This window comes from Microbacterium xanthum, assembly GCF_034531355.1.
GTDB classification, from domain to species: domain Bacteria; phylum Actinomycetota; class Actinomycetes; order Actinomycetales; family Microbacteriaceae; genus Microbacterium; species Microbacterium xanthum.
The window spans coordinates 1,074,576-1,189,650 of the sequence record NZ_JAWHUE010000001.1; the positions used below are offsets into that span (position 1 = coordinate 1,074,576).

Below are 115,075 nucleotides of genomic sequence, written 5' to 3' on the forward strand. Positions count from 1 at the left end.
TCGGTCCGGCAGGAGGCACAGGCCCGCCGCGGTGCCCACTTCGAGGAGCGCGATCGGCCCTTCGATCCGAGACAGAACCGGGAGCAGGGTCGCGCACCGGCCCACCTCGTTCGTCTGGGTGGCCCGCGCCGCCGCGACCGTGACGACCGCATCCCATCTCCCGGTGAGCCATTCCCGCCACCGCGGGTACGGCACCTCCGGTGCTCCTGCCCACCGGGCGGCAGCGAACAGGAGGTTGGCCTGGTGCAGGCGCGGCGGGAGCATCCGGACCCGCTCGAGCATCTCGGGATCGGCCGCGATGCCGGCGGCCCAGTCCTCGTAGAGCGGCGACGTGCCGTGCGCCCACCGCGCGGCGAAGTCGGCGTAGTACGCCGCAAGCCGGTCGGCGTCGTCGGGCATCGGTCGATGGGGGGCCATGGCGGCACCCTACGCCCGGGGCGAACCGCGGTGCACGAACTCAGGCTGCGTGCGGCCGTGGGCCGCGCATCCGGTCCGTGCGGGCCTCCCAGCCTGAGTTGGTGCACGTCGGCGGGCTAGCCTTGCGGAGTGACAGAGCCGAGGGACGACGTCGGGACCGCGCACGCCGCCGAAGATCAGGTGCCCCACGGCGTCGGACCGTGGCCGGGCGGCCCGGACGCCGCCGAAGATCAGGTGCCCCACGGCGTCGGACCGTGGCCGGGCGGCCCGGACGCATGGCCGGACGACCCCCGTTACGACCGTGACCTCCTCGCGGAGGGCGATCGCCGGAACGTCGTCGACGCCTACCGCTACTGGACCATGGCGGCGATCGTCGCCGACCTCGACGTGCGTCGCCACACCTTCCACGTCGCCATCGAGAACTGGCAGCACGACTTCAACATCGGATCGATCGTGCGAACCGCCAACGCGTTCCTCGCCGCCGAGGTGCACATCATCGGGCGCCGCCGATGGAACCGTCGCGGCGCCATGGTCACCGACCGCTACCAGCACGTGCGCCACCACGACGACATCGCCGCCTTCGCCGCGTGGGCCGCCGACGCCGGTCTGCCGATCATCGCCGTCGACAACGTGGACGGGTCGCTGCCGGTGGACCGTGCCGATCTCCCCCGCGAATGCGTTCTGCTGTTCGGGCAGGAGGGCCCCGGACTGTCACCGGAGGCGCTCGCCGCCGCATCCGGAGCCGTCGAGATCACCCAGTACGGTTCGACCCGTTCGATGAACGCCGGCGCTGCCGCCGCGGTGGTCATGTACGAATGGTGTCGCCGCTACGCCACCGCCTGACCGCGAGGGGGGTCAGGCGCCGGTGGTCATCCAGTCGTGACCGCGTACGCGCCAGCCGAGGGTCGCCAGACGCGCAAGCATGAACACGCCGAAGAACGCCACCGCCAGCCACGCGAGCCCCGCGGTGCCGCCGAGGGGAAGGATGCTCAGCACGATGAGCACCGGCAGGTACGGGACGAGGGTGAGACCCCCGGCGATCGCGAGGTAGCGGGCGTCGCCCGCGCCCATGAGCACTCCGTCGAGCACGAACACGGCCCCCGCGACCGGCTGCGCGACGGCGAGGACGATGAGGGCCGGCTGGATGAGCGCGGCAAGCGCCGGGTCGCCGGTGAAGACGAGGCCGATCACGCCGGACAGGCCCCCGATCACGAGGCCCACCAGCACGCCGAATGCCACACCCCAGGCGAGGGTCCGTTGCAGGACGCGACGCACGGTGTGCTCGTCGCCGGCTCCGAGACCCTTGCCGATGAGGGCTTGGGCGGCGATGGCGAGAGCATCCAGGGCGAAGGCGGCCGTGGAGAAGATCGTGAAGGCGACCTGCCATCCGGCCAGTTCGTCGGTGCCGAGCGTCGTGGCCACCGCGACGGTGGCCAGCAGCGCCGCGCGGAGGGCGACCGTGCGCAGGAACAGCCAGCCGCCCGATCGGGCGCTCCCGGTCACGCCGTCCCGCTGCGGGCGCAGCGCCGCACCGTGCCGGCGGGCATGGCGGCCGATGACGACGACGTACGCGGCGACCATCGCCCACTGCGCCAGCACCGTCCCCACCGCCGAGCCGGCGATGCCCCAACCGAGGCCGTAGATGAAGAACGCGTTCAGCAGCGCGTTGCCGCCGAACCCGAGGCCGGCGATCCACAGGGGCGTCACCGTGTCCTGAAGGCCGCGCAGCAGACCCGTCGCGGCGAACACGATGAGCATCGCGGGAAGACCCCACATCGAGATTCCGAGATAGGTCTCGGCCTCCGACGCCACCGCATCGGTCGCCCCGAACAGCCCCACCATGAACGGTGTCGTCAGGTATCCGGCCAACGCGAGGAGGGCACCGAGTCCGAGGGCCAGCCACATGCCGTCGATCCCGGCCGACACGGCGCGGGACGAGTCCCCGGCGCCGAATCGTCGCGCCACGGCGGGCGTCGTCGAGTAGGCGAGGAACACCATCAGGCCGACGATCGTCTGCAGAACGGCGGCCGCGATCCCGAGCCCCGCGAGGGGGACGGTGCCCAGATGACCCACCAGGGCCGAGTCGACGATGAGGAACAGCGGCTCGGCGACGAGCGCTCCGAGCGCCGGCACGGCCAGGCGCAGGATGTCCCGGTTCAGGGTGTCTCGCGCGCTCGCCACCCTCCGAGCCTAGAGTCGCCTGCGGACAAGCGTCGGCTCTGGCCACGGACACAGACTCGGTGCTTATCCTGTACGCATGACCGACGCCCCCGCATCCGGTCTCGCGCTCGACGAGCTCAGCGACGAGATCCGCCCGCAGGACGATCTGTTCCGCCACGTCAACGGCTCGTGGATGGATCGCACCGAGATCCCCGACGACAAGGCCCGGTGGGGCGCGTTCCACCTCATCGCCGAGCAGGCCGAGAAGGACGTCCGCGCGATCATCGAGGAGTCGCAGCAGGCCGAGCCCGGCACCGAGGCGCGCAAGATCGGCGACATGTACTCCAGTTTCATGGACGTCGACCGCGTCAACCAGCTCGGTGTCAGCCCGCTCGGCGCGCAGCTGGCGATGGCCGACGCGATCGCATCCGTTCCCGATTTCCTCCGCACGGTCGGAGTGCTCGAGCGAGACGGCGTCGGCGGCATCATCGACCTCTACGTCGAGCCCGACCCGGGCAATCCGCAGCGCTACGTGCCGTTCTTCCTGCAGGGCGGACTGTCGATGCCCGACGAGAGCTACTACCGACTCGAGAACTTCGCCGACACCCGGGCGGCGTTCCGGGGTCACATCGAGCGGATCCTCGACCTCGCCGGCGTCGCCGGCGCCGCGGATGCCGCCGAGCGCGTCTTCGCCCTCGAGACCGAGATCGCCTCGCACCACTGGGACAACGTCCGCAGCCGCGACGCCGTCGCCACCTACAACCTGCGCACGTGGGACGAGACGGTCGGGCTCGCCGGGGTCGATCTGCTGCCGTGGCGCGAGGGCATCGCCCCGAACCATCCCGACGCGTTCGCCGAGATCGTCGTGTCGCAGCCCAGCTTCCTCGAGGGGCTCGCCGGACTGCTGACCGAAGAACGGCTCGAGGACTGGAAGGCCTGGCTGCGGTTCAAGATCGTGCACGCCGGAGCGGCGTTCCTCACCGACGAGTTCGTCGCCGAGAACTTCTCGTTCTACGGCACCCAGCTCACCGGGGTGCCGGTGAACCGCGAGCGCTGGAAGCGCGGGGTGAGTCTCACCGAGGCGGCCCTGGGGGAGGCGATCGGCAAGGTGTACGTCGACCGGCACTTCCCGCCGCGGGCCAAGGCCGAGATGGACGACCTGGTCGCCAACCTCGTCGAGGCCTACCGCGAGAGCATCTCGTCGCTGGAGTGGATGACGCCGGAGACCCGCGAGCGCGCGCTCGCCAAGCTCGCGGCCTTCACCCCGAAGATCGGGTACCCCGAGACCTGGAAGGACTACGCGTCGCTCGAGATCGACGCCGCCGACCTCGTCGGAAACGTCCGCCGGGCGCACGTCTGGGAGCACGACCGCCAGCTGTCCAAGGTCGGCCAGCCCATCGACCGCGATGAGTGGTACATGACCCCGCAGACGGTCAACGCCTACTACAACCCGCTGATGAACGAGATCGTCTTCCCGGCGGCCATCCTGCAGTATCCGTTCTTCGACGCCGATCGGGACGCCGCCGCCAACTACGGCGGGATCGGTGCCGTCATCGGCCACGAGATCGGCCACGGCTTCGACGACCAGGGCAGCCGGTTCGACGGTGACGGCTCGCTCCGCGACTGGTGGACCGACGCCGACCGGGAGGCGTTCGAGGAGCGCACCGCCGCCCTCATCGACCAGTACAACCACCTCGTGCCCAAGGGGCTGTCCGACGAGCACACCGTCAACGGCGCGCTGACCATCGGGGAGAACATCGGCGACCTGGGTGGTCTGGGCATCGCGATCAAGGCGTACGCGCTGTCGATCGCGAGCGACGACGCCGGGCCGGAGATCGCGGACGCCGCCCCCGTCATCGACGGCTACACCGGCATCCAACGCCTGCTGCTGAGCTGGGCGCAGGTCTGGCAGCAGAAGGGCCGTGACGCCGAAACCATCCGCCTGCTCACGATCGACCCGCACTCGCCCAACGAGTTCCGGTGCAACCAGATCGTGCGCAACATCGACGCGTTCTACGATGCGTTCGAGGTGACCGAGTCGGACGAGCTGTGGCTCGCCCCCGACCAGCGCGTCACCATCTGGTGATCACGAGGACACGAGGAGAGGACACCGTCCGTGGGCACGCCCCCTGAGCCCAGACGCGGAACCGAGGAGCCCCTTCGGAGTTCGCGGCGGATCAGACCCCACGACAGGCGACTGCCCCGCCGGGCCGCCGCCGGCCGGCGATCGTTCGCATCCACTCTCGCGGCCCTGGACGAGCTCGCGGGGTCGGGCGCGAAGGTCGCGGTGCGGGTCACCGACCTCGATCGCGGCGACACCGTGCTCGCCGGCGACGACTTCATCACCCTGCCGATCGGCGGCCTGGGGATCGTGCCGTTGCTGGTCGAGGTCGCGGCGGCGTTCGAGGACGGCCGTCTCGATGCAGCCGAGGTGGTCGATCGTGCGACGGTCGCCGACGTCGCGGTGTCGGGGGTCTGGCAGCACCTGAGTTCCCCCGGCTTCAGCCTCGGCGATCTGGCGGTTCTGGCTGCGGCCACCGGCGACGCGCTCGCCGCCAATGTGCTTCTCGAGCGTGTCGGGCTGGAAGCGGTGCGGACCCGACTCGGGCAGCTGGGGATGCCCCGCACCGCTCTCCTCGACGGGTTCCGTGACACACGTGGACCCGACGACGCCCCCCACGTCGCGCTCGGCACGGCCGCAGAGCTGTCGGAGCTGTTCGCCGCGCTGGTGAATTCGTCCGCGGTCAACGCCTCGGTGAGCGCGCACGTCGCGGAGTGGCTGAGTCTCAATCACGACCTGTCCCTCGTCGCCTCGGCGACCGGTCTGGACCCGTTCTCGCACGAGAACGACGAGCACGGACTCCTCTTCATCAACAAGACCGGCCGCGGTGCCGGCATCCGGTCGGAGGCGGGTGTCCTCGCCGGGCCTCGCGCCGGGGTCTCCTATGCCCTCATCGTGTGCTTCGACGACCTGTCGATCATGCACCGCATGCGTGCGCACTCCGCCTTCCGCGTGCTCGGCACCGACCTCATGGAGTACGTCTACTGACGTCTCGGCTGACCGGGCCGGGCCCGGTCAGAAGACGATGGTGTGGTTGCCGTGACGGATCACCCGGTCCTGCGCGTGCCACAGCACGGCGCGGGAGAGGACTTGCCGTTCGACGTCGGCCCCACGGCGCGCGAGTTCGAGTGAGGAGTCGGCGTGGGTCACGCGCACCGTGTCCTGCTCGATGATGGGGCCCTCGTCGAGGTCGCTCGTGACGTAGTGCGAGGTCGCGCCGATCAGCTTGACGCCTCGCTCCTTGGCCTTCTTGTATGGCTCCGCGCCGATGAAGGCGGGGAGGAAAGAGTGGTGGATGTTGATCACCGGCACTCCGAGCTTCTCCAGGAAGTCGGCCGAGAGGATCTGCATGTACCGGGCGAGGACGACGAAATCGACGTTTCCGACGAGCAGCTCGAGGATCTTCTCCTCCGACTCGGTCTTGTCGGGACCGGGGACGGACGGCACGTGGAAGAACGGCACCCCGAAGGTGCGCACATCCTCCGCGGCGGTGGTGTGGTTGGACACCACCATCGGGATGGTCACGGGCAGTTCACCGCGGCGGTGCCGCCACAGCAGGTCGAGGAGGCAGTGGTCTTGCTTCGAGGCGAGGATCGCCATGCGCTTCGGGGTCGACTGGTCGGTGAGGGACCACTGCAGATCGAATCCGCCGCCGAGGGTTCGGGCGAGGTCCTCCTCGAGGGCCGGGAGTGCCGCGGCCAGGTCGGGGCGGTGGAACACGACCCGCTGGAAGTAATCGCCCCCGGTCGGGTCGTCGGAGTACTGGTCGAACGCGACGATGTTGCCCTCGTGGCGCGTGATCAGCGCGGAGACCGCGGCGACGATGCCGGGGCGATCGGTGCCGTGGACGATGAGACACGCGTGGTCGGGGAGCAAGTGGGGGCTGGGAGCGGCCATACCTCGATTCTGCCGTGTCCGAGGCGCTCACGCGTGCGGGCGGCCACGCTAGCACAGCGGATCGCGGTGCGGCGAGGGCGATGCCGCCGTCACCCGGAGTGCGTATCGTCTGGGTCCGCCCCGCGGGTGACGGACCACGCGAAGGGGCCCGTCCTGCCCTGAAGGAGGTTCCCCATGTCCGACCCCTGGCCGCTGTGGCCGAGCATCCTCGCCCTCGTGGCCGCCGTCCTCGTCGTGATCTTCGCGGGCTCCCGGCTGGCCAAGGCCGCGGACGAGCTCGCCGACCGCACGGGTCTCGGAGAGGCCATCGCCGGCGCGGTGTTCCTCGGGGCGGTGACCTCGCTGCCCGGCATCGTCACCACCGCCACCGGTGCCCTCCAGGGTGACGCCGCCTTCGCCCTCGCCAATCCCGTCGGCGGGATCGCCCTGCAGACGGTGTGGCTGGCCATCGCCGATCTGCTCTACCGGCGCGCCAACCTCGAACACGCCGCCGCATCCCTCGAGAACCTCTTCCAAGCGGTGGTCCTGATCGCGCTGCTGAGCCTGCCGGTGATCGCCTTCGCGACACCGCAGCTCACCATCGGCTGGATCCACCCCGTCACCGTGCTCATCCCGGTCTTCTACTTCTACGGTCTCCATCTGCAGCGGCGCATGCACCACGCGCCGATGTGGAAGCCGATCCGCACCGGAGAGACCCGGGACGACGCCGAAGAGGCGGAGTACAGCGGTCCGCTCTCGCGGGTGTGGCTCACATTCGCCGCGCTCGGCCTCGTGGTGGGTGTGACCGGGTGGGTGATCGGACAGGCGGGTCTCGGCGTGATCGCGGCGACGGGTTGGCCGAGCGGTGTGACGGGGTTCACCCTGACGACAGCGGTCACCTCGCTCCCCGAGCTCATCGTGTTGATCTCTGCGATCCGCATCGGGGCGCTGACCTTGGGTGTGGCCAACATCATCGGCGGCAACGTCTTCGATGTGCTGACCTTGTCGGTGGCCGACGTGTTCTTCCTGGACGGCACGATCTATGCCGCTGCCGGGGCCGAGAGCCTGGTGCTGCTGGGTGGCACGCTCCTGATCACCGCGATCCTCGCGGCCGGGCTCCTTGTGCGGGATCGACGCGGCATCGGGTTCGAGGGCATCGGGATTCCTGCCATCTACGCCGCCACGATCGGTCTCGCACTGGTGGCGATCTGACCCTTCCGGTGCTGTGTCAGCCGTGCTCGCGGCCGTCGAGGTCGCCGACGACGGCGTCCGCGAAGAGATCCGTCGAGGCGTCGCCGCCGAGGTCGCCGGTGAGGATGCCCCGTGCCATCGTCCGCACCATCGCGTCGTAGAGCGCGGCGGCCGGTCGATCGAGTCCGAGGTGGCTGAGCATCATGCTCGCCGACCAGATCTGGGCGACAGGGTTGGCGATTCCGCGTCCGGCGATGTCGGGTGCGGATCCGTGCACGGGCTCGAACAGCGACGGGTGGGCCCGCTCGGGGTTCAGGCTGGCGCTGGGTGCGACGCCGATCGATCCGGCCAGCGCGGCGGCGAGATCGGAGAGGATGTCGCCGAACAGATTCGAGGCGACGATGACGTCGCTGGCGTGGGGATGCAGCACCAGTTCCGCGGCGAGGGCGTCGATGAGCACACTGCGAAGCGCCACCTTCGGTGCCGTCTCGGCGACGGTCTGCGCGACGACCTCGTCCCAGAACGGCATGGTGTGGATGATGCCGTTGGACTTCGTCGCCGACACCAGCGTGCCCCGGCGAGAGGCGGCCAGCTGCGCCGCGTATCGCGCGACGCGTGCGGTGCCGCTGCGGGAGAAGAGCGATTCCTGTACCGCGACGGTGTCGCCGCCGGCGCGGTCGAATCGACCACCCACAGAGGAGTACTCACCCTCGACGTTCTCCCGGACGATCACCAGATCCAGCTCGTCGATCCCGCGGAGAGGACTGGTGGTGCCCGGCAACAGCCGTACCGGGCGCAGGTTGACGTATTGGTCGAAGGTGCGGCGGATCGGGATGAGCAGCCCCCACAGGGTCACATCGTCGGGGATGCCTGGCTCGCCGACGGCGCCGAGCATGATCGCATCCGCAGACGCCATCGTCTCGAGGGCGTCCACGGGCATCATCCGTCCGGTGCGGCGGTAGTGATCCGAACCCCAGTCCCGCTCCCGCCACGTGAGGGTGACCCCTGCGGCGGCGACGGCGGCATCCACGCAGCGGCGCGCGGCGGGCACGACCTCCTGCCCGATGCCGTCGCCGGCGATGACGTCGATCGTGAAACGGGGCTCGGGCATGTCGCTCCTCCTCGGCAGGCGGGACCGACCTTAGCGAAGCGCGCACGCGGCGTGTGTCTCTGCTGATTCTGAGAGACAGCCCTGCTGTGTCTCTGTCTCCCGCCCTGTAACACGGGGTGGGTTCGGGTCGTAAAAGGCGTGTAAAACCCCGTGATTTCGCGGCAATCCGCTTTGTCGGGGGTGGGGGCGGCGACGTAGCTTCGGGAACACCCGAGACACAGACGCCCCGCAGCGTCACCTGAGGAGAAGCATGACCGTCAACCCCGAAGAGCCACCGATCATCTCGTTTCGAGATGTCGGGATGTCGTTCGGTGCGAGCCCGGTGTTCGACGGGCTCGACCTCGACATCCGCCGGGGGGAGTTCGTGTCGATCATCGGCCCGTCCGGTTGCGGCAAGTCCACGGTGCTGCGTCTGGGGTCGGGGCTGACGGAACCCTCGTCGGGATCGATCGATCGGTCGACCGACAACGTCGGGTACGTCTTCCAAGACGCCACGCTGATGCCGTGGCGGACGGTGCGCAAGAACGTCGAGTTGCTCGGCAAGCTCGACAGGATGCCGGACGCCGAGCTGGCACGACGCGTCGACGCGGCGTTGGAGACCGTCGGGCTCGCCGAATACGCGAACCTCCTGCCGCGTCAGCTCTCCGGCGGGATGCGGATGCGTGCCTCGCTGGCGAGGGCCCTCGTGGTCGAGCCCGATCTGTTCTTCTTCGACGAACCGTTCGGCGCGCTCGACGAGATCACCCGGGTCCGTCTCAATCAGGAGCTGATGAGTCTGTTCGCGGAGCGCCGCTTCGCGGGGCTGTTCATCACCCACTCGGTGGACGAATCGATCTTCCTGTCCACGAAAGTCCTCGTGATGGCGGCGCGTCCCGGACGCGTCGTCGCGTCGTTCGATGTGCCGTTCCCCTTCCCTCGCCCGGTCGACCTGAAATTCACCGCGGAGTTCGCCCACTTGGAGCAGGACGTCGCCACCGCGTTGGGGGAGGTCTCCTGATGGCCACGCAGTTCACCGTCTCGACAGGATCGGGTCAGGGTGCGCGGTGGAAGCGCATCGTTCCGCCCCTGGCGTTCTTCGCCCTCATCATCGCGCTGTGGTACGTCATCTCGTACCTGGTCCTCGAGCCGGGCAAGCAATTCCTCCTGCCTCCGCCGCACGAGGTGATCATCGACGGATTCTTCGTGCCCGAGACGCGGGAGGACATCCTCTCCGCGGCGTGGGAGTCGTTCAAGGTCGCGACGGTCGGGCTGGCGATCGCCTTCGTCCTGGGTGTCGGGCAGGCGATCTTGATGAGCCAGGCCACCTGGATCGAGAACATGCTCTACCCGTACGCGGTGTTCCTGCAGACGATCCCGACGCTGGCGATCATCCCGGTGATCGGGTTCTGGTTCGGCTTCGACTTCGGCGCCCGCGTGGTCGTGTGCGTCATCATCGCCCTGTTCCCCCTCATCATCAATCCGCTGAAAGGTCTGCTCGGCGCCGATCCGGGGCTGCACGACCTGTTCACCCTGCGGCGCGCGGGGCGGATGACCCGGCTGGTGCGGCTGCAGCTGCCCGCCGCGCTGCCCGACATCTTCACCGGACTGCAGACGGCCGCGGGCCTGGCGGTGGTCGGCGCGGTGGTCGGCGACTACTTCTTCGGTCGCGGAGCGATCGGGCTCGGTCTGCTGATCGCCCGATACAGCTCGCGCCTGGAAGCGGCCGAGATGCTCGCCACCGTGCTGGCGGCGTGCGGTCTCGGTGTCCTCATGTTCTGGTTCTTCGGCATGCTCGGTCGCCGAATCGTCGGACGCTGGTCGGAGGCGTGGTCGCGATGACCCCTTCGTCGGCGCCGGCGGACGCCCCACCCCCCACCCGAGCACCTACCCGGCACCACCTCTGCACGGCTGCTTCGGCGCCGTTCGATCGAAAGGACCACACCCCATGAAGAAGGCACAGCACACAGGCCTGCGCACCTTCGCGGCCATCGCCGCGGTGGGCGGCGTCGCGCTCACCGCGGGCTGCTCGAGCTCCTCCGACCCGGAACCGACCGAAGCGGCCGCATCCGGAGTCCTCACCGACGTCTGCCCCGAGACGATCGTCATCCAGGCCGACTGGGAGCCGGAGTCCGAGCACGGCGGCATCTACGAGCTCGTCGGTGACGACTACACGATCGACACGGACAACAAGTCGGTGACCGGCACCCTGATGGACGGCGACGAGTCCGCCGGCGTCAACGTGGAGATCCGAATCGGCGGGTCGTCGGTCGGCTACCAGCCGGTGCAGTCGCTGCTGTACCAGGACGACGACATCTTCATGGGCTACGGACGCGTCACGGAGACGATCCCCGCCGTGGAGTCGAACCCGGTGGTCGGCGTCATGTCCACCCTCGAGGTCAGCCCCTACTCGATCTACTGGGACCCCGAGACCTATCCCGAGGTGGAGAGCATCGCCGATCTGAAGGATGAGGACGTCACGATCCTCATGGGCTCGGATCAGACCGTGTGGCAGGACTACCTGCTCGGCACGGGCGTCATCACCGAGAGCCAGGTCGACCAGTCCGATGCGCCGAAGCCCGCCAGCTTCATCGCCGCCGGCGGTTCGGTCGCCGAGGTCGGCTTCGCGTCGGCCGAGCCGTACATGTACGAGGTCGAGGCTGCGGAGGAGTGGGGCAAGCCGGTCGAGATCGGTCTGATCCACGATCTGGGCTTCGCCGAGTACTTCCAGTCGATGGTCGTGCGCCAGGCGGACGTGACCGAGCAGGCGGACTGCCTGAGCGAGCTGATCCCGATCATGCAGCGCGCCGAGGTGGCCTACATCGAAGACCCGACGGAGACCAACGCCTTCATCGTCGAACTGGTCGACGAGTACGACACCGGCTGGATCTACACCGAGGACCTCGCGGAGTGGTCGATCGAGAAGCAGAAGGAACTCGGCCTGGTCGGCAACGGCTCGGACGGAGCCCTCGGCAGCTACGACACCGCGCGTGTGCAGGAGCTCATCGACCTCGTCGGCGAGTACACCGAGTACGACGTGACGGAGATCACCCCGGACACGCTGGTGACCAACGAGTTCATCGACCCCAGCATCGGTCTGCAGGGCTGACGGCCCACAACGAAGGCCCCGCCTCAGGGCGGGGCCTTCGCCGTGCCTCCGGTGGCGGGTGGGTCCGCGGGGGGCCGGACCGGCGGAGGCGGCTCAGAGCGACGCGGCGTCGGCGAGCAGGCTCCGCAGCCGCTCTCCGAACGCCGCGCCGTCACCGGCGACGGCGACGCGGGCGTTCACGCCCTTGTCGAGATGACCGCGCCAGTCGGCGACGGTCTCGCCATCGGTCATCACCCCACCGACCTGCACGTCGACGACGGTCGCCCGCGTGTGGATGAGGGACGGGTCCAGGGCGGCGCCGACCACGAACGGGTCGTGGATGTGCGCCCCGTAGAAGCCGTCGGCGATCTCGTGGAACTCGAAATAGAAGCGCAGACTGTCACGCACGAGGTCGAGCAGCGGGTCCCCGAACGCGGTCGACATGATCGCGACGTCGTCGTCGGCGGCCACCGGAAGGCCGCAGGCCCGAGCGACGTCGGCGAGACCGGATGCATCGATCCGCGAGGTCTCGGTCACGTCCAGGCCCATCACCGTCAGCGGTGCCGCGCCGTCTTCGGCGCACACGCTCCACCGGTGGAAGACGATCTTGGCCGCCTCCGGATCGACGTGGATGTTCCACTCCACGCGCGGGGCGGCGTTGCCGGCCTCGAAGAACGTCCCGCCCATGATGAACACGTCGCGCAGCAACAGCGGCAGGCGGGGCTCGGCGAGCACCGCGGCCGCCAGATTCGTGAGCGGACCCAGCGTCACCAGGGTGATCTCGCCGGGCCGACGCCGCGCGGTCTCGACGATGAGGTCCACCGCGTGCCGGTCGGAGGCGGCGGTGCTCGGCGACACCTGCGCATAACCGATGCCATGGGGGCCGTGGGTCTCCGGCGTGGTCTCGAGAGGCCGGGCGACCGGTCCCGTTGCGCCTGCGGCCACCTCCACGTCGGCGCGCCCGGCGATCTCGAGCACGCCGAGCGTGTTGTGCACGACATCGTCGAGGGGCACGTTCCCGGCCACGCACGTCACGCCGGCCAGCTCGATGTCGGGGTGGGCCGCGGCGTAGATCAACGCGAGGGTGTCGTCGATGCCGGTGTCGACGTCGAGGATCATCGGCAGACGCTCGCCGGTGCGGTCGTAGGGAATGTCACGGACGTCGCGGAGAAGGCGCATGGAGACTCTCAGTAGGCGGTGGTCTTTGTCAGGTGATGCGGCCGGATGCGGTCGTGGAACGCCGACCACAGCCGGAAGTCGATCTGGGGGACGATCAGCGGCGTGTCCGGACGTCGGGCGTTCAGGGCGTCGGTCAACAGGCCGCAGGCGTAGACGGTCTGCACGCGGATCTCGTTCTCCCACGCCGACCCGGCCGGCAGCAACGTGCCCTCGTCGACGGCTTCCGCCAAGGGCGGGGAGTAACGCAGCACGCCCATCGCGCGCAGCGCCGCAGGAACGATGTAGTCGGCGAACGCGGAGAGGGCGTCGATGTCGTCGAAGCGGACCAGTCCGCGATGGTGCAGCATCCAGGCCGCCAGCTGCGCGAGCTTGTCGATCCGTACCGTGCGCCCATGCAGCACAGAGGCGTCGTCGTAGGCGGAGAACTCGCGCGTCAGGCGCTCGAGCATCCCGGCGCCATCGGCGTACAGGCGCGGCGGGCAGTCGTCGACGAACGCGTGGAAACGACCGGAGTAGTGATCGACCAGCACGCGGCCGACCGCCCGCAGCACGGCCGCACGTTCGGCGAGCATCGGGATCGGGCGGGGACCGTGGAGGATCTCGCCGAGGGTCGCCGGCGTGACCTCGGCCAGCCAGGCCCCCTCGAGGGCCGGGATCCCCGCGGCGATCGCCTGCTCGAACCGGACGAACATCGCGTCGGCGTCGATGAGCTCTCGCCCGGCGACCTCGATCGACCACGGCACCCGGGTGTCGAAGTCGGTGTAGGCGAAATTGATCGCACCGGTGACGAGGGTGAAGTCGATCTGCGCCTCGCGCGTCGGCCCGCTGTCGCCGGGGGCCGGCGGGTCGGGCTCGACCGCGGGGAATGTCTCGAACTGCATCCAGTCGGCGACCTGTGCGAGTCGGTCCAGGTCGAGGGTGACGTCGCGGCACGTCGCGTGCGCGGCGCGGGCGTCGGCGAGGACCGGGTACGACCATGCGGCGCTGCGACCGGAATCGATCGGAAGGAGGACGGACACGGGTCATTCCTCCGACCGTCGGTAGGGGACCCCGACGGCGGCGGGAGGCCGCAGGGTGTGGTGCGCGGCCATGAGCACGACCAGCGTGACCAGGTACGGGGCGATGCTCACCAGTTCGCTGGGGACGCCGTCGCCGAACAGATACCACAGCAGCACCGGCAGGCCGAACGCTCCGTACCAGAGCGATTCCTTGCGGCGGCCCGCGGCCACGAGCCATACGCACCGGGCGAGGAGGATCGCCGCGCCCAGCAGCAGCAGGGCGTTCACCGATGCTTCCTGCCGGGTGCGGAGGGCGTCGGTGAAGCCGAACAGGAGGCTTCCGGTGAGGACGCCTCCGGGGTGCCAGTTCCCGAAGATCACGGTGGCCAGGCCGATGAATCCGCGGCCGGCGATCTGACCTTCCCGGTAGAGGGAGCTGGCGACGACCACCATGTACGCGCCGCCCAGGCCCGCCAGCGCGCCCGAGATGCCCTGGGTGAGGTAATGGATGCGGTACGGCGAGACGCCGAGCGAGTCCGCGGCGGCCGGGTTCTCACCCGTCGCGCGCACCCTCAGTCCGAAGCGGGTCTTGGCCAGCACCCACCACGTGATCGGCACGAGCGAGAAGGCCAGCAGCGTGCCGACCGACACGTCGGTGACCAGTCCGAGCGTGATCGCGGCGGCGTCGGAGAGGAACAGGATGCCGTGGCCGGCGAGCGGGCCCAGCAGGAGCTCCGCCCCCGGAAGGCTCACCAGTGGCAGCTGCTCCAGCGTCGGCGACTGGGTGATGCTGCCCCCGGGCTCTTCGGCGAAGGTGACCGACGACAGGAAGCGCACCAGACCGATCGCCATCATGTTGACCACGATTCCCGAGATCGCCTGGTCCACGCCGAGGTTCTGGGTCAGCAGCGCCTGGAACACCCCCGCGAACGCGCCCCCGACGACGCCTCCGAGGAGGGCGGCCCACGGCCCGTACGACAGCGCGACCCAGGCTCCGGTCCACGATCCGATGATCATCATGCCGTCGAGGCCGATGTTGAGGGTGCCGCCGCGTTCGGCCCAGAGCCCGCCGAGGCCGGCCAGGAGGATGGGAACGGTGAAGCGCAGCGTGGCCCCGGTGAGGCCCTCGGAGGTGAGGTCGGGTGTCTCGGCCAGGACGGCGACGAGCGGCACCGACATGGCGATCAGCACCACCCATACCCACCGCGGCACGCGGCGCGTGCGGGTGGCGGGTGTCAGGTCGTGGCGGGGGGATGTGACGGTCATGCCGGAACCTCCTCTCGGGCGGCGAAGCGTGCGGCCCGTCGGCGCTCGCGTGATGCGGAGTAGCGGTGCACCAGCTCGTAGGAGGTGACGACGGCGAGCACCACGATGGCCTGCACCACCTGCACCACCTCCTTGGGGATGCCGATGAGGTCCAGCGGAACCGAGCACCGTTCGAGGAACGCCCAGAGCAGAGCCGCAAGGGCGACGCCGAGTGGATGGTTCCGCCCGACGATGGCGATGGACAGCCCGGCCCAGGCCAGTCCGGCGGGGAAGCTGATGCCGTAGCGGTGCGTCGAACCGAGCAGTTCGGGCATGCCGCACAGCCCGGCGATCACGCCGGAGACGACCATGGTGAGCAGGATCATGCGCTTGGGGTCGATGCCGGCCAGCAGCGAGGCGCGCGGAGCGGCGCCGACGGCCGTCAACTGGAAACCGAACCGCGTGCGTGTCGTGACGTACCAGTAGGCGACCCCGATGAGCACGGCGATGGCGGCGAAGCCGTAGACCTCCCCGGCGCCGGGGATGGTGATCGCCGGGAGCCACCCGCTCTCGGGGATGAGGGCGGTCTGGATGTTGTTGCTGCCCTCCTCCTGCACGCCGAGCTGGTCGGGGGAGATGAGATAGGCGATGACCCCGGTGGCGATCGCGTTGAGCATGATCGTGCTGATCACCTCGGAGACCCCGCGACGGGCCTTGAGATAGCCGGCGATCGCGGCGTAGGCGCCGGCGACCGCGGCGGCGACGGCGACCATGATCGGGATGTGCAGGAACCAGGGGAGGGAGAGCCATCCGCCCACGACGGCGGCGAAGAACACGCCGAGTCGGTACTGGCCGTCGATGCCGATGTTGAACAGATACATGCGGAATCCGATCGCCGCAGCGAGGCCGGCGATGTAGTAGGTCGTGCCCTTGTTCACGATCGCGACCCAGCCCTCGGGGGTCATCGCATACTGACCGACGACGGACACGACGGCGGTGGGGCTGGTGCCGTACAGCGCGAGCACGACACCCAGGAGCAGCATCGCGAACACCAGGGAAAGCGCCACCGCGACGATCTGCAGTGAGGTCGTCGCCAGACGCGGACCGTTGACGGCGCGGTGCAGCAGGTCGCGCAGGGATCGCAGGCGACCGGATGCGGCACTCATGCCGCGCCCGCCGTCATGGAGCGGCCGATGGCGGCGCGCGAGGCGGTCTCCGCGTCGAACTCGGCGGTGATGCGTCCGCGGGAGATGACGGCGATACGGTCGGAGAGCGTCGTCAGCTCTTCCATGTCGGTGCTGATCAGCAGGATCGCCATCCCCTCGTTCGCGGCCGCGATCAGACGCGACCAGATCTGTCTCTGCGCTCCGATGTCGACCCCGCGCGTGGGCTGGGCCGCGATGAGGAGCGTCGGTCTCGCGTCGAGCTCGCGTCCGACGATGAATTTCTGTTGGTTTCCGCCCGAGAGGGCCGAGGCGAGCACGTCGATGCCGGGGGTGCGCACGTCGGAGGTCTGCACGACGTGCTGCGCCGCGGCGCGGACACGTCCGACCCGCACATGGCCGCGGCGGGCCAGATGGCGGTCGTGGGTGTGGCCGAGAAGGCGCGACATCCACAGCGGCTGGTCGACCAGCAGGCCCTCCCGCTGTCGATCCTGCGGGATGCAGCCGATGCCCTCGGCGCGACGGCGGACGGTGGCGACGCCGGCGAGGTCGCGTCCGTCGAGGACGACCGATCCGCTGCTGAGGGGGAGGACGCCGAGCACCGCCTCGATCAGCTCGTCCTGACCGTTGCCTTCCACCCCGGCCACCCCGACGATCTCGCCGCGGCGGACGACAAGGTCGATGCCGTTCAGTCGCGCACCGGTCTCACTGGTACCCGCCACATCGCGCAGTTCGAGCGCATCCGAGCGGCCGTCCCGGCGCGGTCGGCGGGGCAGTTCGAGCGGGGCGGTGCCGACCATGAGGACGGCGAGGTCGGCGGCGGCGAGGTCGCCCGGGGCGACGTCGGCGACGACGCGGCCCGCCCGCATGACGGTGATGTGGTCGCTGGCGGCAAGCACTTCGTCGAGGTGGTGGGAGATGAAGATGACGGTCAGCCCGGTCTGGCACATCTCACGCAACCGCTGCAGGAGGTCTTCCGCTTCCTGCACGGTCAGCAGCGCGGTGGGTTCGTCGAGGATGAGGATCTTCGCGCCGCGGTAGAGCACTTTGATGAGTTCGATGCGTTGCCGGACTCCGACACCGAGGTCGCGGACCATCGCGTCGGGGTCGACCTGGAGACCGTAACGCTCAGAGATCTCCAGGATCCGCCGGCGGGCGCCGGCGCGGTCGACTACGCCCCGCCGCAGGGGCTCCGCGCCGAGGATGACGTTGTCGAGCACGCTGAGGTTGTCGGCGAGTTTGAAGTGCTGGAAGACCATTCCGATACCGGCGTCGATGGCGTCGGCGGGTGAGCCGAACGAGGTCGGCTCACCCGCCACGCGCATCGAGCCGCTGTCGGGGCGGGTGGCCCCGTAGAGCACCTTCATCAGGGTCGACTTGCCCGCGCCGTTCTCTCCGACGATCGCGTGCACGGTCTGCGCCGCGACCGAGATGCTGACATCGGCGTTGGCGATGACTCCCGGGTAGGTCTTCGTGATCCCGGTGAGTTCGACGGCGGGTCGATCCATGATGGCGGTGCTCCCGGTGGCTCAGTCGAGGGTGGCCGGTACGACGATCTCGCCCGAGGTGATCTGCGCGGCGAACTCGTCGATGGCCTCGATCGTCTCCGGCGACAGGAACTCACCCGAGGTGGCGTAGCCGACACCCCCCGAGGAGAGGTCGTACACGGTCGTGCCGGCGGTCACGGTGCCGTCGAGCACGCTGTCGATGAAGGAGGAGACACCGACATCGACGCGCTTGAGCATCGACGTGAGGATGACCTCGTTGAGCGGCTCGTCCGTGGTGGTGTACTGGTCGCTGTCGACGCCGATCGCCCAGGTCCCGGCGGCGTCGGCGGATTCGAAGACCCCCAGGCCCGAACCGCCGGCGGCGGCGAAGATCACATCGACCCCCGAGTCGTACATGCCGTTGGCCGCCTCGGCTCCCCGCTGCGGGTCGTTGAAGCCGTTGAAGTCCGGGGGCTCGGTGAGGTAGCCGGCCGACAGCTCGATGTCGGGGTCGGCCGCGAGCGCGCCGGCGTCGAATCCGGCCTGGAATTCGTTGATCAGCGGGATGTTCACGCCGCCGATGAAACCGACCTTGCCCGTGGTGGACTCCAGCGCCGCGGCGACGCCGGCCAGGAACGAGCCCTCGTTGGCGGCGAACATCAGCGAGGTGACGTTGGGCTGGTCGACCGTGTCGTCATCGACGATCGCGAACGACGTCTCGGGATACTTCTGCGCCACCTCGGTCAGTGCCGTGGCGTAGAGGTAGCCGACGGCGATGATCGGGTCGGCGCCGCCCTGGGCCATGAGATCGAGGCGCGCGACGCGGTCTGCGTCGGTGTCCTCCGCGCGTGCCGTCGACTCGATCACCTCGCCGCCGGCGGCCTCGGCGGCCTCGGTGGCGCCGTCCCAGGCCAGGTCGTTGAACCCGCCGTCCCCGCGTCCGCCGAGGTCGTAGGCGACGCCGACGGTGAATTCCGGCTCCGCGCCGGCGTCGTCGGTGGTCTCGGTGCTCTCCCCCGCGCACGCGGTGAGGACGAGTGCGGCGGCGGCGGCGAGGCCGAGTGCCGCGGTCAGAGTGCGTCTTCTCATGGTTGCCCTTTCATCGATGCGGCGTCGTGCCCGGGTGGTCCTCGGGTGCTGCGGGGCAGACGATCCGGCGGTGTGTATCCCTGAGAGTGGCACCGTGAACCCGCCCGCACCGCCGCGACGGGGGAGGCTTTTACCGCCTGTTTACGAAGGCCCCGAATCCGTGCGAGTCCCTGTTACCGGGCGGGTGACACAGACACAGATCGGCGATCGGGACGGCCGCGATCGCCCCGACTGTCTCCCTGTCTCCCTCTCTGTAACGGCGATTGGTCGCGGCGGGTGCACCTGTAACCACCCTGTAAAAAGAGCGTTCCAGCCTGCTTCCCGAGCCGTTCGTGCGCCGACCCGCGGGCTAGCGTTTCGGGTGCCGGGTACAGGAGACAGTGACGCACGGGTACAGCCCGGCGCGAGAGGAGCCGACCGTGACGGACACCGCCGACAGCTATACGCTCGCCGTCGCACAGCCGCGGGTGCGCACCGAGCCGGACCACTCGGCAAACGTCGCCCACGCCGTGGACCTGGTCGCCGAGGCCGCGGCGCGGGGAAGCGACCTCGTGCTCTTCCCGGAGCACAGCCCCGGACCGTTCCGCGAGGGGCAGGACTACGACGCCGCCGGTCCGCTGGCCGCCGCCGCCCGCGAGGCGGCCATCAACGTCGTGTGGAGCCGCATGGAGGCGTGCGAGGACGGACTATGGCGCCTGGTGGTCTACGTCGTCGACCGTGCCGGGCGGACGGTCCTGCGCTACGAGCGCACCCACCCGGCGACCGTCCCCAGCGCCGACACCGGCGGGTTCGTCGCACCGGGTCGGGAGCTCGGGTCCTTCGAACTCGACGGGATCCCGATGGGTATCGCCGTGTGCTCGGAACTGTGGATCCCGGAGACCACGCGTGTCCTGGCTCTGCGCGGGGCGGAGATCATCCTCTCGCCGGCGGGTGGGCACTTCACCGCACTCACGAAGAACTGGCAGGTCATCGCCCGCGCCCGCGCGATCGAGAACCTCTGCCACCTCGCGCTGACGAACAACCTGTACGGCGACGAGCAGGGAGCGGCGCTGGTCGCGGGACCGGAACATGTGCTCGTCGAGGCCGGACGCGCAGAACTCGCCGTCGCACGCCTCGACCTCGCCCGCGCACGGTGGCTGCGGGACACCGACGACTCGCTCGCCGAACCCAAACCCTTCGACTCGATCCCGGGATTGCTCCGCGCCCGACGCCCCGACCTCTACGCCGGACTCACCCGCGTCCGCGGCGACGAATTCGACTACGAGGGGAACCGATGAGTTCCTTCCTCGTCCGCGGCGCATACGTGCTCACCGCCTCGGCGTCCGACGAGACGCCCGCGGTGATCCGTCACGGCGCCGTGCACATCGTCGAGGGACGCATCGCGGCCGTCGACACGTACGCCGCGCTGCGGACCGCCCACCCCGACATCCCCGTGCACGGAGGGGCGCGCGACATCGTCACGCCCGGGTTCGTCAACACCCACGGACACTTCTCGGAGGGCTTGATCACCGGCATCGCTTCGCAGTTCACGCTGTGGGAGTGGATCCATGCGCTCATCCGTCCCGTCTCGCCCTTCCTCGACCGGGAGAAGGCGTACGTCGGCACGCTTCTGGCGGGGGCGCAGATGCTGATGAGCGGGATCACGACCGCGAACGACATGTTCGTCGCCGATCCGCGGCCCGCCGCCCCCGTCACACCGGGTGTCGTGGCTGCGCTGGACGACCTGAACCTGCGCGGCGTGGTGTCCTTCGGGGCCGGCGATGTCGGATCGACGCTGGGCGTGCAGGCCGAGTTCGACGAGCACGAGGCCCTTCTCGAGGCGGCTCGGTCCAGCCGGCTGTCCACCTTCCGGGTCGGTATCGGTGCCGTCGGTGGACAGAGCGAGGCGATGTTCGCGCGATCGGTCGACTTCGCCACCGGCGGGGGCCACGGCGTCCACATCCACCTGCAGGAGGTTCGCGAGGAGGTCACCGCGACCGTGCAGCGCACCGGCGTGACCGCCGTGGCGCACTGCGAACGCGAGGGACTCTTCCGCGCCCCCACTCTCGCGGCGCACTGCGTGTGGCTCGACCCGCACGACCGCGACATCCTCGCCCGCAACCGGGTGGGTGTCGCGCACAACCCGGTGTCGAACATGATCCTCGCGTCGGGCGTCGCCCCCGCGGCCGAGCTGCGGCGCATGGGCATCGACGTGGGAATCGGCGTCGACGGTCCCGCCTCGAACGACAGCCAGGACATGATGCAGGCGATCAAATCGACCGCCCTCCTGGCACGCGTCCACCACCAGCAGGCGACCGCGCTGAGCGCCGTCGACGCGTTCGAGATGGCGACGATCGGCGGGGCGCGCGCCCTGCGGATGGATCGGACGATCGGTTCGCTCGAACCGGGCAAAGCGGCCGACCTCGTGCAGTTCGACGGTGATTCGCTCGCGCTGGCGAACATCCACGACCCCTATCAGGCGGTGGTGTTCGCCGCCGGTGCCCGCGACATCTCATCGGTCTGGGTCGACGGCGAGTGCAGTGTCCGCGGCGGCGTGGTCACCCGTGTGGACGCCGCCGAGGTCGTCGCCCGCTCGCGTCCACTGGCGGCGCAGCTGGTGACCGCCGCGGGTCTGCCCCACCTGTCCGATCTGGCCGACACGGCCGAAGGAGCACGTCCATGACCGCAGACACATCCACGCTCTCGCGTGCCGCCCGATTCCCCTCGTCGCAGCGCAAGATCCGGGCGCCGTTCGTGCTCGATCCCTCGCTGTGCCTGTACTCCCCGCAGGAGAACGTCGACGCGCTGTCGCACCCGCTCATCGCGGAGTGGATCACCTTCATCTCCGAACGCTGGGAACCGGCGTCCGACGGGCGGCCGCGTGTGGCCCTGCTCGTGCCGTGCTGCAAGTACAAGCCCTACCCGGTCAGTCGCGAGCATCGAGCCATCAATGCTGCGCTCCTGGCCGCGGGGTGGCGACCGACCGGAGGCGTCGAGACCCCGAGCGAGCTGCTCGCGCTGCTCGACGAGGGCGAAGACCCTTCCGTGCTGGATGTCTCCGCGTGGGAGAGGGACGGGATCGTCCTGGACCGGTTCGTCATCTCCGAACCCCTCGGCGTCGTGCCCTACCCGCTGGTGTACCGGTGGGACGGGCGACAGAGCCCCGCCACCTCGTATGACGACCCCGGCCTGTTCGAGGCGCGCGGCACATCGGTCTCGCCGGAGCACCCCGCCTTCACCGCGACACCCGCCGCGAGCGGCGGGTGGAAGTGGGGGCCCGGCGAGCGAGAGGCGTACGTCGTCATGCACAACAGGATGGCCGAGGTCATCGCGCAGACCTTCCGGCGGGTGGGCGGCGCCTACGCCGGGATCGGTGCGTGGCTCTCCCCCGGCCTGACGCACCGCAGCTTCCTCGCCGGAAGCGCACAGCGCGACCTCGACGGGATCGCGAAGTCCCGTCGAGGACACGACGACCGGGAACTCCCCCTCATCGGCGTGGGCGACCTCGACGCCCCCGACATCGCGATCATGCCCACCCAGGATGACCTGGACCGTGCCCGCACAGAGCTTGCGGATCGCCTGACGCGCGAAGGTCGCGGCGGCTCTCCCGGCGCGGTGCGCGCGGTCTACGCCCGCGGAGACGGCAACGACACCCCGCTGGGGCTCCCCGAAGCGCTGCGCGCCCTCGCCCGCTGGCTGGATGAGGCCGCGTTACGGGCCGGTTCTTCCTCGGCGGAGGTGCCGGCATGAGCGGGCAGCTGATCCGCGGGGTCGCCGACGGCGAGCTGCTCGGCGAGGTGGAGACCATCGCCGTGTCCGAGGTCCCGGCCGTCGTCGCGCGTGCCCGAGGGGCCTTGGCGGGGTGGCGACGTCGTGCACCGCACGAACGCGCCGATCCGCTTCGTCGCGCGTGCGAGCTCATGCTAGCCGACGCCGAGTCGATCGCGCGGCTGCACGCGCGCGAGTCCGGCAAGGTCATCGCGCAGGCCCGCTTCGAGGTGCGGGGTGCCGTGCGTCTCATGGAGGCCAATGCCGAGCTCGGCCGCATGCGCGCCGGTGACATCGCCCCCACCGGTGCGCTCCCCGGTGGAGAGCGCGACCTGACCATCGTGGAACGGGTGCCGCTGGGCGTGGTGGTCACCGTCATCCCGTTCAACTTCCCCATCGAGCTGATGGTCGAGAAGGCCGCCGCGGCCCTCGCCGTCGGGAACGTCGTCATCGTCAAGGCGCCGCCGCAGAACCCGCTCGCCGCCGGGCGGGTGGTCGCCCTCATGCATGAGGCCGGGATCCCCGAGGACGTGCTGCAGATCGTCTCGGCCGACACCCCCGCCTCGGCGGCGCTGTGCGCGGCGGACGGCGTCGATGCGGTGTCGCTGACCGGCTCGGTCGGCGCGGGCGTCGGCGTGGCGACCGCGACGGCGGCCCAGTTGCGCCCCCTGCACCTGGAACTCGGCGGCAACGGTGCGGCGATCGTCCTGCCCGACGCCGATCTGGACTTCGTGGTGTCGGAGTCGCTGCGCGGCCGACTGCTGATGAACGGTCAGGCTTGCGCCGCCACCAAGCGCCTCGTCGTCCACCGCGACGTGGCCGACGAGGTCACCGCCCGGCTCGACGCGGCACTTGCCCCTCTCGCGCCCACCGACCCGCTCGACGAGTCCGCGCGACTGGGGCCGCTCATCGACGAGCGATCGGCCGCGCGGGTCAGTGGCCAGGTGGATCGGGCGGTCGCCTCCGGCGCCCGCCGTGTGCGCGGTACCGCCAACGACGGAGCGTGGTTCGCCCCCACCCTGCTGGCCGACGTGCCCACCTCCGCGGCGGTGGCCGTGGACGACGAGATCTTCGGCCCGGTGTTCACCGTCGTGCCGGTCTCGTCGGCCGACGAGGCGCTCGCCGTCGCCAATGCGTCGTCGTTGCGCCTGACAGCCGCGGTCTTCTCCGCCGACATCCCCCGCGCCATGTCCCTGGCGGCGGAGCTGGACTTCGGCGGGGTCGTGGTCAACGGCACCAACAACTACCGACCCCCCGTGGTCCCCTTCGGCGGTGTCTCACTCGCCGGCGCGGGCCGCGAGGGCATCGGCTACACGATCGACGAACTGACCCGCTCCCGCTTCATCGCGGTGCGCAATCTGCGTCCCACGTGGGACGCGCAGGCGGAGGACTGAGGAAGACCATGGGCGAGACGACCCCCCTCGACGCAGCGAGCATCGACTCCTACCGCGACCGGTTCGCGCGGCATCTGTCGCAGACCGTCCCCGGACGCAAGGAGTTCGTCGTCGCGCGCGCGCACGGCTGCACCCTCACCGCCGCGGACGGGCGCGACTACCTCGACATGACGTCCGGCATCGCCGTGGCGAACGTCGGACACACCCACCCCGACGTGGTGGCCGCCATCACCGATCAGGCCGCGCGGTACGCGCACGTGAACGTGTACGGGCGCTTCGTCATCCCGGAGCAGGTTGAGTTGGTCGAGCGCATCACCTCCGTGACCGCCCCGGGGCTGGATGTCGCGTACCTCACCTCCAGCGGTGCCGAGTCGACCGAGGGTGCGCTGAAGCTCGCCCGGAAGTACACCGGGCGCCCGAAGTTCGTCGCCTTCGAGCGTTCCTACCACGGGCGCACGCTCGGCGCGCTGTCGGTGAGCTGGCGCGAGGAGTGGCGACGACCGTTCGAACCGCTCCTGCCGGAGGTCGAGTTCGTACCGTTCGGCGACCTCGACGCCGCCGCGGCGGCCATCGACGAGCGCACCGCCGCGGTCATCGTCGAACCCATCCAGGGCGAAGGCGGGATCCGCGTCCCCGACGATGACTTCCTTCCGGGCCTCCGGGCACTGGCCGATCGTTCCGGGGCCCTCCTCATCGTCGACGAGGTGCAGGGCGGCATGGGACGTTCGGGCATGTGGTTCTCCCACCAGCACTGGGATGTCGTGCCCGACATCATCACGATGGCCAAGGCCGTCGGCGGCGGGCTCCCGCTGGGCGCGATCGTATCGACGGAAGAGATCTTCGCCACCTTCGTCGATCCGCCGCTGTCGCACCTGACGACGATGGGCGGGAATCCGGTGTCGTGCGCCGCCGGCATCGCGGCGTTCGACGTCATGGTGCGCGACGGTCTCGTCGAGGCATCCGCGCGACGCGGGGAACACCTGCGAGCGCGCTTGCGCGAGGTGCAGGCGGAATATCCCGACCGCGTCGTCGACGTGCGGGGGCGCGGGCTGTGGTGCGCGTTCGAGGTCGCCGGTGACGGCAACGCGGTCGCCAGGGCCCTGCAGGAGCGCGGCGTGCTGGTCGGATCGGTGCTGAACTCCGCCGGAACGGTGCGTGTGACCCCGCCGCTGGTGGTGTCGGAGGCCGAGATCGATCTGTTCGCCGCCACGTTGCGAGACGTCGTCGCCGCCGGAATCGGCATCAGCGCGGGAGGGGCGGCGCGATGATCCCGCCCAAACGCGACGACGTCGTCATCCGGGCCGCGTGGGTGCTGACCGCGGCGGCGTCGGGTGCGGTGCGGGACGGCGCGGTGCGCATCCGCGAGGGCGCCGTCGTCGATGTGGGGCCGGCGGCCGAGGTCCTTGCCCGCGCACCCGAAGCGCCGGTCGTGGGCGACGGCACCGGGATCGTGGCCCCCGGCTGGGTCAACACCCACACCCACCTCTCGGAGGCCCTCGCCACCGGCATGGGGTCAGAACTGACGCTGTTCGAGTGGGGTCAGCACATCGTCGGCCCGGTCGGTGATGTGATCACCGCCGAGGACGCTGCGGAGGGCACCGCGTTGCGGGCGGTGGAGCTTCTGCTGAGCGGGGTCACGTGCGTCAACGACATGTTCGTCCACGCCAACCGCGGGTCATTCGCCAGCCTCGGCGTGGTCGAGGGGCTCGAGCGGGCAGGACTGCGCGGCGTGGTCTCCTTCGGCGCGGAGGACCTCGCCGACCCCGACGCCGGCCCGTGGGGTGGCGTCGAGGAGATCCTCGACGAGCACCACGCGCTGCACGCGGCGGCTGCGGCCACCGAACTGGTGACCTTCCGGTACGGCATCGGCACGCTGCTCGGACAGAGCGATGCCCTCCTCGCCGCCGGGGTCGACGCGTGCGAACGTGCCGGATGGTCGATCCACACCCACCTGGCCGAGACCCGCGAGGAGCTGGTCACCGCTGCGGGACGATGGGGACGCCGGACGATCCCGCACGCCGAGCACCTCGGGGTGCTCGGACGGCCGGTCATCGCCGGACACGCCGTGTGGGTCACCGCCCACGATGTCGACCTCCTGGCCCGACGGGAGGTGGCCGTCGCGCACAACCCGGTCGCCAACATGATCCTCGGATCCGGCGTGTGCCCCGTCTCGGCGCTGCGTCGCGAGGGCATCGCGGTCGGCATCGGCACCGACGGTGCCGCCTCCAACGATTCCCAGGACATGCTTCAGGCGGTCAAGTCGGCCGCGCTGCTGCAGAAGGTGCACGCCCTGGACCCGAGCGTCATCGACGCGCGGACCGTGTTCGAGATGGGCACCATCGACGGCGCCCGGGCACTCGGTCTGTCGCACCTGGTCGGCAGTATCGAGCCGGGCAAGCGGGCCGACGTGGTCCTCTATCAGGACACCGTCGACGTGTCCGTGCTGCACGACCCCTACGGTCAGCTCGTCTACGGGGCATCGCCCCGGTCGGTGGCCGCGGTGTGGGTCGACGGGCGGCGTGTCGTCGACGACCATCGCTGCGTGAGCGTCGACGAGGTCGCGCAGATCGCACGCAGCCGGCCGTTGGCGCGCCACATCGCGCGTGACAGTCGCCTCGCCCGCGAGGGGAGATCGGTGCTGTGAGCGGATCGTCGGATGTCACTCGCGTCGCCGTCGTCGGCGGCGGGCACAACGGCCTGGTCGCCGCGGTGCTGCTCGCCCGCGCCGGCTGCGACGTCACCGTCCTCGAACAGGCCGCGGAGGTCGGCGGATGCCTGTGGACGCAGCGCACGACCTCGGGTGTCGTGATCGAACGCGGCGCCATCGACCACGGCGGGATGCGGGCGATAGCGGGCGAGCTCGGCCTGGAGCGGTTCGGTCTGACGTGGCGGGAGCGCGAGCTGCTCTCGGCGTTCCGCGTCGACGGCGAGGACCGCCTGTTCACCGCTGACGCCGCGCAGACGGCCGACGGACTCGGCGCCGACCGTGACCGGTACCTCGCCCTCGTCTCACGGGCCCGCATGCTCTTCGACGCCGTCGACATGTTCGCGCAGCCACCGACACCGACGAGCCTGGCGACCATGCTGTCGTCGCTGCGCGGTGGCGACGACCTGTTCCGCACCGTCCTGATGTCGGCCGAACGCGTCATCGCGGACGGCCTCGCCGATCCGCGCACCCGCGCGGCGCTCGGACTGTACGCCGCCCACAGCCAGCTGCCGCCGTGGGCCCCCGGCAGCGGCGCGATGGGGCTCCTCCTGCCTGCCGGGCACGGTGAGCCGGGCGTCCGCCCGGTCGGCGGATCCCGAGCGCTCGCCGACGCTCTGCGCGCCGCGCTGGAGGCGGCCGGGGGCCGGGTGCGTGTCGGTGCGCCCGTGACCGCCGTGACGCAGAGCCGGGACGGTGTGCGGGTGGACACCTCCGACGGCGAGGGCGTCGTCGTCGACCGCGTCGTGTCCTCCCTCGACCTCGTGCGCACCGCCGCCCTGCTCGATCGCGTCCCCGACGCGATGGCGGCCTCCGCGCGCACGCTGGTGTCCGGCTCGTTCAACGTCGCCGAGATGACCCTCTCGATCGCCCGACCCGGCGAAGGGCCCCGACTGCCCGGCGGCGACCAGGCGATCACCTTCGTGCAGACCGGTCTGGACGATCTGCGCCGTGGATTCGGGGACATCATGGCCGGACGCGCACCGCGACGTCCGTGGGCGATGGTCACCGGTGTCGATCAGGACGGCGGCCCCGGCAGCGCGACGTGGATCAGCACCGTGGTGCCGCTGCGGCGCGCATCCGGAGCCTGGACCGAACGTGCCGAGGAGCGCGCGGCGCAGTCGGTCATCGAGACGGTGTCCGCGCAGCTGGATGTCGACCTGACCGGCGAGGGGGCCGAGGTGACCGTGACCGGCCCGCGCACATGGATCCAGCGCATCGGGGGCACCGGAAACCCGAACCACATCGATCTGACCCTCGACCAGATGTTCGGGTGGCGGCCGCCGGGGGCCGCCGGACACCGCACCGAGGTGCCCTGGCTGTACCTCACCGGCGCCGGCACCCCGCCCGGCGGCGGCCTGTCCGGGGTCTCGGGACGGGCAGCAGCAACGGCTCTGTTGCACGACCTCGACGCCCGTCCGTCGGCGGGTGCGCGGCTGCGCTCCGCGGCGAGGGAGGCCGGAGGGCTGTGGTCGGCGATGAGGACGTACCTGCAGATGAGGCGCGGCGCATGAGCGTGCGCAGAGGGGAGCGGTCGTCATGACCGACGGGATCGAGGACGGGATGGACGCCTACGGCGTGCTCGATGCCGTCACCGCCTACCAGCGCTCCGCGGTGATCGCCACCGCCGTGCGTGTCGACGTCTTCGGCGCGATCGGCGACGCGGCGATGACCGCCTCCGCCGTCGCGAGTGCGTGCGGCACGGCCGAGGCGCCGACCCGCACGCTGTTGGACGCGCTGGCGGATATGGCCCTTCTCGTCCGTGACGGTTCTGAACACGTCCCGACCTATCGCGGTCGCGGCGTCGCCTCTCACCTCGCCCGCGGAGGCGCCCTGAGCGACCTCGTCGCCAAGGAGGACTACCTGGCGGGTCAGTGGCAGCGGCTGGATGAGACGGTCCGGACCGGCACACCGACGATCCCGTCGTGGCGGCGACGTCTCGAGCACGACCCGGCATCTTCCCGCACCTTCCTGCGCGCGCTGGTCACCCTCGCGCGGATGATCGGCGCCGACCTGACCGGCATCGCCGAGCTCGGTGCCGGCCGTGCCGTGGTCGATGCCGGGGGTGGTCTCGGGTCGTACGCGGTTCCGCTCGCGGACGGCGGTGCACACGTACGACTGGTCGAGCTGCCGCAGGTCGCCGCGTGGTGCCGCGAGGAGCTCGCCGGTCGCGCGGACATCGAGGTCGTCGCGGCCGACCTGCTCGCGGCGCCGGCACTGGGAGTCGCGCCGGGTTCGGCTGACACCGTCCTGATGTCGCATCTGCTGCACGATCTCGACGACGCCGATGCCCGGACGGTGCTCGCCCGCGCCCGCGACGCCCTGCGACCCGGGGGTGCCGTGGTGGTCCTCGAGATCCCGGGAGACGCGCCGGCACCGCTCGGTGCGATGTTCGACCTCATGATGCAGATCGAGACGCCCGGTCGCGCCCGTCGCTCGGACGACCTCGTCGAGCTGCTGCGCGGGGCCGGCTTCGACCGGGTGCGGGACGGCGGGGTCGCCGCGCCGAATCTCGTGCTGGTGGGGGAACGGGGGTGACCATGTCGTTGGAGCCGCTGGGAGTCGACGACGTCTACCGCATCATCCTCGACCGCATCGGTGCCGGGGACTACGCCCGCGGATCCCGCCTGCCCTCGTGTCGTCGCCTGGCCGGCGAGCTCGGTTCCAACCCGTCCACGGTCGACCGCGCGGTACGTCGCCTGGCGGAGATGGGTCTGGTGCGGACCGTCCCGCGCACCGGCACGTACGTCGCGACCGTCGGCACGCCGGTGGTGGATTCACGCGGCGAGATCGGTGACGAGATCCGGCGGGTGCTGCGTCGGGCGTGGCGCTCGGGCGTTCCCCTCGACGAGATCCGCGCCCTGATCGACGACGCGGTCGACGAGCTCGAGGTCGCTCCCCGTATCGCCTTCGTGGAGTGCAACCGACGCGACCTGCAGCACATGCACTCGCTGGTGCGACGGGAGTCGGGTTTCGAGATGCAGCCGGTCCTGCTCGCCGACGCGTGGGGTCGCACCCTCGACGACGAGTTCGACATCGTCACGACGCCGGTCTTCCACCTCAACGACCTGAGCGATGTCGTGTCGGACTTCGACAACGTCGTCGAGATCACCTTCGTCGCCTCCCAGTCGGCGCTGCGCCAGCTTGTGAACCTGCGGCATGCGCGCCGCCTCGTGGTGGCTGCGCCCACGGCGAGGGGTGTGTCGTGGATGGCCGCCGTGGTCGGCCAGTACTTCTCGGGTCCCATCGAGCATTTCCACATCGGCGTGGACGATTCGTCGAGGCTCGAAGGGGTGGACGTGGTCGTCGTCAACAACGCGGCTCGGCTGCCGGACGGCTGGGAGGGCCGCATCCCCAACGTCGTCCCCATCGAGTGGGAGCTCGATCCGCGGTTCGCGACCTCGTTCAAAGAACGCATCGGCGCGCGTCTGGCGCGCCGCAGAAAGGCAGTGTCATGACGCTCACGATAGGACTGTCCCGCATGGACCGGGTCCGCCCGCTCGCCGACGGGCGCGTGCGGGTCGGATCGCCCGACGCTCCCGTCGATGTCGAGGTGTCGTTGCTGCCGACCCAGGCGCTGTTCAACCAGCAGCTCGTCGAGCACACCTTCGATTGCGTCGAGCTGCCGATCGCGACCTTCGTCCGCCTCATGGAGGAGGGACAGGACAATCCCTACGTCGCCCTGCCGGTGTTCCCCTCGCGGCACTTCCGCCTCTCGTGCGTGTTCGTCAACGCCGATGCCGGTATCGCCTCTCCGGCCGACCTCGCGGGTCGACGGGTCGGTGTGCCGGTGTTCGACATGGCCGCCGCGGTCTGGTTGCGCGGCATCTTGCAGGACCACTACGGACTCGACCGCGTCGCGCCCGTGTATGTCACCGGCGGCCTCGAACAGGCCCGGGCGGGGGAGGAGCATCCGCAGTTCTACCCGCCGCAGTTCACCGTGGAACGTCGCGGGGACGCCTCACTCGCGAAGCTGCTGGCCGACGGCGAGATCGACGCGCTCTACACCGCGCGGGCCCCGTCCACCTGGCCCTCCGGCCGGGTTGCGCGCTTGTTCGAGCGCCCGCAGGAGGAGGAGCTGCGGTACTTCCGCAAGACCGGCATCTTCCCGCCGATGCACCTGGTGGGCCTCAAGCGGCACGTCGCGGAGGCCTCGCCGGAGCTCATCCCGCAGCTGTACCGGGCGTTCCGCGATGCACAGGATCTCGCCCGCGCCGATCTGTGGGACTCGACGGCCCTGTCGACCATGTTGCCGTGGCAATTGGAGTCGCTGCGCGAGTCGGAGGCGCTCATGGGTGCAGACCCGTGGCCGATGGGCTTCGCGGGGAACCGGCACACGGTGGCGACGCTGCTGGAGTACCTGCGGCGCGACCGGCTCATCGAGCGGGACTTCTCCCCCGAAGAGGTCTTCGCGGGGCCGGCGCAGGACTTCCTCGTCGCGACCTGAGGCCTCCCGATTGTCGACAAGAGCCTGTGGGAGGGTCTTGCCGGGATTTCGCGAGTATTCGCGGTTCTCGAGGTGATACGCCATCGAAACACGGGGGAAACACGACGACTCTACGCTCGGATTGTCAACAATCGAAAGAGGTGGCAATGCGCACCGGTCAGGAATACCTCGCCGCACTGTCGGACGGACGAGACATCCGGGTGGACGGTCGGCGGGTCGAGAACGTGGCGCTCGATCCGGCGTTCGCAGGGGTCGCGCAGACGACCGCCGCGCTGTACGACCAGGCGCTGAGCTCCGGAAGTCGATTGCTCGACCCGGAGACCGGTCGCCACCTGATCTACGCGATCCCCCGCACACGCGAGGTCAGCGATGCCCGACGAACCGCCCTCGAGGAGTGGTCGGAGGCGACCCACGGGTTCATCGGACGCGGAGCCGATCACGTGTCGGGTCTCCTCGCCGGATTCGCGAGCAAGCCCGAGCTGTTCCACGACATCGAGCGCCCGCACAGCGGCAAGGTCGTGGAGTTCCATGAGTACGCCGCGTCGCGCTCCCTGTGGATCACGAACGCCATCGTCCCCCCGCAGGCCAATCCGGCCGACCCCGCGTCTCACGTGAAGCCCGTGGAGGTCGTCGACGAAGGCGCCGAGGGCATCATCGTCGACGGTGCCCAGATGCTCGCCAGCGGCGGCGCGGTCGCGGACGAACTGTTCGTCACGTGCGTGCGTCCACTCGCGCCCGGGGAGGAACGTCGCGCACTGTCCTTCGTGGTGCCGTTGAACGCGCCGGGTCTGCGCCTGATCTCCCGACGGCCCTACGCCACGCTCGGCACGTCGTTTGATTACCCGCTCGCCGCGCGGTTCGACGAATCCGACGCGATGGTGACCTTCGACCAGGTCCTCATCCCGTGGGAGCGCGTGTTCCTGGTCGGAAACCGTGCGGGACTGCAGGCGCAGTTCTTCGACACCGCCGCGCACCAGCTCGGCAACATCCAGGCGATCATCCGGCTGGCGGCCAAGCTCCGCTTCATCACCGGGCTCGCCTCACTGGCCGCCAAGGCCAACGGACGCGAGAAATCCGAGTCGGTGCGCAACGCCGTCGCCGACATCTCGATGATCGCCACCACGATCGAGGCTTTCGTCGAATCGGCCTACGCGCGGGCCGGTGTCGACGATGTCGGCGTCGTGCGGCCCGACGGCCAGTTCCTCTACGCCGCGCTCGGGATGCAGACCGACGTCTACCCGAGGGCGATCAAGCTGCTCGGCGAGCTCGTCGGCGGCGGCGTCATCCAGCTCCCGGCCTCCTCCGCAGACCTGCTCGAGCCCGATGAGCGTGCGTCGATGCAGCGTCTGATGGGGTCGGGGGAGAACGGCCTCGACGAACGGGTGAAGCTGTTCAAGCTCGTCTGGGACGCAGTCGGCACCGAGTTCGCCGGTCGGCACGTGCAGTACGAGCGGTTCTACTCCGGATCCCCCGCGGTGGTGAAGAACTACGCGCACCGCAACTATCCGTTCGCGCAGGCGGAGACCCGCGTGCAGGAGTTCCTGGCCGGCTACGGGGTCGAGGACGGGCCCCGTGACTGACACGGCCGCGGTCGGACGCCCCACGATCGTCCGGCATCAACTGGAGCGACTCATCACCTCGGGCGAGCTCGCGCCGGGTGACCGTCTCGCCGAGGTGCAGCTCGCCGAGCGGCTCGGGGTGAGTCGCGGCCCGGTGCGGGAGGCGATCACCGCGCTCGCCCAGGACGGCCTCGTGGTGCAGTTCCCCAATCGGGGCGCGTTCGTGCGCACCGTGAGCGAAGACGACGCCCGCCACCTCTACGAGGTGCGCTCCGCGCTGTTCGGGCTGGCCTGCCAGCTGGCGGCCGCTCGGCGGCAGGCCACCGTCGAGATCGAGCTGCGTGACCTGCTCGCCTCGATGCGAGCCGCCTTCGAGCGCGACGACTCGGAGGCCTACTACGAGCTCAACCGCGCCTTCCACCGCGCGCTCCTGAGTGCGTCGGGCAACCCCCGGCTGCTGCGGCAGTACGAGTCCATCTCTCGGGAGATCAGCCTCTTCCGTGCGCGCGCGCTGACGGTGAGCGAGAACGTCGCCTCGTCGCTCGAAGAGCACGAAGCGATCGCCGCGGCGGTCATCGACGGAGACGCCGAGGCCGCTCGTCGCCGTGCCGCCGATCACATCGTCGGCGGTCTCCGCCGGCATATGAAGGAGAGCGCGGTCGACCGATGATCAACGACGGCTCCTACTTCAGTCCCGGCGGACAGTTCACACTCACCGAGGTCGACGACGGCCCGCTCCGGGGGGTGACCGTGGCCGTGAAGGACCTCTACGACGTCGCCGGTCGGGTCACCGGCGCCGGCAACCCCGCGTTGACCTTCGAGGGGTCGGCGGCGCGCTCGCACGCCGTCGCCGTCTCCCGGCTCCTGTCGGCGGGCGCGACGGTGATGGGCAAGACCGCCACCGACGAGCTGGCCGCGGGGATGTTCGGCGTGAACTCCCATTTCGGGACCCCCTGGAACCCCGCCGCACTGGACCGCGTCCCCGGGGGCTCCTCCAGTGGGGCGGCATCGGCGGTCGCCGCCGGAGACGCCGCGCTCGGGCTGGGCACCGACACCGGCGGGTCGGTCCGGACCCCGGCGTCGTTCTGCGGACTGTTCGGTCTTCGCACGACCCACGGCCGGATCCCGCTCGACGGCGTCCGGCCGATGGCGCCGAGCTTCGACACCGTCTCCCTCCTTGCACGCCGCACCGACGTGATCGGTGCGGCACTGGAAGCGCTCGTGGACGCCGCGGCGCCACCGCGGCGGATCTCGCGCCTGGTCATCGCGGAGGACCTGCTCGCACTCGCCGACCCCGATACCGTGGAGCTGGTCCGGCGCACGGCGGCGCGCTGGTCGCGCCTGTGGGGATTCGACCTCGAGGCCCGGCGGGTGTGCCCGGCGGGGGTCACGCCGGCGGATCTCGTCGACACCTTCTGGCCGCTGATGAGCCGGCAGCTGTGGGAGAGCAACGGGGCGTGGGTGCGCACCGAGGACCCGCCGCTCGGTGAGGGCATCCGCGACCGCATCCTCGCCGCCGGGCAGGTGGACGATGTGCAGATCGCCGCCGCCGACGCGGGGCGCCGCGCGCTCAGCCACGCGCTGTCGGAGCACCTGGAGCACGCCCTGCTGGTGCTTCCGACCGCCGTCGGCCCGGCGCCGCTTCGGACCGCGTCGTTCGACGACCTCATGGACTACCGCGCGCGCAACCTTCCGCTGGTCGTTCCGGCGTCGCTGTGCGGAATGCCGCAGCTGTCGGTCCCGACCGGGATCGTCGAGGGCGCCCCCGTGGGCGTGTCGATGCTGGGCATGCCCGGCGACGACGAGGAGCTGCTGCGCTGGGCCGCACGACGGGGAGCGGCATGACCGCCCCGCGCCGCGCCCCCGCCGCCTTCGAGATGTCCGCGGAGGGCACCGGGCTGGCGCCGCTGGAGGGCGCGTCGATCCTCGTGTCCTTCGTCGTCAATATCGAGCACTGGAGTCTTGACGCGCCGATGCCGCGCGCGGTGCTGCCGCCGCCGCACGGGATGACGGTCGTTCCCGATGTGGCCAATCACTCCTGGGTCCTCTACGGACTCCGCGCCGGGCTCCGCCGCGTCGCCCAGGCCCTGGCCCCTCTCGGCGGGCGGGTGTCCGCGGCGGTGAACTCCGCCGTGGTGTCCGAGTATCCCGCCGTCGCCGACCTCGTCGAGGGTGAAGGCTGGGAGGTGCTCGCCCACGGCGTACGTCAGCAGAGCGTGCACGGCGTCGCCGATGAAGCGGCGGCCATCGCGCAGGCGATCGATCACCTGTCGGCCCGTTTCGGGCGCCGCCCCCGGGGGTGGTTGAGCCCGGGCATGAACCAGACCGACGACACGCTGCGTCTGCAGGCGGAGGCCGGTATCGAGTACTCCCACGATTGGATGATCGATGACCGGCCGGTGTGGCTCGATGCCGGGCCCCATCGCATGCTCGGCCTGCCCTACACCGTCGAGAACAACGATGTGACCGTCTACCAGGTGCAGCATCAGCCGGACGGCGCGTTGTCGGCCCGGGTCGAGCGGACTCTCACGCGGCTGCGCGCCGAGGCGTCCCGGGGTGCGGTGGTCATGCCGATCGGACTGCATCCGCACATCGTCGGGGTGCCGCACCGGATCGCCGAGCTGGAGCGGATCGTCGAGCTCATCGCGCAGACCCCGGAGTGCCGTCCGGTGACCTCCGCGGAGACGGCCGACTGGTACCGTGCGCAGGTGCCGGCGTGAGGGCCGCGCACCAGCGCGCCATGCTGAGACCGTGGCCCGGGCCGACCGCCGGGGCCGGCTACGCCGAGGAGAGCGCCGATCGAATCGACCGGTACGAGCCGGAGGTCCGCGCCTTCACCCATCATGACACCGCGCCGTTGCGGACCACCGGGGACGACCGAGGTGGCGCACTGGCCGGGATGCCGGTCGCGGTCAAGGAGATCATCGACAGCGCCGACCACCCCACCGAGTGGGGGTCCGACCGTGCCCGCGGACGTCGCCCCGCCCGCAATGCCGACGTCGTGCAACGTCTGGTCGACGCCGGCGCCACCGTGGTGGGCATGACCACGAGCACGCCCTTCGCCTGCGGCACGACCACGCCCACGCGGAACCCGCACGCCCTCGGGCACACTCCGGGCGGCAGCTCCGCCGGATCCGGCGCCGCGGTGGGGGCGGGATTCGTGCCGATCGCGCTGGCCACCCAGACCGGGGCCTCCACGATCCGACCCGCGTCGTACTGCGGCGCCTACGGCTTCAAGCCCACCCACGGGCGCTACCCGATGGCCGGTGTGCATCCGGTCGCCGAGACCCTCGACGACGTCGGGCTCATCGCCGCATCGCTGCGAGACATCGACCGAGTCGACGCCGTCCTCATCGGACGCGCGGCCCCAGAACCGCCGCCGCGACTCGAGGAACTGCGGATCGGCTGGGTCGTCCTCGACGGCGGGGACGAAGCCGGCCCGGCCGCGTGGCAGGCGCTCGATCGCGCGCGTCGACGGCTGGCCGACGTCGGCGCGCCCCCGCTCACGGCCGCGGCGGAGGACGCGCTCGCCGCCTTCCAGAGCCTGGTCCCCGGGTCGACCGAGCGCATGTTCGATGTGTTCGCCGCCGAGGCCGCACGCCACATCTCGCCTCATCTGACACCCCCGGACCCCGAGACGGACCCGCGTCTGATCGAGCTGGTCGAACGGGCCGGCTCGCTCACGGACGAACAGATCATCGCGGCCCATGCGCTCCGGCGGCGACTGCGCGAGGCCCATGCCCGGCTCGCCGGTGCCGTCGACGTCGTCGCCACCCTCTCGACGGTCGGACCCGCGCCGGTCGGCCACGCACGCACCGGAAGTCGCACCATGCCGGCCACCGCCAGCTACCTCGGCATCCCCGCGGTGTCGCTGCCCGTCCTCTCGGTCGACGGCCTGCCGATGGGGCTGCAACTGCTCGGCGCCGACGGCGAGGACCGCGGCCTGCTCGCGGCGGCCCACGCCGTCGACGGCGCCCTCCGGGACGACCCGTTCCCCCTTTCCGCATGCACCGACAGACAAGGATCCACTTCATGACCTCCCCTGTTTCCTTCACTCCGACGATCGACCCGACCAAGGGCGTCGACCTCACGGCGGAAGCGGCTCGTTTCGTCCTCGACACCGAGGCGTCCAGCGTGCCCGAGCGGGTCGGGGACCTGGCCCGCGCGTCCATCCTCGACGGGCTCGGACTGGCGCTGTCCGGCTCGGTCGCCGAGTCGGGCGAGATCGTGCACGACTACCTCGCGGCCACCGGCGTCACCGGGAGCGGCGAGACCACCGTCATCGGCACGGGGCTGCGTGCCGCCCCGCGCTTCGCCGCCTTCGCCAACGGCGTCGCCATCCACGCCGACGATTACGACGACACGCAACTCGCGGTCGCGGAAGATCGCGTCTACGGCCTTCTCACACACCCCACCGCGCCGGTCCTTCCCTCGGCGCTGGCCGTCTCGGAGCAGCTCGGGCTCTCCGGCGCCGACATGCTCATGGCGTACCTGGTCGGCGTCGACCTGGAGTGCAAGATCGCCGAGGCGATCTCGCCCCGCCACTACCAGCATGGGTTCCACGCGACCGCGACCTGCGGCACCTTCGGTTCCGCGGCCGCCGCGAGCCGCCTGAGAGGGCTCACCGTCGAGCAGACCCGGCGTGCTCTGTCGATCGCCGGCAGTCAGTCGGCCGGCCTGCGCGAGAACTTCGGCACCATGACCAAGCCCTTCCATGCCGGCCGCTCGTCCGAATCGGGGGTCGTGGCCACCGACTTCGCCCGTGCCGGGTGGAGCGCGAGCCCGGAGATCCTCGAGGCGCCGCGCGGCTTCTTCCAGGCCGCGGGCGGCGGGTACGACGAGGGCGCCATCCGCGGCGCCCTGGGATCGCCGTGGACCTTCGACAGCCCCGGCGTGTCGATCAAGCCACACCCCTCCGGCTCACTCACCCACCCCGGCATGACCGAGATGCTGCGCCTGATCCACGCGCACGACCTCCGTATGGAGGACGTCGTCCGGGTGCGGGTGGGGACGAACCACAACATGCCCAACGCGCTCATCCATCACCGTCCGATCAACGAGCTGCAGGCCAAGTTCTCCATGGAGTTCTGCATGGCGATCCTGCTGCTGGAGCGCCGCGCGGGACTCAACGAGTTCACCGACGAGGTCGTGCTGCGCCCGGATGTCCAGGAGGCGCTGGGCAAGGTGGAGTTCGGGGTGCATCCCGAGGCGGAAGCGGACGGCTACGCGAAGATGACCACCATCATCGACATCGAGCTGACCGACGGCCGCACGGTTTCCGGACGCGCCGCCTTCGGCAAAGGGAGCCCCGCCGACCCGATGGACTACTCGGAGGTCGCGGCGAAGTTCCACGAGTGCGCTGAGTTCGCATCGTGGGACCGCGGGCGGGCGCAGGCGATCGTCGACATGGTCGCCGACATCCAGAGCGTCGCGGACGTGCGCGACCTGACCGCGCTTCTGCAGCGGTGAGCGCCGACGACCGACTGCGCCGCCTCGAAGCCGAGGCGGCCGAAGACATCGCGCTGACCTCCTACCCGACACCGGAGTGGGTGCGCTCCCGGTCGACGCCGGACCGTCGCGTGCTCGATGTGCTGATCATCGGGGCGGGCCAGGCCGGTCTTGCCCTCGCGTTCGCCCTGCGGCGCCGCGCGGTCACCGAGGTCGAGGTGTGGGACGAGGCCGAAGCAGGTCGGGAGGGGCCGTGGGTCACCTACGCGAAGATGCGGACGCTGCGCACGCCCAAGCATCTGACCGGACCGGACCAGGGTGTGCCGTCGCTGACCCCCGAGGCCTGGTATCGCGCGCGCTACGGCGACTCGGCGTGGGAGCAGCTCCGCTTCATCCCGAAGGAGCACTGGCAGGAGTACCTCGGCTGGTTCCGTCGGGTCACCTCCGCGCCCGTGCGCAACGGGGTGCGCGCCACGGGTATCCGCCCCGACGGTGACCTGCTGGAGGTGAGGGCGGTCGGGCCGGGTGGCCAGGTCGGACGGAGCTGGGCGCGGCGCGTGATCCTCGCGACGGGGATGGCCGGAAACGGTCGGTGGAGCGTGCCGGGAATCATCGCGGACAACCTGCCCGAGGACCGGTACGACCACACCGGGGCACCCCTGGACACCGAGACGCTGCGCGGCAAGCGCATCGGCGTCCTCGGTGGCGGCGCCTCGGCTTTCGACTACGCCGGCGAGGCGCTGGAGACGGGGGCGCGCAGCGTAGACCTCTTCTACCGACGCGCACAGATCCCGCGGGTCAACCCGTTCCGATGGATGGAGTTCTACGCCTTCGGGGCACACTTCCCCGATCTCTCCGACGACGACAAGTGGCGGTTCACGGCCCGTTTCCAGCAGACGAACCAGCCTGTGCCGCAGTACACCTGGGACCGGTGTGCGCGGTTCGCGCAGTTCTCCTGGCACGTGTCGTCCCCGTGGGAGTCCGTCGCCCTCATCGACGATGAGATCGAGGTCCGCACCCCGACCGGGACGTTCCGGTTCGACCACGTCATCGCCGGCACCGGGCCATCGGTGGAACTCGAGGTGCGTCCCGAGCTCGCGGAGCTCGCCCCACGGATCGCGCGGTGGCGCGATCGCTACCAGGCGCCCGATGAGTGGCGGGACGACGCGTTGGCCGCGTACCCGTATCTCGGCCCGGGGTTCGAGTTCCTCCCGCGCGAACCCGCGGACGAGTGGGTCTCGCGCGTCTACGACTTCACCTACGGTGCGCGCCTGTCGATGGGGTTGAACGGGAACATGAACTCGGGCCTCGGTGCCGGTGCGAGGCGCCTCGGCGACGCCGTCAGTCGATCCCTGTTCCTCGAAGACGCCGACGCCTTCTTCGACAGCTACCGCGCGTACGACACTCCCGAGTTGGTGGACCTGGGGCGGCCTGATGCGTGACCTCGTCGGCTATGGTCCCCAACGCCCCGACCCGCGCTGGCCGGGCGGGGCGCGCGTGGCACTCAACCTCACGGTGAACTACGAGGCGGGAGCCGAGGAGTCCGTGCCCGATGGTTTCGCGCACAGCGAGGCACCCCTCACCGATGGCGTGCCCGCCGGCGCCGACGTGCCGGGACGGGATCTCGCAGCCGAGTCCTTGATGGCCTACGAGGCACGCGTCGGTGTGTGGCGCGTGCTGCGGCTGCTCGAGGAGAGGGGCATGACGGGGACGCTGTCGGCGTGTGCGGTGGCGCTCGAACGCAATCCCGCCGTCGCGGAACGCTTCCGCGCGGCGGGGTTCGACCTCCTGGGGCACGGATGGCGTTTCACCCGCCACTACCTGCTGGACGAGGAGACGGAGCGATCGCATCTGCGCCGTGCGATGGCCTCCTTCGAGCGCACCTGGGGCGAGATCCCGAGCGGATGGTATTGCCGGTACGGGCCGAGCCAGGCCACACGGCGCCTGCTGGTCGAGCACGGCGTCGGATACGACTCCGATGCGTACGACGACGAGCTGCCGTACTGGACCCCGGTGGCCGGCCGCCCCCACCTCGTCGTCCCGCACACCTTCTCCAACAACGACAACAAGTACGCCAAGGGGTGGTGGGGGACCTCCGAGGACGCCTTCACCTATCTGAGGGACGCCTTCGACGTGATGTACGCGGAAGGCGCGTACGGTGCCGGGATGATGATGATCAGCATCCACCCGCGGCTCAGCGGGCATCCGGCGCGGGCAGCGGGGTTGGCCCGGTTCCTCGACCATGTGCAGCAGCACCCGGACGTATGGGTCACCACGCGCGCCGCGATCGCCGATCACTGGCGAACCGGACACCCCGCCCCGTCAGGCGGCTCGCGGTGACCGATCGAGATCGCCTGATCGTGCACGGGGGAGCGGTGCTCTCCCCCGACGCGGAGCATGTCCTCGACGCGGATCTCCTGATCGAAGACGGCGTGATCGCGCAGATCCGCGCCCGGGTCCACGGTGCGGATCCGTTCGCCGGAGTCGATGGGAGGCGCCTGGATGCGCGGCGGCGCCTGGTCGCGCCGGGATTCGTGAACGGGCACACCCATTCGCACACGGGCATCCTCGGTGGCATCGCGCGGGATTGGACGCTCGAGCACTCGCTGATCAACGGGCCGTGGACCGGCGCGGAGCGCTCCGTCGAGCTCACCCGCATCAGCGCGCTGCTGGTTGCCACCGAGCTGGTCGCCTCGGGGTGTACGTCGCTGTTCGACCTGGTGTACCGCTTCCCGGACATCGACGAAGAGAGCTTCCTCGCCACCGCCGAGGCGTACCGCGATGTGGGTCTGCGCGCGACCCTCGCGCCGATGGTGGCCGATCGGACGTTGTTCGAGGCGCTGCCGGCGCTCGCCTCCTGCGGCCACGCGGCGCCCGCGCGGGCGCAGACCCTGCCCGCCGCCGCGGACATCATCGCGGCGTGCACCCGACTGATCGAGACCTGGCCGTACGATCGGACGCTGCTCGCGCCCGCCGTCGCCCCGACGATCCCGGCCCACTGCTCGGACGAGCTGCTCGACGGGCTGGATCGGCTTTCGCGCGAGACGGGCGTGCGTCTGCACATGCACCTGGCCGAGTCCAAGCCGCAGGCACGCGCGGGTGCGCAGCGTTACGGGCGCTCGATCACCGCGGAGCTCGATGCGCGCGGCATGCTGCGCCCCGGCGTCACGGTCGCGCACGCGGTGTGGACCGACGGCGCCGATGCGCGTCTCCTCGCCGCCGGCGGCGTCGATGTCGTCACCGTTCCCGGCAGCAACATGCGGCTCGGCTCGGGGCTGCAGGATTCGCGAGCGCTGCTGGAGGCCGGAGCCCGCCTGGCTATCGGGACCGACGGGGCCAACTCCGCCGACGCGTTGGACATGCTGCACGCCGTGCAGCTGACCTCGTCGGTGAGCCATGTGTTCGATCGTCCCGCGGGCGAGTGGTTGACGCCGGGCGAGGTCTTGCGTGCGGCGACGGCCGGCGGCGCCGAGGCGGTCGGGCTGGGCGCGCTCACCGGACGGATCTCCGAGGGATTCGCAGCTGACCTGGTGTTCTGGGACCTCGGCGCAGCCGCCTTCACCCCGGGGATCGACCTCGTGAATCAGATCGTCACCGCGGCGCGCATCGGGGACGTGCGCACCGTCATGGTGGGTGGACGCGTCGCGATGGACGGCGGCGTCGTCGCCGGGGTCGACGTGGCGCGCCTGCGGGACCGCGCCGCTGAACTGTGCGAGGAGTACTTCGCCGCCGCGAAACGACGTCGCGCCGCGGCGGGGGAGATCGCCGATGCGGCACGAGATGTCCTGGCGGGGCAGCGCCGCCTTCCCTGGCGACCCGAGCGGCTGCTCCCCGCCACCGCCGACTGAACGGGCGTCGGCGTGACGTCAACCCCCTGGGCGACGGCCGTGTGCGGTGTTTCGGTGGATGGTGGGCGGTTCCGCCCGGCGACCATCATCCGCGAAGGAGACCCCATGCCTGAGATCCCCGAGTCCACCGACGGCACGTCCGTCGCCCGGAATCCCTCGGCCGAAGCGGCGCTCGGCTCGACCACCGACACCGGCGCGCCCGCGCCGAGCGACCGCAACAGCCTCACCGTCGGCGCCGACGGCCCGATCGTGCTGCACGACGTGCACTTCCTGAACCAGATGGCGCACTTCAACCGGGAACGCATCCCGGAGCGGAACGTCCACGCCAAGGGCTCCGGGGCGTTCGGGGTGTTCGAGACGACCGGGGACGTCACCGCCTATACGAAGGCCGGCCTGTTCCAGCCCGGGGTGAAGACCGAGATGCTCGCACGCTTCTCGACCGTCGCCGGCGAACAGGGCTCGCCCGACACCTGGCGGGACCCCCGCGGTTTCGCGCTGAAGTTCTACACCGACGAGGGCAACTACGACCTGGTCGGCAACAACACCCCGATCTTCTTCGTCCGCGACACGATGAAGTTCCCGCATTTCATCCGCTCGCAGAAGCGGCGCGGGGGCAACGGGCTGCGCGACAACAACATGCAGTGGGACTTCTGGACCCTCAATCCCGAGTCCGCCCACCAGGTGACCTACCTGATGGGCGACCGCGGCATCCCCGCCTCGTACCGCCAGATGAACGGCTACGGCTCGCACACCTACATGTGGGTCAACGAGGCCGGTGAGAAGTCGTGGGTGAAGTACCACTTCCACAGCGACCAGGGCGTGGCCGGACTGACGGATCAGGACGCCACGCGCATCGCGGGGGAGGACGCGGACTTCCATCGTCGCGACCTCTATGACGCCATCGAACGCGGTGACCACCCGTCGTGGACGCTGTCCGTGCAGGTCATGCCGTACGAAGACGCCAAGACGTACCGGATCAACCCGTTCGACCTCACGAAGATCTGGCCCCACGCGGACTATCCGCTGATCCCCGTGGGGACGATGACGCTGAACCGGAATCCGGAGAATTTCTTCGCGCAGATCGAGCAGGCCGCCTTCGAGCCGTCGGCGCTCGTGCCGGGGATCGGGTTCTCGCCCGACAAGATGCTTCTGGGGCGCGCCTTCGCGTACTCGGACACGCACCGGCACCGCATCGGCGCGAACTACCTTCAGCTGCCGGTGAACCGACCGCGGGTCGAGGTCAACACCTACACGCAGGACGGCCCGATGGCCTACGAGCACCGCGGCGACGATCCGGTCTACGCCCCGAACTCCTTCGGTCGCGGATACGCCGACAACGTCGGCGAGGTCGATCCGGGATGGGAGGCCGACGGTGCGATGGTCCGGCAGGCGTACACCCTGCGTCCCGACGATGACGACTTCTCGCAGGCCGGGGCGCTCGTGCGCGAGGTCTGGAACGACGAGCAGCGCGCCGCGTTCGTGAAGACCGTCGCCGGGCATCTGCTCGGCGGGGTCACCGGCGACGTGCTCGAACGCGCTTTCCAGTACTGGAAGAACGTCGATGGGGAGACCGGCGCGGAGATCGAGCGGCTCGTCCGCGCAGAGGTGGATCTCGGGGCGCCCGGGGCTCAGCCCGGGTCGGCGCAGCAGGACGCGTCCGACCCGCTCAGGGAGCCGAACACCCACGCCGGCGGCTGATCGACACCTCGGCCCCGGTCCGGGGCGGAAGCCCGGTCGCCCCGACGCGGCCGGGCTTTTCCGTGCGCCCGGGGGGGGGGAAGAGCAGAGGGTGTTGACCCCCGACGCAACCGTGTACTAGGTTGTATACAACGTCGGATACAGGGTGGAATTCGAACCTGTGGCGTCACGAACAAAGGAGTTGAGGTGACGGATCGGTCAAGCGCGGCGCGAGTGAGCGGCGAAGACTTCCTGCAGGGCCACGTCGTGCGGGAGCTGGAAGCGGCGGTCGGCCGCGAACGGGTGAGCGTCGAGGACGCCGATCTCCAGGCGCAGGCGGCCGACTGGTCGTGGTCGTCCAAGTACATCCAGTACACCGGTCTCCGGCTGCCGTCGGCGGAGGTGATGGTCAAGCCCGCGACGTCCGCGCAGGTCGAGCAGATCGTGCGGATCGCATCCGAGTACCGCATGCCCGTGGTCCCGCGCGGTGGGGGATCCGGCACGCAGGGCGGGACCCTGGCGGTCTACGGCGGCATCGCCCTGGATCTCACCGACCTCGACGACATCGTCGAGATCGACGAGCAGAGCCTGACGGTCACCGTGGGCGCCGGTATCGACGGCCCGACGCTCGAGACCGAGTTGAACGCGCACGGCCTCACGCTGGCGCACTATCCGGGCTCGTACCACCTCGGCGCGACCATCGGCGGGTTCATCGCCGCCCGCGGATCCGGGGTCGTGTCGACGAAGTACGGCAAGGCCGAAGATCAGGTGCTGCAGGTCAAGGCCGTCGTGCCGCCCGGCGCCACGGTGGAGACCCTCCGGGTCCCCAGTCACGCGGCGGGCCCCGACCTGCTCCAGAGCTTCGTCGGATCCGAGGGCACCCTCGGGGTGATCACCGAGGCCACGCTACGGGTGGACCCGCTGCCCGAGGCGCGCGGATTCCTCTCCTTCAGCTTCCCCGACATCTTCACCGGCATGGAGGCCGGGCGCCGCATCATGACCAACCGGCTGCGTCCGGCGGTCATCCGTCTCTACGACGAGGCCGACAGCGTCAAGCTCAAAGACTGGGTCGGCACGCCGTTCACCGGCACGCTCATGGTCGTCATGTGCGACGGCGCGCAGGAACTGGTCGACTATGAGACCCGCGCGATCACCGACCTGGTCGAGGCCGCCGGCGGCACCTCGCACGGTCCCGACGTGGGCCGCATCTGGTGGGAGGGCAAGTACGAGCCCTACGCCAAGGGAAAGCTGCCCCAGCCGCCGTTGATGTACGGCACCTTCGATCAGGTCGCGAGGTTCTCGGACCTCCCCGCGATCTACCGGGCCAAGAAGAAGATCGTCGAGGAGGAGTTCGCCGAATACGGCGCCCGCTACACGGCGCACCTGTCGCACTGGTACGACTGGGGGGCGATGCTCTACGACCGCTTCTACGTCGACGAGCCACCCGCCGACCCCGTGGAGGCGATGCGACTGCACGACCGGCTGTGGGACGCCGGCATCCTGGAGGGCATCGCGCACGGCGCCGGGCTCAACGACCACCACGGAGTCGGCATCAAGCTCGGCCGATTCATGCACAAGCAGTACGGCGAAGGCTTCCGACTGCTCAAGGCGCAGAAGGACGCGTGGGATCCCGATGGGATCATGAACCCGGGGAAACTGGGGTTCGGGCCGCCGCGCCGCTGACCTGCGCACCACGCGACACATCCGCACGACCGCAACCGACACTCAAGGGAGAGAGAACGATGCACCTGTCCATGCACAACTGGATGCGCCAAGAGCCGATCGAGACGACGATCGCCCGGCTGGCGAAGTACGGCTACAAGAGCATCGAGATCAGTGGGGAGCCCGAGAAGTACGACGCCAAGCACGTGCGTGGGCTGCTCGACCACTACGGTCTCGACTGCTGGGGGGCGGTGACCCTCATGGTAGACAAGCGCAACATGCAGTCGGCCGACGAGGCGATGCGCGCCTCGAGCGTGCAGTACGTCAAGGACTGCATCCAGATGGTCAGCGACCTGGGCGGTCAGATCCTGACCTATGTCCCCGGCACCGTCGGAAAGGTCGTTCCGGACTCCACGCCCGAGAACGAATGGCAGTGGCTGGTCGAGGGCACCAAGGAGATCTACGACTTCGCCGAGAAGAAGGGTGTCCGCGTCGGTGTCGAGCCGCTGAACCGCTTCGAGTCGTACCTGATCACCCGCGCCGAGCAGGCGCTGGCCCTCTGCGACGCCGTCGGCCCGAACCTGGGCGTCGTGCTCGATGCGTTCCACGTGAACATCGAGGAGAGCAACATCTACGACGCGTTCCGGCTCGTCGGCGACAAGCTCGTCGACGTCCATGTGGCCGAGAACAACCGCATGCCGGCCGGCCACGGCGACTACGACTGGACCGAGTTCGTCGGTGTGCTCCGCGAGATCGGCTATGACGGCGCGCTCACGGCGGAGTTCGTCGCCCCGGTCGACCGGACCCCGGCCAACAAGTACCCCAACGCGTTGGAGACGAACCTCGACAACCTCGAGATCGACGAGGAGCAGCTGAAGTTCATCATCGACCACGGTTCGTCGATCCTCACCGAGGAGTACTACGACTGGCTGGTCAAGGAGAACTCCGACACCCTGTTGCCGCTGACGAAGTAAGCGTCCGTCCCTCACCTCTGCAACGGAGCATCACGTGAGCCTTCCCGTCGCCCTCATCGCGACCCTCGACACGAAGGGGCCCGAGGTCGCCTACCTGCGCGATCGCCTGTCGGCCCTCGGTGTGCCGTCGATCGTGATCGACACGGGGATCCTCGGCGAACCCGTCGGGATCACCCCCGACGTCAGTCACGCCGACCTCGCGGAGTTCGGGGGCATCACGCTCGAGCAGCTGCAGAATGCCGGCACGCGAGGGGACGCGGTCGCGCTGATGCGCGGCTTCGTCGTCGACTACGTCGACCGGCTGTGGCGGGAAGGGCGCATCGCCGGGGGGATGGCGATCGGAGGTGTGGGCGTCGTCATGGGGGCGGCGGCGCTCCACCGTCTCCCCCTCGGCGTGCCCAAGATCGTCATCGCCCCCACCGCGTCCGGTCACCATGAGTTCGCGCCCTACGTGGGCACGAAGGACGTCATGGTGCTGCACTCGGTGGTCGACATCCTCGGTCTCCACACGATCGCCACCACCGTGTTCGACAACGCCGCGGCGGCGATGGCGGGGATGCTCGAGCACGGCCACGTGCTCCCGGCACCCGACCCGGCAGCCCGCTACGTCGGCGTCACGATGCTGGGGAACACCACCACCGCGGTGGGGGCGCTGGCCGAGCGCCTGGCGGAACACGGCTATGAAGCCGTGGTGTTCCACTCCAGCGGCGTGGGCGGCCGGTCGATGGAGGAGCTCGCCGAGGCGGGTCACTTCGTCGGGGTGGTCGACTACACCACCAACGAGATCGTCGACCATCTCACCGGCGGCATCCACGACGCCGGCCCCGATCGGCTGCGCCGGGTGGGGCGGGCCGGGATCCCCCAGGTCGTCGTGCCGGCGTGTGTGGACTTCTCCGTCTTCGAGGCGGATGCCATCCCCGAGCGCCACCGAGGCCGTCCGCTCTACGAACACAACCCGCAGTACACCCTCATGCGCACCTCCGACGACGAGATGGCGCAGGTCGGCGAGATCTTCGCGGCACGCCTGAACGAGGCGGTCGCCGACGTGGAGGTCATCGTCCCGACCGCGGGGCTGTCGATCCCGAACACCCCCGGGGGCGTGTTCTGGAACCCCGACGCCGATCGCCGATTCCTCGACACCATCCGACGCGACCTGCGCGAAGACATCCCCGTGCGCACGGTCGCCCGCCATGCCGACGACCCCGCCCTGGGCCGGCTCGTCGCCGACGCCTTCCTCCACCTCGCCCGAGAAAACAAGGAGCAGACCACATGACCGAACGACCCGAACGCCGCGTCCCCCACCTCACCGAAGGGGACGAGGACTTCCGTGCCAAGTTCCGTTCGTGGAACCTCGCCGACCTGTCGTACGTCGACATCGAGGAGTACCTCAAGACCAAGGACACCGTGCTCGTGCCGATGGCCAGCACCGAGCAGCACGGGCCGCACCTGCCGCTGTACACCGACACGATCACCGCGGTCGAGATCAGCTCGCGCATCTCCGAGCAGATCGGCGTGCTGCACACCCCGCCGCTGTGGGCCGGCTACTCGCCCCAGCACATGTACGGGGTCGGTCAGGGGCGAGGAACCATCACCCTGCGGGCCAGCACCCTGCTGAACCTCATGAACGACGTCGCCCGCAGTCTCATCCACCACGGGTTCAACCGCATCATCTTCATCAACGGGCACGGCTCGAACACCAAGGTCGTCGACCCGGTGCTGCGCCGCCTGCGATACGAGACCGGTGCGCTGATCTCCTTCGTCAAGCCGTTCATGGAGCGCTACGTCGGCATCCTCGAGGGCCTCATGGAGAACCCTCCGGAAGAGACCCCGGGTTGGCATTCGAGCGAACTGGAGACCTCGCAGGACCTCGCGTGGAACCCCGACCTGGTGCGGATGGAGCGCGCCGTCGACACGCGGGCTCACACGCCCGCCTTCCTGCCGGACGCCTTCCGCAAGAACGACGGCATGCCCGACACGGAGTTCGAGGGCTACCAGTACTTCACCTTCCCGATGGACCATCACGAGTTCGTCGAGAACGGCATCATCGGCAACCCGATGCGCGCCACGGCGGAGAAGGGCGAGGAGGCGTTCCGTCGCTACAGCGAGCACGTCGCTCGCGGCATCCTCGAGCTGCAGAAGGTCGATGTGGACGTCCACACGCGCGAATTCATCGACCGTACGATGTGAGGATCGCATGTCGAACGAGCGGAAGGCGGTGAGTGCCATGTCGATGACCGACTCGGCGTCGCGGGTGAACGAGGCGTATGAATGGCTGCTCGCGGAGATCACCGCCTTCCGACTGACCTCGGGCGCACCGCTGTCGGAGAACCGCATCGCGACGCAACTGGGCATCAGTCGCACTCCGGTGCGCGAGGCCCTGCAGCGGCTCGAGACCGAAGGGCTCGTGCGGCGCACCGACAACGCGCGGTTCTCGGTGTCGACGCTCACACCTCGTGAGGTCAACGAGGCCTGTGACCTGCTCGAAGTGCTCGACACGTACATCTTCGTCAAGGCCGCCCGCGAGCACGACGAGGCGGTGTCGACGCAGATCCTCGAGGTCGTCGACGAGATGATGGACGCAGCCGAGGCCGGTGACAAGACCGCCTGGTCCGAAGCCGACATCCGGTTCCACCGGCTGGTCAACGAGGTCGCGGGCAACCAGTTGGTCTCGGAGACGGTCAAGCACACCCGCCGCCGGATCCAACGGTTCTGGACCCGCGCCGCGTCCGCTCAGTCCCGTTTGGTCGGGTGCTCCGCCGAACACGTCGAGCTCGCCAAGGCGATCGTCGCCCGCGACACCGAAGCGATCCCGCCGGCCGTGCAGAAGCACATCGGCCACATGCGGGTGAGCATCCTCGAGAAGCTCGAAGCGGCTTCCGTCTTCTTCGGCTGAGAACCCCCTCGTCACGCTCTTCCATCCCCGTGCCCATACCTGTATACAAGAAGGAATACAGTTTCGTGTCCAATGTCGAACACACCATCTGTCACGAAGGAGTGAGGTGAATGGACCAGTTTCTGCAGGTCGCCCTCAACGGCCTCACGCTCGCCGCGGTGTACTTCCTCGTCGCCAGTGGACTCTCGCTGATCTTCGGACTCATGCGGGTCATCACCATGGCGCACGGCACCAGCTACCTCCTCGGCGGATACATCGGCTACGTCGTCGTCCGCGAGACCGGGAACTGGCTGCTCGGCGCGATCGTGGCGGCCGCGGCCGTCGGGGTGGTCGGCCTGTTCATCCACCAGGTGCTCATCAAGCGCTTCCAGGATGACGACATGCGGGTGGCCCTGATCACCCTGGGGGTCTCCATCGTCGGCGCCGACCTCATGTTCGCCGTCTTCGGCGGCACCGCCACCCAGGTGCCGGTGCCCGAGTGGCTCGCCGGCGGAGTGGACCTTCCGTTCCTGTCGAGCCCCTACCCGCTGCTGCGACTGGTGATCCTGGCGCTGGCGATCGTCATCGGCGTGACCATCTGGCTGGTGATCCAGAAGACCCGCTTCGGTGCCATCGTGCGTGCCGGGGTCGACGACAGCGAGATGACCGCCGCGACCGGCGTCGCGATCGGACGCGTGTTCGCCATCGTGTTCGTCGTCGGCTCGGCCCTCGCCGGCTTCGCCGGTGTCGTCGGCGGATCGCTGTTCCCCCTGCTGCCGGGCCAGGACGCCACCTACCTGCTGTTCTCACTCGTGGTCGTCATCGTCGGCGGGATGGGCTCCATCCCCGGCGCGGCGATCGGCTCGGTGCTCGTCGGTGTCGTCTCGCAGTTCGCGCTGGTGTACGTCCCCACGTACGCCCTCGTGATCACCTTCGCCCTCATGGTCGCCGTGCTCGCGCTGCGACCGCAGGGCCTCATGGGGAGGACGACATGACCACCGACACCCGCACGGCGCCGGCCGACGCCGCGACGCCTCCGACCCGACGCCGCAGCCGCATGTGGATCGTGTGGACGGTGATCCTGATCCTCGCGATCATCTTCCCGTTCATCGTCGACCGCCCGCGGTTCTGGGTGTCGAACATCGGGGTGAAGTCGCTGTGGCTGGGCATCATCGCCATGAGCCTGGTGTTCCTCAACAAGTACGTGGGCCTGCTCTCGCTCGCGCAGATGACCGTGGCGGGCATCGCCGCCTACGGGGTCGGTTTCGCCGCCGTCACCCTCGGGTGGCCCGACGTGGCCGCCATCGGTCTCGGCGTGCTCGCCGGAACCCTCGGGGCACTGATCACCGCGCTGGTCGCGGCGCGCACCAAGGCGATCTACTTCCTCATGATCACCCTTGCGCTCGGCCAGGTCTTCTCCTCGTGGGCCTCGCAGTCGATCGAGGTGACCAACGCCCGCCGCGGCCTGGCACCGATCACCCGCGGGGACGGGGGGATCCTGGACTTCCGCGACCTCAACGTCTTCTACTACACCGTCCTGCTGGCCGCCGTCGCCTGCTACCTGCTGTGCCGCTACATCGCGTCCACGCCGTTCGGCTACGCGCTCCAGGGCATCCGCGACAGTCCCGAGCGCATGAGCGCCCTGGGGTACCCGATCGTGCGCTACCGCGTGCTCGCGATCACCTTCGCCGGATTCATCGCCTCGATCGGCGGCGTCATCCTCGCCTTCGACCGATCCCAGGTCGATCCCGACGTGGTGAGCCTGGGTGCGACCCTCGACATCCTCGTCGTCGCCGTCATCGGCGGGATCGGGTCCCTCGGCGGAGTGTTCGCCGGCGGCCTGTTCCTCACCCTCCTGGACAACTTCGCGGGCGACGTCACCGACCGCTACCTCACCCTCACCGGGCTGATCTTCATCCTGGTGCTCTACTTCGCGCCCGCAGGCCTTGCCGGTATCGCGGCGCAGATCAAGACGCGCTTCACCCGGAAGCGCTCCACAGACCCTGCGGGCGACGCGCCCGCAGTCGGGGCCTCAGCACCGTCACGGGGTCACGCAATCGAGAAAGGAAACAGCAATGAGGCTGACCAGCAAGACTGACAGGCGACTCCTCGCCGTCGGTGCGATCGCGGCCGCATCCGCCCTCGCACTCGCCGGCTGCAGTGGTTCGGGCGGAGGCTCGGACGCCGGAGGCGACGACGGCACGCTCACGATCGGCGTCCTCGCCGTCGGCGAGGGGAGTCTCGCTTTCGCCATGGACGAGAGCAAGCGCGCCATCGAGGTGGCGATGCAGCAGTACGGCGGCGACGCCGACGGGGGAACGGTCGGCGACACGGAGGTCGAGTTCATCTACGAGTCGACCGATGGCACCAGCGGCACCGCCCAGACGAAGGTGAAGAAGCTCGTCGAGAACGACGACGTCGACATCGTCTTCGGACCGGTCTCCGGTGACGAGGGCGAAGCCGTCGCGCAGTACGCGCTGACCGTCCCCGAGAAGACCTTCGTCATCTCCGCCGCCAGCCCGGTCGGTCTCACCCTCGAGGGGGCCGACAACCTCTACCGATTCTTCGGCGACTCGGCCATGTGGATGGGCGGCGTCGGGACCTACGCCCACGACGACAAGGGGTACGAGAACATCTACCTCATCGCCGAGGACTACTCCTTCCCCTACGACAACGCGGGAGGCTTCTTCTCCGAGTTCTGCGACGCGGGCGGCCAGATCACCGGCAGCTCGTGGGTTCCGGTCGGAACCACCGACTACGCGACCATCATCTCGACCATCCCCGACGAGACCGACGCGGTGTATGTCGGCCTCGGAGGCGCCGACGCGGCGAGCTTCCTGTCGCAGGCCGTCACCGCCGGCGTCGCCAAGCCCCTCGTGGGCGGGACCATCGCCGTGGACACGACGGCGCTGTCGGGCGACACCAACCTCGCCTCCGCGGCGGAGGGGATGATCTCCGGTGGGCCGGTACCCGGACAGGACTACGACAACCCGGACTGGATCGAGTTCTCCGACGCCTACACGGCGTTGCCGGATGCGTTCCCGAGCCCGTCGATCTTCGCGATCCTGCCGTACAACTCGATCATGCCGCTCCTCATGGGCATCGAGACCACCGGTGGCGACCTGGGCGCCGATCAGGAGAGCCTGCACGAGGCGCTCTCGGCGACGGACTGGAACAGCCCGACCGGCAACATCACGGTCGATGAGAACAATCAGGGCATCGTCGACAACTTCATCGTCGAGGTGCAGTCCGACGGCGGCGAGCTCGTGCTGAACACCATCAGCGAAGCGGCCGGGGTGACGCAGGACACGGTCACCTACGACCGGTTCGACAGCTGCCCGTGATGCGGGCCGGGGGTCGGGCGATCATGCCCGGCCCCCACATCTTCCACGGAGAGGAACGCGCATGACGCACCGCACCCCGGCGCTCGAGGTCGTGGGGCTGTCCAAGCACTACGGCGGCCTGCACGCGATGCGCCCCATCGACCTGACCCTCGGCGACGGTGATCGCCTGAGCGTGATCGGCACCAACGGCGCCGGCAAATCGACCCTGTTCAACTGCATCGCCGGCACCGTCCGGGCGAGCACCGGTCGGGTGTCGTTCTTCGGCACCGACGTGACGCGCACCAGCGCCGCGCACCGGGCCGGGCTCGGTATCGCGCGCACGTTCCAGACCTCGCGACTGTTCGACAAGATGACCGTCGCGCAGAACGTCTACGTCGCGCTCGGCGGACGTCGCTTCCCGGGGGGGAGCCTGCGGCCGGTCGGGGGCGACGCACCCCGGTGGGATGAGGTCGCGGGGCTGCTGGAACGCGTCGGCCTCGGGACGGTGCACGACGCGGTCGTCGGCGACATCTCCCACGGAGAGCAGCGCCAGCTGGAGCTGGCGATGGCCTTCGCGCTCGAGCCCAAGGTCCTCATGCTCGACGAACCCGCCGCCGGCTTCTCGCCCGCAGAGCGCATCCGGCTCGTCAGCATCCTCCGCGAGCTGACCCGCGAGGTCAGTCTCATCCTCATCGAACATGACATGGACATCGCGCTCGCCGTCGCCGACCGGGTGATCGTCATGCACGACGGGGAGAAGATCCTCGAGGGCACCCCCGATGAGATCCGACGCAGCGAACGCGTGCGGGAGATCTACCTGGGAGGAACGATCGACGATGTCGCCTGAACCGCTGCTGGCCGTTTCCGGACTCAACGTCTCGTACGGTCGCGTGCACATCCTGCAGGATGTCGCCTTCACGATGGGGGCCGAGCCGCTCGGCATGGTCGGACGCAACGGGATGGGAAAGTCCACCCTCGCGAAAGCGCTCGCCGGGATGCTGCCGATCGACTCCGGATCCATGCGCTTCGGCGACCGCGAGCTCGTCGGACGCACCCCGAACCAGGTCAACCGGGCAGGCGTGGGCTACGTGCCGCAGGGACGACGCATCTTCCCCTCGCTCACCGTGCACGAGCACCTGACGATGGTGGGCGGGCGCCGTGCGCGGCGCTGGAGCGTCGCCGACGTCTACGACCTGTTCCCGCGGCTGGCCGAGCGTCGACGCAACGGCGGCGCGGAATTGTCCGGAGGTGAGCAGCAGATGCTCGCGATCGCGCGGGCGCTGCTGACCGACCCCCACCTCCTCGTGATGGACGAACCCAGCGAGGGCCTCGCCCCCGCGATCGTCGACCACCTCGCCGACACGCTGCGCATGCTCGTGCGTGAGGGGCAGGCGGTGCTGCTCATCGAGCAGAACCTGCGCTTCACCCTCGAGCTGTGTCCGCGCGTTCTCGTGATGGTCAACGGGCGCATCGCGGCAGACCTCGAGGCGGATGAGCTCGCCCATGACCCCGATGCCCAGGCGCGCTACCTCGGGGTGTCGGAATCCCGCGCGTAGCAGGCACAGAGGACAGGAGGACGATGATGACCGACGCGCCGCTCCGGGTGGCCCTGATCGGCCACGGATTCATGGGCGCCGCCCACAGTGTGGGCTGGCGGCAGGCGCCGCGGATGTTCGACCTGCCGCGCGCTGTGGACATGGCGATGGTGGTCGGGCGGCGAGCCGACGCGGCCGCCGAGGCGGCGACGCGGTGGGGGTGGCGCGGTGCGTCCGGCGACTGGCGCTCGGTCGTGCGCTCCGACGAGATCGATGTCGTCGACATCGTCACCCCCGGGGACTCCCACGCGGAGATCGCCCTCGCGGCGTTGGACGCCGGCAAGCACGTGCTGTGCGAGAAGCCGCTCGCCAATTCGCGCCGTGAGGCCGAGATGATGGCGGCCGTCGCGGATCGCGCGCGAGAGCGGGGGCAGATCGCGATGGTCGGGTTCACGTATCGACGTGTTCCCGCGGTCACCCATATGCGTGACCTCATCGCCGAAGGCGTCGTCGGGCAGATCGCCCACGTGCGTGCGGCCTACCGCCAGGACTGGTTGGTCGACCGCGACATGCCGCTCGCCTGGCGGCTCCAGCGGGAGCACGCGGGATCCGGTGCGCTCGGGGATATCGGCGCCCACATCGTCGACATGGTGCAGTTCGTCACCGGGCAAGCCGTGACAGCCGTCTCGGGGACCCTCGAGACGATCGTCGCGCGGCGTCCCCTGCAGGCGGCCGGATCCGGTCTGCAGGGCACCGCCGGGGAGGGCTACGGCGATGTCACCGTCGATGACGCGGCCCTGTTCACCGGCCGCCTCAGCGGCGGCGCCCTGGCCTCCTTCGAGGCGACGCGGTTCGCCACCGGACGCAAGAACGGCCTCGAGATCGAGGTCTCCGGCGAACGCGGCGCGTTGCGTTTCGCGTTGGAGGACCTCAACGTCCTCGAGTACTACGACCGCACCGCGCCGGAGGACCGCCAGGGCTTCACGCGCATCCTCGTGACCGAGGGAGCGCATCCGTACCTGTCCGGATGGTGGCCGCCGGGCCACATGCTCGGGTACGAGCACGGGTTCACCCACCAGGTCGTCGATCTGGTGGAGGCGATCGCGTCGGGCACGTCGCCGCATCCGACCTTCGCCGAGGGGCTGTCGGTGCAGCGGGTGCTCGACGCCGTCGAACGCAGCGACCACGATGGGTCGCGATGGACATCGACCGGCGATGAGGCCGGAGACGATCGAGGAGGAGAACGATGACCAGACCCGTCACGCTGTTCACGGGGCAATGGGCCGACCTGCCGTTCGAGGAGGTTGCACGCCTGGCCGGCGAGTGGGGCTTCGACGGCCTCGAGATCGCCTGTTGGGGCGACCATCTCGACGTCTCGCGATGGGATGACGCCGCCTACGTGCGCTCGCGTCGGGAGATCCTCGACCGAAACGGGCTGCAGGTGTGGACGATCTCCAACCACCTCGCCGGACAGGCCGTGTGCGACGACCCCATCGACCAGCGCCACCGTGACGTGCTGCCGGCGCGCGCGTGGGGCGACGGCGACCCGGAGGGGGTGCGTCGACGCGCGGCGGAGGAGATCACGATGACCGCGCGCATGGCCGACAAGCTCGGCGTCGACACCGTCGTCGGCTTCAGCGGATCGTCGATCTGGAAGGCCGTGGCGATGTTCCCACCGGCCTCGGAGTCTTTCATCGACGCGGGATACGAGGACTTCGCGGCACGCTTCTCGCCGATCCTGGACGTGTACGACGACCTCGGTGTGCGCTTCGCGCTCGAGGTCCACCCGTCCGAGATCGCCTACGACTACTGGACCACCGCGCGCACCCTCGAGGTGATCGGCGACCGTGGCAGCTTCGGCCTCAACTGGGACCCCTCGCACATGGTGTGGCAGGACCTCGACCCCGTCGGGTTCCTGTGGGACTACCGCGACCGCATCTTCCACGTCCACTGCAAGGACACCAAGCGGCGCATGCAGAACGGGCGCAACGGGCGGCTGTCGTCACACCTTCCGTGGGCCGATCCCCGGCGGGGGTGGGATTTCATCTCGACCGGGCACGGAGACGTGCCCTGGGAGAGTGCCTTCCGCATGCTCGATGCGATCGGCTACGACGGACCCCTGTCGGTCGAGTGGGAGGACGCCGGGATGGACCGGATGGTCGGGGCTCCCGAGGCGCTGTCGTTCGTGCGTCGCCTGACGAGCTACACCCCGTCGGGACGCGCCTTCGATGCCGCCTTCTCCTCATCCGACTGATCGCGGCTGGTGCTGCACGAATTATTCCAATCTATAAAATAATGCGAGACTGAGAGGAGCCGCCTCGAACCCAGGAGCTCTCGCTTGACCACACCCGCCGCGCCCGCCGCTCTCCCCGCACGCCGGATGGGCCGCTGGCGCCACCTGGGCGCGATGCTGAAGGTCGGCGTCATCGGGTTCGGCGGCGGCAGCGCGCTGATCCCCGTGATGGAGAAGGAACTCGTGGGAGCGGGACGGCTGGACGAGGGCGAGTTCGTCAAAGACACCGTCATCGCCAACATCACCCCCGGTGCCCTTCCCCCCAAGCTCGCCGCCCTCTCGGGCCTGCAGCTCAACGGCTCCGCCGCGGCCCTCACCGGGGCGCTCGCCGTCGCCCTGCCGGGAACGATCGGAACGGTCGCGCTGCTCGCGCTCTTCTCCGCCCTCGGTCCCGGCGCCGTGTCGGTCATCGAGGCGGCGTCGCTCGGCATCTCGGCGTTCATCCTCTACCTGCTCGCGCACTACGTGGTGAAGGTGCTCGCCCCGGGCGGTCGCCTGCGCGCGGTGCCGACGGCGATCGCGGTGCTCGCCTTCCTGCTCTCCGGCGCGGGCAAGACCGTCTCCCTCGGTCACGACCTCGCCGATGCCGAGCAGCAGTGGATGCTTCCGGAACTGTCGGCGCTGGGCTTGGTCCTCGTCTCGCTCGGCGGCATCGCGGTGGTGACGCTCTGGCAGATGGTGCGGGGTTCGTCGCGGGCCGGGTCGGGGGATGCGGCGCCGAGCACCGGCGGTGGACGACGGGCGATGCGCGCAGCCGGCCTGGTGGCCGCGCTCGTGGTCGCCGGCGTCGGGCTCGCTCTGATCGTCGTCCCCGGCGTGGAGACGGCGGGGCTCCTCGGTCTGATCGTCGTGTCGACAGTCTCCTCGTTCGGTGGCGGGGAGGCGTACGTCGGCGTCGCCGACGGCTTCTTCGTCGCGTCGGGGGTCGTCGACTCGTCGGTCTTCTACGGGCAGATCGTGCCCGTCGCCAACGCCCTGCCCGGCCCCATCCTGGTCAAGATCGCCGCCGGTGTCGCGTACACGGTCGGCCATGGGTCGGGCTCCGTGATGGCCGGGGTTGTCCTCGCGGGGGCGGCGCTGCTGATCACCGTCGGCAGCTGCTGTGCGATCGCCCTGCTGCTGCTGGCCGGCTACGACCGGGCCCGCGAGTCGGTCTTCGTCCGCAACATCTCCGCGTACATCCTGCCGGTCATCTGCGGCCTGCTGGCCTCGACATCGGTGTCGCTGCTGCACGCGAGCGCAGAGATCGCCGAGGGAGCGGGCATCCCGCCGGTGTGGGCCGTCGCCGGCAGCGTCGCCCTCGCGGCGACGGTGCCCGTCATCCACCGACTCGCCCGCGTGCCCGACATCGCACTGATCCTGCTGTTCGGGGGGTCCTCGCTCGCGCTGCTGTCGATGATCTGACCCGGATCAGAGCACGGGCGGGCCGTACACCGTCGCGTCGAGTGCGACCGCGGCCGCGCCGGCGACGCCGCCTTCTGCCAGACCCGCGCGACGTATCACCACCGACGGGCGGACCAGCGGAAACGTCGCGCGGGCGGTCGCTTCGGCGAGGTCGTCGAAGAGGCGGTCGGGTGCGCCGGTGAAGGCGCCGCCGAGGACGATCTCATGCGGTCCGGTGAGGTTCGCCACGATCGACAGCCCCTGCGCCATCCGGCGGACGAAGTCCTCGTGCACCGCGGTACCGCGTACCGCGTCGACGTGGGTGAGGATGTCGAGGTCGTCGACGTCGCGCATGTCCACTCCGGCGGCTTCGAGCCGGGCGCGCAGATGCACCGTCGAGGTGACCGTCTCGAGGCAGCCGCGGTTGCCGCAGGGGCAGCGCCGGCCGGACGGATCGACCTGGATGTGACCCAGCTCACTGACCCCGTGCGCACCGCCGCGTGCGGCGGCACCGCGCATCACAAGCCCCAGACCGAGGCGTCGGCGCAGATACACGTAGGCGAGACCGCCGGGGTCGTGTCGCCCGGCACGAGTCCCGCCGGGCACGGGATGCGCGGCGTAGTGCGCTTCGGCGAGTGCCATCGCGCGCACGTTGTGCTCCGCGTGGACGGCGATCCCCAGCTCCGCTTCGAGGGCGTCGGCGAGCGCGACCTCGCGCCACCCGAGGTTGACCGCGAGCGTGTTGACCCGCCCCGTCTCGTCCACGGCGCCGGGGGCGGCCACGCCGATCGCCGACGGGGCGGGGCCGGCGTCGGCGGCCATGGCGCCCCGCAACTCCGCCGCGGCGAGGGCGAGCACCTCTGCGGCGGGCATCCGGGGATCGAACTGCGCGACCCGGACTCCGCGCACCCTGGCGAGACCGTCGGTGAGACCGGCGCGGATCATGCCGACACCGAGGTGGATGCCGCCGACGGTCAGCGCCTCGGGTACGGCGCGCAGCGCGACCGCCGGCCGCCCGCGGCGTTCGTGCGCCCCGGGAGTCGTCAGCTCTTCGACCAGCCCGTCCGCCAGCAGCGGTCCGACCGTGTGGGTGATCGTGGTCGGCGACACCCCCAGTCGTTCGGCGAGCGCGATGCGCGAGGTCGGACCGTCATCGCGCAGCAGCCGCAGCACGGCGCGGGCGTGACGGCCCGGGATCGTCCGTGCCTGTCCGTCCGCGTCGGGTCCGCTCACGGTCGGGCGCTCAGCCCTCGCCGCCGAGGTTGCCGGTCAGGCGGGCGTGCATCGCCGAGCTCGACTCGTTCATGCCCTCGATCACCACGCGCTTGCCGTGGTTCTCGTACTTGGTCACGATCGCATCCAGCGCCGCGACGGTGGAGGCGTCCCAGACGTGCGAGCGAGACATGTCGATGACGACGCGGTCGGGGTCATCGGCGTACTCGAACTGGGTCGTGAGGTCGTTCGACGAGGCGAAGAACAGCTCGCCGTCGACCCGGTAGTGCGCCGTCGGCACGCTGGCGTCCTCGTCGATCGTGCGCGTGACCGACGTGAAGTGCGACACGCGCCGGGCGAAGATCACCATCGCGACCACGACGCCGAGCACCACGCCGATGGCGAGGTTGTGGGTGATCACGACGACGGCGACGGTGGCGACCATCACGATCGTCTCGCCGATGGGCATCCGCTTGAGGGTGCCGGGGCGGATCGAGTGCCAATCGAAGGTGGCGACGGAGACCATCACCATGACGGCCACGAGCGCGGCCATCGGGATGAGTCCCACGATGTCGCCGAGGCCGACGACCAGGATCAGCAGGAAGACCCCGGCGAGGAAGGTCGAGATGCGCGTGCGGGCGCCGGAGGCTTTCACGTTGATCATCGTCTGGCCGATCATCGCGCAGCCGCCCATCCCGCCGAAGATCCCGGACAGCACGTTCGCGGCGCCCTGGCCGAGGGCTTCGCGGGTCTTGTGCGAGTGGGTGTCGGTGATGTCATCGACGAGCTTGGCCGTCATGAGCGACTCCATCAGCCCGACCAGCGCCATCGCGAGGGCGTAGGGGGCGATGATCGCGAACGTCTCACCGGTCAGCGGCACGTTCGGGATGAGCAGCTCAGGCAGGCTGTCGGGCAGTTCGCCCTGGTCCGACACCGTCGGGACGGCGATGGCGAAGGTCACGGTGATGATCGTGAGGATGACGATCGCGACCAGCGGCGCGGGGACCACCTTGGTCAGACGCGGCATGCCGACGATGATGACCAGCCCCGCGATCACGAGCGGGTACACCTGCCACGGCACGTCGATCAGGTGCGGGATCTGCGCGGTGAAGATGAGGATCGCCAAGGCGTTGACGAAGCCGACCATGACGCTGCGGGGGATGAAGCGCATCAGCTTGGCCACGCCCACCGCGCCGAGGATGACCTGGAAGACGCCGGCGAGGATCACCGTGGCGAGGAAGTAGTCCATGCCGTACTCGCGGGCGACGGGGGCGATCACGAGGGCGACGGCGCCGGTCGCGGCGGTGATCATGGCGGGACGTCCGCCGAGGAAGGCGATCGAGACGGCCATCACGAACGACGAGAACAGCCCGACGCGCGGGTCGACGCCGGCGATGATCGAGAACGAGATCGCCTCGGGGATCAGCGCGAGGGCGACGACGAGGCCGGCGAGCACCTCTTTGGTGAGGATGCGCGGGCTGCGCAGCGCCTCGAGGACGGACGGACGCGGACGGTAGCGGTCGGACGCGGTGGCGCGCGCAGCGGTGGCCATGGGATCTCCGGAAAGGCAGGAAGGCTCGAACGAGCCGGGCGGGCGCGCGCGGGAGGTGCGACGCGGCGTGGTTCCGGTCACCCAGGGTACGGGACGCGCCTGGACGCGTGCGCGCCGACCGCCGTCAGCGCACGCCCTTCATCAGCGCCAGCACCGGCTTGACCGAGGCGATCATCGCCAGGCCGATGACGATCGCGATGCCGCCGAGGATCGAGAAGTACGGCACCTGGTCCTCCGGCGTGTAGAACTCCGCCGCCCATCCGGCGATGGTCGTGCCGAGGGCGACGGACAGGAAGAACAGCGCCACCATCTGCGCGTGGAACGCCGTCGGGGCGAGCTTGGTGGTCACCGACAGCCCGACCGGCGAGAGCAGCAGCTCGGCGACGGTGAAGACGAACAGGATGCCGACGATGGCCAGCAGCGGTGTGGAGTTCGGCGCTCCCCCGGCCCACGGGAGGAACAGCAGGAACGCCGAGCCCATGACGATCGCGGCGAGCCCGAACTTCATCGGCGTCGACGGGGCCCGGTTGCCGAGCTTGGTCCACAGAGCGGCGAAGACGCCCGAGAGCACGATGATGAAGATCGGGTTGATCGACTGCACCCATGACACCGGCATCTCCCACCCGAAGATCGAGCGGTCCAGTTGCTTGTCGGAGTAGATGGTGAGAACCGTGAACTGCTGCTGGTACAGCGACCAGAAGCCCACGCTCACGATGAACAGCGGAATGAACCCGAAGACCCGGGAGCGTTCAATCGCGGTGATGCGGTTCGATCCGAGGATGACGACGAAGTACGCCACGGCCGCGACGACGGTGATGACGATCACGACGAGGTCGAGGTTGCTCGGCGTGATGACCCCCAGCAGCACGAGGACGGTGAGCGCGAGGACGGCGCCGATCGTGATCGCGATCCACATCGCGTAGCGGTTGCGCGGGAGCGGGTTCGGCACGACGCGCGCCGCATCCGGAAGCCCCTTGCGGCCGATCGCGTACTGCACCAGACCGATCGCCATGCCGACCGCGGCGAGGCCGAAGCCCCAGTGGAAGCCCATCGTCGACTGCAGCAGGCCGGTGAGGATCGGGCCGAAGAACGCGCCGAGGTTGATGCCGAGGTAGAACAGCGAGAAGCCGGCGTCGCGGCGCGGGTCGTCGGCGCTGTACAACGTGCCGACCACCGCGGTCGCGTTGGCCTTGAGGCCGCCTGAGCCGAAGGCGATCAGGACCAGCCCCACCCCGAGCCCCCAGAACCCCGGGAGGACGGCGAGGGCGATGTGCCCGGCCATGATCACCCACGCGCTGTAGAACAGCACCCGCTCCGACCCGAGCACGCGGTCGGCCAGCCACGCGCCGACGATGGTCGACAGGTAGACGGTGCCGCCGTAGGCGCCGACGATGCCGGTCGCGATGGCCTCGTCCATCCCCAGGCCGCCCTGGGCGACCGAGTAGTACATGTAGATGAGCAGGATGCCCTGCATGCCGTAGAAGCTGAACCGCTCCCACATCTCCACACCGAACACGTGCGCGAGCGCGCGCGGCTGGCCGAAGAAGCGCGTGTCGGCGTCGCCCGGTGCGTTGGCGAGCACGCCCGCGGCGTCGGCGGCGCCGTCGGGAGGTCCTACCGGGACCTCTTCGGGGCCGTTTCCGCTCTCGTTGCGCATCCGTTCACGGTATCGACACCGGGCCCGCTCCGACAGCTCCTTCGGCCACCGTGTCGGGGATGCGGGCGAGGAAGGCGTCGACGACGGCGTCCAGCCACCCGCCCACCGCGGCGACGGCCTCGTCGGTGTCGGGGTAGCGGCATCGCAGGTGCAGACCACGGCGGTTCACGACGAACCACAGCATGACGTCGTCGCTCGCGCCGACGGCGGAGACGTACTGCGCGTCGAGGCGGTCGTCGAGCTCGGCCGGCAGGCGGCGGGTGTCCAGCCACGACAGGGCGAACATGCCGCGCGGAACCCGCATGCCGCCGTACGGTTCGAGGATCGGGGCCAGCGGGTGCGAACCGAGGGTGATCGCGCGCTTGACGGCGGCGGCGCACGCCGTGGGTGCGTCGTCGTCGCACTCCAGGACCGAGTTGGTGATGAACCATCCCGACGAGTCGTGCCAGCGCGGTTCGTGACGACTGTGCACGGGGAAGACCGCGCGCAACGGCGCGGCGGCGAGGCGGCGGGTCACCTCCGTCAGCGCCGACATCGCCAGTCCGATCGTCGAGGTTCCGCCGGCCTTGGCGGCGCGCGTGAACGCGTCGTACTCGGCGGCGTCCATCACCTCGCGCACCTCGACCACCGGGAGGGCGCCGGGATCGGGTTCGCCGACGGGAAGGGGGAAACGCGGCATCTCGCCGCCGCAGACCTCCATGATCGCCGCCCACTCGTCGATGACCGTCGCGGGCGCCGGGCCCCGCTCGGCCAGCGCGGCGGTGTGCTCGGCGAACGGCGGCGCATCGGGAAGGTCGTCGGCGCCCTCCTGGCCGGCCGCCGCGTCGAGGTAGGCGATGAGGTCGCGGGCGACGACGACGAGGGACCACATGTCGACGTGGGCGTGGTCGGCGCCCAGCACCACGCAGGGGCGGGGATCATCGGCCGCGGTGTCCGGCTCGATGACGACCATGCGATGCGATGGGTCGGCCAGGGGGCGACAGGCGACGTCGAACAGCTCGCGGACGACCTCCCGTGTGGCGATCGCCTCGGGCACGGGATGGGTCTCCCAGGTGCCGTCGCCGAGCGTCACTTCGTGCAGCGTCGGCCGCCCCGCATCGTCGAGGCCGAACACCGAACGGAACGTGCCGTGCCGCGACACGGTGCGCTGCCACGCCGCCGCGAGCGCATCGCGCGTGGTCCCCACCGGCAGGCGCAGTGCGATCGACATCCAGGAGCCCGGCCGGTCGCCCGCACCGACATGGCGGCCCTGATCGAACGAGACCGGCAGAGCGCGGCCCCGGGGGCCGACCGGGCGCAGGGCGTAGCTGTGCACCGCTCCGGGCGGGAGCGTGGCCTGCGCGATATTCGTGAGCCGCATCGCCCGTAGTGTAGAGGCCCGGTGTTTCGTTCCCGCGACGGTATGTCACAACCGGCGACGGCGCACCGGAGATGGAGGAACGGTGCCCACTCTCGAGGTTCCGCACGGAGCGACACTCGACTACGAGATCACCGGCGAGGACGGACCCCTCGTCGTACAGCTGCACGGACTGACGTCGTCGCGCGACCGCGACGCCCAGCTCGGTCTCGACCTCGCCCGCGCGCTCCGAGGCCACCGGGTGCTTCGCTACGACGCTCGCGGGCACGGCGGATCGACCGGCGACCGGGACCCCCGCTCGTACCAGTGGAACCGACTCGCGAAGGACCTGCTGGCGCTGCTCGACCACGTCGCGCCGGGCGAACCGGTCCACGCGATCGGACCGTCGATGGGATCGGCGACCCTGCTGCACGCGGCGAAGAAGCACCCCGAGAGATTCGCGAGCCTCACCCTCGTCGTGCCGCCCACCGCCTGGGAGACCCGCGCCGCGCAGACCCAGCTCTACCGTGCCAATGCGGCGCTCATCGAGAAGGAAGGACTCGGGGTCTTCCACGCCAACCACACCGCCCCCGTGCCGCCGGCGCTCTCGGATGCGCCGACCACGACACCGACGGTCCCGGAGGACCTCCTCCCCACGGTGCTGCGCGGCGCGGCGAGCACCGACTTCCCGAGTGAGAAGGCGGTGTCGCGGATCACCACCCCGACGCTCATCCTCGCCTGGACCGGCGACGCCGCCCATCCGGTTTCGACGGCCAAGCGTCTGAAGAAGCTCCTGCCCGACGCGCGTCTGGTGATCGCCCGCACCCCCTACGGCATCATGGCCTGGCCGGGACTGTTCGCCGAGCACGTGACCACCATCGACCACCGCTGATCCGCATGCTCGGCCGGCGGCGTAGGGTGGGCGGCGTGACTGCGCAGCATCCCGAGCCGGACGCCGGGTTCGAGATCCGGCCGCTCGCCTCCGTCGACGACGCATTCGCGGCCAGCGACGTCCTCGCGCGGGTCTGGGGCGGCGACCGCGGAGCCATGCCGCCGCAGCTGCTGCGGGCGATGGCGCACGCGGGCTCGTACACGGTCGGGCTCTGGGACGACGGCGAGATGATCGGAGCGTCCGTCGCCTTCTTCGGGGCGCCCACGGATCGCACGATGCATTCCCACATCACCGGCGTGCTGCCGGGCCGCCAGGGGCGCGGCATCGGTCGGATGCTCAAGCAGCATCAGCGGGAGTGGGCCCTCGAGCGCGAGGTCGGCACGATCACGTGGACATTCGACCCGCTGGTGCGCCGCAACGCCCACTTCAACTTCCGGGTTCTCGGCGTCCGCGCCGTGGAATACCTCGTCAACCACTACGGGGCGATGGACGACGGGGTCAATCGCGGCGACGAGACCGACCGCATACTCGTGGCCTGGTCGGTCGCGTCGGCCGCCGCCGCGATGCCAGAGGACACCCACGTGGTCGCCTCCGTCGAGGTGCCCGCCGACATCGAGACGCTGCGACGCACCGACCCCGACGCGGCGCGCGAGTGGCGCATCCGCGTGCGCGAGCAGATGCAGGCCCACATCGCGGCGGGACGGGTGGTCGGCGGATTCGACGACACGCGGGGCTACTTGCTCGTCCGCTCCTGACTGTCAACGCCCTCGGGGCCGCCGGGCCGCACGTCCGCGTCATCCCGGACGTCGATGCGCTTCACGCCGTCGTGCACCGACACATCGATGCGAGGCGCGGCGTCCGCCTCGGTCGCATCCGGCGCCGACGTCAATTGGTCGTGCCGCTTCTCATCCGGCGTCATGTCATCACTCGTCGCCATCACGGCCTCCATCCGTCGCTCTCCAGGTGCGAGCCCGCCTGCGGGCCCATCTGCAGCATCCCGCCGTCGACGACCCAGCTCGCGCCGGTCACGTAGCTCGACGCGGGGGAGGCCAGGAAGGCGATGACGTCGGCGACCTCTTCCGGGGTCCCCGGGCGGGCCAGGGGGATGCCCGGGCGGTGCGTGCGGGTGGCATCCTCGGCGTCCATGTCGTTGATCGGTGTGGCGATCTCCCCGGGCGCGACCGCGTTCGCCGTGATCCCGTGGGTGCCCAGTTCCTGCGCCATCACCTTCAGCAGCCCGCCGAGCCCGTGCTTGGACGCGACGTACGGTGCGGACTCCACGCGTGGCTGATGCTCGTGGACGCTGCTGACGGCGATCAGCCGGCCGCCGGTGCGCTGCGTGGTCATCCTGCGAGCGGCCGCCTGCAGGGCCAGGAACGCGCCGTCGAGATTGAGGGAGACGATCCCGCGCCACGTGTCGAGGTCGAGGTCGAGGAAGGGACCGCCGTTGCCGCCGCCGGAGTTGTTGACGAACACATCCAGCCCGCCGAGCTCGTCGACCATGCTGTCGATGCTCGCGCCGACCTGATCGAGGTCGGTCGCGTCGAACTGCCGCACGAACGCCGTGCGGCCGCGCTCGCGAACGCCCCGCGCGGTGTCTTCGGCGCCGTCCTGATCGCTGTGCCATGTGACGACGACATCGAGTCCGGCATCGGCGAGGGCGAGAGCGGTGGCCGCCCCGATCCCCGAGTCCGACCCGGTGACGATGGCGCGGCGAGGGTGGAATCCGGTCTGCATGCCCGCGACGTTACGGCCGTGCTCGCACCGGCGAGAGGGGCTTTACACGACCCGTTCGGCGCGTTAGACGGGGGCGGATCGGTAACCGATCCGCCCGCGGGTGTATCGCCACGGCATCCGTGCCCTCTCGTTCGGTGAGCACTGCACGGCTCGGAACTCCGCACGGAAGGAACCGACATGCGCACCACCATCACGCCCGCTGCCTCGGGCGCCACCCGCACCCGCGCCACGTCCGGCATCCCGCGCTGGCCCTTCACACGCGCCGCGCGGCGCCGCGCCACCTTCGTGCCGGGGCCCACGGCCGTTCGCGGCAGCCGCGTCGTCCTCGTCTGAGATCTCCGACGCGGGGGCACGCACCTCGCTAACGTGGGGGCATGCCGATCGCCCACCCCGCGGCTCCCGTCGCTCTCGACGGATTCGAGCTGCGCGTCCTGCACCTCCCGCTCGTTTCGCCGTTCACGACCTCGTTCGGCACCGAGACCGTCCGCGAGGTGATCGTCGCGCGGGCCCTCGCCGACGGTGCGGAGGGATGGGGCGAGATCGTGACCCAGCAGGCGCCGCTGTACTCGAGCGAGTACACGCACGGCGCGTGGGATGTCGCGACGCGGTTCCTCATCCCGGCCCTCCTCGCCGAGCGCTCCCTCGCCCCGGAGCGCGTCGCCGCCGTTCTGGAACCGTTCGTCGGGCACCGCATGGCCAAGGCCGGTCTCGAACTCGCGGTGCTCGACGCCGCCCTGCGCGCCGAGAACCGTTCGTTCGCCTCGTACGCCGGCGCCGTCGTCGACCGCGTTCCCTCCGGGGTCTCGGTCGGCATCCAGCAGGATCCGGCCGCCCTCGTCGACGCGGTGCGGGGCTACCTCGACGAGGGTTACGTGCGGATCAAGATCAAGATCAAGCCCGGGCGCGACATCGACGACACCGCCGCGGTCCGCGAGGCCTTCGGGACCATCCCGCTCCAGGTCGACGCGAACTCCGCGTACACGCTCGCCGACACCGACACCCTCGCCGCCCTCGACCGCTTCGACCTTCTGCTGATCGAGCAGCCGCTGCAGGAGGATGACCTGGTGGACCATGCCACCCTCGCTGCCGGGCTGTCGACCCCGGTATGCCTCGACGAGTCGATCACGTCACGGAAGGCCGCCTCCGATGCCCTCGCCCTGGGATCGGCGGCGATCGTGAACATCAAGGCCGGTCGGGTGGGCGGATACCTCGAGGCCATCGCCATCCACGATCTGTGCCGCGACGCGGACGTGCCGGTCTGGTGCGGCGGCATGCTCGAGACCGGCATCGGTCGCGCCGCGAACGCCGCCCTGGCCGCCCTGCCGGGGTTCACGCTTCCGGGTGATGTCTCGGCGGCCGACCGCTTCTACACCCGCGACATCGTCACCGAGCCGGCGGTGCTCGAAGACGGCCACGTCCGCGTGCCGAGCGGCGCCGGCCTCGGCGTCGACATCGATCCGGACGCGCTCGAGGCCTTCACGGTCGAGAAGACGCTCATCCGTCCCTGACGGCCGCCGACGCGCGCCCCCGAGGCTCGGAGGGTGCGCTCTATCCTGGCGCTATGGCCGACAGCGAAGATGCTCCCGCCCCCGACGGCGCCGGTCGCCGCGCCCAGTCTGAGATCTACCGTGCCGGTGTCAGTGGCACGACCCCGGCCGTGCCGGTCGACCCGCGAGCGCTCGCCGAGGCGGCGAGGCGGCGGATGGGCCGCGAGGCGTTCGCCTACATCGCCGGCGGCGCGGGGTCGGAGCGGACCATGGCCGCCAACCGTGCCGCGTTCGAACGGTGGCAGGTGTGGCCCCGCCCGCTGCGCGACGTGGCCGAACGCGACCTGTCCATCGACCTGTTCGGCGTGCGGCGCCCGTCGCCGTTGATCCTCGCGCCGCTCGGCGTGATGGAGATGGTGCACGACGACGGCGACGCGATGATCGCGCGAGCCGCCGACCGGGCGGGAGTGCCCTACGCGCTCAGCGCTCAGGCGTCGAGGCCGATGGAGGATGTGGCGGCCGCCGCTCCGCACGGTTCTCGGTTCTTCCAGCTGTACTGGTCCTCCTCTGACGAGCTCAACGCGTCCCTCCTGTCCCGCGCCGAGCAGGCAGGGTGCGAGGCGATCGTCGTCACGGTGGACACGCACCTGCTCGGCTGGCGCACGCGCGACCTCGACCTCGCCTCCCTGCCGTTCACGCGCGGGCTCGGAATCGCCCAGTACACCAGTGACCCGGTCTTCCGGCGCCTCGTCGAACACCGTGCGAGGGTCGCGGGTCCGTCTCCGTCGGTGCGGATCACGCCATCGGCCGTGCGGGCCGGGGTGTCGATCGCCCGCAAGGGACGGCCTCTCACCGGGGAGGGCCTGCGGGGGAGCCTGGCGTCACCGCTGCCCCGCGCTGCGGTCGAGACGTTCCTCGACGTGTTCGCCACCCCGTCGCTGACGTGGGACGACCTCGCCAAGGCCCGGGAATGGACGACACTGCCGATCATCGTGAAAGGGATCGTCCACCCCGATGACGCTGCTCGGGCGGTGGATGCCGGCCTCGACGGGGTGTGGGTGTCCAATCACGGCGGGCGTCAGATCGACCGATCCGTGCCGACGGTGGATGTGCTGCCCGGGATCGTCGACCGCGTCGGCGGGGCGGTTCCCGTCGTGTTCGATTCCGGAGTGCGGAGCGGGTCGGATGCGTTCGTCGCGCTCGCGCTCGGCGCCTCGGCGGTGGCGATCGGCCGTCCGTACGCCTACGGTTTGGCCGTCGCGGGGGAGGTCGGTGTGCGGGAGGTGCTGCGCAACATCGTCGCCGAACTCGACATCACCCTGGGGTTGTCGGGCCACACGCGGATCGCCGAGGTCGGCCGGGACGCGCTTCGCGCGGTGTGACGCGCGCCCCCACGGCCGCGGTCAGAGGTCCCCGCGGGCGCGCGCCTCTCGGCGCGTGAGAGGCGGATCGTCGGTGGCGCCGGACGAAGCGCCCTCGCCGTCCGTCCGGGGCGCGTGGTGGGCGCGCTCGAGCTGGGCGCCTTCGACATCGACGTTCGGGATGATCCGGTCGAGCCATCGGGGCAGCCACCAGGCCGACCGTCCGAGCAGGTGCATGAGCGCCGGCATCAGCAGCATGCGCACGACGAACGCGTCGAGCAGCACGCCGAAGGCCAGACCGAACCCGATCGAGCGGATCATCGTCGACTCGGCGAAGATGAACCCGCCGAACACCGACACCATGATGAGCCCCGCCGCGGTGACCACGGCCCGGCCGGCACGGAGCCCGCGCATGACCGCCAGGCGTGCGGGTGCGCCGTGCACGAACGCCTCGCGCATGCCCGACGACAGGAACAGCTGGTAGTCCATGGCGAGCCCGAACAGGATGCCGACCAACAGGACGGGGAGGAAGCTGAGGATCGGCCCGGTCGCGTGCAGCCCGATGATCTCGGCGCCCCATCCCCACTGGAAGACGGCGACGGTCGCGCCGTACGTGGCGAACAGCGACAGGATGAACCCGCCGGTGGCGATGATCGGGACGAGCAGCGAGCGGAACACGACGATCATGATCAGCAGCGACAGGCCGACGACGACGGCGATGTACAGCGGCAGCACGTCGGCGAGGTTCTCGGAGATGTCGATGTTGATCGCCGCTTGACCGGCGACGCCGAGTTCGTACTCGCCGTCGATGGGCGGCAGGGCGCGCAGGTCACGCACGAGCTCCTCGGTGGACACCGAGCTGGGGCCGTCTTCCGGCACCACTTGGAAGGCCGCCAGGGTGCCGTCGTCCGACACGGCGATCGGGGCCACGGCGACGACGCCGTCGATGTCGGACAGCGCGGTGGCGATGTCGAGCTGGGCCTGCAGTTCCGCGGTCTCGTCGAGGTCGCCGGGAAGGGTCGCCGAGACGAGCAGGGTGCCGTTGGCGCCCGCGCCGAACGCGTCCTCGGTGAGGGTGTACGCCTGGTAGGCGTATGACTCCTCCGGCTCGCTCGACCCGTCGGGCAGTCCCACGCGCATCGACAGGGCGGGGATGGCGATCACCAGCAGGGCGATGATCGCGCCCGCCGCGGTGAGCACCGCACGCCAGGTGCCCATCGGCTTCGCACCGGTGTCTTCGTGGTGGACGGTGCCGATCTTCGCGCGGGCGCGTCGGTTCAGCGCCCGCGGGCCGATGAGGCCGAGCAGCGCCGGTGTGAGCGTCACGGCGATGAGCACCGCGATGAGCACCGCGAACGCGCCCACGGTGCCCATGAGGCCGAGGAAGGGGATCCCGGTGATGTTCAGCGCGAGCAGGGCGATGATGACCGTCGAGCCGGCGAAGGTGACGGCGTTTCCGGCCGTGCCGTTGGCGAGTCCGATCGACTCGCGCATGTCGGCGCCTTCGAGCAGCTGTGTGCGGTGTCGGTTGATGATGAACAGCGAGTAGTCGATTCCGACGGCAAGGCCCAGCATGATCCCGAGCACGGGAGTGACGCTCGACATGTCGAGCACGCCCGACAGCGACAGGGCGGCGAGGACCGCGATCCCCACACCGACGAGGGCGGTGGCGATCGGCAGGGCGGCGGCGATGGCGGTTCCGAGCATCACCAGCAGGACGATCGCGGCGATCGCGAGGCCGATGATCTCGCCGACCCCGACGAGGTTCGGGACGGCCTGGGCGAGCGTCGAGGAGAACGCGTACTCGACGCCGTCGATCGGGTTCGCCTCCACGTAGGAGATCACGGCGTCTTTCGAGGTGGCGTCGAGTTGGAGCAGCGGCACGTCGAATGAGACGTTCACGAGCGCGGTCGCGCCGTCTTCCGAGACGACGCGGATGCCGTCGGAGAGTGCCAGGAGATCGGCGCCGACCTCGAGCTGCTCGGCCGCCTCGGCGAGGTCCGCGCGGCCGGCGTCGAGTTCGGCCTGCTGTGCGGCGATCTCCTCGCGTCCCGCGTCGATCTGCGTCTGCTGCGCGTCGAGTTCCGCCTGCTGCGCGTCGAGGGCGGCGATCTGCGCGGCGGGTGCGCCGGCCGCTTCGGCCTGTTCGCGGGCGGCATCCAGCTGCGCCTGCCCCGCGTCGAGCTGCTCCTGGCCCGCGTCGAGCTCGGCGGCGGCGGCGTCGAGCTGCGCCTGGCCGGCGTCGAGCTGGGCTTGTCCGTCCGCGATCTCGGTGCGGCCGTCGGCGATCTCCTGCTCGCGGTCGGCGCGTTCCTGTTCGGTCTCGAACGGGTCGACCACCTGCGCGACGTCGGGGAGGTCGGCGATGCCCGTTGCGACCTCCGCGATCTGGGCCTGCTGTTCGTCGGTGAAGGCTGCGCCGTCCTGCGAGTGGTAGACCACCTGTCCCGAGGCCCCGGCGTAGTCGGGGAGCTCCTCGGCGAGCTCGTCGATGACCTCTCCGGATGCCGTGCCGGGCACGTCGAAGCTCGTGGCGAGCGTGCCGAAGCCCACCGCGAAGGCCCCGCCGGCGAGGCCGAGGACGGCGATCCACGCCACGATGACGATCCACGCCCGCTGGGCGGACGCCTTGCCGAGCCGGTACAGCAGTTCAGCCATGATCACCTTTCGTGGATGCACAGGGGCGACGCACAGCATACGATACGATCCGTCTCGCAACCTGAATCGAGGATGAACGTGACCGACCGGAGAGGTGGCGCGCCCCGCAGCGAAGCGGCACGCCTGGCGATCCTGCGGGCGACCGCGGACCTGTTCCTGCGGCGGGGGTTCGCGCAGCTGAGCATCGAGGGCATCGCCGCCGAGGCGGGCGTGGGCAAGCAGACGATCTACCGCTGGTGGCCGACCAAGAGCGACCTCGTCGCCGAGGCGCTCCTGGAGGGCCTGCTCATGCCCGAACACGTCGTGCCGCGGTTCGGGGGGAGTCTGCGCGAAGACCTCGTGCACTGGATGCGGACCGTGATGGCGTTCGTCGATGACCCGCAACACGACGAGATGCTGAAGTCCCTCGTCGCGGCCGGTACGGTCAATCCGGCGATCGGGGAGCGCGTGCGGGACAACCTGGGCGCGGACGCCGATCTCGTCCGCCGGCTCGAGCAGGGCGTCGCGGACGGCGAGCTGCCCGCGAGCGCCCCGATCGCCTCCCTCGTCGAGCTGCTCATCGGGGCGATCGTGCTGCGGATCGTGGCCCGCTCGGACGCGGACGGCGGCGAAGCGGAGCGCCTGGTGGACGTCGTGCTCGGCCGGTACGGACCGACGGCGACGGATCCGGCGGAACCGCGGGGATCGGCTCATTAGAATCGAGGGATGCCGGCGTCGCCGGTCTCGCGCGATCTGCGCACCCCGATCCCAGAACGACCATTGGAGCCACCGTGGCCGAGCAGTCCCGTCTCGACAAAGTCATCGCCCTCGCCCGCCATCGCGGGTTCGTCTTCCAAGCGGGCGAGATCTACGGCGGGTCGCGGTCGGCGTGGGACTACGGTCCCCTCGGCACCGAGCTGAAGGAGAACATCCGCCGCCAGTGGTGGCAGACCTTCGTGCGCGGTCGCGGCGACATGGTGGGCCTCGACTCCTCGATCATCCTCCCCAAGCGGGTGTGGGAGGCCTCCGGGCACGTCGCGACCTTCACCGACCCGCTGGTGGAGTGCTTGCAATGCCATAAGCGGTTCCGCGCCGACAACCTCATCGAGGACTTCGAGGCGCGCAAGGGCCGACCCGCCGAGAACGGCCTGGCCGACGTGCCCTGCCCCAACTGCGGGACGAAGGGACGCTACACCGAGCCGAAGGCGTTCTCGGGACTGGTGAAGTCGTACCTCGGTGTCGTCGACGACGAGTCGGGCCTTCATTTCCTGCGTCCCGAGACCGCGCAGGGCATCTTCGTGAACTTCTCCAACGTGCTCACCGCGAGCCGCAAGAAGCCCCCGTTCGGTATCGGCCAGGTCGGCAAGGCGTTCCGCAACGAGATCACGCCCGGCAACTTCATCTTCCGCACCCGCGAGTTCGAGCAGATGGAGATCGAGTTCTTCACCGCGCCGGACGAGGCCGGCGAGTGGTTCGACCACTGGGTCGAGGCCTGCTGGAGCTGGTTCATCGATCTCGGCGTGAACCCCGACAACATGCGTCGCTTCGACGTGCCCGAAGAAGATCGCGCGCACTACTCCGCCGGCACGATCGACGTCGAGTACCGCTTCGGCTTCCCCGGCAAGGAATGGGGCGAGCTGATGGGTATCGCCAACCGCACCGACTACGACCTGAAGAGCCACACCGAGGCGTCGGGGCAGAGCCTGACGTTCTTCGACCAGGCTTCGGGCGAGAAGTACATCCCCTACGTCATCGAGCCGTCCTTCGGCCTGACCCGCGCGATGATGGCGTTCCTCGTCGACGCCTACCGCGAGGAGGAGGCGCCGAACGCGAAGGGCGGCACCGACACCCGCACGGTGCTGGGCCTGGACCCGCGTCTGGCGCCGGTGAAGGTCGCGGTGCTGCCGCTGTCGCGCAACGAGAAGCTCTCGCCGCTGGCCCGCGAGGTCGCCGATCGCGTGCGCGCCCACGGGTGGAACACCGACTTCGACGACGCCGGTGCGATCGGTCGCCGCTATCGCCGCCAGGACGAGATCGGCACGCCGCTGTGCGTGACGGTCGACTTCGACTCGCTCGACGATCGTGCCGTCACCGTGCGCGATCGCGACACGATGGCGCAGGAGCGGGTCTCACTGGACCAGCTCGACGCCTACCTGGGTGAGCGTCTGCGCGGCGCCTGACCGGCGGCGGTCAACCCGCGGAGTGCGCCCGCATCCGGTCAGTCGATGACCGTGATGCGGGCGTACTCGTTTCCGCCGCCTTCGGCGAAGGCGAGGGTCCGGGTGAGGATGTCTCGCAGCACGCCGGCGTCGACCTGCTCGAGGTCCTTGATGTACAGGCATCCCACACCGCTGGTGTGCGGACCGAGCTCGGCCAGCGCCTTCTCGTGCGCCTCGATCGAGTCGAGATAGATCGTCGACGCGGCCTTGCGCGGGGCGAAGGCCAAGACGGGCATGTCGCCCTCATTGCCGGTCGGATAGCGGTAGTGGCAGCTGCCGAATCCGACGATGGTGCCCCACAGTTCGGGCTCCCGTCCGCTGATCTCGCGCATCATGTCCACGAGCGCGTGAGCGTCGCGCTGCCGCTTCGCGGGCGCGACATCCGCGATGAACGCCGCGACGCTTCCTCCGGTCTTCTTCACTTCTTCGCCTCCTTGGCGGCGGATTTCATCGCCCGCTTGTACTCGCGCACCTTCGTCAGCGCCTCCGGCGAGGTGATGTCGGCGACGCTGCGGTAGGAGCCCTCCTCGCCGTAGCCGCCGGCGGCTTCGCGCCATCCGGCGCCGTCGTAGCCGTACTGCTTGCCGAGCAGGGCGAGGAAGATCTTCGCCTTCTGATCACCGAAGCCGGGCAGCGCCTTCAGGCGCTTCAGCACCGTCGCGCCGTCGGGGTCGTCCCGCGTCCAGATCGCCGAGGCGTCGCCGCCCCAGTCATCGGTCACCGTCTGGCACAGGGCCTGCACGCGTCCGGCCATCGACCCGGGGAAGCGGTGCACGGCGGGCGGCTGCGAGAACGCGGCGGCGAAGTCGTCCGGATCGATGCCCGCGAGTGCCGCGGCATCGGTCGTGCCGAGGCGCTGCTGGATCTTCAGCGGACCGGCGAAGGCGACCTCCATGGCCACCTGCTGGTCCAGCAGCATCCCGATGAGCAGGGCGAGCGGGTCGTCGGAGAGCAGCCGGTCGGCGGCCTCGTCGTCGGTGATGTGCAGATCCATGGCTCCATCCTCGCACCGTGGCGTCGGTGGTGACAGGCGTCCCGGGTGTGCGAACTCGCACCGGGCGGGGGAGGATGGTGGGGTGACCCAGGAGTTCGACGAGCTGGTTTCCCACGCCCACGAGACCCGGGTGGTGGTGGTCGGCGGCGGTGTCGCGGGCCTCGTCGCCGCGCTGGAGTGCGCGAAGGTCGGGATGCGCGTGACGGTGCTCGAAGGTTCGTCCCGCCTCGGGGGAGCGGTCCGCTCCGCCGAGGTCGCGGGCATCCGTCTCGACACCGGTGCGGAGAGCTACGCCACCCGTGGCGGCACGGTGCGCGCGCTCATCGACGAGCTCGGGCTGGGCGACAAGGTGACCACGCCGAACGCGGGCGGCGCGTGGCTGGTCGGCATCCCCGGCGTGGGTGCGGCGCCCTTGCCCGCCGGCGGCGTGCTCGGCATCCCGCCGAACCCGTGGGCGGCCGATGTGCGGCGCATCATCGGGTGGGGTGGCGCCTGGCGGGCGTACCTCGATCGGCTGCGGCCGCCGCTCACCATCGGGCACGAGCACAGCCTGGGACGACTGGTCCGCACGCGCATGGGGCGGAAGGTGCTGGACCGGCTCGTCTCGCCGGTGACGACGGGGGTGTACTCGGCGCGCCCGGACGACATCGACGCCGACGTGGCGGCGCCGGGCCTGAACAACGCGCTCACCCGGACCGGCTCGCTCTCGGGCGCGGTCACGCAGATGCGCGGTGCCTCCGGCGCCCGACCGGGCAGCGCGATCGAGGGCCTCGCCGGCGGGATGTCGACACTCGTCGACGCCCTCGCCTCACGCCTGTCCGATCTGGGTGCCACGGTCACGACGGACGCGCCGGTGTCAGCCGTCACACGCGACGGCGACGTGTGGACCGTGTCGGCGGCGATCGCGGGCGTCGACACCGAGGCGGATCTCGTGATCATGGCCGCGCCCGAAGACACCGCCCGAGGCCTGCTGTCCGGCACGGTGCCCTCCCTGGCGCGGGAACCCGGTCCCTCGCCGGTGGTGGAGGTCGTGACGCTCGTCCTGGATGCGCCCGCACTCTCTTCGGCACCGCGCGGCAGTGGGACGCTGACGGTCCCCGGGTCGTACACCGCCAAGGCGCTCACCCACTCGACCGCGAAGTGGTCGTGGGTCGCCGAAGCGGCCTCCGGCCACCACGTCGTGCGGGTGTCGTTCGGGGCGCAGGGCGAACCGCCCGCGACCGCGGAACTGGACGACGCCCGGGCCGCAGCGCTCGCGCTGGACGAGGCGTCCGCGATGCTGGGTGTGCCCCTCGCCGCCGAGGCGCTGCGCGGCGCCGTGCGGGAGCGGTACGCCCAGGCGCAGCCCGCATCGGCCCTCGGCCGTGCCGGCGAGGTGGAGGCGGTGCGACGCGCGGTGTCGGCGACGCCGGGGCTCGCCGTGGTCGGGGCCTGGCTGGCCGGCGCGGGGCTCGCGCAGGTCGTGCCCGACGCGCAGCGCGAGGCCGACCGCATCCGGCGCACGGCGCTGTTCCATGGAGACGCCGCGTCGGATGCGGAGCCGGAAGAGGACGACGCGCCTGCGCAGTGAATCGGGTGATGCGATGGATGTCAACCCCGGGATGCCGACGCGGGCATACATCGCTACCCTGGAACCGACCAGCATCTCCAACGACCGTGAGGAGACCCCATGAGGGGCAAGGTAGGACTCGTCATCGGACTGACCGTGGGTTACGTCCTCGGCACACGCGCCGGCCGTGAGCGGTACGAGCAGATCAAGACGCAGGCCGACAAGGTGTGGAACACCGCCCCGGTGCAGAACCAGGTCGAGAAGGTGAAGGATTTCGCCACGTCGAGTGCCGCGGCTCTTCCGAGCACGGTGTGGGACACCGCGGTCAAGGTGACCAAGGCCGCTGCGTCCAAGGCGTCGACCGTCGGTAAGGCCGACGGTGACCTGCAGAAGGCCGCGAAGACCTCCGCGAAGGCCGTGAAGGACGCCGTCGACGACGGCGAGGTGACGGTCGAACCCCGCGGCGGTGCCTGAGATGTCGACGCCCCGTGGATTCCGCGACCGCGCCGACGACAGCCTCCTGACACTCGTCGGCGAGATCCCCGAGCTCGTCCGTGCGCTCGTGATCGCCGAGGTCGATGCCGCGAAGACCTGGCTGGCCCGCACCGCGAAGGACGGCGGATGGGGTGCGCTGTGGATGGTCGCGGCGCTCTTCGTGCTGTTCTGGTCGGTTCCCGCTCTCGGCGCGTGGGCGATCGCCGGCCTCTCGTCCTGGTGGCCGGTCTGGCTGTCGGCGCTCGTGGTGTTCTTCGCGATGCTCCTGATCGCGATCATCCTCGCTCTGCTCGGCGTGCTGCGCTTCCGGCGCCTCGTCAAGCGGCAGAACCCTGTCCAGTCCATCGCCCAGGATGTGAAGGAAGTCCGCGATGAGCTCTAACGCTCCGCTGCCCCGAACCGCTGTGCCGCTCGGCATCGACGACCCCGTCGAAAGCGCCCGCGCCGAGCTCAAGGCGGCGCTGCTCGCCATCGAAGAGAAGGCGAACGTGCCGCGCCGAGTGGCCGTGGCCACGGACCGTACGATCACGGACGCGCGGGCGTTCAGCCAGCGCAACCCGGCGGCCGCCGCGGCGGTCGTGGTGGCCGGAGCCGTCGCGATCGGCATCGGCGTGTGGGGTCTCGTCCGCCTCTACACCCGCTGAGGCGATCACAGCCGACCGTTCGAGGGTCGGCGAAGGTCACGGTGTGGCATCGGTCCGCAACCCCGTTCCCGGCATTCATTCAGCGGGGTATGCTCAGGACAGGCAGTGCAATGGTGCGATTGCTGCCGACGGCGCGAGCCCGAAACACGGATTCGTTCCGCCCGTCGGCTGCTCGACGCATGGGCGGCCGACTCGTGCATCGACGAGAGCCTCCCGAATGAACCACACTTCACCGCATCCCAAGCCCCTTGCGGGTTGGCGGCTGCTCGTGCCTCGCGGGGGACCGTGGGGTGACGGCGTCGCCGCCACCATCCGCCGCAGCGGCGGCACACCGGTCATCGCGCCGCTGATCAACTTCGCCCCGTCGACCGACCAGGCGACCCTCGAGCAGTCGCTCGCCGACCTCGCCGACGGGGCCTTCGACTGGCTGACCGTCACGAGCGCCACCACCGTCGACGTGCTCTATGCGTACCGGGCGAAGATTCCGGCGACCACGAAGATCGCCGCCGTCGGTGAGACCACCGCCGCGGCGCTGAACGCCGTCGGGTACAAGGTCGATCTCGTTCCCGAGCGCGACAACTCCGCCGCCGGCATGGCCGAGCAGATGATCGCCGCCGAGCCGCAGCCGAGGCAGATCCTCACCCTGCGCAGCGAGATCGCCAAACCCGTCCTCACCCGCATGCTCGTCGAGTCCGGCCATCACGTCCGCAGCGTCGTCGCCTACCGCACCGTCGGCGTTCCCGCGTCCGAGAAGGTCATCGGCGATGTGCGCAGCGGACGCATCAACGCCATCCTCATCACCAGCGGCTCGGTCGCCGATCAGGTGCGCGAGCAGTTCGACGTGATCCCCGAGACGACGATCATCGCGGCGATCGGGCCCCGCACGGCGAAGGACGCCAAGCGGGCGGGCCTGCTCGTCGACGTCATCGCCGAGATGCAGTCGATGGATGCGCTGCTGGATGCGGTCTCCCGTTTCCCGATCCCGCAGCCGGCCGACGAATACGCGCCCTGACGTGGGTGACGCGGAACGCGGCGTTGCGCCGCGCGTCGTCGTGCTCGCGGGCGGAGTCGGCGGGTCGAAGTTCGTCGTGGGCGCGCGTGAAGCGCTCCGTCGACGCGGCGGCGACGCGTCCGCGGACCGGCTGACCGTCGTCGTCAACACCGGCGACGACCTGTGGCTGTCGGGTGTGCGTCTGCAACCCGACGTCGACTCGATCACCTACGCCCTCGCGGGCGTCAACGACACCGCGCGCGGATGGGGACGCCAGGGCGACTCCGAACGGGTGAACGCCGAACTGCAGGCGTGGGGGACGGGGTGGCCGTGGTTCACCCTCGGCGACCTCGACCTCGGCACCCACCTGGCCCGCACCGGGTGGTTGCGGGACGGTGACACCCCCACCAGGGTGCTCGAGAAGATGGCGACCCGGTGGGACCTCGGCGCGCGACTGCTGCCGATGACCGACGCCGAGGTCGACACGATCGTCACCGTCGACGACCCCGCCGAGGGATCGCGGCCGATGCATTTCCAGGAGTGGTGGACCCGGTACCGCGCGACCCTCCGCCCGCTCGCCTTCGACAACCCCGGGATCGACCACGCGGCACCCGCGCCGGGCGTCGCCGAGGCGATCGCCGACGCCGACGCGGTCCTCATCGCGCCGTCGAATCCCGTGGTTTCCATCGGTCCGATCCTCGCCGTGCCCGGCATCCGTTCCGCGCTGCGGTCCACGCGTGCGCCCGTGGTGGGGGTCTCGCCGGTCATCGGCGGCCGTGTGGTGCGTGGAATGGCGGATGTGTGTCTCGCCGCGATCGGTGTGGAGACCTCCGCCGTCGGCGTCGCCGGGCTGTACGGCAGCCGCCGCGCCGACGGCGTGCTCGACGGCTGGCTGATCGCGGACGAAGACGCCGCTGCCGCGACGGAGATCGAAGACCTCGGTCTGCGCGCGCACGTGCGGCCCCTATGGATGACCGACGAGGCGCGATCGGCCGACATCGTCGAGGCCGCCCTCGCACAGGCGGGCGTGTGATCGTCCCGGACCTCGCCGTCTGGGCGTGGGTGCTGCTGGGCTTCTCGGCGTTCGTCGTCGGGGTGTCGAAGACCGCCATCCCGGGCGTCAACACCCTGTCGGTGGCGATCTTCGCCGCCGTGCTCCCCGCCAGGGAATCGACCGGCACCCTCCTGCTGCTGCTCATCGTGGCCGACCTGTTCGCGATCGTCGCGTATCGGCGAGACGCGAACTGGAGGGCGTTGCTGCGCTTGGCTCCGGCCGTGCTGGCCGGGCTGGTGCTCGGTGCGGTGTTCCTCGCGTTCGCGAACGACCAGTGGGTGAGCCGACTGATCGGTGTGATCCTTCTCGCCGTCGTGGCCTTCACCCTGTTCCGTCGTCGCTTCGCGCCGGCGGTCGCCGGGGCCGGGTCGCACCGTGTCGCGGCGATCGGTTACGGCACTCTCGGTGGGTTCACGACGATGGTGGCCAACGCGGCCGGGCCGGTGATGTCGATGTACTTCCTCGCGTCGCGGTTCGCGGTGAAGGAGTTCCTCGGCACGGCCGCGTGGTTCTTCTTCCTCGTCAACATCACAAAGCTGCCGTTCTCGATCGGACTCGGGATCATCACCCCGGCCGGTCTCGTCATCGATGCGATCCTGGTGCCGCTCGTGGTGATCGGCGCGCTGCTCGGCCGATGGTGGGCGAATCGCCTCGACCAGCGCCTGTTCGAGCGCCTGGTGATCGTGTTCACGGTGGTCGGCGCCGTCTACCTGCTGTTCTGAACTGGCCCCGTCGCATGGCCGGGGAGTGCCGCGGACGTGCGGGGACCGAGCCCGAGGTCGGCCGCTTCGGCGAGCTGGTCCGGGGTGTCGACGTCGCGGCGCAGCGTCGAGCCGCGGGGGATCTCGAGATCCACACAGCCGAGAGCGAGGTGACGCGTGAAGGATCCGTCGCCGAAGGCCGATGTCCATGCCACCCCTGCGGTGGCGGTCACCAGGGTCGAGCCGGAGCCCTCGGCGTCTGCGACGACGGCGCGCGAAGGTGCGGTGGCGGCGTCGAGCGCGGCGGCGAGGTCGTCCGGCCGGAGCGCCGGAAGGTCCCCGAGCAGGGCGGCGCGATGTGCGTCCGTTCCCGCTGCCGCCATGCCGAGCGCGATCGCCGCGTCGAGGCCGCGTGCCCCCTCCTCTGCGACGAACCGAAGGCCGGGGATATCGGCGGCGGCCAGTGGCAGCCCCGCGTCGTCGGTCACGACGAAGACCTGCGCGACCGCCGGGCAGGCGGCCGCGGCGGCGATGGTGTCCAGAGCGATCGCCCGCGCGAGACCCTCGCGGGGCGCCCCCGACGCGAGCCGCGACTTCCCCCGGCGCGCCGGTTTCACGGGGATCACGACGCGCCACTGCCGCCGCCGTGGCGAGTCGCCCTCGAGGTCGTGCACGAACTCAGGCTGAGCGGGGGTCATCCGGCTCCGTTCCGACCGATGGGGTGTCTTGAGCCTGAGTTCGTGCTCGCGGGTCGCGTCACGAAGCGTACTTCGCGCGCAGTCGTGGCAGGATCTCCGCCCCGTACATGCGCAGGAACTCGGCCTGGTCGTGGCCGGGGTCGTGGAAGACGAGGTGCCGGAAGCCGAGGTCGATGTACTCCGAGATCCGTTCGACGTGCTCGTCGGGGTCGGTCGAGACGATGAAGCGGGAGGCCGCCCGCTCGATGGGCAGGTCGGCGGCGCGGCGTTGCATCTCGATCGGGTCGTGCACGTCGCGTTTCTCCTCTGCGCTGAGGGCCAGTGGTGCCCAGAACCGTGTCTTCTCGAGGGCGGTGTCGTGATCGGGGTGGTACGACACCTTCACCTCCATCAGGGTGTCGATCGCGTCGGCCGCGCGCTCTGCTTTGCCGAGCCCGTCGCTGAGGGCCGGCAGGAGCGTGTCGGTGTACAGGTCGCGGTTCTTGCCGCTGGTCGTGATGAATCCGTCGGCGATGCGTCCGGCCAGACGGGTCGCGGCCGGCCCCGCAGCGCCGATGTAGATCGGCACGGGATGCTCGTCGGCCGGACGGTCGTAGATCGTGGCGTCCTTGACGGAGTAGTAGGTGCCCTCGTAGGTGACCCGCTCGTCGGCCCACAGTGCCTGGATCATCAGGATCGCTTCTTTCAGGCGCTGGAACCGTTCGGGGGCGTCGGGCCACTCGAGTCCCAGGGTGACTTCGTTGAGGGCTTCGCCGGTGCCCACGCCCAAGACGACGCGACCCGGGAACATCACGCCGAGAGTGGCGAAGGCCTGGGCGATCACGGCGGGGTGGTAGCGGAAGGTCGGGGTGAGGACGGAGGTGCCGATGAGCACCCGTTCGGTGCGGGCCCCGAGGGCGCCGAGCCAGGGAAGGGCGGCTGGGGCGTGTCCGCCGTCGTGCATCCACGGCTGGAAGTGGTCGGACAGGAAGACGGAGTCGAACCCCATCTCCTCGGCGAGCACACCGAACTCCACCAGTTCGGTGGGACCGAACTGCTCGGACGAGGCCTTGTAGCCGAAGCGCAGCGGAAAGGTCATGGTGTTCCTCCTGAGAACGGGTATGACGGCGGCGTCGAGGTGGATGCGGGGGTCGCCGGAGTCGGGTCGAGGAATTCGGTCCCGTCGGCGCGGGCGAGGCGTTCGCGGAAGGCGTCGACCGTGCCGGGCCACAGCAGGGTCAGGCGCCCTGATCGGGGGTCGACGTACCAATTGCGGCAGCCGCCGGTGATCCAGGGGGTCGACGCGGCGGCATCGTCGATCTCGGCGGTGTAGGCGGCTTCGGCTGCCGGATCCACGCGCAGCACACCGCCGGCGGACCGGTCGCGTCTCGCGAGGGCCTGCACGGCGTACGCGGCCTGCTCTTCGAGCATGAGCACCGACGAATTGTGCCCGAGGGAGGCGTTCGGGCCGTTGAGGACGAAGAGGTTCGGGAAGCCGGCGACCACGGTCGACGCGTAGGAGGTCATCCCGGCGCTCCAGTGGTCGGCGAGGGTGCCGTCCTCGCCGACGACGAGGTCGGCGTAGGGCTGCCGAGCCGACGCGAAGCCGGTCGCGAGGACGAGCGCGTCCACCTCATGGCGCGAGCCGTCGGCTGCGGTGAGGGTAGTGCCGTCGACGGTCTGCAGGGCCGTGCCGACGAGGGAGACGGCATCCGAGGCGACGGCGGGGTAGAACGTGTCCGAGAGCAGCACCCGCTTGCATCCGAAGGCGTAGTCGGGGGTGAGTGCAGCCCGCAATGCGGGGTCCGCGACCTGGGCACGGAGGTGGTCGAGGGCCGCCTGTCGAGCGGTGTCGGCGGCGGCCGCATCCCGCCCGGAGCGTGAGGCGAACCGCTCCTCGCCTTCGGTGTACAAGGTGGCTCGCAGACCGGCGAGCGTCTCCGGATGCTGGGCGAACCGTTTCCGCTCCGCCGCGGTGTACGCGCGCTCGCCGCGCGGGACGATCCAGGCCGGCGTGCGCTGGAAGAGCGTCACGTGGGCCCCGAGGCGCACAAGTTCCGGTACGAGCTGCACCGCGCTCGCGCCGGTTCCCACCACGCCGATGCGTCGTCCCGTGACCTCGACCGCGTGATCCCATCGGGCGGAGTGGAAGAGCGGGCCGGGGAAAGACTCCAGGCCCGCGATCTCGGGGATGAGGGGCTCGGTGAGTCGTCCGCAGGCGAGGGCGAGAGCATCGGCGACGACCGTGTCGCCGCCGGAGGTGGTCACGCGCCACGTCGCGGTGTCGGCGTGCCAGATTGCGCCGGTCATGGCCGTGTGCAGGCGCGTGCGGGCGCTGACCCCGGTGCGGTCGGCGACGTCGACGAGGTACCGGTGGATCTCCGCCCCGGGTGCGAACACGCGAGACCAGTCCGGGTGCGGATGCCCGGCGAACCCGTAGAGGTGCGAGGGCACGTCGCAGGCGACGCCGGGGTAGGTGTTGTCCCGCCATGTGCCGCCGACGCTGTTGCCGCGCTCGAGCAGCACGAAGGATTCCCGCCCGTCGCGCAGAAGCGCGAGAGCCATCCCGATCCCGGCGAACCCCGCGCCGATGATCGCCACCTCGACCCGCGTGGTCATCGAGTCGGAGTCTTCCGGTTCGCGGGTGGTTCGCGGTAGTCGGTGGTGCGCTGTCGGAACGGTCGGAAGAGGCGTCCGACGAGGGCTGCGGCCTCCGGTACCGGCAGTTCGAGCCCCTGCTCGATGCCGGCTTCGGGCTTGACCCGTCCGTCGAGCAGTGTGCCGCCGAGGTCGTCGCCGCCCGACTGGAGCAGGACCGCCGCCATCTCCCGTCCGACGCGCGTCCAGGGGATCTGGACGTGCGAGATCGCCCCCGACAGCATCAGGCGCGACACGGCGACCATCGCGCGGTGCTCGTCGAGGGGGGAACGGCCCGGTACGAGGGGCACGCTGCCGCGGGGGCCGGGGAGGGGGATGGGGACGAACTCGCGGAACCCCCCGGTGGCCGCCTGGATCTCCCGCAGGCGGCGCAGGTGGGCGACGCGCTCGCCGGCGGTCTCCACGTGGCCGTAGAAGAGCACCGAGGTCGAGGAGAACCCGGCACGGTGGGCGGCGGTGATGCCCTCCACCCAGCGGTCGATCTCGAGGTCGGTCGGGGCGATCTCGTGACGCACCCGCTCGCTCAGCACCTTCACACCGGTGCCGGGCACCGTGTCGACGCCGGCCTCCTTCATCGCCGCGAGAGCGCCGTCGAGGCCCAGACCGCCGCGGTCGGCGAGATCCCACACGTCCTGGGGGCGGTAGGCGTGCAGGTGCAGGTCGGGGCGCGTGTCTTTCACCGCCCGGGCGATGTCGAGGTAGGCCTCCGGGGCGACGTCGGCGGGCAGCATCCCTTGCACGCACAGCTCGGTTGCCCCGAGCTGCCAGGCGTCTTCGGCGATCGCGGCGACCTCGGCGAGGTCGAATCGCGTCGGGTCGGAGGAGGCGGGTGCCGTGCGGAACCCGCTCGAGGTCAGGTTGCGGTTGACGACCAGGCTGACCGCTTCACCGACGGTGTATCGCCGGATGTCGTCTGCGGCGGCGGCGAGGGCGTCGAGGTCGCGCCCGGTCGCCCGGAGCAGCTCCTCCCATTCGTCGTCATCGAGCGACCCTGCGTCCCCTGTCGCGCGCGCGATCCGTCGCTCGATGTCGCCACCGCGTGGTGTGCCGAGTCCACCCCTTTGCGTCGAATCCACCTCTTCGCCGCGCTGGTTCGGGGTGGTTTCGCGGGAAACGCGTGGTTTCGGTGAGTGGGGCCGGGGGGATCCCGGTGCGGCCAGGCCGGTGGCGGGGTCGGCGACCGCCGCCACCGGGGCGTGCATCGCGGGGTCGAGCCACGAGTCGGCGTCGGCGATGAACTCCGGATGCGCGGTGAGACGTTCGCGCAGGTCGAAACCGAGGTCGGCTGTCGCGGCGGCGAGATCGTCGAGGTGGGGCCAGGGGCGTTCCGGGTTGACGTGGTCGGCGGTGAGTGGGGAGACCCCGCCCCAGTCGTCGGCGCCGGCGCGCACGAGCAGCGCGAATTCGGTCGGGTCTGAGAGGTTCGGTGGAACCTGCACCCGCATGCGGGGGCCGAGCACGAGTCGCGCGGCGGCGACGGCGGCGACGTACTCGATGAGATCGGCGTCGGGTGCGCCCTGCATGGCGGTGCGCGGTTTGGCGCGGAAGTTCTGCACGATCACTTCTTGCACGTGGCCGTGTCGGGCGTGCGCGTCGCGCAGCGCGATAAGCGAGTCGGCGCGGTCGCGCACGGTCTCGCCGATGCCGACGAGGATGCCGGTCGTGAACGGGATCCGGGCACGCCCGGCATCCTCGATCACCTTTAGTCGCACGTCGGGGTCTTTGTCGGGTGATCCGTAGTGTACCTGCCCGGGCTCGTCGTAGAGACGCCGCGAGGTGGTTTCGAGCATCATGCCCATCGAGGGGGCGGTCGGTCGCAGTGTCCGGAGCTCGTCTGCGCTCATGACGCCGGGGTTCAGGTGCGCGAGCATGCCGGTTTCGGCGGTGATGAGGCGTGCGATGTGGGCGACGTAGTCGAGGGTGGAGGCGAAGCCGTGCTCGTCGAGCCATGCGCGTGCTTCGGGCCAGCGTTCTTCGGGGCGGTCGCCGAGGGTGAGGAGGGCTTCTTTGCAGCCGAGCGCGGCGCCCTGCCGGACGATGGCGAGCACCTGCTCGTCGCTCATGAACACCGGCTTGCGCTTCTTGAGGAGCTGGCCCGGGGTGTCGACGAAGATGCAGTAGTGGCAGCGGTCGCGGCACAGTGTGGTGAGCGGAACGAACACTTTGCGCGAATACGTGATGACCCCGCGGCGGCCGGCGGAGGCGAGGCCTGCGTCGCGCATCCGCCCCGCTGCCGTGAGCACGGTGTCGAGGTCGTCGCCGGCGGTGAGGAGTGTCACGACCTCGTCGACGGTGAGGTCGTCTCCGGTTTCGGCGCGGGCGATGGCGTCCCGCACCGCGGGCGCGATCGCCGCCCCGGCGGACCGGGCGGGTTCGAGCAGTGTCACGTCCCCAGTCTCGCACCGCGCATGGGTGGCGGGCTGAAGGACTGTCGTTGAAGGCGAGACATCGGACGTCGTGGAGGCGGCGGCCGGGCGAGGGGTCGCTCAGAAGGGGGCGGCAGTGGCTTTGGCTTCGGGTGGGTCGGCGTCGCCGGGTTTGTTGTCCAGGTCGGGTGTGAACATGACTCGTGGTGGTGGATCGTCGGTGTATTCCAGCAGAGACGGTGCGGTGAAGTGCAGCCGTCCGCCTGGCAGTTGGGTCACGGTCCATCCGGCGGCGTGTTTGAGAGTGTGGTGGCGCTTGCAGAACGCGCCGAGGTTGTCGATGTCGGTTGAGCCACCGCCGGCCCAGTCTTCCCGGTGGTCTGCGTCACACTCCAGCGCGGGTCTGCGGCATCCGGGGAATCGGCATCGGATGTCTCGGGCGACCAGGTAGCGTCGTTGCGCCGCCGAGGCCAAGCGTCGGTCGACGGCGAGGACCGCGCTGCTGATCGGGTCGAGGAAGACCCGATCGAATCCGGGAGCATGCCCGGCGAGGACCTTCGCCGTCTCCGGGTCCACCGCGCACTTGCCGTTGAGCTGCGCCCCACCGGATGTCGTGCCGGCGAGGGTCGTGGCGGGGACCGTCACCTGCACGTGCGCGCGGATCGCTCCGAGTCCCCCATCGATCGCTGTCGAGTCGACGGACGGTGAGGCGGTGAGCATCATGTCCAGAAGGAGGTCGGTGCGGATGTGATCCATCGATCGATCGTCGAACCAGCCCGGCGCATTCGCCCCGACACGTCCGGCACCCGGGTCTACTGGCACGCCGGGGGCGGCCGGCTCCGATTCGCCGTCGAGGGCTTCCTGCTCGACGGCTGCGCGCCGTGCGCCACGGTCGGCGGCCTTGATCGCCTTCCCTTGCCGGGTGAGCCGGTCGTAGACGCCGTGGACTTCGACGCTCGGCCCGATCGCGCCGAGCATCGACATTCCGTCACGCAAATCTTCTACCCAGACGCGTCGGTCGAGGAGCGCGTCGTCGTGACGTTCCTGCATGCTCTTCGGGTCGAGCTTCTCCGCGACCTGCTCGGCATACGACCTCACCCGTGCGGGCGAGGTCTTCTCGGCATAGGCGAGGACGTCGTGCTCGTAGCTTTCGCGGGCCTCTCGCTCGGTGAGTTCCGTGCCGGTATCGACGATGACCTTCACGTGCGCACGGGAAACCCGGCCCGCGTGCCATGCCTCCCACGTCGCCGCGAATTCCGTGACGGTGCGGTGGGCTTCGAACAGATGGGTTTGCATGGTGCGGTCGCTGACGCGCTTCGCGACGGCGATTTCAGCCGCCATTGCCCGCAATGGCATCTCGCGTTCCCGAGTAGAGGCATCGCGCAGACGGTCGGTCTGTCGCTGGGTGAGGTCGTACGCCTCGGCATACAGGCGGGCGCGTTCGGCTTGAATGCGAGCTTCGGCAGCATCGAACGCAGCGATCTCCGCGATCAGTTCGCGCGTGCGGAGCATCTCCGCCTCGCGCGGCTCCTCGATCGCCATGCCCAGCCCCCCACTCGGTCTTTCGCTGGGTCTAGTATAGAACATATTTACGAAAAATGGAAGCTTTGTTCAAGACATGGCAAGCGCTAACACGAACATATATACGAATCCAGCGACGCCTCAAGAGAGGCCGCGAGAGTGGCGTGCGCGGATCAGGCGGGGTGCGGGGTCGGCCGGCGCACCCCGACGAGGGTCAGGATGGCGCAGGCGACGAACGAGCACGCGCTGACGAGATACAGGGCGCTCGACCATCCGGAGTGGTCGCCCCCGGAGATGCCGTACGTGTCGGCGAGAGACATACTCGGCACGAAGGAGGCAATGAACAGAGCCGGTGCGCCGAACGCGATCATCACCAGGTAGCCCACCGCCGCGATCCACGGAGGAGTGCCGGGATTCCTCCTGATGAGCACGAGCAGCAAGAGAGCCAGAGCGACGCCGGTGGCAAGGATTGCCAGGGGGAAGCCGGCGACGAACGACTCTCCGGCCCGTGCCATGGTCGCGTAGATGTCGTCGAGGCTCGCGCCGGGCGCAGCGGCGCGCGGGTTGACGACGAAGATCTGCAACGCGGCGAAGATGGCGTAGAGAATGACCGCCAGGAACCCGGACGCGGCGACGACACGGGCTGCGCGCGCAGAGTTCGAGGTGCGCGACATGTCGGCAACCTATCCCGCGGCGAGCCCTCTGTACAGAGATCGAGACTCCAGAGGTCTGTCGGGTTCGCGGTTCTCGGCCCTCGGCGGGTGGAGCCGGCCTGACCTGGCGCTCGCGACCGGCGCGCGCGAGGCGTTCTGCTCGATGATCGTTGCCTGTCCGTAAGCAAAACGGTCGGGAAGGGTCGTATGCCGCTGGCAGACTAGGGGCATGGTCACGCTCCTGCTCGATTCGGCGCACCTGGAGGTCGCGCTGTCGGGGGCCGAGCGTGCACTGGCCTTCCGCAAGGAGAACATCCGCGTCGAGCGTTCGACGATCGCGAAGGTGCAGCTCACCGAAGACCCGTGGCACTGGTTGCGCGGTGTCGCGCACCCCGGCACGTACGTGCGGGGCGTCATCGCGATGGGCACATGGGAATCGGCCGGGGCGAAAGACTTCGCGATCGTGCGACGGCGCCGTGCGGGCGTCGTCATCGACCTCGACGGGCACCCCGACTTCCAGCGCCTCGTGCTCACCACACGGCACGGCATCGAACTCGTCCAGGCGCTCCGCCTCGACGCCGATGACGAGCCGGAGGATGTGGTCACCCTCGCCGCCACCGGTGCGATACCGACCGCCACCGGCACTGCTGACGACGACGCCACGGCGTAGCCCAAGGGACGGCACCGCGGCGCGACAGGCCGTCGGCCCTAGTGTGGGGTCATGTCGCAGACCACCGCACCCGGAGAGTCCGCCCCCGGCACCTTCGTCGCGCCGCCCCCGCCGCCCAAGACGAACACTCTCGCCCTCGTCGGATTCATCTCGTCTTTCATCATCCCGCTCGCGGGGCTGATCGTCGGAATCCTTGCAATGCGCGAGCTGCGCGCACCGGGATGCCGCGATACCGGGCGTGGGCTCGCCCGGTGGGCGATGATCATCGGGGCGATCGGCACCGCCGGGCAGGCGATTTTCTTCATCATCTGGTTGACGCTGTTCTTCCAGATCACCGGCGGCGTCCGCATCGGATGACCGGTGTGGCCCGCCGGGGCGCGCGATAGCGTGAGGGCGTGAGCGAAAACACCGCCCCGGTCGACGACGCCGACGTGCTCGTGCGCCTGCGCGGCGCGCTCGGGCATCTCACCCTGAACCGCCCCCGCGCGATCAACGCGCTGAGCCTCGACATGGTGCGCCACCTCACCGCCGCACTGGACGCCTGGCGCGGATCACCTCACGTCGACACGGTGCTGCTTGACGGCGCCGGTGACCGCGGACTGTGCGCGGGCGGAGACGTGCGGGGGCTCCGCGAGCAGATCATCGCCGGTCATCCCGAAGCCACCGGAGAGTTCTTCCGCGCCGAGTACGCCCTCAACGCCGCCATCGCGGAGTATCCCGTGCCGATCGTCGCGCTCGCCGACGGGATCACCATGGGCGGAGGCATCGGTCTCGCGGGCCACGCCCGCATCCGCATCGTCACCGAGCGCTCACGCCTGGCGATGCCCGAGACGCGCATCGGATTCACCCCCGACGTCGGCGGAAGCCTGCTGCTCGGCCACGCCCCGGGCCGCCTCGGGGAGTACCTCGCGCTCACCGGGGCCTCGATGACCGCCGCCGACGCGCTCTACGCCGGGCTCGCCGACCACCTCGTGCCCACCGCGCACCTCCCCGCGCTCGCCGAGGCGCTCGAGACCCGCGCCGACCCCGGATCGCCGTCGGAGATCGTGCTGCTGTTCGACGACACCCCGGACACGTCTCCGCTCGAACAGGCCCGGGCCTGGATCGACGACGCCTTCGCCGCGCCCACCGTCGCCGAGATCATCGATCGCCTGCGCGCCGGCGACGTTCCGGAAGCGCACGTCACCGCCGACACGCTCGACGAGCTCTCGCCGACGGCGTTGACCATCACCCTCGAGGCGATCCGCCGCGTCCGCGGCCTGAGCCTGCGCGACGCCCTCGACCAGGAGTACCGGCTCGCGCAGTGGTTCGCGACCACCCAACCCGACCTCGCCGAAGGCATCCGGGCTCAACTGGTCGACAAAGACCGCTCCCCGCGCTGGCAGCCGGACACCCTCACCGGCCTCGCCCCCGACCTCGTCGACCAGGCGTTCTCCTTCACTCCCGCCGTGCCGCTGTGGGGATGACGCCGTGGCCCGCCGACCGATCACCCGCCACCGTCGACGGTGGTCGCTCGGTATCGCCGTCGACTGGTTCTTCTTCACCTTCGCCGGACTCGCGGCGATCTGGCTCGCCTATCTGAGCATCACCGAGTCGTTCAGCCTCGGCTGGTGGGGCATCCTCGGGGTGCTCGCATTCTGGGTGCTGCTGGCCTACCTCGTGCTGCCGCGGCTGCACCGCATCCTCACCACCGTCTACGTGCCCGACTACTTCATCGGCCGCGCCCGCACGAGCGACGGGCTGCTCGGCGACCCCGTCAACCTCGCGTTCATGGGATCCGGCGAGCAGATCGAGACCGCCCTGCGCACCGGGGGGTGGACGCGCGCCGACGACGTCACCCTCGCCTCGTCGTGGCGCATCATCACCTCGACGATCACCCGGCGCAGCTACGAGCACGCCCCGGTCAGCCCCCTGCTCCTGTTCAGTCGCCAGCAGGACTTCGCCTACCAGCAGGAAGTCGACGGCAACCCCGGGCAACGCCACCACGTGCGGTTCTGGCGGTGCCCCGACGGATGGCTGCTGCCCGGCGGTCGACGCGTCGACTGGCTCGCCGCCGGCACCTTCGACACCTCGGTGGGCCTGTCGCTGTTCACCCTGCAGGTCACCCACAAGATCGACGCCGACACCGACATCGAACGCGACCACATCGTCGCCACCGTCGCCGTGGACCCGCGCGTGCAGGTCGACATCATCGAGGACTTCTCCACGGGGTACCACGCGCGCAACGGCGGCGGTGACAGCATCCGCACCGACGGGGACCTCCCGATCGTCGACGTGCGCGCCGTCACCCCCGAGCTCGACACGTCGTCCGCCCCCGCAGGCGGGCTCGAGCGTGACGGGGAGGTGACCGGATGAACAGCCGACCCGACCCGTCGCCGCGCGGCGTGCCCAAGCGTCACGCGTACGAACCCCCGGCCAGCCTGCTGCGGCGGCCGGGCTTCGACCCGCACATGAAGCGGCCGATCAGCACCCTCGCCGGCGGCCTGCTGGTGATCCTCAGCGCCCTCGCCGGTGCACTGTTCATCACCGATGTGTCCCTGCACTGGTTCACCGACACCGCCGACGAGGTCGTGTGGATGCTCGGTGACAGTGTGACCCCGGATGCGCGGTGGATCGGGCTGTATGTCTTCCTCGGCATCGGAGGGTTCTTCGTGCTCGGCGAGCTGTTCCTCGCCGTGCTGGTCATCCGCGGCTCCAACTGGCCGCGCGTGACCGTCATGACCTACTCCACCATCACGATCTGCGTCGCTTTCGCCGGATGGTGGGCGGGAGGCCAGGACGTCACGTTCGAGACGAGTCTCCTCTCGGTCGCGACCGACGTGCTGATCCTGCTGGCCCTGTCCTCTCGCGACGCCGCCGCCTACGCCAGGAGATACGAGGTCGTTGCGGACGAATCCGACGAGTCGGGCGCGAACCTGAGAGTCGGGCAAAGGGAATCTCAGTAGCCTGGATTCCTCACCGCCGCGCCCGCGACGGGAGTGCTGGGAGGCGCCGTGTTCGACAGTCCGCTGTCCGCGTCCGCCTACGACCTGCTCGGCGTCGATCCCACCGCCGACACCGAGACGCTGCGCAAGGCTTACCGTCTGAAGCTGCGGCAATCGCATCCGGATGTCGGTGGGGACGCGGCCGTGTTCGTGCAGGTGCAGCGGGCGTGGGAGTTGGTCGGCACCGTCGAAGCCCGCGCCTTCTATGACCGGCGCAACGGGTTCGGAGAGTCCGCCACCTCCGGTGCCGCGAGCGGCGCATCCGCCCCCGAACCGGAGAAGCCGGCCTGGAGCACACCCGCCGCGTCGCGTCCGTCGGCGCGTCCGGACACCCGCCCCCGCGCTCGCAGCCACGGCCAGCCCGGCGGGTGGCGACGGGAGAGGTACCTCGAGCTCATCCGCGAATGGGTCGGCCGCGGCGTCGAGATCCCCGACCCGTACGCTCCGCACCTGGTGCGTTCTGCGCCGCACGAGGTGCGCCGGCTGCTCGCCGACGCCCTCGCCGAAGAGGCCACCGCGGTGATCGTCTCCGAGCTCGGGATGGGCTACACGGCATGGCACGACATTGATGCCGGTCGCGCGAAACTCGACCACATCGTCCTCGGCCCGAGCGGGCTGTACGGCATCCTCTCCGAAGACTTCGGCCGGCCGGTGCGCATCAAGCGCGGTGAAGTCGCCGACGTCGACGGCGGCCCGATCGCGACCCACGTCGCCGCCTTGCGCGCGGTCGGACGTGCCGCGCGCGTGAAGTTCGGCGGGGCGATCGTCGTCCTCCCCGACGACGACGTCGAGCACGCCATCCAGGAGATCGGCAAGGTGCGCGGGATCCCGACCGCCGTCGTCGCCCGTTCCGCCCTGTCGACCGTGTTGCGGCGCGGGGTCACCGGCACGCGGCCGCTCGGCGGCACCGAGGTGTTCGAGATCCGCACCCGCCTTCAGGCTGCCGTCCGCTTCGCCTGAGCGGCTCCGCGCGAGGTCCGTCGCTGGACTCAGCCGTTGAGGCCGAAGAGGTCGAGCGGATGCGTGAGGCGCCACCAGGCGCTCGGGTCTTCGATGTCGTCGGCGAGCTCGAGAGTCACCGTCGCGGCGTCGAGCGGGCCGGTGACCGACATGTCGCCGACGGCCTGGCCCGCGTCGCGGGCATCGTCGAGGTCGTACGAGGCGTCGACGGTCGCGGTGCCGCCGTCCCACAGGATCACCGTCGCATCGTCGGACACGACGATATCGACATCCGACCCCCACAGCGTCGTGACCGTCCCGGCGACGGTTCCGGCCGTCACCGAGGGCTCCGGCTGCAGCGCCGCGGTGGCCTGCTCGTACAGTGACCGGGAGGCATCGTCTCGGCCCTCGGCATCGGCTTCGCCGAGAACCGACCCGTACAGCCGAACGGTGGTGTCGCCGATCACGATGTCTTTCGCCGACAGGAGATTCCAGCTGCCGTCGAGCGTGCCGGTCTTCACTCCGACCACGCCGTCGTCGGCCAGCAGCGAGTTCGTGTTCTCGACAAGCCCCGCGCCGGGAAGCTCGACGGACGTCTTCGCCACGATCTCGGCGATGATCGGATCGGCCAGCGCTCGCGAGGCCAGGGCGAGCAGGGACGCCGGGTCAGCCGTGTTGCCGGGGTCGATGCCGGTCGGCTCGACGACCGTGATCCCGGTGAGTCCGTGCCGCGACAGCCACGTGTTGGCCGCATCGGCGAACACGGCGTCGGAGGGCCAGATGCGACTGGCCAGGCGGTCGGCATAGTTGTTGGCCGAGCCGATCAGCATGCCCTCGAGCATCTGGTACTCCGTCAGCGACCCGCCCACCGGCACATCCAGTGCCGACTCGTCGCGGTAGCGGTATTGCCAGTACTCGGCACTGTCGGCGGCGGTGAAGGAGTACTCCGGCCCCTGCTCTCCCACTGCCAGCGGCATCCGGTCCAGCACGACGAGTGCGGTGACGACCTTCGTGATGCTCGCCATCGGCACCACCGCATCCGCCGAAGCGAGGGTCGTCGGGATGCCGGCGACCGAGACCGCCGACGACCCCGGCTCGGGCCAGGCCATCTCGACCGTCGCCGACGGGATCGGGTCGACCGTGACGGGGGTCACCGTCGGCGCCACCGCGTGCAGCGGCCACAGCAGCGTCGTGGCGGCATAGGCGCCGGCCACGGCCGCGACGGCCAGTGTCGGCCACACCACCCCCGGACGCCACAGGCTGCGCCGCGGCCGATCGGCGAGAAGGTCCGCACCCACCGACGTGTACGAGGTGGTGGCGGTGGACAGGTCGCTCGGAGCGGACGTGCGGGCCAGCGCCCCCGCGTCGACCCATGCGAGCGCCGCCGTGGTGGGGCCCGCCGCATCCGCGGGAGGTGACTCCTGGGCGTCGAACTCCGCGGCGGCCACGGAGGCCGGAGTCTGGACGCCGTCACCGGTGGGGATGTCCACATCGCCGAGATCGCTCGAGGTCGCCTCGCGGTCGACGGCGGAGGGCGAAGGCGCCCGATCCCGCAACGACCGGCGGGTCGTGGGCGGCGCGTCCTCCACTGTCACCAGGCCAAACTATCGCGTCGCTCCCGCGTTATACTCATCGGCACACACCGCGGGAGTCCGACGAGTCGGGCTGAGAGGGAGCGAAACGCGCTTCGACCGCCGAACCTGATCCGGATCATGCCGGCGCAGGGAGGGAGTAACCATGCACGCATCCACGCGTACGTCCGCATCCGATTCCACCGTGACGGGCCCGGCCGCGAGCCGCTTCCGCTGGCGCATCGTCGACATCGTCGTCGCCAGCGTCATCGCCGTCGCCTGCGCCGGGATCTTCCTCGTCTGGAACGTCGCCTACGAAGGCCCGTCGTCGATCCTGACTCCGCTCCTGCCCGGGGTGCAGGGGCTCGTGGCAGGGCCGTGGCTGATCGCCGGGGTGCTCGGCGGGCTCATCATCCGCAAGCCCGGCGCCGCGCTCTACACCGAGACCGTCGCCGCGGTCATCTCCGCGCTCGTCGGCAACGCCTGGGGGCCCCTCACGATCGTGTCGGGCCTCGTGCAGGGCCTCGGTGCCGAGGTGGTGTTCCTGATCTTCGCGTACGCCGTGTGGCGACTGCCGGTGGCGATGCTCGCCGGGGCGGGCGCCGGGCTCGCGTGCGGCATCAACGACCGCATCCTCTGGTTCCCGGGCGCCGACGTGCTGTTCACCACCGTCTACATCACCTCGACCACCGTCTCCGGCGTCGTCATCGCCGGACTCGGCGGCTGGCTGATCATGCGGGGGCTCGCGGCCACGGGCGCGCTCAACCGCTTCGCCGCGGGACGCGACGTCACCCAGCGCGTGTAGTGGCGGCGGCATCCGCGACACCCGCCGTCGAGGCGCGCGGGTGGGGATGGCGCTACGCCACCCGCCACGCGTGGGCCGTGCGCGAGACGACGTTCCGCATCGACCCCGGTGAGCGCGTGCTGCTGCTGGGTGCCTCCGGGTCGGGGAAGTCCACGCTGCTGCAGGGCATCGCCGGGGTCCTCGGCGGGGCCGACGAAGGGGAGCAGGAGGGCGAGCTGCGTGTGGCGGGTGACCTCGCTGCGGCGGCGCGCGGCGCATCCGGCCTGGTCCTGCAGGATCCCGACAGCCAGACGGTGCTCGCCCGCGTCGGAGACGACGTCGCCTTCGGGTGCGAGAACCTCGGGGTACCGCGAGAGGAGATCTGGCCGCGCGTGCGGCACGCGCTCGACGCGGTCGGTCTCGACGTGCCGCTCGACCGTGCCACCGCGGCGCTGTCGGGCGGGCAGAAGCAGCGCCTGGCCCTTGCCGGAGCGGTCGCGATGCGACCCGAGGTGCTGCTGCTGGACGAACCCACCGCCAACCTCGATCCGGCCGGGGTCGCCGACGTGCGCGACGCGGTCGGACGCGCCCTCGACGCCACCGGAGCGACCCTCGTGGTCATCGAACACCGCATCGACGTGTGGCTGCCGCTGGTCGACCGCGTGATCGTGCTCGCCCCCGGCGGGGGTGTCGTTGCCGACGGTGCGCCCCGCGACATCCTCGGCGCCACCGGTGCATCCGGCCGGTCGAGCGCAGGGGAAACCGCCGAGCGAACGGATTCCGGCACGCGACGGGCCGTCCACTCGACGGTAGGTCGTGCACTCGATGCGGCGGCTGGCGGGCGGGATCGGGCGGACGCGGTGCCGCCGCGTGCGCGAGAGCTGGCGGCTGACGGCGTGTGGGTCCCGGGCGTGCCGCCGGCGTACCCACCGGGGCCGGCGGCGGCGCCGGGCGACGTGCTCCTCCACGCGCGCGACCTCGTCGTCGCGCGCGTGCCGGGAACTCCCGTTGCCGGTCCGTTCCACCTCGATGTGCGCGCGGGCGAGGTTCTCGGCGTCATCGGTCCCAACGGCGCGGGGAAGTCCACCCTCGGCCTCACCCTCGCGGGACTCCTGCCCGCCGAATCCGGGGTGGTCGAGGCCGCATCGGCCCTCGCCGCCGGGGCGCGAGCGCGGCGTCGGCGCGGGGGTGCGTCGCCGCATCCGGTGACGTGGTCCTCGCGCGCGCTGCTCACGCGCATCGGCGCCGTGCTGCAGGATCCCGAGCATCAGCTCCTCGCGCGCACGGTCCGCGAGGAACTCGAGGTCGGGCCGCGCGCGCTCGGCCTGCCCGCCGACCGCATCGCCGCCCGCGTCGACGAGCTGCTCGAACGCCTCCGTCTCGCGCCGCTCGCGGCCGCGAACCCGTACACGCTCTCGGGCGGCGAGAAGCGTCGGCTCACCGTTGCTGCCGCGCTCGCGACGAGGCCGCGGGTGCTCGTCCTCGACGAACCGACCTTCGGGCAGGATGCCCGCACGTGGGCCGAGCTCGTCGCGATCATCGCGCGGCTGCGCGACGGCGACGGCGATGATCCGCCGCTCGCCGTCGTCGCCGTCACCCACGACGTCGCCGTCCTCGAAGCCTTGCAGGCCCGCCGCTTCGCCGTGGGAGAGGTGCCCGCGTGAGCCCCGAAGCCGGTCGCGGCGTGGTCGCGCGCCTGAACCCCGTGGCCAAGCTCGGCGCGGCCCTCGCCATCGCCCTGCCCCTCGTGGTCACCATCGACCCCGTCTCGGCGCTCGTCGCCCTTCTGCTCGCGCTGCCGCTGCTGTTGGCGGCAGGGCTCTCCCCCCGCCAGTTCTGGCTGCGGACGCTGCCGCTGTGGATCGCCGCGCCCGCCTCGGCGGTGACCATCGCGCTGTACGGCGCCACGTCGGGGGAGATCTACGTCGAGTGGCTGTTCGTCCGCGTGAGCGAGGGGTCGCTCATGCTCGCGCTCGCGACCTTCCTCCGCGTCCTCGCGATCGGCTTGCCCGCCGTGGTCCTCTTCGTCACCGTCGACCCCACCGACCTCGCCGACGGCCTCGCGCAGATCGTGCGCCTTCCCGCTCGTTTCGTGCTCGGGGCACTCGCGGGCATGCGAATGCTCGGTCTTCTCGCCGACGACTGGCGCGCCCTCGCACTCGCGCGGCGCGCCCGCGGGGTCGCCGACACCGGGCGCATCCGACGGTTCTTCGGGATGGCGTTCGCGTTGCTCGTGCTGTCGATCCGTCGCGGATCATCTCTCGCGACCGCCATGGAGGCGCGCGCGTTCGGCGCGCCCGGCCCGCGCACGTGGGCCCGCGAGTCCCGCTTCGGTCTCGGCGACGTGCTGTTGGTCATGGCGGGCCTCGCGATCAGCGCGACGGCCCTGGCCGTGTCGATCGCGCTCGGCGCCTTCAACCCCATCCTCGGCCCCGCCTGACCCCGCCCGGGATCCGGCGCCGCCCCGGTCGCGCCCATCCACCGCCCCGGTCGCCGAAACACCATTCTCCGCGCGAGAAACGCCGCATTGCGGGGGTGTCTCGCGGCCGAAGTGGTTCTCGCTGAGGCGTCGCGCCCGCTCAGGTGGCGTTCCACAGCGCCCGGTAGTAGGCCTGACGCTCGGGGTCCGGCGCGGTGCCGTAGGCGTCGAGCAGCGTCGCCTCCCAGCCGGGGCCGTAGTTCCACTCCGTGCTCATCGCGGCGACCGCGATGTCGGCCCACCGGTCGGCCACGCCGAGGGCGCCGAGATCCACGTGGCCCGTGACCCGCCCGTTGTCGTCGATCACCGTGTTGGGGCTGCACGCGTCGCCGTGGCACACGACCGCCCGATCGATCCGGGGCGCCCTCCGCAGTGCGTCGGGCAGGCGGATCCCCCGGCGTGCCGCATCGGCCACGCGGGACTCGACACCCCAGTCGAACGGGCAGGATGCGACCGGGAGCGCGTCGTGCAGAGCCCGCAGCCCCGAGCCGACCGCGCGCACGGCGATCCCGGCACGGGCCGGGTCGCCGGTCCACCGCGGTGCCACCGCGCTCTCGCCGGGGAGGGCTACCGTGACGAGCCACTCGGAGCGCGCGTCGCCGCCGACGTCGAGGACGTGCGGCACCGGCGTGAACGCGCCCGCCCATGCGAGTCGTTCGGCCTCCTCGCGCATCGAGGTCTCCGCGTTGCGCGGGCCGTACTTCACGTAGCGTCCGTCATCCGTGCGGAACGTCACGCCCCCGATCGCATTGCGCCACACCGGCGTCAGACCGGCGCCGCCCGCGATCGCCCGCACGCGTGAGGGCACCGGCTCGCCGGCATCCGGAATCGACACGTCGCCATCCTTCCGCGCACGCGCTGCCAGAGCCACCCCCCCCCCCCGGGGAGCTGGCGGCGAAGGCGATGTGCCGAGGGCCGCGCGACAAACCCGTTTCGGTGCGAGAAGCCCCGCGATGCGCGATGTCTCGCCACGGGATTGGTTTATCGGCGCGGGAGGGAGGGCGGCGACCGGGCGGGGCCGGGCGGGGTGGATGCGGGGGCGTGGCGCGAGGGCTAGCCTGGGGGTGTCCGAGTGTTCATGAGACTGCGTCTCACCTAGGCTGGGACTCGATGTCGCCGTCGGCACCCGCCGCCGGTGTCCGTTCGAAGGAGAACCGATGGAGCTCACGCACGCCTCCGCCCTCGTCACCGGCGGTGCGAGCGGACTGGGCCTGGCCACGGCGAAGCGTCTCGCTGCGGCGGGCGCCTCCGTCACGATCGTCGACCTGCCCTCGTCGCCCGGCGCCGACGTCGCCGCAGACGTCGGCGCGGCATTCGCCCCCGCCGACGTCACCGACCCCGACCAGGTCGCCGCCGCCGTGACCACCGCCTCAACCACCGCGCCGTTGCGTGTGGTGGTCAACTGCGCCGGCATCGCCCCGCCCGCGAAGGTGCTCGACCGCGACGGTGCGCCGACTCCGCTGGACGCGTTCGAGCGCATCATCCGCATCAACCTCATCGGCACGTACAACGTCATCGCCCAGGGGTCGGCGGCCATCGCCCGCACCGAGGCCACCGCCACCGGAGACCGCGGCGTCATCGTGAACACCGCGAGCGTCGCCGCCTTCGACGGGCAGATCGGCCAGCCCGCCTACGCCGCGAGCAAGGGCGGTGTGCACGCCATGACCCTTCCCATCGCTCGCGAGCTCGCGCGATACGGCATCCGTGTGTGCACCATCGCTCCCGGCATCATGGAGACGCCCATGCTCGCCGGACTCCCGCAGGCCGCGCAGGACTCCCTCGGCCAGCAGGTGCCGTACCCGCAGCGTCTCGGCCGACCCGACGAGTACGCCGCGATGGTGATGTCGATCATCGACAACGGCTACCTCAACGGCGAGACCATCCGTCTCGACGGGGCGATCCGCATGGCGCCCCGCTGACCCGTCCGGCCCGCCCTCAGCATCCACAGAAGGAGAACGATGAGCGAATCGATCCTCGTCACGGTCGAGCAGGGCGTGGCCCGGCTGACCTTCAGCCGTCCGACGCGACTGAACGCGATGGACTTCGAGATGGGCACCCGCTGGCGCGATCTGGCTCACCAGGTCACCGACGATCCCGCCGTCGAGGCGATCATTCTGGATGCCGCCGGGCCCGCCTTCTGCGCGGGCGGCGACGTCATCATGATGGCCACGTCCGGGGCCACCGGCGCTCAGGTCACCGAGACCGCCCACGTCATCCACGACGGCATCCGCACCCTCGCGCACAGCGCCAAGCCGATCGTGGCGGCCGTGCAGGGCGCGGTCGCCGGCGGCGGCATCGGCCTCATGCTCACCGCCGACTACGTCGTCGCGAGCGAGAAGGCGAGCTTCGTCAGCAAGTACGCCAACATCGGACTCACCCCCGACCTCGGTGTCTCCACCCTGCTCCCGGCGGCGATCGGCCAGCGCCGCGCGCTGCAGCTCCTCCTGCAGGACCGCGCGATCGACGCCGCGACCGCTCTCGAGTGGGGCCTCGTCGCCGAGGTCGTCGCCCCCGACGCGCTCGCCGATCGTGCCGCCGACATCGCCCGGTTCTGGATGGCGGGCGCGACCGCCGCCTTCGGGCAGGCCGCGCGTCTCGTCCGGGTCGGTGCCGAGCGCGACCTCGCCGCCAATCTCGACGACGAAGCCCGCACGATCGGGGCGGCCTTCGCCACCGACGAATCAAAGGCCCGGGTGGCCGCGTTCGCGGCATCCGCCCGCTCGTCCGCCCGCCCCACCACCGAAGGGACCGCACGATGACCGACGCGCCGCTTTCCGGAAAGACCATCCTGATGTCCGGCGGCAGCCGCGGCATCGGGCTCGCCATCGCGATCCGCGCCGCGCGCGACGGGGCCAACGTCGCCCTGCTCGCCAAGACCGACACCCCGCATCCCAAGCTCGAAGGCACCGTCCACACCGCTGCCGAGCAGATCGAAGCCGCCGGGGGCAAGGCTCTGCCACTCGTCGGCGACGTGCGCAACGACGACGACATCACCGAGGCGGTCCTGAAGACACAGGGCGAATTCGGCGGCATCGACATCGTCGTCAACAACGCCAGCGTCATCGACCTGTCCGGGTCGCTCGACCTGTCGGCCAAGAAGTACGACCTCATGCAGGACGTCAACGTGCGCGGCACCTTCATGCTCTCGCGCGCCGCGCTTCCCATGCTGAAGGAGGCCGCCAACCCGCACATCCTGTCGCTGTCGCCGCCGCTGAACACCACCCCCCGGTGGCTGGGCGCCCACACCGGGTACTCGATGGCGAAGTTCGGCATGACCATGGCCACGCTCGGCATGGCGGCGGAGTTCGCGAATGACGGGGTCGCCGCCAACACCCTCTGGCCCGCGACGACGATCGCGACCGCCGCCGTGCAGTTCGCTCTCGGGGGCGACCGCATGATGAAGGTCAGCCGCACCCCGGAGATCTACGCCGACGCGGCCTATGAGGTGATGTGCAAGCCGGCGCGGGAATTCTCCGGCCAGACGCTCATCGTCGAGGACGTGCTGACCGAGGCCGGGGTCACTGACTTCTCCCGCTACGCCGCGACGCCCGGCACCCCCGACGACCAGCTCTTCCCCGACATCTTCCTCTGACCCGTGCCTCGGCCCGCCCCACCCGTTTGGGTCGGCTCCGCGGGCGGGTCGGGCGGTCAGACCAGCGGCTTACGGAGGAAGACCTGCGCGATGCCCTCGCCGTCGTCGACGCGCTGCGTCTCGCGGTAACCCTCGCGTTCGTACAGCCGGAGGTTCGCCTCGCTGAGCGACCCGGTGAACAGTTCCGCTTCGGCGGCGCCGGCGTCACGGCCGCGTCGCTCGACCGCGGACAACAGGGCCGTCCCCACGCCGTTGCCCTGCTGGTCGGGGGCGATCGCGATGCGCCCGATGAGCAGCAGATCGCCGTCGAGCCGTGCGCGGGCGGCTCCGACGATGCGTGCACCGTCGAGCGCGACGCATCCCAGGTTCTCGACGAGTTCGTGCTCGAGCTCGTCGAGGGTCTGGGTGAGCGGAGGCATGTCGGGATCGCCGTAGATCAGGGCCTCCTGCACGAAGGCGGCCCGCTGGAGGGTCAGGACTTCGCCGGCGTCCGAACGCCGGATCTCTCGCACGTCGATCACGAACACGACGCTATGGCTTCGCTCCTTCTCGCGCCGAGGGCTTGCATTCGCGGCGGAGAGGGTGACACATCGCGGCGCGGGTTCGTCGAGGCCGGGCGCGACGCGAGGCTCACGCACGGAGGCCAGCGCCGCCTCAGATGAGGCCGTGGCGGCGGAAGGCGTTGGCGACTCCGTCGGCGGAGACGCTCGTGGTGACGTCGTCGGCGAGGGTCTTCAACGCATCGGGCGCATTGCCCATCGCGACGCCGGTGCCGCACACCTCGAACATCTCCACGTCGTTCCAGCTGTCGCCCACACCGATTGCGGCATCGGCGTGCATCCCGACGTGGTCGAGAACCGAGCGGATCGCGGCGCCCTTGGTGACGCCCGGCATGCCGATCTCGCCGTTCGAGCCCGGCATCGGGATGCTGCCGGGGATCACGTGATAGCGGTCGCCGAGGTCGCGGCGCAGGCGCTCGACGCTGTCGTGCGCCTCGCTGAGGAAGACGGCCTTGGCGATCGCATCCCGGTCGGCCAGTGCGATGTCGCGGATGCGGTCGGCGGTGTCGTCGTCCGCTGCTGCGACCTGCGGGTTCGACGCACGTACGCGGCGCGTGACCTCGGCCAGCCGCACCCAAACCGGCTCGGGAGCGAACAACCCGGCGTCAGCCTGCAGCACGTAGTGCATGCGGTGACGGTCGAACAGGGCGGTCAGCTCGTCGACCGCGGCGCGGGGCATCGGGTCGGCCACGACCGTCGTCTCGCCGACCACGGCGTAGGCGCCGCCGTTGGTGATCGCCCCGTCGAAGCCGATTCCGCGAACGGTCGGGTGGATGTCTGCCGCCGAGCGCCCGGTCGCGAGGAACACCAGGTGTCCGGCCGTGCGCGCCGTGCGGACCGCGTCGACGGTCGACTGGGCCACGATGCTGCCGTGGAGGAGGATGGTGCCGTCGACGTCGAGGAAAGCGATCCGCTGCGTGGTCATGGTGCTCCCGTCCGGCCCGCACCGGGCCGCCATCGACCACAACCCAACTACGGCGCCACCAAATAGCGTAGTAGCGGGCGCCGAGTTTGTAGATGTCGCGGTAGATGGGGGCGACTCCCAGGCGGTGCAAGCCACCGTCGACGCCGAGCTGCTGCGCCGGCAGTTCGGAGTGCGAAAGAGTCTTGGCTAGCGGTGCTCATAGCGAGAATACCTAGTGCGTTCCTCTCACTCGCGCCGACGCTGCATGCACTGCCACCGGCGCTCAACGCGAACGCAACCGTCTTCAGCTACCGCGCGCGGTCCTGTCGGCCTGCATCGCGGCCATTCGTGGCCTCGAATTCCTTCAGTCTTTTCTTTGCTTTTCGCCAGAGGAATACGCCGTAGATCGCCATAGCTGCAAAAAACCAGATAGACCTATCGCCCAGACGTCCCAGCCCCTGAGTGTTGTCGAGTAGTAGACGAGATTCCCCAGAGCGAAGAAGGCGCCCACGCACGTCACTACTCTTGCCCATAGGAGCGCCCGCTCTATCGGCATCCTCGACTGGATGAGGGACATCAGCTTCTCAACCCCGGATCAAACGTATGGCCGCCGGTGCTCATCGCCAGAAGACCTCCTAGTCCGCTGCCGAGAAGGAACAGGACACCGGAGACGATGAACGCCGGGCCGTTCCTCGCCCCCAAGGCTGAGTTCGCTTTCTCCGCCTTGCCCGATGACTTCGTCGGAATATGGTGAACACCACCACGGCGGGTAGGACTGTGCCACCGGCGAGAATGGCAAACTGAACGCCCACCGATAGATCTACGGCTGAAGCGATAAGCGCCACGAACGTTATAAAGAACCCCGCAATAAGCGCGGCCACGCCGACAAGCATCGGCACGAAGTCTCTCGATCTCATGCGCATGCGGCCGCGCCGGCCACTCCAATTGCCAAGCCGCCCGCCGCCGCATCTCCGGCAAGTGCTTCCTGGTGATCGAGATCCATCCTTGCTTGAAGAACGGAACGAGAGTCAGACCGATTCAATCTCACATCCCGCCGTGTCTCATGTGCCGCTTTCTCGTTCTCTCTTGCGCGAGCGGGCGAGCCCTAAATATCCCAGGGCTGAGACTATCGCGCCGCCCGCGAAGAGACACGCCGCGGCGGCCATCCCTCCCGCGGTGCCTTCCGTGGAAGGGGACGCTGCAAGGACGATTGCCATGGCGATGCCTAGTAACCCGACTACGGCGCCACCAAACAGCCACACTCGATAGAGTTGGGAAGTCTTGCTGGCCATGATCAGTATCCGAATCCCTGGACAACTGCATCAGTCACAATGCCTCCGACCGCGCCGGAGACAAATCCGGTCAAGGCGCCGAATGCGCAGCCCACGGCCGCTCCGGGCCCCGTTGGTGAGCCGACAATCGCCCCTACGACGCAACCCCCTACGACGCAACCCCCTGCGGCCGCACCTAGACCGGTCGCCAGCCCGAAGACCGCGGTTCGCGCAATGCTGTATAGGCCGCTCGGGTCTGAAGAGCCGGCTGGACTGCACGCAGCGTATGCGTACGGCTTCTTCTCTTGTCCGCTGGGGTCCATCTGGGTGAAGCGGCCTTGAGCCGCGTCGTAGTGGCGGGCGCCGAGTTTGTAGATCCCCGCGCCGCCGTGGTGTTCGCCGATGTATCGGAGCGCGTTGTTGGTGATGACGGAGCTGGTGCTGGTGAATCGTGCTTCGCCGTAGGGGCTGTAGGAGTATCCGCCGATCCAGGTGCCTGTGGCGCTGAAGAGGCCGACGACCGATCCGAGATGGTCGGCCACGTAGTAGAAGGAGGAACCGGCGCGCATCCCCACGGCCTCTCCTCCAGGGGAACGGGTGTAGGTGTGCGTTGTTGACCCTGAGGTGCGTTGGATCGTCCCTAGTGGGCCGTTGGTGAATGTGGTGTTGCCGCGGCTCAGTCTGTCGGGGTTTCCGGTGCCGATTCCAGCGGACGTAGCGATCGTTTCGGAATCCGTCACGCGTCCTCATTCTTCGACGAAGGCTCGTGCGGCGCTGAGTCATCGCGCTGCGGGCCTGGCTTCTTCCGACGTGAGCTAATGCTCACGTAAAGCAGCAGCGCGATGACCGCAGCGACCCAAATCAGATCCCAGAGAGCACCGGACGGATCGGGACTGACGATAACTAGAACCACGCCGGCCGCGACGACGATGGGTATGAGCACCCATACCCAACGCGCGATAGAGTTCAACATTGATTTACGGCGTCTCCTGCGTAATAGGCGGTGCGAGCGATGCCGTAGGCGGTGAGCGTGGCACCAATCGCACCAGCCACCAGAGGAGCAGCTGCTGCTCCTGATGCGACTAGTGCAATCAGGCTAACGCCGACTAGCACAGTGCTGGCGATTGTCCGATTGATAGCGCCCTGACATGCAACCAAACCAGAGGAGTCGGAGCTATTGATGGGGTTACATGACGCGTAGGCGTAGGGGTTGGCTTCTTGGCCGCTGGGGTCCATCTGGGTGAAGCGTCCCTGCGCGGTGTCGTAGTAGCGGGCGCCGAGTTTGTAGATCCCCGCGCCGTCGTGGTGTTCGCCGATGTATCGCAGCGCGTTGTTGGTGATGACGGAGCTGGTGCTGGTGAATCGTGCTTCGCCGTAGGGGCTGTAGGAGTATCCGCCGATCCAGGTGCCGGTGGCGCTGAAGAGGCCGACGACCGATCCGAGATGGTCGGCCACGTAGTAGAAGGAGGGGGCGGCGCGCATCCCCACGGCCTCTCCTCCAGGGGAGCGGGTGTAGGTGTGAGTTGTTGACCCTGAGGTGCGTTGGATCGTCCCTAGTGGGCCGTTGGTGAATGTGGTGCTTCCGCGGCTGAGTCTGTCCGTGTTCCCGGTGCCGAAGTAGTCCGCCGCGGTGCTCCCGAACGCGGTTGCTTCGCCACGGGGCCCGTAGCTGGTGGTGACTCCGGTGAGGCCGTTGCGGGATGGGTTGTCGGCAGCCTCGGGGGCTGGCAGGTGATCACCGCTGCCATCGTCTTGACCATCTTGCTACCTCGGCATCTGACGGGGCATGTAAGGTCCACCAAGCGCCGACGGGGATGCTGAGGATGCCGATCAAGAGGAATACCATAAAGCCTTGGCCAGCGGTGCTCATCGCGAGCATACCTAGGCAGGCAAAGAGTGCACCCACCACCAGCAGAATCCAACCACAGAGCCGCATGACTGCGATGGGCTTCAATGTGACTTCCCCTCACTCTTGCCAGCAGTTGCCGGCGATGTAACCGAGACCGCCTGCGACGAACCAACTGCGGCGCCAAAACCGCCGCCCGCAGCGGTTTCCGCCCCCCTCGCTTCTTGCTCAATTCTTGGACCGTCGGCCAAGCCGAGCACTGAGAACCGCAGTCGAACCGATGAAGGACAAGGCAGCAAGACCCGTACCAACAGCGGCAGAGACTTTCCCGACCGGATCTGTGACCCACACGAGTGCGGCCACGAAGGCGCCGCCCGACAGGAGAAGGAGAAAAAGAAACAGTACCGTGTACGGCAGCTCTGCGCCCTTCTCGTCGACGTTCTCGCGGTGCTCCCGTCCGGCCCGCGCCGGGCCGCCATCGACCCTATCCGGCCCGGCGGATCGCGAGGCGGACAGGCGCCGTGCAGGTGTGTCCCCTACCCTCGGAACATGCCCGAACAGCCCCCTGTGCGATCCACGACGCCGCCCGACGCCTCTGCCGTGCGCCAGGTGCGTCCGAGGACCGAGGGGTGGTCGCAGAAGAAAGACGCCGAAGGGCGCCCGATGCTGCAGTTCGCCAGCCCCAAGCGCGGCAAGCCGCCGGTGCACCTGGCCGACCTCACCCCGGAGCAGCGGGTCGAGAAGGTCAAGGAGCTGGGGATGCCCGGGTTCCGTGCCGCGCAGCTGGAGAAGCACTACTTCTCCCACTACACCGCCGATGCCGAGCGGATGACGGACCTGCCGGCGGGCACGCGCGACGAGTTCGTCGCCGGGATGCTGCCGTCGCTGCTGACCGAGGTGCGGCGCCTGAAGACCGACCGTGGCGACACGATCAAGTTCCTCTGGAAGCTGCACGACGGAGCCTTGGTCGAGTCGGTGCTCATGCGCTACCCCGGCCGCATCACCCTCTGCGTGTCGAGCCAGGCGGGATGCGGGATGAACTGTCCGTTCTGCGCGACCGGACAGGCCGGGCTCACCCGCAACATGTCGGCTGCCGAGATCGTCGACCAGGTCGTGCGGGCGAACGCGCTGATCCGCGCCGGCGAGCTCGGCGAGGCAGAGCACCCGGACGAGCGCGTCACGAACATCGTGTTCATGGGGATGGGCGAGCCGCTGGCCAACTACGCCCGACTCATGCAGTCGGTGCGGGTGATGACCGACCAGAAGCACGGCCTGGGGATGAGCGCCCGAGGCATCACGGTCTCGACGGTCGGGCTGGTTCCCGCGATCACGAAGCTGGCCAAGGAGGAGATCCCGGTGACCTTCGCCCTCTCGCTCCATGCACCCGACGATCAGCTGCGCGACGAGCTGATCCCGGTGAACTCCCGCTGGAAGGTCGACGAGGCTCTCGATGCCGCGCGCGCCTACTTCGACGCGACCGGGCGCCGCGTCTCGATCGAGTACGCCCTCATCAAAGACATGAACGACCACGCGTGGCGCGCTGACCTTCTCGCCGAGAAGCTCAACGCCCGGGGGCGGGGCTGGGTGCACGTGAACCCCATCCCTCTGAACCCGACACCAGGGTCGGTGTGGACCTCGTCGGAGAAGCCCGTCCAGGCGGAATTCGTGCGACGGCTCAACGCCGCCGGCATCCCGACGACCCTGCGGGATACGCGCGGCAAGGAGATCGACGGGGCGTGCGGGCAGCTGGTCGCGACAGAAGAGGACCAAGCGGCCGCCGCCGCCGGCTGACACACTGGCCCTATGTGGGCCTGGGTCGCGTTCATCCTGATCACTCTGATTTTCACGTTCGCGGCCGCGTGGGTGAGCCGTCGCCTGCTCGACGGACAGGTCGGCTGGATCCGCGCATCCATCACCGCGCTGGTGGTCTTCCTGGCCTGCATACCCTTGGCGACGTGGTCGATGCGCGAGACGGACGTGCTCGACCTCGACGACCACGTCACCGTGAGCGGCCCGATCGCACTGGCGTTCCTGGCGCTGGTCCTCGGGTGGATGTTCGCGATCGTCGTGGTGGTGATCGTGACGCTGGAGTTCCTGTGGCCGTCCCACCGGGTGACGAACCCGGTGACGGCGATCCGGGACGCGTTCCGACGCCGCGACCGGGCCAGGCGATACGCCCAGATCCTCGCGATCGCGTCACGCCACGGGTTGGGCGCGTTCCAGAACCGCCACGGCGGCGACGACGAACTCGCGTCGGCCCTCGTCGCCGCATTGAATGAGGCCGGAGTCACGTTCGTCAAGCTCGGCCAGGTGCTCTCCTCCCGTGAGGACGTGCTGCCGCGCGACCTCGTGGATGCGCTGTCGACGCTGCAGATGGATTCCACCCCGATCCCGTGGGCGGAAGCCGAGGCGGCGATCACCGCGGAACTCGGCCGTCCGATCGACGAGGTGTTCGCCTCGATCGATCCGCAGCCGTTGGCGGCGGCCTCGGTCGCACAGGTGCACACGGCGCGGCTGCGCGGGGACGGCGACGTTCCGGGTGACGAGGTGGTCGTGAAGATTCAGCGCCCCCGTGCTCGCGCGCAGGTCACGACCGATCTCGACATCCTCGAGCGGTTGGCGCGCACGGCTGAGGCGCGCACCGACTGGGCGCGCGATTACGGCGCCGTTGCGCTCGCGGCGGAGTTCTCGCGGGCGCTCAGCGACGAGCTCGACTACCGGGTCGAGGCGGCCAACACCGACATGCTGCGCGGGGCGATCGCGCGCTCGTCCTCGATGACGCTCGCCGTGCCGGTGCTGTACGACCGCTGGTGCACGAGCCGCATGATCGTGCAGCAGCGGATCACCGGCACCCCGTTCAGCCGGATCGCCTCGGATGCGCTCGACCCGGCCGAGGCGCGTCGCCTGGCCGACGGCGTGCTCGAGTCGGTGTTCGAGCAGATCGCGGTGCGCGGCGTCTTCCATGCCGACCTGCACCCGGGGAACCTGATCCTGCAGGATGACGGCACGGTCGCGCTCATCGATTTCGGCGCCGTCGGGGTCAGCGAGCGAAGTCTGCGGCGCATGCTCATCCCGCTGCTGCTCGCCCTGTCTGCCGACGACGACGTGGCCGCGACGAACGTCGTGCTGCTCATGTGCGCGCCCGAGACCGGCATGGTCGATCAGGTCGCGCTGCAGCACGACATCGGGGTGATCCTCACCCGCATGCAGAACGCGCAGGTCGACGAGAACATCTTCCGAGCCCTGGTGGATGTGCTGCGTCGGCACCGACTGTCGATCCCGCCGTCGCTGCTGCTCGTGCTGCGCACGCTGTCCTCCCTGGAGGGGACATTGCGACGCCTTGTGCCGGACTACGACATGGTCGGGCACGCCCTTGAGTGGGCACCCCACTTCGCGCGGGCGACCTTCGACCCCAGGAACGCGGCGCTCGGCGCGCAGGCGCACCTCATGCTCGCGGGGGAGGAGCTGCGAAGGTTGCCGCGTCGCTTCGAGAACGTCACCCGGTCCCTCGAAGACGGGACGTTCTCCGTGCGGCTGCGCTCCTTCGAGGGCGCGGGGGAACGGGGGTGGCTGGAGGAGCAGCTGAACCGCTTCCTCGTCACCGTCGTCGGGGTGGCGCTGCTGGCGACCGGGATCAGCCTGACCGTGTCCGGGGACGGACCGATGCTCACCGGCAACGTCGGCGCCTTCCCCTTCCTCGGCAGCGCCGTCGGACTCGGCGGACTGCTGCTGATCGTGCGGAGCCTGCGTCGCGCCCTGCGCCGACGCGAATGACGATGACGCCGACGGCGAACGGCACGCCGAGGTGTCGGCGACCGCCGGTAGCGTGGTCGGCATGGTCAACTATCGCTACCTGGGCAACAGCGGCCTCAAGGTCTCCGAGATCACCTACGGCAACTGGGTCACCCACGGTTCGCAGGTCGAGAACGACGCCGCCGTCAAGACCGTCCACGCCGCACTCGACGCCGGCATCACCACCTTCGACACCGCCGACGTGTACGCCAACGGCGCCGCTGAGAGCGTCCTCGGCGAGGCCATCAAGGGCCAGCGACGCGCGTCCCTCGAGATCTTCACGAAGGTCTACTTCCCCACCGGTCCGAAGGGGCCCAACGACACCGGTCTGAGCCGCAAGCACATCTTCGAGTCGATCGACGCGTCGCTCCAGCGTCTCGGCACCGATTACGTCGATCTGTACCAGGCCCACCGGTTCGATCACGAGACACCCATCGAGGAGACCTTCCAGGCCTTCGCCGACGTCGTCCGACAGGGAAAGGCGCTGTACATCGGCGTCTCCGAGTGGACTGCCGAGCAGCTCCGCGAGGGCCACGCGCTGGCGAAGGAGCTCGGCATTCAGCTGATCTCCAACCAGCCGCAATACTCCGCGCTGTGGCGCGTGATTGAGGGCAAGGTCGTGCCGACCTCACGCGCCCTCGGCATCTCGCAGATCGTATGGTCCCCGATGGCGCAGGGTGTTCTGACCGGCAAGTACCTGCCGGGGCAGCCGCTGCCCGAGGGCTCTCGCGCGACCGATGAGAAGAGCGGTGCGAACTTCATCAAGCGCTTCTTGAACGACGACACGCTCACGGCGGTGCAGAAGCTCAAGCCGATCGCCGATGACCTCGGGCTGACGATGGGGCAGCTGTCGATCGCCTGGGTGCTGCAGAACGACAACGTCGCGGCCGCCCTGGTCGGGGCATCGCGCCCGGAGCAGATCGCCGACAACGTGAAGGCCTCCGGCGTCACCCTCGACGAGAGTGTGATGTCGGCCATCGACGAGGCGCTCAACGGCGTCGTCGAGGACGACGCCGAGATCACGTACGAGACCTCGCCGAAGCAGCGCCTGGTCTGAGCGGAATCGACACCGGAGGCGGTGCAGGACGATGACGGTGCACAGCGCCGGGATCCTCCTGTACCGCCTTCGTCGTCCACCCGTAGACGACGCCGGCGCCGCCCCTGGGGTGGAGGTGATGATCGCTCACATGGGCGGTCCGTTCTGGGCGTCGAAGGACACCGCGGCGTGGAGCATCCCGAAGGGCGAGTACGACCCGGATGCCGAGTCAGCCGCGGCCGCTGCGGTGCGGGAGTTCCGTGAAGAGCTCGGGGTCGACCCGCCGGCGGGTCCGGCGGCGGAGCTCGGCACCTTCCCGTCTTCCTCCGGCAAGCGGGTCACGGTCTTCGTCGCCGACGGTGCCGGGTTCACCCCGCCGGAGGACGGCTTCGGTGTGTTCGAGATGGAGTGGCCGCCCCGGTCGGGGAGGACCGCGACGTTCCCGGAGGTGGATCGCGCCGCCTGGTTCGCGCTCGAGGATGCTCGCGAGAAGCTCGTCAAGGGTCAGCGCCCGGTGCTGGATGCGCTGCTCGAGCGGCTGCGTGAGGCCCTCGACTGATCCTCGGAGCGACGATGCGCCGTCCATTCCGCAACCAGGTGCGGCATCCGGTCGGCGAGGAACTGCAGGAAGTCCGCGCTCTCGCGGGCTCGCGCCGCGGAGAGCGGGGCGTCGTGATTCGCCTCGGCGACGCGATGCATGAGCGTGCCCAGCTGAGCGTAGAGGGGCACGTTGGCGGTGATCACGCCGCTCCACATGTCGTCGGCCAGATCGTACCGGTCGCGTCGTTCCCCGGGACGCGACAGGCGCTGGATGAGCCGCATGCTCTGCAGGGACCGGACCGCACCCGAGACCGCGGCGGCCGAGACGCCGAGGCGCTCGGCGAGGTCGGCGGCGGTGTACCCCTCGTCGGGTGATCCGACGAGGGCCATGAGCACTCGTGACTGCATGCGCGGCATCCCGGACCCGGCCAGCAGCGCCGCCGCCTGCTCGGCCGGTTCGACTCCCGCGTGCCCCCCGGCCTCCCGGCGTGGTCCCTCCTCGCGAGGTTCTGCTGTGCCGCCGGTCAACTCGTCGCCACCAGTTCGCGGCGGCGCATGAGCGCGAGGGCGGCGCCGAGCCCCGCCGCGGTCACCGCCAGGAGCCACCACAGGCCGCGAAGCTCGACCTCCCCGCCGGACACGGTCGGTGCCTGCGCGATCGGTGACAGGTCGACGAGCCAGTCGGGGAACCCGAAGAGCGGCCCGAACAGACCGAAGACCAGTCCGAGCATCACGAGAGTCCACGCCAGGGGGATCGTCAGCCGCGGCGCGACGACGAACACGAGTGCCGTCGAAGCCAGGAAGACGGCGGCGGCGGCTGCCTGCCCGGCGCCCATCACCGTCGCTTCCCCCAGCAGGTCCGCGTCACCGCCGTCGGCGGCGATCCCGATCGCGGCGCCGGCCACCGCCGCGCCGACCACCAGCACGATGCCGATCGCCGCGACGGCGACGTAGTCGGCCAGCCAGCGCACGCGTGCGATCGGGGTCGACAGCACCGGCTCGGCGGTGCCGTGCGCCTCTTCCTGGCGCGCGTGGCACGCGATCTGCACGGCGCAGCACGCCGCGAGCACGCCGAGCATCGCGAAGAACACCGCGACGGTGGCCGACGCGGTGTCGGCGCCGCCGGTCATCTGCGCGATCATGTCGCGCATCGCCTGATTGTCCTGTGTGAACTCGTCGATCACACCGCTCAACGACGTCGCCAGGATGCCGACGAGGAGGCCGCCGACGGCCCACCCGAGGATGCCCCCGCGTGTGAGCCGCCACACGAGCCCGGTCGGCGAGGCGAGCATCCGTCCGGCGCCCTCCCGACCGCGTCGGGAGGCGACGAACCCTTCGCCGAGGTCGCGCACCGATTGCAGGGCCAGTGCAGCACCCGCGAGGACGGCGCCGAGGCCGATCAGGGGCAGCAGCAGCCACCAGACGTCGTCGTCGAACGCGCGGGTGTTCTCGGCCCATCCGAACGGCGACAGCCAGGTCAGCCACGAGCTCTCCATGCGCTGCAGATCGTCGCTCGGGGTGCCGAGGGCGTTGCCGAAGCCGCAGATGAGGAACAGTGCGGTCACCGTCCACACCGCCAGCGCGTTCGCGCCGCGCGAGGTGCGCATGATCTGCCCGGCGACCAGCCCCACCCCGAGGAAGGAGACGCCGACACCGCCTACGGCGGAGCCTGCGAGGAATGATCCGCCCGCGCCGAGACCGGAGGCGATGAAGGCGAGCGAGACCAGCACCGCGAGCACGACGTCTGCCAGCAGGCCATGGGCGATGGTGGCCATCAGCGGGGTGGTGCGGGACGCCGGTGTGGCCGAGACCAGCTCGGCGCGCCCCTGTTCCTCCTCGGCGCGGGTGTGCCGCACGGCGAGGAAGGTGTTCATGAGTGCGGCGAGGAACATCAGCACCGGGAGGATGAGGAAGATCACCACCTGGTCCTGGTCCGCGCCGGAGGGCAGGCCACGGAAGAGCAGGATGACCGGGTTGCCGATCGCCGCCGCGAGCAGACCCACCCGGGCCTGCTCCGTTCCGAACGCGTCAGCCACGGCGATGTTGCCCATCGCCGCCAGCAGCGCCGTGCCGACGATCCACAGCACGAGCTGACGCGCGTCGCGCCGCAGCCGCTGCCCCAGCAGGATGGTCACGACCTTCTCCCGGTTCGTCGCGCCTCGCGTCGTGAGGAGGGGGCACCTGCGGAGACGACCGGTTCGCCCGACTCGCCCGTGTCGTCGCCGTAGTGACGGAGGAAGAGTTCCTCGAGCGAGGGCGGGGCGACCCGCAGACCCTGGACGTTCCGCGCCGCGAGGCCGGGGAGGATCCCGGCGACCTGGTCGCTGTCGACCGAGAAGCGCGCTCGTCCGTCGACCACCTCGAGGTCGTGCACACCGGGCAGGGCGGCGGGGGCCTCGCCGTTCACGGCGAAGGACACCTCGGTGCGGGTGAGGTGGCGGAGGTCGGCCAGTGTCCCGGATTCGACGATGCGGCCGGCGCGGATGATGCTCACGCGGTCGCATACCTGCTCCACTTCGGAGAGGATGTGGCTCGACAGCAGCACCGTCGCCCCGGCATCCCGGACGCGCCGCAGCTCCCGCTGGAACACCACCTCCATCAGCGGGTCCAGGCCGCTGGTCGGCTCATCGAGGACGTACAGATCGGCGGGAACGGCGAACGCGGCGATGAGGGCGACCTTCTGCCGATTCCCCTTCGAGTAGGCGCGACCCTTCTTGCGCGGATCGAACCCGAACGCATCCAGCAGGCGGGCGCGTTCCTCCCGGTACCCGGTCGACGAGGTGTCGGCCCCGCGCAATCGTGCCAGCACGTCGATCGCCTCTCCGCCGGAGAGGTTCGGCCAGACGCTCACGTCGCCGGGCACCGAGGCGAGGCGAGCGTGCACGGCGACCGCATCGTTCCACGGATGCATCCCGAGCACGCTCGCCTCGCCCGCCGTCGCGCGCGCGAGGCCGAGGAGGATGCGGATGGCCGTGGACTTCCCCGCGCCGTTCGGCCCGAGGAAACCGTGGATCTGGCCGGCATCGACCGTGAGGTCGAGGCCGTCGAGGGCGTGCACGGCGCCGTAGTGCTTGTGCAGGTCGCGGGTGCGAACGACGGTGTCCATGTGCCGACGCTACGCCGATTTCATGAATCTGTGAATCGGTATACCTTGAGGGCGATCTCAGTCGGATCGCGCGCCGCGAATCGCCTTTGTGTATACACTGCAGGAGGAGTTGCGGGAGGTGAGTGCATGCGGGCCAGCGACCGCGCCTACGAGACGCTCCTCGACGAGATCCTGCGGGGGACCCTCCCTCCGGGCGCCGTGGTGGCCGAGGCCGAGCAGGCCGCGCGGCTCGGCGTCAGCCGGACCCCGATGCGAGAGGCCCTCGGGCGCCTCGCCGCCGCCGGCCTCGTCGTGCAGCAGTCCCCGCGCCTCACCGTCGTCAGTGAGATCGACGCCGACGACATCCGGAGGCTGTTCGAGGTGCGTCGCGCCCTCGAGGAGACCGCCGCGCGCCTCGCCGCCCGCCGCGGATCCCCCGACGCCTTCCGCGTCATCGGCGACGCGCTCAGCCGCGTCGACCTGACCGCTGCGTCCGGGCGGGAGGCCTACGACGCCCTCATCGCCGACTTCGACGCCGCGATCGACGACGCCGTCGACAACGACTACCTCGTGTCGCCCCTGCGCGCGGTCCGCACCCACCTGGTGCGGGTGCGGCGCATGGCGCGCGAACAGCCCGCGCGGCTCGAGGCATCCGTCCACGAACACCGCCTCATCGCCGACGCGATCGCCCGAGGCGATGCCGACCTGGCCGCACACGCCAC

105 protein-coding genes and 1 riboswitch (2 of these 106 only partly in view) are annotated in these 115,075 nt (G+C 70.2%); of the genes, 71 read left to right on the plus strand and 34 right to left on the minus strand.

Translation table 11 applies throughout. The features are described 5' to 3' along the window. A protein-coding gene (locus tag RZO50_RS05175) for a DUF2332 domain-containing protein (RefSeq protein ID WP_322598603.1) crosses the window boundary here: on the minus strand, positions 1-417 show its start. It extends 618 nt beyond the left edge of the window; 417 of the gene's 1,035 nt are visible here — the first part of the coding sequence; its start codon is at positions 415-417; the stop codon falls past the left edge of the window. Between the two features lie 180 nt (positions 418-597). Between RZO50_RS05175 and RZO50_RS05180 the strand changes: the two genes are divergently transcribed. Further along, positions 598-1,260: a TrmH family RNA methyltransferase gene (locus RZO50_RS05180; protein ID WP_416211575.1), complete on the plus strand. Its 663-nt coding sequence runs from the start codon at positions 598-600 to the stop codon at positions 1,258-1,260. Between the two features lie 12 nt (positions 1,261-1,272). On the opposite strand, the gene RZO50_RS05185 is transcribed toward RZO50_RS05180, so the two are convergent. Next, on the minus strand, positions 1,273-2,598 hold the full coding sequence (locus RZO50_RS05185) for an MATE family efflux transporter (RefSeq protein ID WP_322598604.1): 1,326 nt from the start codon (positions 2,596-2,598) through the stop codon (positions 1,273-1,275). 76 nt (positions 2,599-2,674) lie between these two features. On the opposite strand from RZO50_RS05185, the gene RZO50_RS05190 reads away from it, so the two are divergent. Together RZO50_RS05190 and RZO50_RS05195 are read left to right on the plus strand one after the other, a co-directional pair. After that, entirely contained in the window at positions 2,675-4,663 is a 1,989-nt protein-coding gene (locus RZO50_RS05190; protein WP_322598605.1) for a M13 family metallopeptidase, read from the plus strand. A gap of 30 nt (positions 4,664-4,693) precedes the next feature. Further along, the gene (locus RZO50_RS05195; RefSeq protein WP_322598606.1) at positions 4,694-5,626 is read left to right on the plus strand and encodes a serine hydrolase; all 933 of its coding nucleotides are present in this window, start codon (positions 4,694-4,696) and stop codon (positions 5,624-5,626) included. A gap of 27 nt (positions 5,627-5,653) precedes the next feature. On the opposite strand, the gene purU is transcribed toward RZO50_RS05195, so the two are convergent. Further along, complete coding sequence (purU, locus tag RZO50_RS05200) at positions 5,654-6,535, minus strand: formyltetrahydrofolate deformylase (protein WP_322598607.1); 882 nt, start codon at positions 6,533-6,535, stop codon at positions 5,654-5,656. Between the two features lie 174 nt (positions 6,536-6,709). Here purU and RZO50_RS05205 point away from each other — a divergent pair, with 174 nt between their 5' ends. After that, a complete protein-coding gene (locus tag RZO50_RS05205; protein WP_322598608.1) occupies positions 6,710-7,726 on the plus strand; it encodes a sodium:calcium antiporter in 1,017 nt (338 codons plus the stop codon). 16 nt (positions 7,727-7,742) lie between these two features. Here the strand turns inward: RZO50_RS05205 and RZO50_RS05210 are convergent, their stop codons facing one another. Then, positions 7,743-8,816: an isocitrate/isopropylmalate dehydrogenase family protein gene (locus RZO50_RS05210; RefSeq protein ID WP_322598609.1), complete on the minus strand. Its 1,074-nt coding sequence runs from the start codon at positions 8,814-8,816 to the stop codon at positions 7,743-7,745. A gap of 250 nt (positions 8,817-9,066) precedes the next feature. Between RZO50_RS05210 and RZO50_RS05215 the strand changes: the two genes are divergently transcribed. The 3 genes from RZO50_RS05215 (at position 9,067) to RZO50_RS05225 (ending at position 11,901) form a co-directional block, all read left to right on the plus strand. Continuing rightward, a complete protein-coding gene (locus tag RZO50_RS05215) occupies positions 9,067-9,813 on the plus strand; it encodes an ABC transporter ATP-binding protein (RefSeq protein ID WP_322598610.1) in 747 nt (248 codons plus the stop codon). After that, positions 9,813-10,634, plus strand: a complete 822-nt coding sequence (locus tag RZO50_RS05220) for an ABC transporter permease (protein WP_322598611.1) — start codon at positions 9,813-9,815, stop codon at positions 10,632-10,634. Before RZO50_RS05215 ends, RZO50_RS05220 begins: the two co-directional genes overlap by 1 nt. A gap of 106 nt (positions 10,635-10,740) precedes the next feature. Next, positions 10,741-11,901 carry a substrate-binding domain-containing protein gene (locus RZO50_RS05225; protein WP_322598612.1) on the plus strand — a complete coding sequence of 387 codons (1,161 nt, stop codon included), beginning with the start codon at positions 10,741-10,743 and terminating at the stop codon, positions 11,899-11,901. Between the two features lie 93 nt (positions 11,902-11,994). Here the strand turns inward: RZO50_RS05225 and RZO50_RS05230 are convergent, their stop codons facing one another. Genes RZO50_RS05230 through RZO50_RS05255 form a run of 6 tightly spaced genes read right to left on the minus strand, consistent with a single transcriptional unit; the run spans position 11,995 to position 19,041 of the window. After that, on the minus strand, positions 11,995-13,059 hold the full coding sequence (locus tag RZO50_RS05230; protein WP_322598613.1) for a nucleoside hydrolase: 1,065 nt from the start codon (positions 13,057-13,059) through the stop codon (positions 11,995-11,997). An 8-nt stretch (positions 13,060-13,067) separates the two neighbouring features. Then, positions 13,068-14,078: a queuosine salvage family protein gene (locus RZO50_RS05235; RefSeq protein ID WP_322598614.1), complete on the minus strand. Its 1,011-nt coding sequence runs from the start codon at positions 14,076-14,078 to the stop codon at positions 13,068-13,070. A 3-nt stretch (positions 14,079-14,081) separates the two neighbouring features. Beyond that, positions 14,082-15,323: an ABC transporter permease gene (locus RZO50_RS05240; RefSeq protein ID WP_322598615.1), complete on the minus strand. Its 1,242-nt coding sequence runs from the start codon at positions 15,321-15,323 to the stop codon at positions 14,082-14,084. Then, positions 15,320-16,468: an ABC transporter permease gene (locus RZO50_RS05245; RefSeq protein ID WP_322598616.1), complete on the minus strand. Its 1,149-nt coding sequence runs from the start codon at positions 16,466-16,468 to the stop codon at positions 15,320-15,322. Before RZO50_RS05245 ends, RZO50_RS05240 begins: the two co-directional genes overlap by 4 nt. After that, a complete protein-coding gene (locus RZO50_RS05250; protein ID WP_322598617.1) occupies positions 16,465-17,973 on the minus strand; it encodes an ABC transporter ATP-binding protein in 1,509 nt (502 codons plus the stop codon). The genes RZO50_RS05245 and RZO50_RS05250 overlap by 4 nt, the downstream gene beginning before the upstream one ends. 21 nt (positions 17,974-17,994) lie before the next feature. Then, the gene (locus RZO50_RS05255) at positions 17,995-19,041 is read right to left on the minus strand and encodes a BMP family lipoprotein (RefSeq protein ID WP_322598618.1); all 1,047 of its coding nucleotides are present in this window, start codon (positions 19,039-19,041) and stop codon (positions 17,995-17,997) included. Positions 19,042-19,460: 419 nt separating this feature from the next. Here RZO50_RS05255 and RZO50_RS05260 point away from each other — a divergent pair, with 419 nt between their 5' ends. The 33 genes from RZO50_RS05260 (at position 19,461) to RZO50_RS05420 (ending at position 57,928) form a co-directional block, all read left to right on the plus strand. Continuing rightward, on the plus strand, positions 19,461-20,318 hold the full coding sequence (locus tag RZO50_RS05260) for a carbon-nitrogen hydrolase family protein (RefSeq protein WP_322598619.1): 858 nt from the start codon (positions 19,461-19,463) through the stop codon (positions 20,316-20,318). After that, the gene (locus tag RZO50_RS05265; protein WP_322598620.1) at positions 20,315-21,703 is read left to right on the plus strand and encodes an amidohydrolase family protein; all 1,389 of its coding nucleotides are present in this window, start codon (positions 20,315-20,317) and stop codon (positions 21,701-21,703) included. The genes RZO50_RS05260 and RZO50_RS05265 overlap by 4 nt, the downstream gene beginning before the upstream one ends. After that, entirely contained in the window at positions 21,700-22,770 is a 1,071-nt protein-coding gene (locus tag RZO50_RS05270; protein WP_322598621.1) for a hypothetical protein, read from the plus strand. Before RZO50_RS05265 ends, RZO50_RS05270 begins: the two co-directional genes overlap by 4 nt. Continuing rightward, a complete protein-coding gene (locus tag RZO50_RS05275) occupies positions 22,767-24,182 on the plus strand; it encodes an aldehyde dehydrogenase family protein (protein WP_322598622.1) in 1,416 nt (471 codons plus the stop codon). The genes RZO50_RS05270 and RZO50_RS05275 overlap by 4 nt, the downstream gene beginning before the upstream one ends. 8 nt (positions 24,183-24,190) lie before the next feature. After that, positions 24,191-25,450 carry an aspartate aminotransferase family protein gene (locus tag RZO50_RS05280; protein WP_322598623.1) on the plus strand — a complete coding sequence of 420 codons (1,260 nt, stop codon included), beginning with the start codon at positions 24,191-24,193 and terminating at the stop codon, positions 25,448-25,450. After that, a complete protein-coding gene (locus RZO50_RS05285; RefSeq protein ID WP_322598624.1) occupies positions 25,447-26,826 on the plus strand; it encodes an amidohydrolase family protein in 1,380 nt (459 codons plus the stop codon). The genes RZO50_RS05280 and RZO50_RS05285 overlap by 4 nt, the downstream gene beginning before the upstream one ends. Next, entirely contained in the window at positions 26,823-28,400 is a 1,578-nt protein-coding gene (locus RZO50_RS05290) for a phytoene desaturase family protein (protein WP_322598625.1), read from the plus strand. The genes RZO50_RS05285 and RZO50_RS05290 overlap by 4 nt, the downstream gene beginning before the upstream one ends. 25 nt (positions 28,401-28,425) lie before the next feature. Continuing rightward, positions 28,426-29,424: a methyltransferase gene (locus RZO50_RS05295; RefSeq protein WP_322598626.1), complete on the plus strand. Its 999-nt coding sequence runs from the start codon at positions 28,426-28,428 to the stop codon at positions 29,422-29,424. Between the two features lie 2 nt (positions 29,425-29,426). Then, positions 29,427-30,344 (plus strand): GntR family transcriptional regulator, encoded by a 918-nt coding sequence (locus RZO50_RS05300; protein ID WP_322598758.1) that lies wholly within the window; start codon positions 29,427-29,429, stop codon positions 30,342-30,344. Continuing rightward, positions 30,341-31,333, plus strand: coding sequence for an ABC transporter substrate-binding protein (locus RZO50_RS05305; protein ID WP_322598627.1), 993 nt, complete (start codon positions 30,341-30,343; stop codon positions 31,331-31,333). Before RZO50_RS05300 ends, RZO50_RS05305 begins: the two co-directional genes overlap by 4 nt. Positions 31,334-31,479: 146 nt before the next feature. Beyond that, on the plus strand, positions 31,480-32,913 hold the full coding sequence (locus RZO50_RS05310; RefSeq protein ID WP_322598759.1) for a 4-hydroxyphenylacetate 3-hydroxylase family protein: 1,434 nt from the start codon (positions 31,480-31,482) through the stop codon (positions 32,911-32,913). Then, positions 32,906-33,562 (plus strand): GntR family transcriptional regulator, encoded by a 657-nt coding sequence (locus RZO50_RS05315; RefSeq protein ID WP_322598628.1) that lies wholly within the window; start codon positions 32,906-32,908, stop codon positions 33,560-33,562. Before RZO50_RS05310 ends, RZO50_RS05315 begins: the two co-directional genes overlap by 8 nt. Further along, positions 33,559-34,737 (plus strand): amidase, encoded by a 1,179-nt coding sequence (locus RZO50_RS05320; protein ID WP_322598629.1) that lies wholly within the window; start codon positions 33,559-33,561, stop codon positions 34,735-34,737. Before RZO50_RS05315 ends, RZO50_RS05320 begins: the two co-directional genes overlap by 4 nt. Beyond that, positions 34,734-35,612 (plus strand): polysaccharide deacetylase family protein, encoded by an 879-nt coding sequence (locus tag RZO50_RS05325; protein ID WP_322598630.1) that lies wholly within the window; start codon positions 34,734-34,736, stop codon positions 35,610-35,612. Before RZO50_RS05320 ends, RZO50_RS05325 begins: the two co-directional genes overlap by 4 nt. A gap of 20 nt (positions 35,613-35,632) precedes the next feature. Then, positions 35,633-36,928 (plus strand): amidase, encoded by a 1,296-nt coding sequence (locus RZO50_RS05330; protein ID WP_322598631.1) that lies wholly within the window; start codon positions 35,633-35,635, stop codon positions 36,926-36,928. Further along, positions 36,925-38,361: an MmgE/PrpD family protein gene (locus RZO50_RS05335; RefSeq protein WP_322598632.1), complete on the plus strand. Its 1,437-nt coding sequence runs from the start codon at positions 36,925-36,927 to the stop codon at positions 38,359-38,361. The genes RZO50_RS05330 and RZO50_RS05335 overlap by 4 nt, the downstream gene beginning before the upstream one ends. Beyond that, complete coding sequence (locus RZO50_RS05340) at positions 38,358-39,782, plus strand: NAD(P)/FAD-dependent oxidoreductase (RefSeq protein ID WP_322598633.1); 1,425 nt, start codon at positions 38,358-38,360, stop codon at positions 39,780-39,782. Before RZO50_RS05335 ends, RZO50_RS05340 begins: the two co-directional genes overlap by 4 nt. Next, the gene (locus RZO50_RS05345) at positions 39,775-40,680 is read left to right on the plus strand and encodes a polysaccharide deacetylase family protein (RefSeq protein WP_322598634.1); all 906 of its coding nucleotides are present in this window, start codon (positions 39,775-39,777) and stop codon (positions 40,678-40,680) included. The genes RZO50_RS05340 and RZO50_RS05345 overlap by 8 nt, the downstream gene beginning before the upstream one ends. Further along, complete coding sequence (locus RZO50_RS05350) at positions 40,677-42,188, plus strand: amidohydrolase family protein (RefSeq protein WP_322598635.1); 1,512 nt, start codon at positions 40,677-40,679, stop codon at positions 42,186-42,188. Before RZO50_RS05345 ends, RZO50_RS05350 begins: the two co-directional genes overlap by 4 nt. Positions 42,189-42,293: 105 nt before the next feature. After that, positions 42,294-43,886 (plus strand): catalase, encoded by a 1,593-nt coding sequence (locus RZO50_RS05355; RefSeq protein ID WP_322598636.1) that lies wholly within the window; start codon positions 42,294-42,296, stop codon positions 43,884-43,886. A 186-nt stretch (positions 43,887-44,072) separates the two neighbouring features. Continuing rightward, positions 44,073-45,548, plus strand: a complete 1,476-nt coding sequence (locus RZO50_RS05360; protein ID WP_322598637.1) for an FAD-binding oxidoreductase — start codon at positions 44,073-44,075, stop codon at positions 45,546-45,548. Positions 45,549-45,607: 59 nt separating this feature from the next. Then, positions 45,608-46,501 (plus strand): sugar phosphate isomerase/epimerase family protein, encoded by an 894-nt coding sequence (locus RZO50_RS05365; protein ID WP_322598638.1) that lies wholly within the window; start codon positions 45,608-45,610, stop codon positions 46,499-46,501. Between the two features lie 34 nt (positions 46,502-46,535). Next, positions 46,536-47,774: a Tm-1-like ATP-binding domain-containing protein gene (locus RZO50_RS05370; protein ID WP_322598639.1), complete on the plus strand. Its 1,239-nt coding sequence runs from the start codon at positions 46,536-46,538 to the stop codon at positions 47,772-47,774. After that, a complete protein-coding gene (locus RZO50_RS05375; RefSeq protein WP_194423613.1) occupies positions 47,771-48,688 on the plus strand; it encodes a creatininase family protein in 918 nt (305 codons plus the stop codon). Before RZO50_RS05370 ends, RZO50_RS05375 begins: the two co-directional genes overlap by 4 nt. Before the next feature lie 7 nt (positions 48,689-48,695). After that, a complete protein-coding gene (locus RZO50_RS05380; protein WP_322598640.1) occupies positions 48,696-49,394 on the plus strand; it encodes a GntR family transcriptional regulator in 699 nt (232 codons plus the stop codon). A gap of 110 nt (positions 49,395-49,504) precedes the next feature. Next, positions 49,505-50,368 (plus strand): branched-chain amino acid ABC transporter permease, encoded by an 864-nt coding sequence (locus RZO50_RS05385; protein ID WP_322598641.1) that lies wholly within the window; start codon positions 49,505-49,507, stop codon positions 50,366-50,368. After that, entirely contained in the window at positions 50,365-51,471 is a 1,107-nt protein-coding gene (locus RZO50_RS05390; protein WP_322598642.1) for a branched-chain amino acid ABC transporter permease, read from the plus strand. Before RZO50_RS05385 ends, RZO50_RS05390 begins: the two co-directional genes overlap by 4 nt. Beyond that, on the plus strand, positions 51,449-52,717 hold the full coding sequence (locus tag RZO50_RS05395; RefSeq protein ID WP_322598643.1) for an ABC transporter substrate-binding protein: 1,269 nt from the start codon (positions 51,449-51,451) through the stop codon (positions 52,715-52,717). The genes RZO50_RS05390 and RZO50_RS05395 overlap by 23 nt, the downstream gene beginning before the upstream one ends. Positions 52,718-52,778: 61 nt before the next feature. Then, positions 52,779-53,543 (plus strand): ABC transporter ATP-binding protein, encoded by a 765-nt coding sequence (locus tag RZO50_RS05400; protein WP_322598644.1) that lies wholly within the window; start codon positions 52,779-52,781, stop codon positions 53,541-53,543. Further along, positions 53,533-54,252, plus strand: a complete 720-nt coding sequence (locus tag RZO50_RS05405; protein ID WP_322598645.1) for an ABC transporter ATP-binding protein — start codon at positions 53,533-53,535, stop codon at positions 54,250-54,252. Before RZO50_RS05400 ends, RZO50_RS05405 begins: the two co-directional genes overlap by 11 nt. Positions 54,253-54,278: 26 nt before the next feature. Next, a complete protein-coding gene (locus RZO50_RS05410; protein ID WP_322598646.1) occupies positions 54,279-55,481 on the plus strand; it encodes a Gfo/Idh/MocA family protein in 1,203 nt (400 codons plus the stop codon). Beyond that, positions 55,478-56,485: a sugar phosphate isomerase/epimerase family protein gene (locus tag RZO50_RS05415; RefSeq protein WP_322598647.1), complete on the plus strand. Its 1,008-nt coding sequence runs from the start codon at positions 55,478-55,480 to the stop codon at positions 56,483-56,485. Before RZO50_RS05410 ends, RZO50_RS05415 begins: the two co-directional genes overlap by 4 nt. An 84-nt stretch (positions 56,486-56,569) precedes the next feature. Further along, the gene (locus RZO50_RS05420; protein ID WP_322598648.1) at positions 56,570-57,928 is read left to right on the plus strand and encodes a chromate transporter; all 1,359 of its coding nucleotides are present in this window, start codon (positions 56,570-56,572) and stop codon (positions 57,926-57,928) included. 6 nt (positions 57,929-57,934) lie between these two features. Here the strand turns inward: RZO50_RS05420 and RZO50_RS05425 are convergent, their stop codons facing one another. From RZO50_RS05425 to RZO50_RS05440, 4 genes are all read right to left on the minus strand, one after another. Beyond that, the gene (locus tag RZO50_RS05425) at positions 57,935-59,140 is read right to left on the minus strand and encodes an ROK family transcriptional regulator (protein WP_322598649.1); all 1,206 of its coding nucleotides are present in this window, start codon (positions 59,138-59,140) and stop codon (positions 57,935-57,937) included. Positions 59,141-59,150: 10 nt separating this feature from the next. Continuing rightward, positions 59,151-60,671 carry a SulP family inorganic anion transporter gene (locus tag RZO50_RS05430; RefSeq protein ID WP_322598650.1) on the minus strand — a complete coding sequence of 507 codons (1,521 nt, stop codon included), beginning with the start codon at positions 60,669-60,671 and terminating at the stop codon, positions 59,151-59,153. Between the two features lie 124 nt (positions 60,672-60,795). After that, positions 60,796-62,328, minus strand: a complete 1,533-nt coding sequence (locus tag RZO50_RS05435) for a peptide MFS transporter (protein WP_322598651.1) — start codon at positions 62,326-62,328, stop codon at positions 60,796-60,798. A 4-nt stretch (positions 62,329-62,332) separates the two neighbouring features. Continuing rightward, positions 62,333-63,688 carry a peptide synthetase gene (locus tag RZO50_RS05440; RefSeq protein WP_322598652.1) on the minus strand — a complete coding sequence of 452 codons (1,356 nt, stop codon included), beginning with the start codon at positions 63,686-63,688 and terminating at the stop codon, positions 62,333-62,335. Between the two features lie 82 nt (positions 63,689-63,770). On the opposite strand from RZO50_RS05440, the gene RZO50_RS05445 reads away from it, so the two are divergent. Then, a complete protein-coding gene (locus RZO50_RS05445; RefSeq protein WP_322598653.1) occupies positions 63,771-64,556 on the plus strand; it encodes an alpha/beta fold hydrolase in 786 nt (261 codons plus the stop codon). Between the two features lie 5 nt (positions 64,557-64,561). Further along, positions 64,562-65,311, plus strand: coding sequence for a GNAT family N-acetyltransferase (locus RZO50_RS05450; protein WP_416211561.1), 750 nt, complete (start codon positions 64,562-64,564; stop codon positions 65,309-65,311). On the opposite strand, the gene RZO50_RS05455 is transcribed toward RZO50_RS05450, so the two are convergent. Further along, the gene (locus RZO50_RS05455) at positions 65,290-65,493 is read right to left on the minus strand and encodes a multidrug transporter (protein WP_322598655.1); all 204 of its coding nucleotides are present in this window, start codon (positions 65,491-65,493) and stop codon (positions 65,290-65,292) included. The two genes, RZO50_RS05450 and RZO50_RS05455, sit on opposite strands and share 22 nt — an antisense overlap. After that, positions 65,493-66,293 (minus strand): SDR family oxidoreductase, encoded by an 801-nt coding sequence (locus RZO50_RS05460; protein ID WP_322598656.1) that lies wholly within the window; start codon positions 66,291-66,293, stop codon positions 65,493-65,495. Before RZO50_RS05460 ends, RZO50_RS05455 begins: the two co-directional genes overlap by 1 nt. A gap of 177 nt (positions 66,294-66,470) precedes the next feature. On the opposite strand from RZO50_RS05460, the gene RZO50_RS05465 reads away from it, so the two are divergent. From RZO50_RS05465 to RZO50_RS05475, 3 genes are read left to right on the plus strand one after another with little or no spacing between them, the layout of a single operon-like run. Further along, positions 66,471-66,626, plus strand: a complete 156-nt coding sequence (locus tag RZO50_RS05465) for a hypothetical protein (RefSeq protein WP_322598657.1) — start codon at positions 66,471-66,473, stop codon at positions 66,624-66,626. Between the two features lie 41 nt (positions 66,627-66,667). Then, positions 66,668-67,801 (plus strand): o-succinylbenzoate synthase, encoded by a 1,134-nt coding sequence (gene menC, locus RZO50_RS05470; protein ID WP_322598658.1) that lies wholly within the window; start codon positions 66,668-66,670, stop codon positions 67,799-67,801. A 53-nt stretch (positions 67,802-67,854) separates the two neighbouring features. After that, entirely contained in the window at positions 67,855-69,162 is a 1,308-nt protein-coding gene (locus tag RZO50_RS05475) for an alpha-hydroxy-acid oxidizing protein (protein ID WP_322598659.1), read from the plus strand. Between the two features lie 21 nt (positions 69,163-69,183). Here the strand turns inward: RZO50_RS05475 and RZO50_RS05480 are convergent, their stop codons facing one another. Next, the gene (locus RZO50_RS05480; RefSeq protein ID WP_322598660.1) at positions 69,184-71,799 is read right to left on the minus strand and encodes an MMPL family transporter; all 2,616 of its coding nucleotides are present in this window, start codon (positions 71,797-71,799) and stop codon (positions 69,184-69,186) included. A 78-nt stretch (positions 71,800-71,877) separates the two neighbouring features. Between RZO50_RS05480 and RZO50_RS05485 the strand changes: the two genes are divergently transcribed. Beyond that, on the plus strand, positions 71,878-72,495 hold the full coding sequence (locus tag RZO50_RS05485; RefSeq protein WP_322598661.1) for a TetR/AcrR family transcriptional regulator: 618 nt from the start codon (positions 71,878-71,880) through the stop codon (positions 72,493-72,495). 74 nt (positions 72,496-72,569) lie between these two features. Beyond that, the gene (locus RZO50_RS05490; protein WP_322598662.1) at positions 72,570-73,958 is read left to right on the plus strand and encodes a glycine--tRNA ligase; all 1,389 of its coding nucleotides are present in this window, start codon (positions 72,570-72,572) and stop codon (positions 73,956-73,958) included. 38 nt (positions 73,959-73,996) lie between these two features. Here RZO50_RS05490 and RZO50_RS05495 read toward each other — a convergent pair whose 3' ends face one another. Together RZO50_RS05495 and RZO50_RS05500 are read right to left on the minus strand one after the other, a co-directional pair. Continuing rightward, positions 73,997-74,419 carry a DUF1801 domain-containing protein gene (locus RZO50_RS05495; protein WP_322598663.1) on the minus strand — a complete coding sequence of 141 codons (423 nt, stop codon included), beginning with the start codon at positions 74,417-74,419 and terminating at the stop codon, positions 73,997-73,999. Beyond that, complete coding sequence (locus tag RZO50_RS05500) at positions 74,416-74,991, minus strand: HhH-GPD-type base excision DNA repair protein (protein WP_322598664.1); 576 nt, start codon at positions 74,989-74,991, stop codon at positions 74,416-74,418. The genes RZO50_RS05495 and RZO50_RS05500 overlap by 4 nt, the downstream gene beginning before the upstream one ends. An 82-nt stretch (positions 74,992-75,073) precedes the next feature. Here RZO50_RS05500 and hemG point away from each other — a divergent pair, with 82 nt between their 5' ends. The 7 genes from hemG to RZO50_RS05535 all read left to right on the plus strand — a co-directional run bounded on the left by hemG (position 75,074) and on the right by RZO50_RS05535 (position 80,446). Further along, positions 75,074-76,561: a protoporphyrinogen oxidase gene (gene hemG / locus RZO50_RS05505; RefSeq protein ID WP_322598665.1), complete on the plus strand. Its 1,488-nt coding sequence runs from the start codon at positions 75,074-75,076 to the stop codon at positions 76,559-76,561. 99 nt (positions 76,562-76,660) lie between these two features. Beyond that, on the plus strand, positions 76,661-77,014 hold the full coding sequence (locus RZO50_RS05510; protein ID WP_322598666.1) for a hypothetical protein: 354 nt from the start codon (positions 76,661-76,663) through the stop codon (positions 77,012-77,014). A gap of 1 nt (position 77,015) precedes the next feature. Further along, entirely contained in the window at positions 77,016-77,417 is a 402-nt protein-coding gene (locus RZO50_RS05515) for a phage holin family protein (RefSeq protein ID WP_194423639.1), read from the plus strand. Then, on the plus strand, positions 77,407-77,679 hold the full coding sequence (locus RZO50_RS05520) for a hypothetical protein (protein ID WP_322598667.1): 273 nt from the start codon (positions 77,407-77,409) through the stop codon (positions 77,677-77,679). Before RZO50_RS05515 ends, RZO50_RS05520 begins: the two co-directional genes overlap by 11 nt. 217 nt (positions 77,680-77,896) lie before the next feature. Beyond that, the gene (locus RZO50_RS05525; protein ID WP_322598668.1) at positions 77,897-78,691 is read left to right on the plus strand and encodes a uroporphyrinogen-III synthase; all 795 of its coding nucleotides are present in this window, start codon (positions 77,897-77,899) and stop codon (positions 78,689-78,691) included. A 1-nt stretch (position 78,692) separates the two neighbouring features. Further along, complete coding sequence (gene cofD, locus RZO50_RS05530) at positions 78,693-79,703, plus strand: 2-phospho-L-lactate transferase (protein WP_322598669.1); 1,011 nt, start codon at positions 78,693-78,695, stop codon at positions 79,701-79,703. Next, on the plus strand, positions 79,703-80,446 hold the full coding sequence (locus RZO50_RS05535; protein ID WP_322598760.1) for a sulfite exporter TauE/SafE family protein: 744 nt from the start codon (positions 79,703-79,705) through the stop codon (positions 80,444-80,446). Before cofD ends, RZO50_RS05535 begins: the two co-directional genes overlap by 1 nt. On the opposite strand, the gene cofC is transcribed toward RZO50_RS05535, so the two are convergent. From cofC to RZO50_RS05565, 6 genes are all read right to left on the minus strand, one after another. After that, on the minus strand, positions 80,431-81,123 hold the full coding sequence (cofC, locus tag RZO50_RS05540) for a 2-phospho-L-lactate guanylyltransferase (RefSeq protein WP_322598670.1): 693 nt from the start codon (positions 81,121-81,123) through the stop codon (positions 80,431-80,433). The genes RZO50_RS05535 and cofC overlap by 16 nt on opposite strands. A 58-nt stretch (positions 81,124-81,181) precedes the next feature. Continuing rightward, complete coding sequence (fgd, locus tag RZO50_RS05545) at positions 81,182-82,201, minus strand: glucose-6-phosphate dehydrogenase (coenzyme-F420) (protein WP_322598671.1); 1,020 nt, start codon at positions 82,199-82,201, stop codon at positions 81,182-81,184. Next, complete coding sequence (locus tag RZO50_RS05550; RefSeq protein ID WP_322598672.1) at positions 82,198-83,721, minus strand: flavin-containing monooxygenase; 1,524 nt, start codon at positions 83,719-83,721, stop codon at positions 82,198-82,200. Before RZO50_RS05550 ends, fgd begins: the two co-directional genes overlap by 4 nt. After that, positions 83,718-86,147: a 7,8-didemethyl-8-hydroxy-5-deazariboflavin synthase CofG gene (gene cofG, locus RZO50_RS05555; protein WP_322598673.1), complete on the minus strand. Its 2,430-nt coding sequence runs from the start codon at positions 86,145-86,147 to the stop codon at positions 83,718-83,720. The genes RZO50_RS05550 and cofG overlap by 4 nt, the downstream gene beginning before the upstream one ends. A gap of 99 nt (positions 86,148-86,246) precedes the next feature. Then, positions 86,247-87,668 carry an HNH endonuclease signature motif containing protein gene (locus RZO50_RS05560; RefSeq protein ID WP_322598674.1) on the minus strand — a complete coding sequence of 474 codons (1,422 nt, stop codon included), beginning with the start codon at positions 87,666-87,668 and terminating at the stop codon, positions 86,247-86,249. 152 nt (positions 87,669-87,820) lie between these two features. Beyond that, a complete protein-coding gene (locus tag RZO50_RS05565; RefSeq protein ID WP_322598675.1) occupies positions 87,821-88,321 on the minus strand; it encodes a hypothetical protein in 501 nt (166 codons plus the stop codon). Between the two features lie 208 nt (positions 88,322-88,529). Between RZO50_RS05565 and RZO50_RS05570 the strand changes: the two genes are divergently transcribed. The 6 genes from RZO50_RS05570 to RZO50_RS05595 are packed head-to-tail and all read left to right on the plus strand — an operon-like array spanning position 88,530 to position 92,914. Next, positions 88,530-88,970 carry a hypothetical protein gene (locus RZO50_RS05570; protein WP_322598676.1) on the plus strand — a complete coding sequence of 147 codons (441 nt, stop codon included), beginning with the start codon at positions 88,530-88,532 and terminating at the stop codon, positions 88,968-88,970. Positions 88,971-89,021: 51 nt separating this feature from the next. After that, positions 89,022-89,327 carry a DUF4190 domain-containing protein gene (locus tag RZO50_RS05575; protein WP_322598677.1) on the plus strand — a complete coding sequence of 102 codons (306 nt, stop codon included), beginning with the start codon at positions 89,022-89,024 and terminating at the stop codon, positions 89,325-89,327. A 38-nt stretch (positions 89,328-89,365) separates the two neighbouring features. Next, entirely contained in the window at positions 89,366-90,436 is a 1,071-nt protein-coding gene (locus RZO50_RS05580) for an enoyl-CoA hydratase/isomerase family protein (protein ID WP_322598678.1), read from the plus strand. Between the two features lie 4 nt (positions 90,437-90,440). Continuing rightward, entirely contained in the window at positions 90,441-91,325 is an 885-nt protein-coding gene (locus RZO50_RS05585) for an LssY C-terminal domain-containing protein (protein ID WP_322598679.1), read from the plus strand. Then, positions 91,322-91,915 (plus strand): hypothetical protein, encoded by a 594-nt coding sequence (locus RZO50_RS05590; protein ID WP_322598680.1) that lies wholly within the window; start codon positions 91,322-91,324, stop codon positions 91,913-91,915. Before RZO50_RS05585 ends, RZO50_RS05590 begins: the two co-directional genes overlap by 4 nt. 48 nt (positions 91,916-91,963) lie before the next feature. After that, entirely contained in the window at positions 91,964-92,914 is a 951-nt protein-coding gene (locus tag RZO50_RS05595) for a J domain-containing protein (protein ID WP_322598681.1), read from the plus strand. 29 nt (positions 92,915-92,943) lie between these two features. Here RZO50_RS05595 and RZO50_RS05600 read toward each other — a convergent pair whose 3' ends face one another. Beyond that, the gene (locus RZO50_RS05600; RefSeq protein ID WP_322598682.1) at positions 92,944-94,488 is read right to left on the minus strand and encodes a D-alanyl-D-alanine carboxypeptidase; all 1,545 of its coding nucleotides are present in this window, start codon (positions 94,486-94,488) and stop codon (positions 92,944-92,946) included. A gap of 39 nt (positions 94,489-94,527) precedes the next feature. Then, positions 94,528-94,638: riboswitch (TPP riboswitch) on the plus strand. Between RZO50_RS05600 and RZO50_RS05605 the strand changes: the two genes are divergently transcribed. From RZO50_RS05605 to RZO50_RS05615, 3 genes are all read left to right on the plus strand, one after another. Then, the gene (locus RZO50_RS05605) at positions 94,631-95,269 is read left to right on the plus strand and encodes an ECF transporter S component (RefSeq protein ID WP_322598683.1); all 639 of its coding nucleotides are present in this window, start codon (positions 94,631-94,633) and stop codon (positions 95,267-95,269) included. Its footprint overlaps the riboswitch before it by 8 nt. Continuing rightward, the gene (locus RZO50_RS05610; RefSeq protein WP_322598684.1) at positions 95,269-96,912 is read left to right on the plus strand and encodes an ABC transporter ATP-binding protein; all 1,644 of its coding nucleotides are present in this window, start codon (positions 95,269-95,271) and stop codon (positions 96,910-96,912) included. The genes RZO50_RS05605 and RZO50_RS05610 overlap by 1 nt, the downstream gene beginning before the upstream one ends. After that, positions 96,909-97,688, plus strand: a complete 780-nt coding sequence (locus tag RZO50_RS05615) for an energy-coupling factor transporter transmembrane component T family protein (protein WP_322598685.1) — start codon at positions 96,909-96,911, stop codon at positions 97,686-97,688. Before RZO50_RS05610 ends, RZO50_RS05615 begins: the two co-directional genes overlap by 4 nt. 139 nt (positions 97,689-97,827) lie before the next feature. On the opposite strand, the gene RZO50_RS05620 is transcribed toward RZO50_RS05615, so the two are convergent. After that, positions 97,828-98,562, minus strand: a complete 735-nt coding sequence (locus tag RZO50_RS05620) for an aminoglycoside 3'-phosphotransferase (RefSeq protein WP_322598686.1) — start codon at positions 98,560-98,562, stop codon at positions 97,828-97,830. Positions 98,563-98,884: 322 nt separating this feature from the next. Between RZO50_RS05620 and RZO50_RS05625 the strand changes: the two genes are divergently transcribed. The 3 genes from RZO50_RS05625 to RZO50_RS05635 are packed head-to-tail and all read left to right on the plus strand — an operon-like array spanning position 98,885 to position 101,319. Then, positions 98,885-99,646 carry an SDR family NAD(P)-dependent oxidoreductase gene (locus tag RZO50_RS05625; protein ID WP_322598687.1) on the plus strand — a complete coding sequence of 254 codons (762 nt, stop codon included), beginning with the start codon at positions 98,885-98,887 and terminating at the stop codon, positions 99,644-99,646. 39 nt (positions 99,647-99,685) lie between these two features. Further along, a complete protein-coding gene (locus tag RZO50_RS05630; RefSeq protein ID WP_322598688.1) occupies positions 99,686-100,486 on the plus strand; it encodes an enoyl-CoA hydratase/isomerase family protein in 801 nt (266 codons plus the stop codon). Next, a complete protein-coding gene (locus tag RZO50_RS05635) occupies positions 100,483-101,319 on the plus strand; it encodes an SDR family oxidoreductase (RefSeq protein WP_322598689.1) in 837 nt (278 codons plus the stop codon). The genes RZO50_RS05630 and RZO50_RS05635 overlap by 4 nt, the downstream gene beginning before the upstream one ends. Before the next feature lie 56 nt (positions 101,320-101,375). Here the strand turns inward: RZO50_RS05635 and RZO50_RS05640 are convergent, their stop codons facing one another. The 4 genes from RZO50_RS05640 to RZO50_RS05655 all read right to left on the minus strand — a co-directional run bounded on the left by RZO50_RS05640 (position 101,376) and on the right by RZO50_RS05655 (position 105,536). After that, a complete protein-coding gene (locus tag RZO50_RS05640) occupies positions 101,376-101,840 on the minus strand; it encodes a GNAT family N-acetyltransferase (protein WP_416211566.1) in 465 nt (154 codons plus the stop codon). Between the two features lie 133 nt (positions 101,841-101,973). After that, positions 101,974-102,804, minus strand: a complete 831-nt coding sequence (locus tag RZO50_RS05645) for an HAD family hydrolase (RefSeq protein ID WP_322598691.1) — start codon at positions 102,802-102,804, stop codon at positions 101,974-101,976. A 1,273-nt stretch (positions 102,805-104,077) separates the two neighbouring features. Beyond that, the gene (locus tag RZO50_RS05650; protein WP_322598692.1) at positions 104,078-104,794 is read right to left on the minus strand and encodes an RHS repeat-associated core domain-containing protein; all 717 of its coding nucleotides are present in this window, start codon (positions 104,792-104,794) and stop codon (positions 104,078-104,080) included. Between the two features lie 226 nt (positions 104,795-105,020). After that, positions 105,021-105,536 carry an RHS repeat-associated core domain-containing protein gene (locus RZO50_RS05655; protein ID WP_322598693.1) on the minus strand — a complete coding sequence of 172 codons (516 nt, stop codon included), beginning with the start codon at positions 105,534-105,536 and terminating at the stop codon, positions 105,021-105,023. A 913-nt stretch (positions 105,537-106,449) separates the two neighbouring features. Between RZO50_RS05655 and rlmN the strand changes: the two genes are divergently transcribed. The 4 genes from rlmN to RZO50_RS05675 all read left to right on the plus strand — a co-directional run bounded on the left by rlmN (position 106,450) and on the right by RZO50_RS05675 (position 111,287). Then, on the plus strand, positions 106,450-107,691 hold the full coding sequence (gene rlmN / locus RZO50_RS05660) for a dual-specificity RNA methyltransferase RlmN (RefSeq protein ID WP_322598694.1): 1,242 nt from the start codon (positions 106,450-106,452) through the stop codon (positions 107,689-107,691). 12 nt (positions 107,692-107,703) lie between these two features. Continuing rightward, a complete protein-coding gene (locus tag RZO50_RS05665; protein WP_322598695.1) occupies positions 107,704-109,674 on the plus strand; it encodes an ABC1 kinase family protein in 1,971 nt (656 codons plus the stop codon). A 61-nt stretch (positions 109,675-109,735) separates the two neighbouring features. After that, on the plus strand, positions 109,736-110,749 hold the full coding sequence (locus RZO50_RS05670; RefSeq protein ID WP_322598696.1) for an aldo/keto reductase family protein: 1,014 nt from the start codon (positions 109,736-109,738) through the stop codon (positions 110,747-110,749). A gap of 31 nt (positions 110,750-110,780) precedes the next feature. Beyond that, positions 110,781-111,287, plus strand: a complete 507-nt coding sequence (locus RZO50_RS05675; protein WP_322598697.1) for an NUDIX hydrolase — start codon at positions 110,781-110,783, stop codon at positions 111,285-111,287. Here RZO50_RS05675 and RZO50_RS05680 read toward each other — a convergent pair. The 3 genes from RZO50_RS05680 to RZO50_RS05690 all read right to left on the minus strand — a co-directional run bounded on the left by RZO50_RS05680 (position 111,233) and on the right by RZO50_RS05690 (position 114,374). After that, a complete protein-coding gene (locus tag RZO50_RS05680) occupies positions 111,233-111,685 on the minus strand; it encodes a GbsR/MarR family transcriptional regulator (RefSeq protein ID WP_322598761.1) in 453 nt (150 codons plus the stop codon). The two genes, RZO50_RS05675 and RZO50_RS05680, sit on opposite strands and share 55 nt — an antisense overlap. A gap of 107 nt (positions 111,686-111,792) precedes the next feature. Beyond that, a complete protein-coding gene (locus RZO50_RS05685; RefSeq protein ID WP_322598698.1) occupies positions 111,793-113,403 on the minus strand; it encodes an ABC transporter permease in 1,611 nt (536 codons plus the stop codon). Next, positions 113,400-114,374, minus strand: coding sequence for an ABC transporter ATP-binding protein (locus RZO50_RS05690; RefSeq protein ID WP_322598699.1), 975 nt, complete (start codon positions 114,372-114,374; stop codon positions 113,400-113,402). Before RZO50_RS05690 ends, RZO50_RS05685 begins: the two co-directional genes overlap by 4 nt. A gap of 126 nt (positions 114,375-114,500) precedes the next feature. On the opposite strand from RZO50_RS05690, the gene RZO50_RS05695 reads away from it, so the two are divergent. Continuing rightward, positions 114,501-115,075 carry the 5' portion of a GntR family transcriptional regulator gene (locus RZO50_RS05695; protein WP_322598700.1) on the plus strand. The gene runs 79 nt beyond the window's last position, so the window shows 575 of its 654 coding nt (coding positions 1-575); its start codon is at positions 114,501-114,503; its stop codon lies off the right edge, out of view.

Excerpts from the sequence above, each read along its gene's own strand:
- RZO50_RS05670 (WP_322598696.1), top strand. The coding sequence starts at position 109,736 with ATGGTCAACTATCGCTACCTGGGCAACAGCGGCCTCAAGGTCTCCGAG.
- RZO50_RS05395 (WP_322598643.1), top strand. The coding sequence starts at position 51,449 with ATGAGGCTGACCAGCAAGACTGACAGGCGACTCCTCGCCGTCGGTGCG.
- RZO50_RS05245 (WP_322598616.1), bottom strand. The coding sequence starts at position 16,468 with ATGAGTGCCGCATCCGGTCGCCTGCGATCCCTGCGCGACCTGCTGCAC.
- RZO50_RS05295 (WP_322598626.1), top strand. The coding sequence starts at position 28,426 with ATGACCGACGGGATCGAGGACGGGATGGACGCCTACGGCGTGCTCGAT.
- RZO50_RS05330 (WP_322598631.1), top strand. The coding sequence starts at position 35,633 with ATGCTGAGACCGTGGCCCGGGCCGACCGCCGGGGCCGGCTACGCCGAG.
- RZO50_RS05440 (WP_322598652.1), bottom strand. The coding sequence starts at position 63,688 with ATGCGGCTCACGAATATCGCGCAGGCCACGCTCCCGCCCGGAGCGGTG.
- RZO50_RS05400 (WP_322598644.1), top strand. The coding sequence starts at position 52,779 with ATGACGCACCGCACCCCGGCGCTCGAGGTCGTGGGGCTGTCCAAGCAC.
- RZO50_RS05240 (WP_322598615.1), bottom strand. The coding sequence starts at position 15,323 with ATGACCGTCACATCCCCCCGCCACGACCTGACACCCGCCACCCGCACG.
- RZO50_RS05520 (WP_322598667.1), top strand. The coding sequence starts at position 77,407 with ATGAGCTCTAACGCTCCGCTGCCCCGAACCGCTGTGCCGCTCGGCATC.
- RZO50_RS05630 (WP_322598688.1), top strand. The coding sequence starts at position 99,686 with ATGAGCGAATCGATCCTCGTCACGGTCGAGCAGGGCGTGGCCCGGCTG.
- RZO50_RS05575 (WP_322598677.1), top strand. The coding sequence starts at position 89,022 with ATGTCGCAGACCACCGCACCCGGAGAGTCCGCCCCCGGCACCTTCGTC.
- RZO50_RS05430 (WP_322598650.1), bottom strand. The coding sequence starts at position 60,671 with ATGGCCACCGCTGCGCGCGCCACCGCGTCCGACCGCTACCGTCCGCGT.
- RZO50_RS05280 (WP_322598623.1), top strand. The coding sequence starts at position 24,191 with ATGGGCGAGACGACCCCCCTCGACGCAGCGAGCATCGACTCCTACCGC.
- RZO50_RS05450 (WP_416211561.1), top strand. The coding sequence starts at position 64,562 with ATGCTCGGCCGGCGGCGTAGGGTGGGCGGCGTGACTGCGCAGCATCCC.
- RZO50_RS05525 (WP_322598668.1), top strand. The coding sequence starts at position 77,897 with ATGAACCACACTTCACCGCATCCCAAGCCCCTTGCGGGTTGGCGGCTG.
- RZO50_RS05405 (WP_322598645.1), top strand. The coding sequence starts at position 53,533 with ATGTCGCCTGAACCGCTGCTGGCCGTTTCCGGACTCAACGTCTCGTAC.
- RZO50_RS05230 (WP_322598613.1), bottom strand. The coding sequence starts at position 13,059 with ATGCGCCTTCTCCGCGACGTCCGTGACATTCCCTACGACCGCACCGGC.
- RZO50_RS05190 (WP_322598605.1), top strand. The coding sequence starts at position 2,675 with ATGACCGACGCCCCCGCATCCGGTCTCGCGCTCGACGAGCTCAGCGAC.
- RZO50_RS05625 (WP_322598687.1), top strand. The coding sequence starts at position 98,885 with ATGGAGCTCACGCACGCCTCCGCCCTCGTCACCGGCGGTGCGAGCGGA.
- RZO50_RS05690 (WP_322598699.1), bottom strand. The coding sequence starts at position 114,374 with ATGGACACCGTCGTTCGCACCCGCGACCTGCACAAGCACTACGGCGCC.
- RZO50_RS05310 (WP_322598759.1), top strand. The coding sequence starts at position 31,480 with ATGCGCACCGGTCAGGAATACCTCGCCGCACTGTCGGACGGACGAGAC.
- RZO50_RS05285 (WP_322598624.1), top strand. The coding sequence starts at position 25,447 with ATGATCCCGCCCAAACGCGACGACGTCGTCATCCGGGCCGCGTGGGTG.
- RZO50_RS05665 (WP_322598695.1), top strand. The coding sequence starts at position 107,704 with ATGTGGGCCTGGGTCGCGTTCATCCTGATCACTCTGATTTTCACGTTC.
- RZO50_RS05500 (WP_322598664.1), bottom strand. The coding sequence starts at position 74,991 with ATGGATCTGCACATCACCGACGACGAGGCCGCCGACCGGCTGCTCTCC.
- RZO50_RS05605 (WP_322598683.1), top strand. The coding sequence starts at position 94,631 with ATGCACGCATCCACGCGTACGTCCGCATCCGATTCCACCGTGACGGGC.
- RZO50_RS05680 (WP_322598761.1), bottom strand. The coding sequence starts at position 111,685 with ATGCCGCGCATGCAGTCACGAGTGCTCATGGCCCTCGTCGGATCACCC.
- RZO50_RS05655 (WP_322598693.1), bottom strand. The coding sequence starts at position 105,536 with ATGCGCGCCGCCCCCTCCTTCTACTACGTGGCCGACCATCTCGGATCG.
- RZO50_RS05205 (WP_322598608.1), top strand. The coding sequence starts at position 6,710 with ATGTCCGACCCCTGGCCGCTGTGGCCGAGCATCCTCGCCCTCGTGGCC.
- RZO50_RS05590 (WP_322598680.1), top strand. The coding sequence starts at position 91,322 with ATGAACAGCCGACCCGACCCGTCGCCGCGCGGCGTGCCCAAGCGTCAC.
- RZO50_RS05465 (WP_322598657.1), top strand. The coding sequence starts at position 66,471 with ATGCGCACCACCATCACGCCCGCTGCCTCGGGCGCCACCCGCACCCGC.
- RZO50_RS05320 (WP_322598629.1), top strand. The coding sequence starts at position 33,559 with ATGATCAACGACGGCTCCTACTTCAGTCCCGGCGGACAGTTCACACTC.
- RZO50_RS05345 (WP_322598634.1), top strand. The coding sequence starts at position 39,775 with ATGCGTGACCTCGTCGGCTATGGTCCCCAACGCCCCGACCCGCGCTGG.
- RZO50_RS05570 (WP_322598676.1), top strand. The coding sequence starts at position 88,530 with ATGGTCACGCTCCTGCTCGATTCGGCGCACCTGGAGGTCGCGCTGTCG.
- RZO50_RS05515 (WP_194423639.1), top strand. The coding sequence starts at position 77,016 with ATGTCGACGCCCCGTGGATTCCGCGACCGCGCCGACGACAGCCTCCTG.
- RZO50_RS05305 (WP_322598627.1), top strand. The coding sequence starts at position 30,341 with ATGACGCTCACGATAGGACTGTCCCGCATGGACCGGGTCCGCCCGCTC.
- fgd (WP_322598671.1), bottom strand. The coding sequence starts at position 82,201 with ATGACCTTTCCGCTGCGCTTCGGCTACAAGGCCTCGTCCGAGCAGTTC.
- RZO50_RS05475 (WP_322598659.1), top strand. The coding sequence starts at position 67,855 with ATGGCCGACAGCGAAGATGCTCCCGCCCCCGACGGCGCCGGTCGCCGC.
- RZO50_RS05210 (WP_322598609.1), bottom strand. The coding sequence starts at position 8,816 with ATGCCCGAGCCCCGTTTCACGATCGACGTCATCGCCGGCGACGGCATC.
- RZO50_RS05550 (WP_322598672.1), bottom strand. The coding sequence starts at position 83,721 with ATGACCACGCGGGTCGAGGTGGCGATCATCGGCGCGGGGTTCGCCGGG.
- RZO50_RS05455 (WP_322598655.1), bottom strand. The coding sequence starts at position 65,493 with ATGGCGACGAGTGATGACATGACGCCGGATGAGAAGCGGCACGACCAA.
- RZO50_RS05265 (WP_322598620.1), top strand. The coding sequence starts at position 20,315 with ATGAGTTCCTTCCTCGTCCGCGGCGCATACGTGCTCACCGCCTCGGCG.
- RZO50_RS05435 (WP_322598651.1), bottom strand. The coding sequence starts at position 62,328 with ATGCGCAACGAGAGCGGAAACGGCCCCGAAGAGGTCCCGGTAGGACCT.
- RZO50_RS05375 (WP_194423613.1), top strand. The coding sequence starts at position 47,771 with ATGACCGAACGACCCGAACGCCGCGTCCCCCACCTCACCGAAGGGGAC.
- RZO50_RS05510 (WP_322598666.1), top strand. The coding sequence starts at position 76,661 with ATGAGGGGCAAGGTAGGACTCGTCATCGGACTGACCGTGGGTTACGTC.
- RZO50_RS05410 (WP_322598646.1), top strand. The coding sequence starts at position 54,279 with ATGACCGACGCGCCGCTCCGGGTGGCCCTGATCGGCCACGGATTCATG.
- RZO50_RS05325 (WP_322598630.1), top strand. The coding sequence starts at position 34,734 with ATGACCGCCCCGCGCCGCGCCCCCGCCGCCTTCGAGATGTCCGCGGAG.
- RZO50_RS05645 (WP_322598691.1), bottom strand. The coding sequence starts at position 102,804 with ATGACCACGCAGCGGATCGCTTTCCTCGACGTCGACGGCACCATCCTC.
- RZO50_RS05480 (WP_322598660.1), bottom strand. The coding sequence starts at position 71,799 with ATGGCTGAACTGCTGTACCGGCTCGGCAAGGCGTCCGCCCAGCGGGCG.
- RZO50_RS05225 (WP_322598612.1), top strand. The coding sequence starts at position 10,741 with ATGAAGAAGGCACAGCACACAGGCCTGCGCACCTTCGCGGCCATCGCC.
- RZO50_RS05215 (WP_322598610.1), top strand. The coding sequence starts at position 9,067 with ATGACCGTCAACCCCGAAGAGCCACCGATCATCTCGTTTCGAGATGTC.
- rlmN (WP_322598694.1), top strand. The coding sequence starts at position 106,450 with ATGCCCGAACAGCCCCCTGTGCGATCCACGACGCCGCCCGACGCCTCT.
- RZO50_RS05390 (WP_322598642.1), top strand. The coding sequence starts at position 50,365 with ATGACCACCGACACCCGCACGGCGCCGGCCGACGCCGCGACGCCTCCG.
- RZO50_RS05385 (WP_322598641.1), top strand. The coding sequence starts at position 49,505 with ATGGACCAGTTTCTGCAGGTCGCCCTCAACGGCCTCACGCTCGCCGCG.
- RZO50_RS05635 (WP_322598689.1), top strand. The coding sequence starts at position 100,483 with ATGACCGACGCGCCGCTTTCCGGAAAGACCATCCTGATGTCCGGCGGC.
- RZO50_RS05365 (WP_322598638.1), top strand. The coding sequence starts at position 45,608 with ATGCACCTGTCCATGCACAACTGGATGCGCCAAGAGCCGATCGAGACG.
- menC (WP_322598658.1), top strand. The coding sequence starts at position 66,668 with ATGCCGATCGCCCACCCCGCGGCTCCCGTCGCTCTCGACGGATTCGAG.
- RZO50_RS05380 (WP_322598640.1), top strand. The coding sequence starts at position 48,696 with ATGTCGAACGAGCGGAAGGCGGTGAGTGCCATGTCGATGACCGACTCG.
- RZO50_RS05565 (WP_322598675.1), bottom strand. The coding sequence starts at position 88,321 with ATGTCGCGCACCTCGAACTCTGCGCGCGCAGCCCGTGTCGTCGCCGCG.
- RZO50_RS05300 (WP_322598758.1), top strand. The coding sequence starts at position 29,427 with ATGTCGTTGGAGCCGCTGGGAGTCGACGACGTCTACCGCATCATCCTC.
- RZO50_RS05255 (WP_322598618.1), bottom strand. The coding sequence starts at position 19,041 with ATGAGAAGACGCACTCTGACCGCGGCACTCGGCCTCGCCGCCGCCGCC.
- RZO50_RS05275 (WP_322598622.1), top strand. The coding sequence starts at position 22,767 with ATGAGCGGGCAGCTGATCCGCGGGGTCGCCGACGGCGAGCTGCTCGGC.
- RZO50_RS05355 (WP_322598636.1), top strand. The coding sequence starts at position 42,294 with ATGCCTGAGATCCCCGAGTCCACCGACGGCACGTCCGTCGCCCGGAAT.
- cofC (WP_322598670.1), bottom strand. The coding sequence starts at position 81,123 with ATGACCCCCGCTCAGCCTGAGTTCGTGCACGACCTCGAGGGCGACTCG.
- RZO50_RS05560 (WP_322598674.1), bottom strand. The coding sequence starts at position 87,668 with ATGGCGATCGAGGAGCCGCGCGAGGCGGAGATGCTCCGCACGCGCGAA.
- RZO50_RS05415 (WP_322598647.1), top strand. The coding sequence starts at position 55,478 with ATGACCAGACCCGTCACGCTGTTCACGGGGCAATGGGCCGACCTGCCG.
- RZO50_RS05250 (WP_322598617.1), bottom strand. The coding sequence starts at position 17,973 with ATGGATCGACCCGCCGTCGAACTCACCGGGATCACGAAGACCTACCCG.
- RZO50_RS05220 (WP_322598611.1), top strand. The coding sequence starts at position 9,813 with ATGGCCACGCAGTTCACCGTCTCGACAGGATCGGGTCAGGGTGCGCGG.
- RZO50_RS05270 (WP_322598621.1), top strand. The coding sequence starts at position 21,700 with ATGACCGCAGACACATCCACGCTCTCGCGTGCCGCCCGATTCCCCTCG.
- purU (WP_322598607.1), bottom strand. The coding sequence starts at position 6,535 with ATGGCCGCTCCCAGCCCCCACTTGCTCCCCGACCACGCGTGTCTCATC.
- RZO50_RS05675 (WP_322598697.1), top strand. The coding sequence starts at position 110,781 with ATGACGGTGCACAGCGCCGGGATCCTCCTGTACCGCCTTCGTCGTCCA.
- RZO50_RS05335 (WP_322598632.1), top strand. The coding sequence starts at position 36,925 with ATGACCTCCCCTGTTTCCTTCACTCCGACGATCGACCCGACCAAGGGC.
- RZO50_RS05460 (WP_322598656.1), bottom strand. The coding sequence starts at position 66,293 with ATGCAGACCGGATTCCACCCTCGCCGCGCCATCGTCACCGGGTCGGAC.